We start from the raw sequence: 115,343 nt of genomic DNA, 5'->3' as shown, positions 1-115,343 counted from the left end.
ACAAGCACATCCCGACCCAGTCGGTGAGCGAGGACGCGCGCAACCGCGTCGCCGCGATGTACGCACCGAGCAAGACCTTCAACCTGGCTGGTCTTGTAGGGTCGTACCACATTATTTACAACAAGTACCTGCGCGACCGTGTCACGTCGAAGGGCGCGAAGCCGGAATACAACGCCATGAACGTGCTGTCGATGCATGCGCTCATTGGCGCCTACAAGCCCGAAGGCCACGAGTGGGTCGACGAGCTGCGGCAGGTGCTCACCGGCAACGTCGATTACGTCTGCGACTATTTCGCCGAGCATTTCCCGGAGGTCACTTTCGGCCACCCCGAAGGCACCTACATGCTCTTCCTCGACTGCAGCGCTTGGTGCGAGGCCCACAACGTCACGCTCGATGAGCTCTTGAAGCGGGCGTGGAACGTCGGCGTCGCCGTGCAAGACGGCCGCCAGTTCAAGGCTCCGTGCGCGATCCGCATGAACGTCGCCCTCCCGCTTTCCCGCGTCAAGGAAGCGATGGAGCGCCTGTCGAAGTACGTATTCGTCGACTGAGGCTTTAATGCCAAGCCGGTGATTGTTTGTCCGTTCCGATATAGAAAACCGCTACCAGGTTATCTACTTGGTAGCGGTTTTCTATGTTAGAGCGAGCTGACCGTTGTCTCGTTTTGCTGGTTTGCCCGTTTCGCAAAAGTGTCTTGGGCCTAAGGGCAAGAGAACCGGTTACTTGGCTGCCTTGGCCTTTTCGGCGGCTTCCTTCTTGTGGATCTGGAAGGCGAGCTCGGCGACGTGGACGCCGTGGGTCAGGAATTCCTGGACGCGGCAGGGGCAGTCGTTTTCACGGCCGACCTTGGCGAGGTAGCCGTTGATGTAGTCGACTTCGGTCTTGCGGCCGCGCGACATGTCCTGATACATCGACGGATAGTGCAGCGGGTTGGCGACGCGGCTGACGTAATCGACTTCCTCAATGGCTGCGGCACGGGTCTGGATGAGTTGGAAACCGGCGCGCTCGCAGGCGTCGTAGGCCTCGTTGATCAGCTCGGTGGCCATGTCCTTGTAGCCGGGGTACGAAACGAACTGGCCCATCGTGATCTGGTACATCGTGCACAGCGAATTGATAACGGAATTGAAAATGACCTTTGCCAGGCAGGTACCGCGGAAGTTCTGCGTGATCTGCGGGTGGAAACCGGTTTTGTCGAGCTCGGCGACCATCTGCTTCTCGATGTCGGTGACCTCTTCGGTCATCGCGCAGATGTGCATCGTGCCGGCGTCGAGCTTGCCGATGAAATCGACGTCGCCGGGGCCGTTGAAGACGGACGCGACCATGGCGGTGCCGCCGTAAATGCGCTCTTTCGGGAAGTATTTGAGGATCTTTTCGAAGTGGCCCCAGCCGTTCATCGCGGAAAAGACGACCTGGTGATCCTTGAAGATGCCGGCATCGGCGCAGCGCTTGAGGCGTTCTGCCAGTTGCATCTGCTTGACCATGATGATCCACACATCCGGTTCGTGCCCGGTTTTGGCGTACTCTTCGGGAGTGTAAATATCGGCTTTCACCAGGTGGCGGTTTTCGTGATCGTTCGAAACGTAGACGCCGCCCTGCTCACGGACCTTGTCGATATTCGGCATCCAGGTGTCGACGTATTCGACCGGCTGGCCGGCGAGCTCCTGCAGCACCACGCCGTAACGATACCCCATGGCTCCCGCGCCGATGATTCCATATTTCATGATTATGTCCCTTCTTGTTTGTCCCTTTTGGGTCTCGGCAGGGGCCGCAAAATCTTGTGGACAGCATCGTGCGGTATTGCCGTTAATTCGCAGTATGCGTGACGGCAGTAAGGTCCTGCGGATTCATTTCGTAATGTGGACAATCTTCAAAGTGGTTTTGAGACGACAGTGGATAAAGCGACAATAATACAGTGTCTAATTAATTATGTGTTTGCCTATCCTGTTTACGGTTCTGCTTGCTTGTTGGAAAACTGAATATGGCAATAGCTTCAAAGCATGAATGTCGGATTGTGAGAGACAAGTACAAAACGATTTTCTTTTAGTACAAGCATATATTTTACAGTGAGACTTTGTACGTACATCAAGGTAACTTTGGAAGAAGGATGTAATAGGATGTCGAGGTGATTATATTGCGCTATCTTGGTGGTAAAAGTAGATTACTTCCTCAAATTGACGAGTTGTTGGCTTGTCATTTAGATGGGGATGAACACAGCTTTGCCGATTTGTTTGCAGGGTCTTGTGTTGTCGGGCAATACTTTAAACCGAAATATACTATCATTAGTAACGATATACTCAATTTTTCTGAAGTTATTTCACGCGCCACAATCAGTTTGAATGTCCGTCCGTCTTTCAGCAAGCTTGTTTCGCAAGGTGTGAAGGATCCGTTTCAGTTTTTGATGACGACAATGCCTGATAATTATCCGGGCAGTTTTATGACTGAAAATTATTCGCCAGCTGGGTCCGCTGGACGGATGTTTTTTACTGCTACCAATGCTAGGAGAATAGACTATACCAGGGAAACAATAGAGTCGTGGAAGCAATCCCGGCTAATTGATGACGATGAGTTCTATTACTTATTAAATTCGTTAATTCAAGCGGTTCCTTATATTTCCAATACTACTGGTACATATGCCGCCTACTTAAAGTCGTGGGACAAGCGCGCCTTCAAAGATTTGGAACTTATTCCTGCGAAATTGTATAACAACCACCAAGTTAATTATACATACCGCATGGATGCGCTTTTACTCGCGGAACAGATCTCGCCAGACATAATATATATTGATACGCCTTATAATAGTCGACAATACAGCTCCAATTATCACCTTCTTGAGACTCTTGCACTGTGGGACAATCCGAAGTTACACGGGAAAACCGGGCAGAGGGACCTCGATGAGGCAAAATCCGATTTTGCGGTAAAAGCTAAGGCTGAAGCCGCCATGGAATCATTATTGAAAAGACTATGTGCACGGCATGTAGTTGTCAGCTATTCGACGGATGGTATCATCTCGATTGATAGCCTTCAAGCATTGTTGCGCAAATATGCGATTGACGGGAAGCTTGATATACGTGAGATTTCGTACAAAAAATACAAATCAAAGATTGTTAATCCTAAAACAAGTGTAAAGGAGATGCTTTTCTATTTCCAGCCTAAGCGTCAGCCAGCTCACGATGATTCACCGATTGTAATCCACAATTCCGTTTCAGTGAAAGGAAAGATGGATACAGTTAAAAGACTGGATAAAAAAATCGGCATCCATGCTACGGGTAAGGAATACGGTTTTATTAAAAGTCCTTTGAATTATATTGGCGGCAAACATAAATTGCTCCCTCAACTGTTCAGATTTTTCCCCAAGACCAGCGATGTCTTCGTTGATTTGTTTTCCGGAGGAGCCAATGTCGGGATCAATGTGAATGCCGATCGGGTTGTCTTCAACGACATCAACACAAAAGTGAATGAAGTTTTCCGCTATTTTCAAGGGAAGGATCCGTCTGAACTAATCGCTGAGATTCGAGATATTATAGGTGAGTGGGGATTGACAAAAGAAAACAGAGAAGCGTTTATCGATTTTCGGGAGCACTATAACGAATCTGGCGATCCTCTGGAACTTTACGTCTTGACTTCGTATAGCTTTAACTACCAAATGCGTTTCAATAATAATCTTGAATTCAACAATCCTTTCGGATATCGGCGCAGTCATTTTTCCAACCGAATGGCTGGCAACCTTGTCCGTTTTGTCAACAAACTCAATTCGATTGATGCCATTTTCCAGGATCTGTATTTCACCAAGGTCGATACAAGCCATTTAACAGAGCGGTCTTTCGTATATGCCGATCCCCCTTACCTCATTACGACAGGAAATTATAATGATGGGAACCGTGGGTTTGTCAACTGGACGCAGAAGCAAGAGCACGAACTTTACAATATGCTTGATGCTTTGGACGGCAGGGGCATTCGATTTGCCATGAGTAATGTTCTTTCCCATAAAGGGGCGGTTAACGAATCATTGCAGCAATGGTCGAAGGCTTATAACGTTCATCATATTAACGCCAGTTATGCGCATTCGTCATATAACACCAAGCCAGCCAGAAGCGATGAGGTGCTGATTACAAATTACTGAATAATTTTCCTGTTGCTGTTGTATCGGCGTTCTGTGCAATACAACAGCAACAGGGAAATTATAAACAGAATAAAGAAGTTAACTGCCTGTCGAGCTGCAGGCGGCTATTGCCTTTGGCTGAGTATTATTTCCTGGTTGTTGATTCGGGAGGGAAGCTCATCAACGGAAAGCTCGCCTTTTTGGATGAGGTCTCCGCCGATCAGCATCTCTTTGACAGTAAGTGCCCCACCAGTGGATCCTGACTCTCTGGCAACATAGCCTATTTGTTCTGCAAAATTTGCAGTGAACGTACCAGAAATCCAAACAAAATAATATTGGTCTTTTGCAATATCGTCATATTCAAATTTATCCCACCATGCTGTATGGTTTCTTTGTGTACTTCTACGTTGGTTGTCTTGCACATACCTCAGCATTTCGTCTGCTTGTTTGATGTTTTTCCCATAACCATTTATGTATGCTTTGGTATCGATGATCAAGCCAAAATTATGGTTGTAGGCGATAACGTCAGGCCTGCGTCCACCTCCCAAATGAAAAGCTTTTAGTCCATAGACGTTTTTGAAAAATTCTGCCGTGAGTTCTTCAAGGTCACGGGATTTGTGAACGCCGTCCTGCGTATAATCCAATAGCGCATAATATTTTTCATCGAGACTAGTTCTTTCCAAGATTGTGTTTTTCTCGTCGGAGAATGCCTGTGCCTTGATCTTTTCCGTAACATTGATTGCCGGAATGTCCATAGGTTCAAGCAGATCCTTAAGTACTAGGCGAGAGTAATCATCCGAATGTTCTATACGAATTCCGCAATTGATGAGGCCGCGCACATCTGATTTGATGATTTCTGCCCCGTCGTTGAATCCTTGTGAATTAAGCTCATCCATAATGCTTCTCAAGGAGTGGCTGTTGCCTAACAAGACAAGGATTCGAGCTCGACGTGTCCTGATGTAATCCTTATTTGGTATTGCCGTTCCCAATGATTCCCAGAGGACTCTTTTCGCTTGTCGCGGATGTCCTCCATGGCCAGTGCTGCTTGTGAGAGAGCTTATTCCTTTGGCAGTAATTTGATAATGAGGGAAAACGGTATCGGAATCATTGTCTATTCTTTTTGCCAATCTTAGTCCAATAAGCCAATTGACGATGCCACGGGCGTATTTGTCACTTGTACCTTCAGTATTGGCCCGTATATCTTTTTTCTCACTATCTGAAGCCTGCTGGTACCATTCAAGCATGAGATTCTCATCGTAAGAGGTGAAGCCCGCCTCGCCGATGAAGCCCAAATGGGAACCCAAATCGAATTTTGTGTGTTCATTGCCATCGCTGAGCAGGGCAAGTATCCGTGTGGCTGGTGCGTAGCTCATCATTGCGGCGGTGAGAATATCAATATACTTCTGTGAGTTTTGTTCTGCGCGGCTGAATTGCCTGCCGAACGAGGTGATGGTGAACGAATCATGTTCGCGGTTATATTTGAAAAATCCGAGACTTACTGCCCATCTTAAAAATCCGTCGGCGGACCAAGTGTCAATCCAATGTTTGTGGTTGACCTGATAACGTTGTGGGGTTATGGCGACCCGCAGGAGGCCGTCGGCGACTGATTCCTGACGAGTCTTCGCGGAGGCTCCGGTTTTGTCCCGGTTGGTGCCTACCAACTCTTTATAGGTGAAAGTTGACTCACTTGAGTCGAGCTTTCTTTGCAATGTATTTTTCTGTGCCGGGAATGCGATATAGCGCTGTATCCATGAGTTTTTCAGTGAATCATAGGTTGGTGATTTCGCGTCAAGTGCTTGGACCGCGAGTTGTAAATTCTCGAATTTGCCAGGATTCTGTATCCAACCGAATGTTCTAGATTGCATAATATAATTGTAGGTTATGGACATGGCAGATGAGAACAGAATGAAGATTACGGTGTATTGTGGCGCGGCAAGCGGGGATGATCCGAAGTATGCGGCTGCGGCGAAGCGGCTTGGCGAGTGGGTCGCGGCGAACAACGACGAGCTGGTGTACGGCGGCGGCGGCGTCGGGCTGATGGGCGTTGTGGCGCAGGCGGTGCTCGACGGTGGCGGGAAGGTGCATGGCATCATGCCGCAGATGCTCATCGACCGCAACGCCGCGGCGAAAGGCCTGACGACGATGGAGGTCGTCGATGACATGGACGAGCGCAAGCGCCGGATGATGGAGCTCGGCGACGTGCTTATTGCCTTCCCTGGCGGCCCCGGCACGCTGGAGGAAATTGCGGAAGCGATTTCGTGGTCGCGCATCGGCTTGAACAACAAGCCCTGTGTGCTGTTCGACTTGGACGGGTACTGGCGTCCGTTGGCGCAAATGTATGACGTTATGGTATCAGCTGGTTTCCTTACTGCCGCTGACCGTTCCAAGCTGCTGGTGACTGATTCTGTCGACGAGATCACCCGTTTCGCTGCTACCTATCAGCCTCCCAAGGTCCGCACGTTCCCCGAACGAAAGTAGGTTGCCGGCCGCGTGCCGACAATGTTCGCCCGCGGGGTGATGTCGCTGATTTGATAATACGAAAGCCTTCGAACCGTTGATATCAATAGGGATTCGAAGGCTTTTGCATTCGTGTTGGTAAGGCCAGGAAGAATTTGCGTTATTGCAAAATACATATTGATCGACTTCTGGCATACGCAATATCAGGGTCTAGGTATGGAACCGGCGATGGTCAGCACAGAAGGTTTATTCCTTGGCTAGCTTTGCCGTTTCGTTTACGTGCTTACGGGCGGGCATGAAGGCTAGCAGCAACACCGCGGGGATGAACCACGCTGCAGACATAACCACAATTGCTCTCCAGTCGCCCGATCGTGTTGGGCCGGTGATAGTGACTTGGAAATCAACGATGGCATGGACTACGGCCCCTAAACTCAGACCGTTGCTCAGTACCCTCAGGAACGAGAACGTGAGGCCCATCGCAAAAGTATAAAGCACTTGTTGCAATGTGGATTCCACGCTTTGGCCGACAGTTATGATATTCATCAGATGCATGGATGCGAAAATGGCGCTGTTCCCCAGCGAACTCCATAGCAAGGTGAAACGTGACCTGGCAGTGAACGCGTGAAAGATGTCGAATAGCAGGCCGCGAGTGAGGAATTCCTCGAAGATGCCTGCCTTACAGGCCGTGAATGTCATGGTCCAGAACGCTGATATCGAGGTGTCTAAGAGGTCGAAGACGCTAAGGGCGTTTTCGATTACATCGACGGCAAGAAACGTGAACGCTATCAGGATAATGCCGCAAGCCCAATAAAACACCTGTTTGACTCCGGATTGGCCTTTCATCACTGAAGGAACTGACACCTTTGTCGTCCTTAAAATGATAAAAACGACAACCGCTGTTGCAACGGCGTACACCAATCCCGCGATGGAATTTAACAATTCAGGTTGTTTCGGGATTACTCTGCCGATGGCATAGTACAAAACTATGATTCCTATGCACCAATAAATTTTATTACGTAACCGCATGATTTGCTCTAGGTCGAGAATGATTAATATTTCTAAGCTACCATCCGGTCAAAGGCCGAATATAGAACGAAAACTCTGTTTTCGTCGTAAATGGCGTTCAGAGTGCAACATCAGGGCAAGTGATTGTGACAAGTACTAAGGCAAATCATTAGTTAAGCCACATCCTTTTTGTCGTCCTTCCAGAAGTTCGTGAGACTGCCGTCGTGCATCGAATTCTTGAGATCCTTGAAGATTTTGGACACCATGGACGTGGCGTGGCCCAGCGGATGGTCCCCGAACGATTCAGGCCAACGTTCGAACAGCTCCGGCCATTGCCCGAACAACGTGAGGATGCCGCCGATCATAAACTCGAGCGCCGTTTCCGACTCCATGTCGGGCCAGGAATCTTTGCGCATGCCAAGTTCCTCTTTGGCCACCTCCATGAACAGGTTCTTGAGCAATCCCACAAGTTCGTAAGTGCCATGTGGCCCGGCGACAAGGCTCATCCGGCGGAAACGCTGCTTCAACACCGGTGATTGCTCAATCAGATGGCTTTCGGAGACGTTTCCGTCCAAAATCGCGTCCATGAGGTTGAATATCTCAGCGCGCTTGACCTCGTGGGTCAACGCGCTTTCGGCGAGCTCCAGGAGGTTGCTGTAATGGTAGTAAAACGATGTTCGGGCGACGCCGGAATGCACCAGGATGTTCTCGACGGTTATCCTGTTGTATGGTTTCTTCTCGATAAGCTCCCAGAAGACATTCTCCATACGCTCCACCGCATTGGGTCCAGCTTGATTTTTCCTTGGCCGTGCCATCGTGCGCCTCCTTGTAGTTACGGGCTGAGTCAGCCTTCAAATTTTGCTACGCCTATCTTGGCATAGATGAAATAGAACAAGTCATAGCGTTTCATCAGTTTTATCAAAATGAGATGTTCTATATCCTTTCCGATGGCTTACAAGGCAAAGGGCCTTGTACGAAATATGGAGAGGCGAATGAGCATGCGCAAAGAATTTGATTGGATGAAGCTCATACCTGTCGGGCTTGTGATTGTGATGACGTGCATGATGGCATTGTTTTTCTACCCGCTTGTCAATATGGATGTTACGGATATCCCGGTGTCGATTTATAACGAAGATCAATCGGTCGCTCTGCCTAACGGGCAAAGCCTTGAAGCCGGATCTGCAGTTGTTACAGCCATGAAAGAGTCTGCCAAGAAGCAGAATTCAGCCTTCAAGGTGACCGAGCTCTCAAGCCGGCGGTCCTTGGATCATGCCAAGGATGATCACGCTTTCTATGCCACCATTGACATTCCGAAGGATTTCAGCCAAAGGGAATTTTCCCTGAAAGTCAGTGATGCCGAGCAGCTTGTGTCGCAAAGCGCAGAGCTTTCGACGGTAAAGGAACAGGCGCTTAAGCAGGCTGAGGCACAGGGCATCAAGGGGCAGGCCGCGAACCAGCTCGTTGAGTCGGCGATGGTCAAGGCGGCTTTGGCCCAGCAGAACGCCAGGCCGGCCAAGAAAACTGCCGCCGAAAAAGCGGTGATGCCGACGATTCACGTGCAGGTCGACAATTCGAAGAACGTGATGATCGCGAACCTGTTGAAGGCTTCGATGGCGCAATCCGGGCTGAGCGACGAGAACACCATCGTCGATACCGAACTGGTGAATACCGGTGCCGATACAGGAGCGCAGGGAACGGTTGAAGCCATGCGCATGAACAGCATCGTCATCCCCATCTTCCTGATGTCTTCGCTTTCGGGCGCGTTCATATGCAAGGAGATGCGGCGCAAGCGCTATACGAGCCATACCCAGAAGTGGAAGAACATCGGCGTACAGGCCCTTTATGCCTTGGGAATGTCGGTATTCATCGCTTTGGGCATCGACCTTCTGCGCAAGATTACTTCGAACCAGTGGTTGCCCGGGCGAGGCGTCGGATTCGTGTGGCTGTCGAGTCTTGGCCTGACGTTAGCAGTTATGGGATTGGCGAACGTATCCCTGCCGCTGGGCATGGTGGCCGGAATCGGAACCGTGGGGCTTGGATTCAGTGTCGGCATGCTTCCCGGTGAGGTCCTGCCCGACTTCTGGAAGCACTGGGTGGTGTCCTGGGTGCCGCAGAATTTCGCCGCCTCTGGATTGCGTGACATTATTTTCAACAACGCCGGGTTCTGGAATTCCGGGACGAAAGGCTTGCTGATTATCGCGGCGTGCGGTATCGCGTGTGTCCTTCTGGCAGGATTGATGCCGTTGCGCGTGTACAAGAAGCTTGATCCTGCGGCGCTGAAAGCGTGACCAGCTGGCTTTTCGATAGTTCGATAGTCATTGTTTCGCACGTTTGCGCCACACTCTGTATAAATGCCGGGTTTGTCATGTTTCTGTATGATGAACCCGGCATTTTTGTCTGTTGGAAGATGATGTGGTTAACTGCCAAGATTGAGCTCTTGTTCTCGACCGTATCCCCGCCAGAAGCTTGCGAGACTGCCGTTTTTCAGCGACGACTTCAATTCCCTGAACACTTTGGACATCATTGAGGTCGCGTGTGAGAACAGGTCTCCGGGGAAGGATGCGGGCCAGCTTATGAAGAGACGGGGCCATTCCTCAAACATCGAGACGACACCACCGACGACGAATTCAAGAGCGGCCTCCGTCTCCATGTCCGGTGACTTGTCTCCCAGCCCAAGTTCAGCGCGGGCTATGGTCATAAAACATTTCTTCATCAATTCAAGGAACCTTAACGTACCGTTAGGGCCCACAATGAGTTCGAGTCTTTTGAATCGACGGTTGAGCACTTCGGGCTTGGCCGCTGGTATGTCATCCAACGTGTCGCTATTTACGATTTCATGGATGAGGTCAACCATGTCCTTGCGCATGCATTCGTGCACGATCGAGTTTTCCGCCAACTGCTCAAGATTGCAGTAGTGGTAATAAAAAGTTGTTCGTGATACTTCGGCTCGGACCAGTATGTTGTCGACGGTGATTTCACTGAAAGGTTTCTGATCCAATGCTTTCCAAAACGCATTTTCCATACGTTCTATGGCGTTTTGTTTGGGAAAAGAATTTTTAGGTCCAGACATACTCCTCTCCTTTGTGAAATAGAACATACTATTTAAACATTTTTCATATTAATATGTGTCACATTGTGTTAGCTAGAACAAACGTTGTTATTTTGTTAACAAAAACGCATTACATAAAAGGATTGTTTTTCATTGAAATATGGTTTAGTCCAAAAACTATGGCAGATAGCTTGCTAAAGATGTGGTTTAGGGTATTTGAGGGGAAGTGGGCTTGGTTGAGCGTTAATCCATTGACGATGTATCAAATCCTAGGGAATCAGCGAACCAGGCACGGCCTGCTTGGGTTACTTTGAGTGCGCGTCTCGGCTCATAACGGGTTACGGCACCGATTTCCAACAGGCGGGAACACATCGCTGCGCCATACGTTCCAGAAAGATGCGGTCGTCGTTCGGTCCAATCTAGGCATGCTTTTACACAAGGTGAGGTTGACAGTTTGGGCCGTGTGCTCTCGAATATATTCGCCGCGAACCAGCTTTTGCCATCTTTGGTCAGTGAGAATCCACCATCATTGACGGCGATGAGCCCCTTATCGATCATTGCATCGGCAATCGCGACGCCGAGATGCCCGGCGATGTGCCGGTAGCAGGTCCGTGCCCGCCTGAGCCTCGCGTCGGCCCGGACCTTTCGGTATCCGACTTTCGGTTCGAGTCTGCAGCCCGACATGCATCCCAGGGTCTCAATCGCGTCGGCCGCTTGCCTGCTGGAAAGCCGGTAATAACGGTGCTTGCCTTGCCGGATTGCGATAACCACACCGGCATCTTGGAGATGGCCGAGACATGAGCTCATAGCCGGCGCGCTCACTCCCACTGCGTGGCGCAATTCCGTGGGGGTCCACGCGCATCCGTCCATCAGTGCGTCGCACACTTCCGCGCGGGTTCGGTCTGCGAATACGCTTGTCAGATCGCTGATGCCGCCGGCCATGCCGACGCGCCCGTCATATTGACTGATTTGAGACATGCTCACCTATCCTACCGGCGCGTCACTTGCCAAAACGTGCCTTTTATATTTCCATACTGATGGAAGCGATCATGTGGCATGATGCCAACATGACTCAACAACATAATGAAGATCAACATGTCGTCATACACCCGCAAACCCTTTATTTCGGCACCCCGATAGTGCTGCTGTCCACCCTCAATCCAGGCGGATCGACTAACCTGGCTCCCATGAGCAGTGCGTGGGCTTTGGGCACCACCATCACGCTTGGTATGAATATCGGTAGTCGTACCGCCTTGAATCTTAAGGATGGCAGCGATCTTGTGGTCAATCTGGCAGACCAGCACTTGCAAAAGCCAATTCAGACGCTAGGCCAACTCACCGGCAACTCGGCTGGCAGGGCCGGACACCTCCACGGCACCGTACCCTGCCACGACAAGTATGCAGCGGCCGGACTCACGCCGCAGCCTTCCGAACTTGTCAAGCCCGATCGAGTCGAGGAATGCCTCATTCAGATCGAGTGCCATACGCTGAAAATCGAAAACGACACCGACAACCATTTCCTCATCATCCAAGCCCAGGCCCTCCGCGTTCATGCCGCGTCGAGTCTGCTGGACGAATCCGGTCGTATCGATCCGGAATTATGGAAACCGTTGATTTACGACTTCCGTCAGTTCCATACGATCGGGCCCAAGCTCGGCTGAAAGCCGGCAGTGATATTCCGGATGCAGGATCAAACTTGTTGCTTCCCATCGCTGCAACTTATCCACAATAGTGGCTTTCGACAGTGGCTTTATCAATAAAACGAAATTTTCCGCTCGCAAACTTGAAGTGAGCGGTATCCAAAAGGGCCGTGAACACGTTTGAAGACATGTGCACGGCCCAATTTGGGGATCGGCTCGACTCATTGCTCGGACTTGGTGAGATAGTTTCTGATCTCATTCATGGCAAGTGGCATGTTGCCTACTTGGCAATGTTCATCGGCGTTCTCTTCGGCCGTATATACGCGTGAAGCTATCGAGGCTGCATTTACCAGCTCGTTTTCGATTTGGCTGAGGCGGCTCAAAGGCACGTACTGGTCGTGTTCTCCCGCGAGCAGCAGGACGTCTTGGTTGATCAGCGGCCCCAAGCCGGAGAAGTCGAACCGCTCGAAGGCATACAGCATGTCATGAGGCGTTTTGGTGCCGGTGAGCAGGCAACCCTGCTGCAATTTCCATGCAATGTCGATATCCTTTTTGGTGGCCTCGTCGACAAGCCGGTCAATCGCTTTGGAATCGTGTCGTTTGACCAGTTTCAGGAAAGCCGTTGCGACTGGTTCTGACATGCGTATCGTGATGCCATCGAGGGCTCGGTAGAAAATGTCCATGGAAATGGTTTGGTCGATGCGCTTGTCGAAGGCCGCAGCTCGCAGCACGAGTAGCCCGCCCAGCGAGATGCCCATGGCCGCAGTGTGCTTGACGTTGAAGTAGTCCATGACACATCCGGTCGGCCTCTCCCACGCTGGGGTGAGGTGCGTGCCGCGCAGCAACGAGTTTCCCTGTCCGGGGCCGTCAAACATAATGACCGTATAGCCCGCATCCTGAATGGGCTTGGTCCATTTGACCAGTTCCTCAAGGTACGAGTCGAACCCGCCGAAGACGACCAGCGTCTTTTCCGAATCATTCCCGTTAACGCGTACCGCCGGAAGAAGCGTATCCTCATAAGGAATCTCGCGGCGGTCGAGATCGGGGCCCTCCCATCCCTTGTAAAAGTCTTCGCGGAAATGACGTACCAGTTTGTCTTTGCGCTGGAAGTCGTTGACCTGGGAGACATAGAATGCTGCAGCGGCATAGTAGCCGGATGCTATCGCGTAATCACCCTTCAATTCTCGGACGCTCGCCAAACCCTCCCATGCTCGGGTCCAGTTTTCAGTACTCGTCAGGTCCGGAACGATGCTATCGACGTCGTGCTTGACCTCCGGATCCGTGTCGTACCCTGGTGCGAATCGGTTGATTTGCAGATCGAACTGCCGGTTTCCCGTTAGTTTGTGAAACATGCTATTCCCCTCCTTTTGTGATTAGAAAGCTTGCAAAGGAATATAATGCCCCATCCCGTGGCAACGGTAAACACATAAAATCGTTTGTTTTATAGTAATACGAATGAAAAATTTAGAACAAAGTGCGGTTGCTAGAACAAAAAATTCCGCAAAAGTAATACTTTCTTAAAGGCAAATCGATAAATACGTCCGTAAAAATCGTTAAAACAAATCCAATAAAAAAATAATAATGAACGTGCGTAAAACCATTTTAGCATGGGCGTTGAAGGGATTTAAACCAAGGAAAGTCTAATAAGACAAAAGGTTTTTCTTGAGTTCCTTCATTTCAGATTGAAGAAAGGAAATACATGAGTATCCCTAGGAGAATAACAATTCCCATAGCGACGGCTGCCACAGTTGCCACACTCTTGGGAATGTTTGGAGTTGGGGTTTCGGCAAACGCCGAGAATGCCCCTGCCAGCTCGACAACACAATCAGTAGCACAGAAGCCGACGGCACAAGACGAAAATCCGGCAACAGTTTTTGGCAATACGAGGGTAAGTGTTACCAATACAAGTGCCGACAACCAGTTATTCAATGGCTTACAAGGCCAAGGTACCTCTTTCCATGTCGTTTTAACGTTGAACAATAACAGTTCAATCAAATCGGGAGATAAATTTGTCATTACGTTGCCGGGAGACGCTGTCAACTGGAACGGAGTGACATGGAACGGCATGACCGCGGCAGCAGTCGGCCAATTTGCCAAGGACAGCAGCACTCATTCGGTTACACTCACGTTTACCCGTGATTTGACAGGAGCCGGTTCGTTTGAATTCGATGTCAACCTTGCATTCCTTAACAAGGCAAACGATACTCAGACGGCTACGGCAGCTGCTGTAAGCAAGGACGGGACGACCACCTCTGTCAATGTGATTAATCCTCATTACCGTGCAGGATACATTACCCCTCCCTCGCTGACTGGAGATACGCGTGCCCAAGCTCCTGACACGGGTACATTGACCAACAAATTCCCCGTACCGAATAACATGCTTTATCGGGATACCAACTTCCCTTCCACCACGTACTATGCTCCGAATGAGCCGTACATGTCGATTTTCAATGTTATTGACCCTGCGGGCAGCACGAAGAACGATACGGGCCGTAGTTACACATTGAAAGCTTCAGGCGCTCTCGGTGGTACCGCATCACTCGACGTTAATGATTTCCGTTTCTTCTGGTTCAAGGATGACTCGAATTTGATGACGGCCACTGATCTGAAGAACTCGGCCAACATCACCACAACGAAGAACTCAGATGGTACCGTTACTATTTCAGTTCCCGATGGCGTTAGCGATACTTATCTGAGTGTCGTGGTCAAGGTTTCGACCCCCGTTGCCGGTTCACCTGCTTCTCCCGTGAAATATATCGTCAACTGGAAATACAACTCCACCAATAACAGTAGTGCCACTGTCAAGGATTGGACAGCGATGCTGACCTACCAGAACTCAGACAGTATTTCTGGATTCATTCCTTATATTGCGGCTAATGACAAAACAGTGAAACGTGGAACCGTCACGGGCGACCGCTATCAGTGGCTTCGTGATGGTGTCAACGCCAGTGATGTAGAGGATGGTGATGTTTCCAGTAAAGTCATCGTCAGCAATGATGGCGGTTTCGATCCGAACACCAACGGAACCTATACTGTCACTTACGCAGTCAAAGATTCTGCCAACAATACCGTGACCAAGCAGGTCAAGGTGACGGTGTATTCGGATGTCACGGTTCACTATGCCGATTCCGATGGCAATGCCCTACAGGGCGTGAAGAATCAGGACGGGACCGCTATCGTCAACCCGACCACGCTCAGCGGTGACGGCAAGGTCGGTCAGAATTACCAGATTCCCCAACCTGCTGTCGTGCGTACCTCGGGCAAGACCTATTTCTTCAAGGGCATGACCGGTGCGACTTCCGCGACTGGTACGTTCGGTGATGCCGGCCAGGCGACCGACGTGACGTTGAGCTACAACCTTGACAAGACCAGCGTGGTGGCAAGGGATGTCAATCTTATCGCCGGAACTGCGTATGATCCGTCGCTCGGGTTCGTTTCGGCCAGCGACAAGGCCGGTGCTGCGGTGGCGTTGAACAATGTCACCGTTGACGGGGCCAGTGCGGTCGACACTTCCAAGGCGGGTTCGTTCCAGGTGACCTACTTGCTCAAGAACTCGGCAGGTGACACGGTTTCGGCGGTGTCCAACGTGAAGGTGATTGATAACTCGAACGTGATCGTCAAGGACAGCTCGATCAAGCAGGGGGCTGCCTGGAAGCCGGAGGACAACTTCGTGTCGGCTAAGGCCGCCGATGGCACCGATGTGCCGTTCTCAAAGATGACGGTCACCGGAAGTGTGGACTCTTCCAAGCCTGGCGAATATGATGTGACCTATGCTTTGCCCACGCTGACTCGCGGCGAGACGGCATCCGAGCCTTCACATTCGGCGGTGGCTCATGTCACTGTGGTCAAGACCATGGCGGCAACGCCTCAGCCTGGCAACGGAGGCAACGGCAGCAACAGCGGCAATGGTGGTTCGAATTCTGGCAGCAATAACGGTAGCAACAGCTCGACTTCGGGCAACAACGTTGGCAGCAATGGCTCGAACAACAGTGGCAACTCCGGTAATGGCAACTCGACATCCAGCAACGGCGGCTCAACTTCCGGCAGCAATGCTGGCGGCACCTCAACGTCTGGCGCGTCTGCGAACGCAAATTCCGGCAATGGCTCGAACAACAACCCGGCGGATTCCCACAACACTCCAGTAAGTGGCAATCCCGCGGCTGTTGTTCCTGGCAACAATGCGAATGGCCAGGCCAACGCCTCTTCAGTAGCAACCAAGCCGGCTGCGGGTGCCGCTTCCAGTCAAGATGGCCAATCTGCAAAGTCAGCCAACGGTTTAGCGACGACGGGTTCGGATGTGATCGTGCCGATTGTCGTGCTGATGGTGTTGCTGGCGGCCGGTTCGGCGCTTACCGTGACCGTGGTCAGGAAGCGTCATTGATGGAAGATTGATTTCAGTCTGGCGATGAGGAATCCGTCAAGCTATAAAGACGGTTTTGTCTCGTCAGGCTGGGATCTTATCCCTCTTGACGAGAGCCGGCACGAAGGTGATTTACTTTCATACCGGCCCTGTATCATATCGAGAAAGGTCATTTTAAAACAGAATAGGCAAAAACGTTCTATTGATTTGATGTCAATCCTTTTTATAATGAAGTTTATTGAGGCCTGAATACACAAAAAGTAAACCTATACAAAGGTTTGCTGTGCTATGGCCTTTGTAAACGAGAAAAAGGATATCATGAGAAAAATCAATAAGCATGTGACGGCTGTGATAGCAGCCATCGCGACTCTACTGGCGGTGTGCGGCGGCGTGGCCACCGCCAGCGCTTCCTCAGGCGAACAGTCACAGAATGATTCGACGCAGGTAGCCTCGGAACTGTTGAGGGACTATACCCCAACTACGGCTTTTAATAATGCGAAAGTTAGCGTTATCAACCAGTCTGACGACAATGCCTCATTCATTGGAATTTCAGGTCAGGCGCTTGTGCTGCATGTCAAGTTCGTACTCGATGCGGGAAGTTCGTTGAGCAATGGTGACAAGCTGGTGATCTCCATTCCCGGAGACGCCGTGGATTGGAACAACGTTGTCTTTAACGATTCCGGTGTCGCATCGATTGGGACTCTTAGCAAGGATGCCACTTCTAAGACCGTTACGTTCACATTGACCAAGGATGTGACGGTTCCGGGCAGTGTTGATTTCTTTATCAATGTGCGTTTCCAAAATGTAGCGACGGACAATAACACCATAACGGCCAGCGCGGTATCCGGTGGGACAACGACGCCTATAGATGTACAAAATCCGCATTATAAGACCTTATGGATTGACACTTCGGGAACGACAAGTCATCCCAATGCTCAGGCTCCAGGCTGTGGAAGTTATGGAAAAGCGTACCCTGATCCAGATAATTACGCATCGACTTCTAATAATAAGTGTTACTTCACCCCAAACGAGCCTTATATGGCTTTGTACAATGTTATCGACCCGGGCGATGCCACCAAACCGGACCTAGGCAGGAGCTATACCCTGAGCGTTCAAGGTCCTGATGTGTCGCTGAATCTGAATGATTTCCGTTTCAAAGACCTTCATTTCAGCAACAACACGCTTATGACTGCCTCCCAGATGCAGACAAAGTACGGCATCACGGCGGTCAAGAATCCTGATGGTAGCGTGACGATTTCGATACCCGATGGCATATCCGACACTTGGCTGATGCCGCTTTACAAGCTGTCGACTCCTCATATCGGCACCGCGGCGAATCCGGCCGAGTATCAAGTCAGATGGCAATACAAAACCACAACCAAAAACGTCGTAACAAATCTTGATGATTGTATTTCAGAGGTTCTGGTCTACCAGATTGGTGATACCACGGGGTTCGTTCCCAATATCGAGGCCAGCGATAAGACGCTGAAAAAGGGAACGGCTGTTGCCGACCGGAATCAGTGGCTTCTTGACGGCGTGACCGCGAATGATGTCGAGGATGGCAACCTGACCAGCAAGGTGAGCGTTAGCAATGACGGCGGCTTCGACCCGAACACACTCGGTGCGTATACCATCACCTACTTAGTGAAGGACGCCGATAACAACGCGGTGACCAAGCAGGCCAAGGTGACGGTCTATTCAGATGTAACTGTTCGCTATACCGATTCTGCGGGGCACGATCTGCAGAATGTAAAGGACCAGGGTGGTGCTGCCATCGCCAACCCGACCACAATCAGCGGCGACGGCAAGGTCGGTCAGAACTATCAGATTCCCCAACCCGCCATCATACATGCCGACGGCAAGGTCTATTTCTTCAAGTCCATGACGGGCGCGGCCTCCACCGCCGGCACGTTTGGTGATGCCGGCCAGGCCACGAATGTGGCTTTGGTCTATGGTCTGGATCAAACGAGCGTCAAGGCCAAGAACCTCAATCTCAGCGCCGGCGACTCCTATAGTGCGGCCGACGGCTTGGTTTCGGCTACGGACAAGGACGGCAATGCCCTTAATGTTTCCAATGTCACGGTGAAGGATGCCGACAAGGTCGATACCACCAAAGCCGGCGATTTTACGGTGGCATATACGCTCACCGACGTTGAAGGCAACCCGGTTCAGGCCGTTTCGAAGGTCACAGTAACCGACAAGTCCGATTTGCAGGTTAAGAACTCTGCGCTGAAGCGTAACGGAAGTTGGACGGGTAAGGCGAACTTCGTTTCCGCCACTGACGCCAACGGCACAGACGTGCCGTACGAGGATTCAAAGGTCGTGGTCACCAACCCGATCGACCCCGCCAAGCTTGGTCCTCAGACGGTGGATTATGCGTTCACAAATCGGGCAGGTCGCAAGTTGACGACCCAAGCCACGGTCACGGTCTATTCGGACGTGACGGTGCATTACGTCGATTCCAATGGCCATGCTCTTACCGGTTTGAAGGACAAGAGCGGCGCAGCCATTGACAACCCGGCCACGCTGACCGCCGGTAGCAGCCCGATTGGCAAGCCGTACACGATACCTTCGCCCGCGAACGTTTTCAGCGCTGACAAGACCTATTTCTTCACGGGTATGACCGGTGCGATTTCCGCGACTGGCACGTTCGGTGATGCCGGCCAGGCGACCGACGTGACATTGAGTTACGCGTTGGATCAGACGAGCGTCAAGGCCAAGGACGTTGATCTGACGGCCGGCAAGCCGTATGATCCGTCGCTTGGGTTCGTTTCGGCCAACGACAAGACTGGTGCCGCGGTGGCGCTCAATGGCGTGACCGTCGACGGGGCCAACGCGGTTGATACCTCCAAGGCTGGTACGTTCCAGGTGACCTACTCGCTGAAGAACTCGGCCGGGGATACCGTTTCAGCGGTGTCCAACGTGAAGGTGACGGACAAGTCGAACGTGACTGTCAAGGACAGCTCGATCAAGCAGGGGACTGCCTGGAAGCCAGAGGACAACTTCGTGTCGGCAACGGCCGCGGATGGGTCAAATGTGCCGCTCTCGGCCATGACCGTTTCCGGTAGCGTGGATTCCTCCAAGCCCGGCAAATACGATGTGACGTACTCTTTGCCTGCGTTGACCCGTGGGGAGGCTGAGCCTTCGCATTCGGCGGTGGCTCATGTCACGGTGGTCAAGGCCGTGGCGGTGACACCGCAGCCGGGCAACGGCGGCAATGGTAACGGGAGCAACGGTGACGGTAATGGAAGCCATGGCGGCGGTAATGGCAGCAACGACGGGTCAAACTCCGGCAATGGTGGTTCGAACTCCGGCAGCAACGGCGGTTCTACCACAAGCAACAATAACGGTAACGGTGGTTCGACTTCGGGTAACAACGCTGGCGGCAACGGCTCGACCAATGGTGGCAACTCCAGCAATGGAGGTTCATCTTCCACTGGTAACGGCGGTTCGGCTTCCGGCAGCAACGCAACGGGTCAGTCCAGCGCCGTAGGCAACAGCGCTTCCAGCAACCAAGGTTCCGCGTCGTCGGCCGGCAAGTCCTCTTTGGACGGTGCTTCCAGTGGCTTGGCTACGACGGGCTCGAACGTGATCTTGCCGCTCGTCGTGCTGATGATATTGCTGGCGGCTGGTTCGGCGCTTACCGTATTCGTCGTCAAAAAGCGCCACTAAACGGCGATCTCCAATCTGACTACGATAGAATGGCCAAGCCGTAAAAGCGGTTCTCCCACGTCGGATTGAACGGTCTCTCATCTGCTCAAAGGACCGGTGCGAAGGAAATTTCCACCTTCGCGTCGGCCCTTTGTCATATATAAAATTATTGGGTTATGGAATTTCTTGGAACGGTTCGCAAATTTGACTTTTGAACAGTAATCAAATGAGCTGATATGTTCCGATTGCACGTACTGACATCCGGCTATTGCAAGGAGCCGCCGGAATAGTGCAGATGATAAACGGGCAATGAGCCGGCGTAGATGGTTTCCTCGCCGCTGAAATCTGATATATCGCCAATGTACCGGTTTGTATAACGATATTCACCGGCCTCGAATGATGCTGGTCCACGATAAGGTGCGTCAGAGCTTACTTTTCGCAGCGCAAGTTTCAGGAACCGGTAAATTTCTGTCGCGTTGCCGTCTCTGTTTTTATTGTCTGGATTAGTGCTGTTGCTCAGTATTCCGCCCGAATAGACCATCGACCACATTGCTCGTGACTCGTCCTCTACGATTTCTTGGCCGGCAAAATGCAAACTGCCGTAGTAGATATCGCGGTAATGCAGGTTGTCTTTCGCGAACCTGAACTCGTGCGATCCGGGGAATGCAGGTTCAAACGTAACCGGTTTTTCTGCGGCGTATGTGGCGGCTTTTGCACTGACCAGAAACGACGACAACGATGTTGAAATCACGGACCCAGTTTACCAAGGATGAGGCGGTTGGTTGCGGATACGACGTCGTACGAACGCGGGTCATAGACCGGGATATTTGGTTTATAGCTGGGGTTTGGCCGTGTGGAAGTATGTGTTTCGTGCTGTTCTATTCCAGAGCCTATGTAAAAACTTGAGGTCCTGGAATCGTTGTAATCTCAACGTTTCCAGAAGCCGTCCAGTTCCATTATGCCGGACGTTGAATGCGGTACGGGTTCCGGTGCTTCAAAAGCGTAAGGAAACCGGTTTTGTACCAGTGAAGTATTTGGAGTCTAGGCGATGCCTGATGCTCTGGTGCTTATGGTTTCGGCTGGTTCTATTCACTGCTTTCAGGAAAATGGCAGGGTGCAATTACGAAACGGTTATTTACTCCGTGACATCAAGTTTTCGATTACGGGAATAAAGCTTCTTGTCCCGTTCGCCAATTGGCCGCAATACCTTGCAGGGAACGCCAGCGGCGACAACGTTCGGCGGAAGGTCTTTGTTGACAATCGCCCCTGCTCCGATAACCGTATTGTCGCCTACCGTGACACCGGGAAGAATCGTTACGCCCGAACCGATCCATACGTTGCAGCCGATGTGGACGGGAATCGCGTACGTATAACGGTGCTCTCTCAAAATCGGCAGAATCGGATGGCCCGCCGTCGCGATAACGACATTGGGGCCGAACATGCAGTCATCGCCGATGAATATATCGGCATCATCGACAGCAGTGAAATTGCTATTGCAATAGATGCCCTTGCCCATATGCACGTGATGGAATCCCCAAGTCGCATGTGCCGGAACCTCGATATGGCAATCAGGGCCGATTTCAGCGAACATTTTCTTCGCAGTTCGTTTTTGCCTGCTGTATCCGTCGGGTGCAGTTGGTTGAAGTCGTAGAGCAGTTCCTGATATTTCCACTGATCGCCCACTATTGCAGGGTCGTCATAATGATAAGGAAGTTCTTGAGCTCGTCGTTGTACGTTATCCATGAGGTATTCCTTTGTCGGCTTTTCGCAATTTGGTATGTGCGGGGTCGAGTAGCGCTGGTTTCTCTTCCATAGCACAATCAATGCCGAGTCATAACCCTATAAAATCGTAGCCTTTTCGATGGTCATATTCTTCCGGCCTGAATTCTATTTAGAAGTGCAATGCTGTTGTTTCCGGTTGGTCAGAATGTTATCGGTCCGATTGGCCCTACGGCGGAGTCTGGCTTATATTACGCGTGGCGGGGGAAAGAAGGCCTGTATTCGTGAGCTTTTTATAGCTCCAGAATGCGGGTCGGTTCAAATCGTGATGTGCCGGGTTCGCTTCACCCGACGCCATCCATTGATTGTCAATCCTTGACCTTGACGCCCTTGGTCTTCACGGTGTCGAGAAGGACTTGCGGTTGCGCATGCCCGTCGGCGTCCGCGCGGACGAGGAAGCCTTTGGCGTCGTCGGGCTCGTCGCCTTTGTCTATGGTACAAAGACCGGTGAGGCTTTTTTCGTAGACCGAGTATGTGAATGGGGTCGAACTGTTAAAGGAAACATCTATAGACTTGTGTATCCATTTAGCAAAATCCTTATTGAAATTCCCCCACTCACCATCTAATTGTTGATTGGCAATTACGATGGCCGCCGTTTCGCTTTTGAGGGCACGGCGGCCGGAGCCTCAAAAGCTCATGCGCACTAGGTGGTAGGGAGAGTCCGGACTGTCGACGAACGCCGACAGCGGGTCAAACGTCTGCACAAAGCCGGCAATGGGCGCCGGCGGGGCGTCGAGCCTTGCCAGGCGTTCGTGGGCCATGTGCCGCTCGTTATCGCTTACTCCTTGATCGGAGGCCGTGTGGCCGTTGGATGCTGGTGCGCCGACGGCGGTGAGCCTGCGCGTGAGCGCGTGCGGGGCATCCTCTTAATAACGAAGCTAAGCCTTATTCCGCCACTGGCGCGTGAGCGCGTGCGGGGTGTCCTCAACGCATGCTGCGGAGTGTGTTTGACCGATATTCCTTCTTTTTGTTGGTTGTTGTTTGTTATTGTTCCAGTACTTGTGACCGGATCGGTGTGTTTCTTTGATGCAAATTCCTAAATGGCTGAGGTTCAGATATGAATGTCGTAATTCTCGTATATTTTGGTAGTCCCGGAATGTGTTTTCACGGCCTCTGTGTTCCGGTCCACGGCGTCCGAAATGTCGCTTCCTGCCAAGTACGTGGCCATCAACTGTTCAGACGCCAGGAAGTTGGCGGTTTCCTGCTGCTGCTCCACGCGGGCCTGGTGCATGTGGTTCTCGTACAGGTTGATGGCCTCCCCGAGAGTGTTGGCCCGTCCCTGCCGTACGGCTTTGCCCATGAAGCTCGATGCCTCCACGCTGCTGTATTCCGGCGGGTACCAGGGCGCGACCCTGTCCGCGTAGGCCCGTTGGACCTGCGCGAGGCGCTGCCTGAAGGGCGTGACCTGCTGGAGGTATGCGCCGTAGGCCTCGTTGTATATCGGCTGCTCGCGGCGGCGCAGCATCGGGCCCAATATCGGAGCCAGTATCATACCGATGATGAACGAGTCAAGGAAGATGGAAAGGAAAGCGCAGACAAGGGTGTAGATTCCTTCGGCGCCTATGCTTCCGCCCGCCAAGAGAATGAACGCCAGGAAGGCGATGAACAGCGCCGACAGGATCGCTGTCGAGATCAGTTCGATGCGATGGGTGAGCATTTTGCTGCGCTTCTTGGTAAGTATCTCCCAGGCCATCCGCCCTTGTTTGGAAAGCTGTACCGAGTTGATCTGCCGTTGAAGGGCGAGGGCCGCCCCGATAAGGTTCGCCGCGTCGGCGAGGCCCTCCGCCAACGCTGGTCCTGTAGGTGCCGGTCGAGTCATGTTCCTCTCCCTTGATGCCGTTCCGTCGCGGAATGGCATCCTCTCTTAAAAGAACTCGTACAGAGCGTAAGCATAATAGTAATGCACGACACATTAGTGTCTTTTTCCGCATATACATGGACTGCGACTGATGAATGTCGGGAGGCGTCATAAGTCCGCCGGATAAGGCGTTGCGTTTGGATCAGGTTCAGAGGTCGCGCTTGGTACCCCGGAACATGGAAAGTCCAGAAAAGTCCCGATGCCGAACGCGGTGGAGGAAGCACTTCGTCCGCTGGTCTAAGGCAAGCGACCTGGTGATTTGGTGTTTGTCGATAGGCGTGGCGGGTATATGCGTCCGCAGAGCACTGCCAAGAACAACAGAAGCTGGTTCGCCAAGGCATTGAGGGACGCGGGACTTCCGATGATTCGTGCCCATGATCTGCGGCACACGGCGGTAAGCATAGCGGTGAGCTCCGGCGCTGACGTCAAGGTTGTGCAGCGTATGGTGGGGCATTCCTATGCGACGACGACGCTGGATACCTATAGCGATGTCTTTGATTCCGATCTTGACGATGTTTCCGGCAACGTTGACAAGGTGATGGATGAGGCGCTCCGCAGAACGAAAAAATAAAAATTGTCAAGTTTTGGGCTGTTGCTGGTAAATGAAGAACCTCAGAAACGTTGAAATTGCAACGATTCTGAGGTTCTTTTAGGCGTGCGAGTAGGGGGAGTTGAACCCCCACGAGCATACGCTCACTGCCACCTGAAGACAGCGCGTCTACCATTCCGCCATACTCGCAGACAAATAATAAGGTTACTGCTCAGTGCCGACGAGCGCAAGGGGTTTCAGCGGCGCGTGTTGTCCGATTCTCGGTTTTGCGCAGGGAAGGACTGGCCCCTTGCGGCATCGGGAAGCGTCGTGGACGCGACGAAAAGCATGAAAAACGGTCAGGAAATGTGCTTTTGGTCGCGTAAAGGAAAGTTCAGAACGTTTAGTGCGACGAAAAGCACGGAAAATGGGCGAAAATAGTGCTTTTGGTCGCGCTAAGCCATCGATAACGTCCAAGAGTCGGGAACGTCACCGTGCCCACACGAAATTGTCGGTGCCGGCGCCGATTTCGAAATTGCGTTTGGCACAGCCCAGGCCGACGTGGGCGAACAGGCCGGGCGTAATGCGCGCGCTGGCGATTTGTGCGTCTTCAAGCGTGAATTTGAACGGTTGCTGGCCCAGAGATGTCGGGGCAAGGGAGGCTGCGGCGATACCGCGCTGGAACCAATCTGGGGCATCGGCAAGCGTGGCGTCCGGTCCAAGACTTTCGGGCAATGAACACAACGAATCCAATGGCTTGCTGTGATGTTTGGCACCGGCCCGCGCCGGGTGGCCGAACGCGAGAATCCACACCACGCGCTCGCCGGGGTCAAGTTCCCACCAGCCGGTCGCGGCGTCGTCGAGCACGGCCCACGAGGTCGCCAGTCCAAGCTGTACGAGTGTCAGTGCGAGCTGCTCGCCGTAATAGCCCACCTTTTCCTCGATTTCGGCCTCTTTCGGCGGAATCGGATCAACGATTTGTGCGGGCGAATTGTCGTCGTGATTGGTGTTTGCAGCCGTTTTGTCGGCTTTCAAAGTAGCAGGTGCGTCGGCGGCTTGCTCGTTTGCGCGCGAATTGCCAGATGATTTGATGGGTTGTCGGGTTGTATGCAAAGCCGGGCTTGGTTCGGTGGAAGTTCTCGGGGCATCCGTGTTGGGATGAGCCTTCTTCGCCGGATGCAAATCGTAAGGCTTGTCGATTTGTGTGACAAGAGCGATGGCGTTGTGCACGCCGCTAAAGCGACCGTAATGCGTTTTGTAGCCGCAGAAGGCGTCCTCGAGCCCGGCGGCCATCTGGAAATGCAGGCCGGAAGCGGCGTTGCAGCGCTCGACTTCGGCGGCGATTTCGTCAAGCTGGGACTTGCCGACAGGTTCGTCGGTATACATACGTACGGAATGGCGCTCCGTCATCGCCTCGTTCAGATCCATCTTGCCCTTCTGCCTGTTGTCGGTGAACATTCCCATCATACCGATTGGCCTAGTATTGCGCGGCAAAGTGCGTCTTGTGCGCACGGAAAGGTGACGAATGGTACATCTTGTGCTAGTGGAGAGAGACAGAATCTATTCGATTTAACGGGTCGTGTAGTCAGTCTGGGAAACAGCGTCCAAGCGGATTTTAGAGCCCGTTTCCCCCAAGCAAGTAAATATTAGGCGAACTCTCTGCATGGAAACGGACTTTTGGGTTGCTCTAGAATCCTTTTGCCAAGTAATGAACGTTCATAAATTGCAGGATTGAGAGGATTGGCCTCACCCTTTGGAACCGTGGGCATAGTAGCGAGCCAGGGTCTCGTCGCGGAACTCGTCGAAATAGCCGCCGTCGATGGAGGCGCGGATGTCGTCGAGCAGGCGGATGAAGAAGCGCTCGTTGTGGATGGTGGCCAGCGTCGCGCCGTTGATTTCGTGCGCCCGCAGCAGGTGGTCGACGTAAGCGCGCGAATAGTGCGTGCATGTATAGCAGTCGCAGCCTTCCTCCAGCGGCCCGAAGTCGCGTTTGTTGGCAGCGCGCTTGATGTTGTATCGGCCGTCGCGCGTGTAGATGGCGCCGTTGCGGGCGCAGCGGGCGGGGGCCACGCAGTCGAAGGTGTCGCCGCCGTTTTCGACGCAGGCGAAGATATCGTCGACGGCCGCGATCCCCAGGACGTGCCGGGGCCGCGATTCCGGCATTTCGTCGCAGATCCACGCGCAGGTGTCGCCGATGACCCGCTTCTCGATGGCCCCGCCGATGCCGACGCCGTCAAAATCGAGCGAGGCGATTTCGGAGGCCGCGCGCCGTCGCAGATCCTCGTAATTTGCGCCCTGCACCACGCCATAGAGCGCCTGATATGGCTTGCCGACCCGTTCTGCCGTAAGCCGTTGGTGCTCGGCGACGCAACGCCGCGCCCATCGGAAGGTGCGTTCGACGGAACGCTCCTGATAGCCGCGCGTGTTCATCAGCGTGGTCAGTTCGTCGAAGGCAAACATGATGTCAGCACCGATCTTGTGCTGGATACCCATGGAGATTTCGGCGGAGAAGCGGTGTTTGGAGCCATCGAGCGGCGACTTGAAAGTGACGCCATCCTCATCCACGAAGGCCTTGCGCTCGCGGCCGGGCGCGATGACGTCGTCCGATTTCATGCCGGTGACGTCCATCGCGAGCGTCTTCTTGAACCCGGCACCCAGCGAAAGTACCTGGAATCCGCCGGAATCGGTGAACGTAGGCCCGTCCCAGTTCTCGAAGCGCGCAAGTCCGCCCGCCTCGTCGATCACGGCTTCGCCCGGACGCTCGAAGAGGTGGAACGCGTTGGAAAGCAGGCATTGTGCGCCGAGTGTTTTCATGGTCTCCGGCAGCACGCCCTTCATCGCCGCCTGCGTGGCGACGGGCACAAAAGCGGGAGTGTGAATATCTCCATGTGGAGTATGAATGACTCCGGTGCGCCCGTAACGGGCGCCGCCACGTCCCTTGCCGGAGGCGGAATCCGAAAGCCGCGTGTGCTGTTCGAAATAGAATCTGCTGCGATCGCCGGGCTTGCCGGATTCGGCCCCAAGCGGGTGCTCGAGCAGCCCTGAATCGCTTGCTGCAAGTTGCGAAACTGAAGTGCCGGAACGGGTTTGCGCATATGCCGTGGCTTCCGAAGCAACGTCTTTATGACCTGGAATATGGTTTTGCGCGTTCGGATTGACTCCGGACGCAGCGTCTTTGTCTTTATCCCCAAGCTGGTTACCCGTGTTGTCTGCTGAAATGCTTGAAATATTCATGTCCGTTCCCGTTGTCGCAATTCCGTATTGTCCGCTTTGTCGTCGCGTAGTGCCCGGCGCGGGCCGCATCGTGCGACGAAAGTTGGTCCTAAGTTCACCTTAGGCGAAGCCATGCCGCAATTTGTTAGGTGACGGTTCGGTTTATGGGGGCCTATAAAATTGCCAAAGAACTGGGATTCGGCGAGGATATCAGGAGATTGGAACGAGGTTTGAAACTTCCTTTCAATAAACGTTCAGGAAACGTTCAGACCGGTTGCCTTTACTCGTTATTAGCGGTTCAGAGGTGGTGGAACGGCAGAGAAGTGCTCGGTGCCGTGTCCATCCGGAAAAATATAAGGAGCAGCAATGGCTGAGGACAACAAAGACGAGTGGAGCGGCAGTCAGCCTGCACGTCCGGGTGACGACGCGAACACGACGTCGGGATTTACTAACGATAGCGGTTACGCCGGCAATGGTGCGAGTGCGGAGAGCGGCAATACCGGTTACGCCGGTTCGCAGACAGGCAACACCGACAGCAACGAACCTGGCGATGCGCAATCCACCACAACCCAGGATACGAAAGACATCAACACCACGCCGACAGAAGTGTTCACCACAGGATACCGTCCTGACAACGCAAGTTCGACGGACACCACTTCGATCAATTCCGACAATGATTCAAGCCCGTACCGGCCGGCTCCGGAATACGGTGCCTACGGCCCCCTGCCCGATCACATCGGCAACGCCGCCAACAACAACTATGGCAATGCGAATGCGCCATATGGAAGTGGCAACGGGTCCGGGGCAAACACACCTATAAACAACGGTCCGGCTAGTTCTCCGGGCATGCCGTGGAACGGTATTTTCGGCAGCTCCGGTCAGGGGCAGAATCCGAATGCCGGGCAGAACGGCGATGGCGGCAATCAGAACAACAACGGTTACGGCAATTCCTATAACGGTGTGCCTGGCCAGTCAGGTCCCAACGGCGGTAACTTCGGTGGACCGGGCATGCCAAACGGCGGTTATGGTGACGCAAACGGTTACGCTCAGACCAAGTCACACAGCAATGTGGTCACCGCGATCGTCGCGGCCGTGGTCACGGCGGTGTTGTGTCTGGGTGTCGGGTACGCGGCCATTTCCAACGGTTGGGTCAACGTCCCGTCTTCCAGTTCAATGTCCGGTATCGCTTCCAACAAGTCCGGTTCCGGCACTGCCTCCGTCAAGGGCGGCCAGGCTCCGGACTGGGCCAGTGTTTCGTCGAAGGTTTCCGATTCCGTGGTCTCCATCACCACGCAAATCAGCCAAGGCACTACGCAGGGCGTCGCCAAGGGTTCCGGCGCGATCCTTGACACCAAGGGCCACATCGTCACCAACAACCACGTCATTTCCGGCGGCCAGACCATTCAGGTCACGCTTTCCAATGGCCAGATATATAAGGCGACTGTTGTCGGCTCCGACAACACCACTGATCTTGCCGTTTTGCAATTGCAGAACCCTCCGAGTGACCTTAAGCCGGTTGAGTTCGCGGATTCCAGCAAGCTTGCGGTCGGCGAGAACGTGATGGCCGTCGGCAACCCGCTGGGCTATGACGACACCGCCACCACCGGCATCGTTTCGGCGCTTAACCGCCCTGTTTCGGTGATGGACGACAACAATTCCGAAATCGTGACCAACGCGGTTCAGATCGATGCCGCCATCAACCCGGGCAATTCGGGCGGCCCGACCTTCAACATGGCCGGCCAGGTCATCGGCATCAACTCTTCAATCGCCTCCGCCTCTTCGTCCTCGGGCCAGTCCGGCTCGATCGGTATCGGTTTCGCGATTCCGTCGAACCTTGTCAAGCGTGTGGCCGACCAGATTGTTTCCAAGGGTTCCGTCGATCATGCGATGCTCGGCGTGACCATCAAGTCCGCAAACGTCGAGGCTGATGGCATCACCCGTGGCGGCGCGCAGATCACCACGCCTGCCACCGGCGGCTCGGCCATTGTCAAGGGCAGCCCGGCGGAGAAGGCCGGTCTGAAGGCCAACGACACCGTAGTGGCATTCAACGGCCAGGCGGTCGGCAGCAGCTCCGCGCTTCTTGGCTACGTCCGTGCGGCCAGCCTTGGTGACAAGGTCAAGCTCACCATCGTCCGCGGCGGCAAGACCATGGACGTCGACGTCACCCTCGATCAGAAGGAAACCGACGTCAAGGGCAGCAACCGCTCGGAAACCCAAAAGCAGAACGGTAGCAACGGCCAAAATGGCCAGGGTCAGAACGGCCAGGGTCAGAGCGGCAACGGAGACGGCGGCGGCCTCTTCGATCCGTTCGGTCTGTGGTAAAGCCGAAGGGTTTGCGCCGTGACCGGTTTCGGCTGGTTATAGCGCAGGCGGCAAGTTAACCGGACCCGGCAGCGTCCCCATCTAGAGGATGCTGTCGGGCCGATTTTGTTTGTTTGCAGTGAGTGGTTTGGTGTAATACAGATCCGGTGTTTTGGGCTGCCGGATCGCCTGTTATATGGTGTTTTCTAATATCTCCGGCATCGCTGATGGCGTCAATGCCTGAACACGTTATCGGATTGTCAACGTGCACCCGCTATACTGTTTTCCATAATCTTTACGCCGTGTATCGGTGGCTTTGCGCCGCCGGTGGGTTAACAAGGCGTGACCAACTTGCTTGGTCGCGCAACTTGTGTGGCCGAGTAATACACGCGCAAGGAGAATCATGCGGGTTATTCGCAAAGTCGCTGACGTCTGCCGTCAAGTTCCAATGCTTCCCACCACCATCGTGGCTGCGTTTCTCGTGGCCTTGCTTTGGAATTACAGGCCGTGGCAGAACGGGGTTGCAACATCCAATGTCGGTAATTTCGTGACGGCTCCGCCCCTCGCGGGTGCATGGCATATCGGGCCGTTCGCGTTCAATCCTTCCGTCGGGCAATTCATTGTGGTGCTGCTCGTCGCGTATTCCGTCTTTGATTCGATTCGAGGCATGATCGCCTCGCTCAAAGCAGGCCATGTGGGCATTGACGTGCTGGCGATTCTGGCGCTGCTTTCCACACTGGGCGTGCAGGAATACTGGGCCAGTTGGGCCGTGGTTCTGATGATTTGGTCGGGGGAGGCCATCGAATCGTACGCGCAGACCAAGGCCGAAAGCAATCTGAGCGCGCTGGTCGCCGCCGCTCCACAGATGGCGCATGTTTCCGATTTGCCTGGGGTCGGCGCGGCTGGGAATGCTGACCGTCCCGTAGATAAAACCGGTCCGCAGAATGCCGGGAATGCCAGGAATGCCAGGAATACCAGGGATGGCGACAGGGCCGTTAATCGGCATGCTCAGTCGAGTGAAGTTCGCAAGGGATTTGTAGCTTCTGCCGGAACTTCAAAATCGAGCAAGAACGCCGAAAGGGTGCATCTTGACGCGCTGTTTGCCAATAGTGACAAGCGTTTGGCCGACGGTTTCCGAGCGACGTTGGCGACGGGCTTACCACGAGGCGACGTGCGGGATTTGCGGAATAATCTATGCGTAATCGATGCGGATGATTGCAACTGTGAACTTTCTTCCGTCGCCAAGGATAAAGTGGCAAACGTTCGGAAAGGTTCCCAAAGCAGACGCGCACAGCCTGCCGGTTCGATGGCTCGTCATACATTTATCGGTGGGTCGCTGGCAAGGGGTTCGCAGGCCGTAAAAGTGCTGGAATCGCAGGCTTCGCAGGATGCACATTTCCATACTGTTCCGGTCGATCAGGTTGCGTTAGGGGATGTGCTCGTTGTGCTGCCTGGGGAAACAATTCCGGTGGATGGCAAGCTGCTGAGCGGAACGGCGACGCTGGATTTGAGCGCTATCAACGGCGAGCCCTTGCCGCGCACCGTGTTTGCGGGCGCTCGCGTGATGTCCGGGGCGATCAACGGCTCAACGATGATCGTGATTCGCGCCACGTCGCTTGCCAGGGATTCGCAGTACCAGCAGACGATGCAGTTGGTCGATTCGGCGCGTTCCTCGCGCGCGCCCGTGGTCAAAACCGCTGATGTGCTCGCGGTACCGTTTACCATCATTTCCTTGGCCATCGGTATCATCGCGTGGATGGTTTCCGGTACTCCTGAACGGTTCGCGCAAGTGTTGGTGCTGGCCACGCCCTGCCCGTTGCTTATCGCCGCTCCGGTGGCGTATATGGCTGGAACCGGAAGGCTTGCGAAGGCCGGAATCCTGACGAAAACGCAGGAGGTTCTGGAGAATCTCGGCAAGGTCTCGCATATCTTCTTCGACAAGACGGGTACGCTTACGGTCACCAGGCCGCAGGTGGTGCGGGTTGACCTGCCGGAAGCCGCGCGTAAGCGGTTACCTAGGATTTTAGGATTGGAAACGAGTGCTGTTGGTTCCGCTGCCTCGACTGAATCGCAAGGCGGTAATTTTGCCGTTGCCGGCACCGTTAATAACGGGGACAGTTCGAGTATTTTGGATTATCGGCTTGGGAATGTCGCAGAAATGGGCAACGATGAAGCAGACCCAACTTCAGACAGCGATAGTCCGGCTCCGGAAACTTCAAACAGCGGCGAAGGTGGAATGTCATATGTAATGCAACTTGAAGATGTCATTGTTGAGCTTGCCGCGGTCGTCGAGACATATTCGGTGCATATCCTCGCACAAGGCATCGTAGCCGCCGGCGCGATGGCGTCGAAGAAGTTGCACAATGGCCGCGCTGCTTTTCCCGTGGTCAAGGGCGTGCACGAAGATGCCGGCAACGGCGTGCAAGGCGTGGTCGAATGCCACACCGTTCGTGTCGGTCGGTTGAGTTTTGTTACCAATGGCAGCGCGTCCCCCGATGTCGCAATGCAGAATCATGCCGATAATAATGTGGCCGCATCGCTTGAAGCGGTTGTTGACGGTAATTCCGCCGTGAACAACCATCCCGATAACGATTTTCGGAATGATAATGGGCGGTCCGAAGAGGCTTCGGACGATAGCAGTGATTCCAACAATCCTTCGGTATCTGCAAATGCAATGGTGAACGAGACCGAGGCGTTCCCGGCATCGCGATTCAAGCCGCGTTCGGCCGATGAAATGGCGGCGTATGTTTCTGTCGACGGAATTCTTGCGGCTCGTATCGTGCTGCGCGATGTGCCTCGTGGCAATGCCCGCGAGTCGTTGCAGCGCTTGCGCTCCATGGGCATCGGCAAGGTGACGATGCTGACCGGTGATTCCCGCAATTCCGCCGACGTGATCGCCGGCGAAGTCGGTATCGATGACGTTCGTGCTGATCTGCTTCCGCAAGATAAGGTGGCTGCGGTCAAGGCAGCTTCGAACGAGGCGTTGCAACACCCCTCGAAGATTGAGGCGTTTCTTGACGGGCTTTCCGGGCAGCCGAAGCCGCGCCCGATTTCGGTTATGGTCGGCGACGGCGTCAACGACGCCCCGGTTTTGGCCGCGGCCGACATCGGTATCGCCATGACGGACGGCACCTCCACTGCCGCTTCGCAGACCGCGCAAGTGGTTATCATGAACGACGACATCGCCGACGTGCCCAAGGCCGTCGCCATCGCCCGCCAGACCAAGCGCACCATGCTGCAGGCCGTAGTAACCGGTCTCGGTCTTGCGCTGGTTTGCATGGTCGCTGCCGCGTTCAATCTCATTCCGGTGGTTGTTGGCGCCTTCACGCAGGAGGCTATCGACGTCGTTTCGATTCTTTGGGCGTTGACCGCGCTGCGCGACCGTAAAGCCTGAAAAGTGCCGGAGATCGTCGACTAGAGTTCCAATTTGCCCCCATTGAAGAGATGTTGGTGCACCAAGTTGTCGTTTTTTTGATGAATTTGGTACGAATCTTCATATTTCGGGGTACTTGGCGCACCAAGAAGGCAGAAAAAGTGAGATTGTATCTCAATTCTTCATAAAAGGGCCTTCTTGGTGCGCCAAGAGGTTCAAAATGCGGAGATTAACGCGCTTGACTTTTTAATTTTCATAATTGCAAAGTCGGAAATGCTACCGTGGATGTGAAAAGTTATGTGGCTCATTTCTTGAAGTTCTTGTGTTATCACTGCCTGAAAAGCCTATCGTTTCTAGTGATTTCTCAATATGCTCACGGATTAATTCGCGGCGGTTCCGGTTTCCAGTGAGGCGGAATCCTCTCGTCTGTTTTCTGCTGCGTGGCTTCAATTTTGGGTTTTGGGTTGCAGATGCATTTGCACGAATAATCGCGATTCGTGCATAAATGGCACAGCAGTAAAAGAATTACTCTATTAAAGTCAAAATAATCATTTTATAAAGAAGGGTGCAATGGAAAAGAAGTTTTTGGTTGTGTTCCACCTCAAGGAAGCATCGCTGGGTAAGGATGCCATGAAGGCCACCATTCAGGAGCATGGCATGCGTCTTGCGCAGCAGCAGAAGTCCGGTGAGCTTATTTTCGCCGGCCCTTGCCTCGATCACACCATCGCGATTCTCGTTTACAAAGTGGATTCTGCGGACAAGGCCAGTGAAACCGCCAAGGGCGACCCGCTGTATAAGGCCGGAGTGGTGGATTTCGAAGTCCATCCGTTCGTCACCCTTGACGATATGCTCCAACCTGGCGCCCTCGACGCTTTTGTCGGCACTCTTGGCTGATTGAAGAATGATATCTGAATACTGATTGAATGAAGTCAGCGGGCCGGTGCGCAGTATGTCGCACTGGCCTGCTTGTCTATCATGAGGTAAAAGGGATGGCATTCCAAGTATGTTGCGCAATGACAATGATGTCTTGAGCTTTGCATGCTGGCCATTCCGCTAAACCGAAAACCATATGCATTGCTGTCGTGACCTGCTTGGAATAGCAGGCTGTGCGGTATCGGCAAAACTGGATTGGAATCTTTTTAATTCTATGATGATTAAGTAACCGATTTCGTAATTAATTCTTGTTAAGCTGTTAAGAAGTCGTGTCGACACGCGTTTTATCGCATTTGAAAATATTGAAAATCGTTGGAATAAAGCCAATTCATAAATAAAATATTATATTTCTCCATTTCGACTTGCATTTTTTCGAAAGTGACATATAGTGTTATTTACGTAACCGGTTACGTCAAGAAAAACCGGCGGAAAACCAACGAAAAGGTAACGAAGCTCTACGAGGAGGTAGGTACCAATGGATTTCTCCAAAGTCGTGGGCGCATTGGACCAAGGGTTCAATTGGTTCATCAGCCTAGGTGGCGCGGCGATGATGTTCATCATCATCACTTTGCTGTCGCTGGCATTTGGCGTCAAATTAAGCAGGGCATTTGAAGGTGGCCTGCGTATGGCAATGGCCCTTACGGGCATGAGTGCGGTGATTTCGCTGTTGACCACGGCATTCGGCCCGGCGTTGAAGGCATTTGTCTCCTTCACCGGTCTGCATCTGTCGATCAGCGATTTGGGCTGGGCGCCCATTGCGGTGATTACGTGGAGTTCGCTCTATACGCTGTATTTTGCGTTCATCTGCATCATCACCAACCTGGTGATGCTGGCGTTCAAAGCCACCAACACGCTGAATGTCGATCTGTTCAACATCTGGAACGTCTCGATTCTTGGCCTGCTCATCAACTGGAGTTCAGGCGGCAATTTCTTCCTGATGTCGATTTTCGTGGTCTTCATCTATGCGCTGATGCTCTTCAACGCGGATGCGATGAAGCCGACCATCAACGATCTGCTCGGTTATGACGAGACGAACATCACCACGACCGCACACCCAGAGCTGTTGGTCACGCCTATTGTGGTACTGCTTGACAGGCTGATCAGCAAGATCTTTCCCTTCATCGACAAGTTCGATTTCGATGCGGAAACGCTTAACAAGAAAATCGGTTTCCTTGGCAGCAAGGGTGCCATCGGTGCGTATCTCGGCGTGTTCGTCGGCCTGCTCGGCCGTCAGGACGCCCCACACATCTTCACGTTGGCGTTCACCGCAGGCGTGGCCCTGGAGCTCTTCGGTATTGTGGGCGACTGGTTCGCCCCGGCCATCGAGCCGCTTTCGGAAGGCATCACCTCATTCATGGAGCGCAGGATGCACGGCCGCAAACTTTACGTCGCCATCGATTGGCCGATTCTCGCCTCGCGTGCTGAAATCTGGGCTGTCGCGAACATCCTGGCGCCGATTCTGCTGATCATCGCCATGGTGCTTCCGGGCAACAACGTGCTTCCGTTGGGCGGCATCATTCTGACCGTCCTCGCCCCGGCGCTGCTTATCGGCACCCGCGGCAAGGTCGTGCGCATGACCATCATCGGCACCATCATGATCCCGCTTTTCCTGTGGGCCGCGACGCTGATCGCGCCGTTCCTCACGCAGACCTCTAAGGCCATGGGCGTCTTCCCGGCCGGACTCGGCAAGAACGAGATGTTCAGCGCCGTAGACTCCGACCCTATCGAGAAGATGCTTGCGTTGCTCTTCGGCAACGCGGCGAAGACGCTTGATTGGAAGTTGATTCTTTGCTCGGTGCTCGCGCTGGTCGCCTATGTCGCTCTGTTTGCATGGTATGTGCACACACTCCGCAAGGAAGCCAAGCTGCGCGGCGAGAACAGCACCCCAACGGTTGCAGTGACTCCTGCCATGGCGTCAAAGGCCGTTGAAGATGATGACACGGATGCCGCTGAAGCCGCAGAGTCCTCCGAGTCCGCAGCCGCTGTTCAAAAGGACGAAGCATCGCAGGAAAGCCAAGGAAGCTTGGCCGCCAATGTGCCAGGAACGTCGAAAATGTCAGCCTTGTTGAAACCGATGAATGAACGAATATCGGGTTCTTTACGAAACCGTTTACGTTCGTTCATTGTGCGGAAGCCTGCCGCCGTCGCATGACCTAAAACTTGGAATACGACCGGAACCTTGAAAAAACCTTGAATTTTGGTCGTATTCCCTCGTTGGATGCTTGCCAAATCATGACTCCGGTTTAGTGTAAAAGATACCTAACCCTATCCGATACCTGACTAGAAGGCAATGATGGCAACGATTAAAGACATCGCGCAAATGAGCGGAGTGTCCACCGCAACCGTATCGCGCATCATCAATCAGAAGGGGGGAGCAAGTGAGAAGACCATAAAAAAGGTCAATGCCGTAATCAATAGACTTGGCTACGAACCGGATTTTGTTGCAAAAACATTGTCGCAAAAGGCTTCGGATCTTATCGCCGTACTTGTTCCCAATTTGACTAATCCCTTTTTTGCGGAGCTGGTAAGCGATATTCAGCAGGCAGCAGATGCGCGGGGATACCGTGTGTATCTGTGCAACAGCGAAGACGATCGAGACAAAGTCGAATATTACCTGAAATTCATGTGCAATATTCGAGTTCGGGGAGCGATTATCAATTCGCTTTACGTCGATGAAGATGATCTTGAGGTTTTGAGCAGCAATGGAATTGCGCCGTTGACGATAGATAGGGCATGTTTTTCTCATCCCTATGCGGCGATGGCGGTCAACAATGTAAGCGGTTCCTATCAAGCCACAAAGTATTTGATTCAGGAAGGTCGCAGTTCAAAACTGGCTTTCATTTCCGGGCCTGAAGGAGAAAAAAGCTCGGAGGACCGTTATGAAGGCTATTTGAAGGCCATCAATGAGTGCGACGCTATGCATGCAGTCAAGCTGTATACCGACTTCTCCGTTTCCAGCGGTTACCAAGTGGTTGCGGATTTGCTGAAAGTCCGCAGAGACGTCGACGGGATTGTGTGTTCCGACGATGCCACCGCGTTGGGGGCGCTGAGAGCCATCGCCGATGCAGGCCTACGGGTTCCTGAAGATATACGAGTAATCGGTTACGACAACATCGAAATGAGCAAGTATTCGGTTCCGCGTCTGAGCACGGTCAACCAGCTTCCCGAAAACATCGGGGACATGGTTCTGGACATGTTCGAAAAAAGCGTCAAAGCCGGAAACAAACCTCAAAAAACCGTGATTGAGCCGCACCTTGTCATACGTGACACTTCTCAGACAAGGAGCGCATAAAGGAGTGTTATAAATGTGTGAGATAGGTCCCTCATTGATGTGCGCGGATCTGGGTAATTTGGAACGCGATGTCAAGCAACTTGATGCCGCAGGAGTTGATTTCTACCACATCGACATCATGGACGGCTCGTTCGTTCCGAACTTTACCCTCGGTCCTGATCTGGTCAAGAGTGTACGTGGCATGACAACGAAGCCGTTGGATATGCATCTGATGGTCGAGAAGCCCGAGCGCTATATTTCCATGTTCGCCGATGCCGGCGCCGATAGGGTCGCCGTACATGCGGAATCCACGAACAACCTGCAAGGCGCGCTTACCGCGATACGCCAGGCCGGTATGGAGGCCGGTGTGGCGATCAGCCCGGCGACACCGCTTGAAGCGCTGGATTACGTTTATGATGTCACCGATTACGTCATCATCATGACGGTTAATCCAGGGTTTGCAGGACAGAAGTTCATTGATCCCATGTATGACAAAATCAGCGATCTGGCTGGCCGAATCGCCAAGCAGGGGCTTGATATTCCCATTGAAGTGGATGGCAATATCGGTGCCGAGACGATTCCGGAATGTGTGCGTCGCGGAGCCACAAGGTTCATCGGCGGAACCAGCGCAATCTTCCGCAAAGGTTCCACGCTGGCCGACAATGTGAAGGCCACCCGTGCGCTGTTCGGTAAAGCCATGGCAGGTTCCTGCTGACAGGTCGTCTTTGAAAACTGGCTAATTCGCAGCGATTGATCGTCTTTGTCGGTTTGCTAAGCCGCAGAAACAGGAGATTCCAATCCTTGTGGCGAATGTTGATTGACCCTTCTTTCCGATATTGAGTAAGCGCGTACTCAAGATTGGATAAGTGTGAGTTCAGTCGATTTGTGCATGCGTTTACAAGAATGCATCCCCGTCGTCTTAATGGCCTCAGGCCCAGTTTCTGAACATTTAATAATCATCAGTTTTATAACTGAATAATCAAATAAAAACACAACAAATTTCATCACAGGTACCTGTTTTTCTAACAAAAAACATATACCTCGGCGAAAGCTATACCTTTTTTGGCGTTCAACGTTCGAATAAAGGCTGCGTAACCGGTTACTGCATAATCGTGCAGGTGATGAAGCGCAAGAAGGAATACAGCAATGAACATGAAATACGATGTAGTGGTTCTTGGCAGCATGCACCTTGATATCAAGGCTTTTACCAAAACGTATCCCAAGCACGGCGACACCGCGACCGCCAAGAGCATCACGATGATCCCCGGAGGCAAAGGCGCAAACCAGGCTGTTTCCGCGGCTAAGCTCGGTGGCAAAGTGGCGATGCTCGGCAGTGTGGGCGACGACGGTGCCGGCAAGCAGATCCTTGACGATCTGGCTTCATGGAATGTCGATACCAAATTCGTCAAGCAGACCAAAGAACTGGGGACCGGAACATTCATCGTTGAGATCGATGACAGCTCGGAGAACACCATGCTTGGCACGATGGGCGCAGACAATGCCACCACCGAGGAGGACATCAAAACCGCGATGAGCCAGATCGATGCCCCGGTTCTTGATTTGCAGCTGGAGACCTGCAAGGAGTCGGTGATGGCTGCGCTCAAGGAAGGCAGAAGAAAGGGGATGTATATCATTCTCGATCCCGCGCCGGCCGACAACTACTTCCCGGAAGCGATGCAATATGCGGATTGCGTGACGCCTAACCAGCAGGAAACCGAGAAAATCACCGGAATTAAGGTCAACAATCGCGTCGATGCCATCAAAGCCGCGAAGGCGATTGTCGAGCTTGGCCCGAAGACCGCCATCGTCAAGATGGGAGGCAACGGCAGCGTCGTTTATCATGACGGACAAATATATGAGATCGATGCAGTGAAGGTCAACGCGGTTGACAGTGTGTGTGCCGGAGACGTATTCGCCGGTGCCTTAGCCGTTCATTATTCGCAGCATCACGATTTCCTTGCGGCAGTCAACTTCGCCAATCGCGCGGCCGCCGTGAAGGTCAGCCGTGTCGGTAACCACGCTGCGTTCCCGACGCTCGCAGAAATGAAGTAACCGGTTAATCACGATCGGTGAACGTTTCCCCTTGCCATGTCGAATCCGCCGAATCCAGGCGAAGGCTTGGCGAGGGGGCGGAACCGTCTGATTTTATGCCTCGTTGATTCGCGACACAACAATACAGAAGTATCTGATGGGGAATATAGATACCGACAAAACGCTGGTATAGGCATGACGGTAGGCTGATAACGGCGGAATAACGCGTATCTCGGGAGGTTAGTATGCCTGGAATTGTTCTGATTGGTACCCAATGGGGAGACGAAGGCAAGGGTAAGGCCACGGACCTCATCGGCACGAAGGTCGATTATGTCGTGCGTTTCAACGGTGGCAACAACGCTGGCCACACGGTGGTGGTCGGTGATGAAACATACGCATTGCACCTGCTCCCGAGCGGTGTGGTCAACCCTCACGTCACGCCTGTCATCGGCAATGGCGTGGTGGTCGATCCTGAGGTGCTTTTCGAGGAAATTGACGGGCTTCAGAAGCGTGGCGTCGATTGCTCCCATCTGAAAGTCAGCGAATCCGCACAAATCATCGCTTCCTATCATCGCGTCATCGACAAGGTGACCGAGCGCTTCCTCGGCAAGCACAAGATCGGCACCACCGGTCGCGGCATCGGCCCTGCCTACGCCGACAAGATCAACCGCGTCGGCATCCGCGTGCATGATCTCTTCGACGCCGAGCGCCTGCGCGACAAGGTCGAGGCAAGCCTGCACCAGAAGAACCAGATGCTCGTCAAGCTCTACAACCGCCGTCCTATCGACGTCGACGAGACCACCGACGAGTTGCTGAAGCTCGGCGAACGCCTGAAGCCGTACGTTGCCAATACTTCATTACTTTTGAATAATGCGCTCGACGAAGGCAAGACCGTGCTTTTCGAAGGTGGTCAGGCCACTATGCTCGATGTTGACCATGGTACTTATCCGTTTGTGACATCCTCCAATCCGACCGCCGGCGGCGCCTGCACCGGTACGGGCGTTGGCCCCACCAAGATCGATCGCGTCATCGGCGTGGCCAAGGCCTATGTCACCCGCGTGGGCGAAGGTCCGTTCCCGACCGAGCTGCTGGATGATTCCGGCGAATGGCTGCGCGCACAGGGCCATGAGTACGGCGTGACCACCGGCCGTCCGCGTCGCTGTGGCTGGTTCGATGCCGTTGTGACCCGTTATGCCACGCAGGTCAACGGGTTAACCGATATCGTGCTCACCAAGCTTGACGTCCTGACCGGCTTGAACGAGATTCCGATTTGCGTCGCCTATGACGTCGACAACGGCGACGGCACGCACACCCGTTACGAGGATATGCCCATCGACCAGGCCGCGTTCGCCAAGGCCAAACCGGTTTACGAGACCATGCCCGGCTGGACTGAAGACATCTCGAAGGTGCACAGGTTTGAGGATTTGCCGGCCAACACTCAGGCCTATGTCAAGCGCCTCGAGGAGATCTCCAACTGCCGTATCTCCGCCATCGGCACCGGCCCGCAGCGTGACCACATCATTGAGGTACGCTCGCTCGTCGACTGATTCTATTTGAGCAAGCGATTATGATTCCGACCTGTCAATTATCAATTTATGATGATGTTGACGGGTCGAAATTATTTGAAGGGGCTGATCGGTAAATGGCAACGGTAGGCATATCGCGGCGCAGCCAGTGGATTGTGGCGGCTCGCGCAGTGGTCTGCGGCCTGATTGCCGGGGTGCTGGTCACCTGCTATCGCCAGGGCATCGAATGGGGCACGCAGTTCGCGCGCTGGATGTACTCGCAAATCCGCGTCAATCCGTGGCTTATCGCACCTTGGGCGCTCGCAGCAGTAGCGGTCGGTCTCTTCGTTGCTTGGTTGGTCAAGCTGGAACCGATGGCATCCGGCAGTGGCATTCCACAGGTCGAAGGCGTAGTGCGGCTGGGTCTCAAAATGCGGGCTGGAGTGGTTCTGCTCGTTAGGTTTGCGGGCGGTCTGCTCTGCGGAATGTTCGGACTCTCGCTGGGTCGCGAAGGTCCGTCAATTCAGATCGGTGCCGCTGCCAGTCAGGGCGTGGCGCAGGGGATGAGAAAATTCCGGCATAAAAGTAAAACCGTCGCGGATTCAAAAGATGCAGATGGTGCCGGCCGTGTGAAAACGGGCATCGATAAAGCCGAGATGGATGTGAACGACGAGTCAAGAGGGGTCTCGAATGCAAAAGCGGGCACGAATACAGGCAAGACCGCGAACGTTGATAGCCAGTTAGCTGGTGCTGGCTCTTCTCTTCATCGTGTTGACGGCCGCGAAGGTGCAGGTGGCAACAAAACCGCCGAAACGAACATTCTCATCACCGCGGGCGCTGCCGCTGGGCTTTCGTCCGCGTTCAACGCCCCGCTTTCCGGCATGATGTTTGCGCTCGAAGAGGTGCATCACAACTTTTCGCCGGCCATTCTGCTTTCTGCGGCCGCGGCTTCGATAAGTGCCGATTTCGTTTCGAAATATTGGTTCGGTCTGAAGCCGGTGCTTGATTTCGCAAGATTATCGCAGCTGAGTCTTCCTCAATATTGGTGGATGATCCCGCTGGGGCTTGTCGCCGGTTTGGTCGGCGTGGCAATGAACAAACTGTTGCTTGGTTTTCAGACGCTATATAACAAACTGCCGTGGCAAATCCGGCCGATGATTTCGCTGGCTATTGCGTTGCCGGTCGGCATCTTCCTTCCGCAGGTTCTGGGCGGCGGCGAAAGCCTGATCGGTTTCGCGGAACGTGCAACCGATGGTATCGTTTTCCTGCTGATTCTGTTGCTCGTCAAGATGCTGTTCACGTCGACCAGTTTCGGCAGCGGCGTACCTGGCGGCATTTTCATGCCGATTCTTGCGGTCGGCACATTAACCGGTTCCATTTTCGGGGTCGCGCTTCATGCTATCGAAATCAATGGAAATCCGCTCGTTTCGACTAAAATCATTCCGCTTTTCGCCGTCTGTGCGATGGCTGCGGCGCTGACCGCTTCCGTCAAGGCGCCGATGACTTCGATCTTGCTGACTGTAGAGATGAGCGGTACCTTAATGCACATGCTTCCCGTCGCCGCCTGCAGCTTCATCGCTTTATTGGTCTCCGATTTGACCGGCACAGAGCCGATTTACGACGCCCTCCTGAATCGCTATGTAAAAGGACATTCTGAACATGTTGCTAAGTCTTAGCGTTTGCTGATTTCTTGTGAATAGGCTAGTTTGCCAAAAGCAATGGTGGAATGTGGGGCTATGGGTTATAGATCAAAATATACAAAACAGAACCTCAGCGATTGTCGCTGAAGCTCTGCCGACCGGGGCCCCAATCCGCGGAAAACATATCAGCGCGGATTCGATACGCAAGTTGCTCTTCGCTTGTGACCCCCTATAACTCGATAGTCTGTCTGCCGATAACAAATGCCTTAAGAAGAATGTAATACACATTAATCTGAACCAGTTTTGAATTCGGTTTAGAGGCTTTGCCTGCGCAGGATACGCCGGCGGAACGCGACGAATGTGGCCAACAGAACGGCGACGGCGCCGATCAGCGCGGCGAGCGCCATGGCGATGCGCCGGAAAATGCCGCCGGTGAAGGGCAGGATGGTCGCGGGCGGGGCGACACCGAGGTACGCTTCGGGCGAGATGACGGTGCCTCCTGAGGGCTGCCGCCAGATGTCGTTGATATAAAGGTGCGAGCTGGTGTCGTAGTTCTTGGCGTTGTCGAACGCGGTGCTCTCGGGCAGGTCGAGGCTCCAGCTGTGGGCGGTGGTGCCGTCGAAAGCCGAAGCGTTGTCCATGGTTGCAGTGCCGCAGACGTAGTTGCTGGCTGACGTGCCCGATGGCTTGACGCAGGTCTTCACCGAATTGTCGCTGCCTTGGACGGAAGGGTTGGTGAGCATAAGCGGGCCGTCAATAGGGCCGCTTTGGTATTGGACGTAGATCCAGACGTAAGGTTTTCCACTGATATCGAGGTTGGCGGCGGTCCATTCGGTGTTGAGCCCGGAGAGCCAGAAGGGGAATGAAGACCAAACGCTATAGGCGGGTATTCCAAAGATTTGGGAGCAGCCGGCCGGAATGTTGTTATTGTCGTTGCTCCAGCCTGTTTTTTGCGGCGGTGCTGTGCTGCTGTTGTTGGCGGCACAGGCGCGTACGCGGACGGTTACGACGCTCTCATAATTGGCGCCTACGCCTGTGGCAAGGCCGGTGACCGTAAGTTTGTTATCCGAGGTGATAGAGGCACCGGTGATTTTCAAACCCCTGCTCGAATTGCCGGTGAGGGTGGGTGCGCCGCCGATGACGTTCCATGGCTGCGAGGTGCCGGTCGCGATGACGTGGTGGCTCGTCGGGTCGCGGTGCACTTCGGTGATGACGGGCGCCTTCGCCTCGTGCCATACGGCGTAAAGGGTGAGGGTTTTGCCGCTGTCATCATGACCCCTACTGCTGTCCCAGTAGGTTGGCGCGTGATTGCCGGGGTTATAGGCGGGGTCGGGTTGTGTGGCTGTCGCGCTGGTGGCCCATCCGGCGAACATATCGTGCGGGCCCTTGGTGGGGATGACGTTTGCTGGAATGGTGAATCCGGTGAGGTTGTTATTGCCTGGGTCTCCGTAACCGGACATATCGGCCGGAGCGCCTGTGCCGCCGTTGGCATTGAACGTGACCTTGAGGTAAGGCAGCATGCCGTTTTTCCGGGTCGAAGTGGACACGGTGTTGCCAGTGGAAGGGTCGGTCATGGTGGTGACCGCATTGATGACGTAGGGGGCGCCCATGTTGGGCTGGAGGTCGGCTATGGGGCGGCCCGTGTAACTCCATGTGCCGGGTCCGGTTTCGGTGGACCAAGGGCCTTGGCCAGTGGTGATAGTGGTTGTGCTGCCGATAAGCGCGTTGGCGGCGGGTCCACCGGCCGGCCCGGCGGTGTTCGATACCGTCACATCGATGGTCGGGCTGGTAGTGAGCGGGGCGTGGATGGCAGGCGAGTAAGGATCGATCACGGGCGCTGGCGCCCTGACCCACTGGGCGTATAGCGTGATGGTGCGGGTGGGATAGGAATCGCCTTTGGCTACGGTGATGGTGTCGTTCGGTTGGTAGGATTTGCAGCCGCCGGAGGTGCCGCCGCTCGCGCAGGTGTCCCAGCCTGAGAAGATGTTTTGCGACTTGTTGGCGGTGATCATGTTGGCCTGCGGCACGGTGATGGTCGCGGGCGCGGTGGTGGTGTCGTAGGAAACCGGGGTGAAGTTGGCGGTGCCGCCGTTGGCGTTGATCGCAAGCTGCACGCCACTCGGCATAAACGTTGAGTCCCAATATGATCCGGCAGGGCTGCCGGAAGCCGCCCGCGTCTGTAGGGTGCTCAAATTGCCGATGTGCCCGATGTGGGTTGCGCTGTCGTCGAGACTTGACATTTCCTCCCAATTGATGCCGCTGTTGACGTCGGCGAATGCGTTGCTGTCCAATTTCGTGCTTGCCCCGAGCTTCAGCTTGCGCAGCCCTTTGGGCAGCATGCTGCTCATCGACGAGCCGGCTTGGCTGGTGTCGAAGCTTGAGATATCAAGGGTCGTGAGGTTGGTGCACCCGGCGAACATCTGCCCCATATCGGTGACGAGCGGGGTGGAGAAATTGGTCTGGCCCCAAGAGGTCAGCGAGACGCAATCGTTGAACATGCTGTTCATGGTGGTCACGTTGGTTGTGACGAAACTTGAGAGATTGACCGAGGTGAGGTCTCTGCAGCTTTGGAACATGCCGCTCATGTCGGTGACGTTGCTGGTATTGAAGTTGGAAAGATTGAGGGAAGTGAGATCTGAGCAACCGGCAAACATGCTATTCAGGCTCTTCACGGAGTGGGTATCGAAGTTGGATAAATCAAGGGAAGCGGAAGTCAGCGCCGCGCAATTATTGAACATCTTGTACATGCTGGTCACCTTGCCCGTTGCGAAACTGCCAGAAAAGGCGATTGACGTGAGCGCAGTGTCGCCGTCGAACATGTCGCTCATGTCGACCACGTTGGCGGTGTTGAAGCCGGAGAGGTCCAGTTGTCTCAACCCTGTGCAGGCGTAGAACATGCTGGCCATGCCGGTGGCTTTGCTGGTGTCCCAGCTGGTGATCCCGTTGATGGTGGCCAGCGCGTCGTCGCTTTCGAAGAGCCCGGCCGTCGCGTTGGCCGCCAGGTGCAGTTGCCCGCCGGTGGTGTCGACGGTTGTGAGGTTGGGTATGTCGGCGAAGATGGGGTTCAGCGCGATATTGCTTTTGTACAGCGTGAGGTTGCCTTCGACCTTGATAGCGGTAATCTCGTCCTGTTCGTTAATCCAAGGGACGTATGTTGAACTGTTTGGAATATTGGGGCTGAGACCGCCGCTAAGGTGTAATACGCAATCGCTGGTGATTCGCCATTGGACGGTGCTGCGGTCCATTCCGCTGACCCCGGTGGATCCGGAGTATGGCGTCCCCCAGTCGACCCAGGTCGTCGGCGAGCAGCTGGCTTGAGGGCCTACCTGCGCGTGTCGTGATGGTGTTTCGTCTTGTGCGCCGACTTGGTTTGTGCCGTTTGACCCGCTTGCAGAATCTGCAGCAGTGGTTTGTGCGGTTTGCGATGAGGCGGATGAAGTGTTTGCGCTGGTTGGGTCAGAAGCAGTGCCATCCGGCAGGCTATCCGCACTTGCGAACACGTTGAACGACATCATGGATGCGCATATCGTGACGGCGATAATGCGAAGTGCGACGAGGCGTGAACGTTTTCCGGCTTTTGTCTTGTCTGGTGCCGAAGAATGGTCACTAAGGGCTACTGAATGAACGTTTTCTTGTTTTTGGGCATGCGGATGCCGAAAACCGTTCACTGACGACGGCTTGCCGAACGGCTCTCGGCATTTATGTGAAAAGATGTCGAAAACCGTTCTTTGAATTCGATTCAACGAAGGTTTTTTCATCGGAAATCACCCTTCCGATGCTTTCCTGGCGGCACGTTTAAAGCCCACAAAGCCCCCGACCCGCTTTTGCGGACGGAGGTTTGAAGTGGGGCCTGTAATGTGATTTGGCGTTTTACCATAAACCGATCAACTTCCACCAAAGAGTGCCGACCCCGGCGTAAATAACAAGGTTGACAAGACTGACGATGAAGCCGACCTTCCACCATTCCTTCTGGCTGACGTAACCGGTTGAGTAGTAGATCGACGCGGTGCCGGTTCCGTAATGCGTCATGCCCGGCGAGATGCAGGTCAGCAGGCCCAGCAGCATGGTCGCCACAATCGGCGGCACGCCAAGCGAGACCAGAATGACCGCGAACGGGATGAAGAACGTCTGCACGCGCGCGGGCGCGGGCGTGAACCACATAAAAATAAGGCCTATACAGCATAGGAGGAAGAGGGCTAGAGAAAGTTTCTTCTTGGTGAGTACCGAAGACATAAGGCGGCTCACGGTCCTTTCAATCATGGCTCTATTCATTCTCTTTTAAAAGGTTTTCCGGCAATGTTGTCTCGCATGCCATGAAGCGCACGAAACCCACAGTTATTTACACGGTACATGGTGAACTTTTGTACCGAGATGGGTGCTTTGCCATCTTTTGTCCAGACGGCCTTTGGCAATAAGTCAGTTATTCAAAGAATGTTGGATAAAATAAAACTTCTATTCCTGTTTGTTCGTATATTTTCTGAATAAACTAGCAAAAAATCCGGATTTTGTCTTCGCTGACAATGAAATAGGATCTACGGCGCGCATCGTGTGAACCTGTGGTTTCAAGCAAGTCGATAGTTCTATTTTTTGTTTTGCAAACCGTGAATTCCCATGAACATTGTGGGATAAAAATATTGGCGTGACTCACGCGACGCGTGCGAAAACTGATTATGCGGGGGAATTGAATAATTGGCCAACTTCGCTCCAACTCTTAAAGGAATCAGGAAATGTTTTAAGTGTCTGTTGAAAACAGTAGACTAAAACCGTTGTATTTGTCTTGTTTTCAGCTAAGTCGCTGGAAAGAAAGTGAGAAGAAATATGGCAAAGAAGAGGAGATATGCCGCTGTCGCAGCGTTTGCGGCCGCGTGCATGATGATGGCAGGCTTCAGTGCCGGTACCGCGAATGCGGCGCCGACGGCGGGCAATGCGGACCAGCCTGCAAAGCCAAACGTCGTTGATTTGAGCCAAAAGTCGGAAAATCCTTTGGCCAAGTCGGCCCCTGTCGTCGGGCCGCAGTCTGATAGCCCGTCGGCTCCGGCAGCTCCACAGGCGAACGTCGCGCCCGCGCCTCAAGTGGAGTACCCTACCGTAAATGATAAAGACGAAGTGCGCATTACCAATGTTAAAGTAACAGATATCGGTGCACACACTGCCAATATTTCGTTTGATTACCAATACATGCGCAACGGTCAACCATTGAATTGGAAATCCGTTAATACCAAAAACAGCAAAGAGAATCCTGATGAACGCTGGCCTACGGTTCCGATGGTCTCTCTCACCCATATTACGAGCATGACTGCTCGAAGTGATCAATTTGGTTGCGGCACTTGGAATCCCAACGAATGCACTCCTTTTGGTGGCTATGCCCCGGAAGTCGGCAACAACAATATCATGGACACGCAGCTGACCGCGAATACCTATCAGAAGCTCTATGGCGTGAAAACGCAGGACTGGATGAATCCGCTCTCAGGCCTTTATCGTATGGCGACTACCACCGGTAAATCATTTGAGCGTTTCCTTGATGAGGATATGAGCCGGAGCAGTGGTCACTTCGATGTTCCGCTGATCGGGCTTGACCCTAACACCACCTATTCCAATAGGAACGTGAACGCCAACGGCAAGGATCTTTCGCTCACGGAACCTGAGGAAATGATTGGCGAGCATGCCAAGGAACTTGTGGCTCAAGGCAAGAAGGACCAGCCTGTCAAAACCGACATCATGCAGCTGTTGGTCGGTGTCAATTTTGAGAACATGGGCTATGGTGGGCCGACTCCTCAATATGGCCAAGCCCTGATTCCAGCGTTTACCACGAAAGCCGAGCCGAAGGCTCCTGCGAATGGTGATTTGAACACCGGTAATATGAACGATATCGCGGTTGCAGGCAAACCGATTGCTGGCTCGCCGTATCGTGTTTATATCAGCCATCTCGCTGCTGGTTGCAAGGCTGATGTCGATGGTGAAGATACGCCAGCCTGCTTCTGGGCCGGGTACATCTATTCCGATCCCGTTGCGTTGCAAGGGCCTGATGGTGCTCCATACCTCCGGGTGCGGAAGGATGACAAGGGCCGGTATTATGTCGATGCCTTGTTGCCGAAGGGCTATACGGGCGACCACAAGATCGCGCTGGTCGATCAGGACGGCAACCTGCAAGGTTGGACGCCAATCACCTTCGGCCAGGACTATGGCCAGGAACCGGTTGTACTGCCGCCGCCTCCAGGTACTCCCGCCCCGCCTGCACCGCAGGCTCCGGCTCCGGTTGCCCCGACTTCGACAGCGCAACCTACCAATGGCAATTCCGCTCCGGCTCCGCAAGCTCAGAACAAGAACGGAAACAACGCTGCCCAGTCGGCTCCCAAGAGCCTGGCGACTACGGGGGCTTCCGTTGTCGGCGTTGTCGGTGTTGCGTTGGCGGCGCTGCTCATTGGCGCTGGCGTCGAGCTGGCTCGTCGCAAGGCGTGAATAACGCCGCTATGGGTTTGAGGTGCGGCTTTGAACGTCAGGTTTGAGTCCTCCGTTTGATCGTTGCGCTGCAAGGCCAAAACGCTCGATGAACGAGTCGAAGAATCGATGATTCCTGGTGACTGATTGTCAAATAATCAGTCACCAGGAATTTTTGTATTCATTGGATGCACTGGTATTTGCGGCATTGGTTCATTGCGGTTCAGAAGATGCTTCGTCGCGTTGTGTGTGGCAAGAGTGTGGGCCAGAATGTGTGTCTGGAATCAGCGTCGAGGCATTGAGAGGCAACGCAAGAGGCGGTATTGAATCTCTCCGCCCGGATTTTAAAACGGCTTTTGGCTGTGTGGCGCAGTATGCCGAAATCTATGCTGGACACGTATTTTGGTCGTTATCCTTGATCTTCAGCACCTGATCCGCATCATTCCCAAGCCCGTCATTGCGAGGGTCAAGGGCTGGTCTGTGGGCGGCGGCAACGTGCTGCAGTTGGTCTGTGATTTGACGATTGCGGCCGACAATGCCAAGCTCGGCGCATTCAGAACCCAGAACGTTGCGATGGTCTCCAACAACAACGTTCGTGGTTATTTGCTGGCCGTCACGTTGCTGCTCTATGGCAAGACGGTCGTATGGCTCAACAAGCGCCTGACCGACGACGAGCTCGAAGGGCAGATGCGTGACGCCGGAGTCGCCTGCTGCCTCAAGGGCGACAGCCTTCCTGCTGATTTGCTTTGTAACGACCCCACCAACGGCAAGAGTCGCATTATTGGTTTTGATGAGTTATTGACAAGGCTGCTGATTCTAAACTTGGAGGCAAGAATGACTCCTTGCAAACTCCGCCGATCCCGCGCGAATTCGCCGACGATCAGATGGTGAGCGTCATGTTCACCTCTGGCTCGACCGGCGCGCCGAAAGGCATCCAGCAGACGGTGCGCAACCACTTCACTTCCGTGGCGAGCATGTCTTCCCTGAAGAGGTCGAACGCGTCTATGCCGATTGTCCGGGCATCGACGAGATCGCTGTCACCACTGAACATGACGAAAAGTGGGGCGAAATTCCCGTGGCTTACGTCGTGTGTAAGGCCGATGGGAGTAATGAAGCTGCCGGCGGCAAACTTTCGGGTGTGACGGTTTCTGCGTCTGGCGAATCGTCTGAAGGGAACCGGTTACGTAAATCGAAGGAACCCGGTTACGTAAATCGAAGGAACCCGGTCTGGAAGTAACCGCTTCCAAGGCCATTCAGTTCAGAGAATTCGGCAGGGAGAATTTAGCGCATTACAAAGTGCCGCATCGTTTCTATCAAGTGGACTCGTTGCCGCGAACGAGCGTCGGCAAGGTGCGTCGTTTCCTCCTCGGTAAAAGCTGAGAGCGAAAGTCGGTTTGTGGTTGCACGAATTCTGCGGTTTGGCCAGGGGGACAATTTGATGGTTCTTGGCTTGTCGCCTTCCTCACGTTTGTTGGAAATTTATAATATGTAAGAAACTATTTTATTAGATAATTATATATAATTCATTTGATTTATTAGAAAATATCTGGATTATGTACAAGGTTTTAAGAGCTTTTCGTTACATTTTTTATTTTGCAAATAATTATAAAATACCCAAAATAATATACGGAATACGTGGGTTTCGGTATTTTAATTATTATTTTATAGTATGTTTCCTTCGAACATATCATGCGTTGATATGATAGTAGTAAATGTTTTTTAGTGATAGCACTGTATCGGTAAGAGACAAAGGATTTATATCCAAACGGTATTGATGAGAAGCGTTGCGACGTTCGTTTTATATCGCAACGCATATCCCGCGTGGGGTCGATCCGGAAGGTCAGAGGGGTTAAGACATGGGGTTATTCGATAGCCGGCGTTCAATGAAACATGCAGCCGGTAAGGTGCGCAAGGAAAAAGGTGGTGCCTCGCGTAGGTTGACTGGGCTGGTGGCTGTGGTCGCGGCGGTGGCGATGTTGTTGAGCGGTGGTGTGATCGCCTCGGCCGATAGCGTTGCCCCCAGCAACCCAAGCGCTTCTGGCGCTGCCGCGAAAACCAGTGGCGATAACAAGGCCGCCGGCGCCAATAAGGTTGGCCCTCAGGGCGACCCGGAGTATCAGTTCCTCAATTTCTCGCAGTCCGTCTACGGCGTTGACACGGCGAATGCCGCCGGCCTTAAGCCGGGCGACAAATTCACTTACCAATTCAACCTGGGCTGCTCGGAGACCAATTGCGAGGACGTGAACCTTCTTGATCAACTTCCCGCGGCCTTGCAAGGCTTCGCCATTACCGATTTCAACGTAAGCCCGAGCCTTCAGGCGAACGTCGTCTGGAAAGAGGGCGGAGTGGCCGAGTCGCGTCCTGCGAGTGTCGGCGCCAATACGTCATTCACCCTCACTCCCGGGCAGCAGTTCGTATCGGGTGAAACGAACAAAACCGGCTTGGTCGTAGGGATGAACGGTACGGTGAGCCTCACGTTGCAGGTTCCCTCAGACTTCTCGCCGAGCGATTCACGCAATAAAGTCAATTTCGAGAATTCCGCGACGCTTTTCGCTTCCAATTCCAAGTCCGTGACTTCCTCCGCGACGGCACAGGTAAGCGTTGACTCCAAGCTCGAAGCCACGGCCGTGGGTTCGTTTGATCCCGGCGCTTCCCAATATGTGCAGGGTTCGGCCGAAACGTTCAAATTCAACGTCACCAATACCTCCAACATCAATGCCGACAAAGTCGTCGTTCAGATGCCGCAGGATGCTCAAGCCGGTGCGGATACAACGTCGCTTGACACCAACAATCCGTTCCGTTTCTTTGATTTTGATAGTTTTGGATCTACGGTGATGCCATCTGGTGCCACGCAGGTTCAAGTTGATGCGTATGTCAAGGGTAGTGACGGCAAGTGGAACTGGACTGCCGGCACCCCGGGGTCTACATTCGCCTTACCGACTGGCGTGAGCGCCACCGATGTCGCCGGACTCCGCTTTACCTATACCGGCTCGATGGTGCCAAACGCCACGACTTCAAGCCCGGTCACCCTCAATCTCAAGCAGCGTTCGACCGATCGCAACGATGCTGCGAATAGCCCGCTTGTCGGGCTGAGTACCGCTTCCACCGCCAGCCCGATCCTACAGGCAAACGCGGCAAAGGGCTCGGAAACGGGCACGCCAACAGCTTCGGCGCCCGCAACGGTCACGCTTTCCCCGGCGCAACTTGGCGTAACCGTCAACGAGTCCTTCGACCCGGCCCGCCACCCGGCCGGCAACAAATCGACCGGAATAGTCTCGCTTACCAACGGCGGCTCCCCGGTCGAAAAGATGGAGGCCTCGGTAGGTAGCGGTCTGTTTAGTTCCGATATCAAATTCGGCGGGTTCAAAGCCGGTATTTTGTATCCGGCCGGTGCAGATAGCGGCACTGTTGTTTACCATATGCTTAACAGCGCTCAACCCGATCAAAGGGTGACGTTCGCCAATGGTATGGTCCCGACTTCGCCCAGTGGTGATATCGCTTCTTTCGACATCGAATTCGGTTCGACGCCAACTCCGAGCACTGTGAACCCCATCAGTGCCGGTGCGAACGCCGCCATCAATTTCATCGTGAAATCTCCCAGTGCCTACGAGTTCCCATCAGGCCAGACAACGAAAGATTTCACGGATTCCAATACCAAGGCCACGGTCACCGCGCACAACAGCGCGACGGCCTCCGCCACGGCCCCGGCTGCAACGATGACACTGGTCAAGCCGCAGATAAAAGTCTCAGTCAACAAGTCGGTAAGCCCGAATGATTCCGTTCCGGTCGGGCACCAGGCCGTGGTCGGTTTTTCGGAAACCACCGGAGCCAGTACCGATTACCTGCAGCCCAATACCGTCACCGTCGAGGATTCCTGGGCTGACAAGAGCATCGATGCCAATGGCACGATTCATGAAGGTGCCTCCGGCGCCGATGCCAATAATTTCTGGAACGCCTTCGACCTCAACGCCATCGAGTCCACGCCGATTCCGGCGCATACCAAACTGACCATAAGCGTCAATCTTCCGGGTGTGGGTTGGGTCGAGCTTGATAGCAAAGCCTCGCAAACCGCAAGTTATATCTATAGCCTCAATGCCGCCGACCTCAAAACCAAACTCGACACCGCCCATTCCGGCGCGACCCCGGATCAGGTGACGGGCATCCGGTTCAAGCTCGAATCGGACCCCGGCAGCACCGCATTTACGGGCAGCACCGCGATTTCGCAGTACGTCAGCTTTACCGCCCGTGCAGCAAAGCGCGATGGGTCCGGCGCGACCGACGAACTTGACACTTCCGGTCCTCAGAAACCGACGAAATACACCTGCGGCAACACCACCAGCCTCGCCGCGTCGGGCAAAACCGACGAGGGTTATCAGGTAGACAGCAACGCGCTTGATGCGGATCCGACCAACCAGAACACGGTCGGCGTCCTCTCGTTCCACAATCCGGAACTTCCGCCCGGGGACGATTTCTACCAAGTCAATGATTGGATCAGCGCGACGTTCACCGATCCGGACGCTTCCGATGCCGCGATGAGTTCCGCGCCGTCCCTGTCCGGAAAGAAAGTCACTTCGCACCTCAAGTGGGGCATCGACGGGGATATGACCTCGGTGACGCTCAAGCAATCCGGCGACGTAAGCGATTACGCGGATGCTGGTGCGCATAACGATATGTGGAACGACGTGTTCGATCTGCTTTCCATCAACCCCATTGCCGCGTCCGACACGCCTTACACCAACGGTTGGTACCTTAAATACGACAAGATCACGCAAGTTCGGGTCTACCGTGCAGGCGCCACCTGGTCTACCGGTACGTGGTCCGTTGTTCCGGCCCCTGGCGGCAATTGGCAGAATTCAGACAGATCTTTCAAAGGCTATACGGTGCCGACAGGTGATGCCGGGGATCTGACCGGCCTCGAGATCACCGTCGAACCTGACGATGCCGCTCGAAGTGCGGACATCGCTGCCGGCAAGCCCTACGTTCCCCAGCCCGGTTCGGGCGTAGTGGCTGCGGCGCAAACGCGCGATTTCGCGGCGAACTGGCAGTTGCGGGACAAGAAGCGTGGCGGCAGTACGTTCGTCACCGGCAGCGTGCTGCATAATGGCGACACGAGTCACCCTCAGCCGCAGAACGTCAGGCTAGAGTCCGAAAGGGCGACGGCGGCGGATCCTGCGCATCCGCATACGACGAAATATATCGGAATGAACGGCGCCAAACTCAATATCGTCGACTATAAGGCGGCCCTGAATCCGGGTAATGACGGGACATTTAACTTTTTGGTGCCGCCGCACGGTGTTTCCGCTCCGACGAGTTCCTATCCGATGCCTATTTACGATATTTCCGCAACCAATGATTCAGCTAACCGTGCGTCGTATCTGCGTATCACTACACCGTCAGAATGTGATACGAGTAATCAGAATGGTTGCTATACGGCGAACACGTCGATAGCGGCGAAGGAGAATCCGTTCACTGCCGCCAATGTTTCCGATATCGGCACCGGCAAGCTTGATTCCGCTTCTTCGATGCCCAACATGTTCAATCGACAGACGCTGACCCACATCGTGATCAGCTCGGATGATCCCAGCCAGGTCTCGCTTGCCGATTCGACTGTCCATATTCTGCGTTACACGCCGACGAACTATGCGACCGGCATGGGAACATTCACCGTCGACCCGACGATCACGACGGCGGCACAGGCCAACGCCTTGACAGAAGCCCAGCTTGCCGACGTCGTCGCGGTTTCGGTCACGTTCCAAGGTTCCTCCAACCCGGAAATCAATGGCCCGACGTTGGTCAAAGGCAACTACGTGCATCTGAAGCTGACGACACGTGTGCGTGATACGCTGCGTTCAACCAACCAGCCGTTTGTGCCATCGGCTCCGTTGTTCAACGAGACAAACCGTGCCACGGTGCAGATCTATGCGCCGATTACGGACAGTGCTCCGGATGACCAGCCCACCAAGTTTATCCGAAGCGTTATGAATTATCGCACTGGAGAACTGCAGACTGTCATCTATGAGAACATTGCCCCGAACAACCTGATCAATGTCAATCCGGGTGCACCGCAAACGGTGAAAATGGATGCGTCGAGCGCGAATGCAGGCAACAATTCTTCGCTTTCGCCCACCAAGGTGACGCTTACCAGCTGGCCGGACGGCCAAGGCAAAAACGGCAGCGTCACCAAGACTGGCAACTTCTGGAAGAACTTCAATTTCACCGGCCTTTCGCAGCTCACTTTCCCAAGTGGTGCCACCAAAGTGAAGATCGGCGTCTACGGCCCGTTCGGCCCCGGTGGTGCGCTTGGTTGGAAGGACGGCGACGAGCAGGCGCAGCTGCCCGGTGGGAGCTCCGCATATGCCATGCCGGTAACGCCGGCGCAATACAACGATATTCAGGGCCTGCGCTTTGTTTTCACCAACCCTGACGGCACCGGCGATCCGCAGCTGTTCACGAATTCTCTGGATGTTAGATGGGATGCACATATCCAATATCAGGTGGCCCAGCGCGCAACCGTGCGTGGCGACGATACGCAGAAGGTCGTCTACCCCGGCAGCGAGCCCAATGCGGTTTCCTCGCAGGTGGAAAGCAACCTGAACGATGACGTCAACCCCGACCAGACCGCTTCTTCCGACGCTAGCGCGTTGCTGTCTTGGGGATTGGGCACGGCTCAGCTTGGTTTGGATGAGGTCGCCAACTCCGGCAACCCCTCGGTCAACGTCGGCCAGATGGTGCCTTGGGAGGTCACCATCGCCAATACCGGAACCGGTTACCTTAATATCAGCAAGGTGACCGCCGATTTGCCTGCGCAGCTGCGCTATACCGGCCAAGGCGGTGCCGGAGACCCGTCCCACCCGATGACCTTTACGCCCGGAACCGTGGGCGGCGCGCCCAATTCCGGCGAACTCAAGGACACGCCAACGCTTGATTCGAGCGACCCGAGCAAGGTCGTGCTCACCTGGCCGTCCGGCAAGAACCGGATGTTGCCCGGCGAGGTTGCCAAATTCGTTGTTTGGTTGGAAGTCGAGCCCGGTGCTGTGGCTGGAAGCAATGTCAGCCTCCCTGTCACCGTCAACACCGAACAGCATCTGAGCGCGGTCGCAACCGCCCCGGGTGGTTCCGCTCTGGTGACACCGGTTATGGATGGTACCAATACCGTGGGCGGCACAGTAACCGCTTTCGTCACGCCATCCACCGGTGAAAACATCTACATCGTCGGCGGTGTCAAGGGCAGCATGCCGGGCGCGATCAACACGCTCGACAGCACCCAGACCTGCAATCCGACGCTCACCGCGCTTGACGGCAAGAGCTATTATCGCTCGCCGTGCCGTGCCAATACCGCTGTCGGCGGCAAGGACGATTGGGTGCTGCACATGGTCAACGCCGGTACCACGGCGGTTAAAAAGGTGCAGTTCTTCGAACAGTTGCCTGCCAAGAACGACAAGAGCATCGTGGCCAGCAGCGATTATCGCGGTTCGACCTATCATGCCGAACTGACCGAAGCCCCGAAGGTCGTGGGCGCGCCGGCAGGCACAACCGAAACGATCGAGGCCTCCGTCGATAAATCACCTTGCGTAGGCACTTGGAGTACTTTGCCTGGCATCTCAACCAGTCCTGCCAACGAGGCGTGTTCGGTCTCGACTTGGGTTCCCGGCAGCGCCGTCACGGATTGGTCAAAGGTCACCGGACTTCGTGTGACCCTTGACTTCTCGACTACATCCAGCACGACATTGCGACCCGGCGAAGGTGCGGACGTCACGTACACCTCGAAGAACACCCCCGCATCTTCCGTCGGTCCGCACGATGACGATTCCGACCCGTCGGTCCCGGTCTCGTTCGACCAGGCGGCCGGTGTGCAGGAGGTGTGGGACCAGTTCGGTATCCTCTATACTGCGCTCGACGGCAGCATGCATCCTGCGGCGCCGTCACGTTTCGGCACGCGTATCGAAACCGGTTCGCTTCTGGCGTCCAAGGTCGTTTCCGGTCCCGCAGCGAGCGCGTATAGCCCGCAGCAGGTCCGTGCGTCCGTTTCCTGCAGAAGCGCAGATGGCGATGCGATGCTGTTTGCTGGCCAAAGCCATGGTCTCATCACGCTCAACAAACAGTCCGACGGCACGTACGCTGCCGGCAGGCTTGCGAATATTCCGTTGAGCCTTGATGGCACAGGGGAGGGCAATACCGTTTGCACCGTTTCCGAGGACGGCGAGCTTGGCCAGTTCGGCGAGGCCGGGCGTTCCGTGAGCGTGAACGGTGACAACAACACCTCTGATTCCGATACGATGAATATTGTCACTTCTGACACTCTGAACGGTGCCAATAATCCCACCAATGCCGTGGTCGCGGCTCAATCTGCGCGGATTTCCAACGTCTACCGCTACTCCGACTTGAGTGTTACCAAGAAGGTCGACACCAAAGCCACCAAGGGCAGCTTCGGTCCGTTCAACTTCAAGGCGGTCTGCAAGACGAGCGATGGCCAGACGGTTCGTTTCGGCGCGGGCAATGACGAAAGCGCTTCCTTCACGTTGAGCGACGGCGAGACGTGGAAGGCGCCGGCCGACACGATTCCGGCCAATTCGACCTGCACCATCACCGAAACCGATCCTTCGGCGGCCGACAAGACGGTGTTCACCGGTGATAACGTCACCGCGAATGCCGACGGCACCGCCAGCGTCAAGGTCGGCGACGGCAGCGCCACTGACCTTGCCAAGGTTGTGGCCACCACCGTGGCCAACCACTACGATGCCGGCACGTTCAGCGTTAACCGTGAGGTTTCCGGCGACGGTGCTTCTCGCTATGGTACGGCTCCGGTCAAGTACGAGGCGGTCTGCGATTACCGCGGCCAGCAGCTGCTCAATGAGCAGTTCGGCATCAGCGGCAGCGGCAGCAAGAGCTTCGGCGTCTTCCCGGCGGGCACGCAGTGCACCGTGCGTCAGGTCACCGATTCCGGTGCCACAAAGCACACGTTCGAGCCCGCAAACGGCAAGATCACCATCGCCAGCGTGGCACAAGCGGAAGCTGCGGCTGCCGGGAACGTAAACGGTTCCAAGCCCGGTATCCCGATCTTGGTCAACGGTCTGAGCAACGTCACTGTCGTCGCAACCGACAGGTACGACGTAGGCCAGGTTCCGATTGTCGTCAACCGTACCGGCGATGAAAGCGCCCTCGGTTCGCGTGGCAAGGGCCCATTCAAGGTCAAGGTCACCTGCACCTATCAGCGTGACGGCAAGCCGACCACAATCGACTTGGGCGACAACGGCAGCTTTACCTTGAGCGAGGCGAACAGCTACAGCACGACGTTGGGCGACATCCTGCTCGGCGCGCACTGCACGGTCGTGCAGACCGATTCGTCCGGCGCAGATTCCACCTCGATCGACCCGGCGAACGGCGAGGTGACGGTTGTTCAATCTGCGGACAAGAACAAGGTGACCATCACCAACGTCTTCCGCAACAAGCTTCCCGGAACAGGGATTTTGGGCGGCTTCCCCGGAGGCGGGGTTCTTGGCGGCGGTGCCGTCGGTTTGGGCGGCGGATCCTCTAACGGGGCCAACGGCGGCAGCCTTGGTTTCGGGACTTCCGCTGGTCTTGCGGACGGTCTTTCGTCAGGTGCGGCTAGCGGCAGAATGGCTACAACCGGTGCTGCGGTAACCGGTATCGTTGTCCTGATCATCATCCTTCTGATCGGCGGCGGCACCATCCTTTATATGCGTCGTCGTTCGACCAGCGGCGATGAGCGTGACGGGGCTTCCGACGATTCCTCGGATTCCGAAAACAAGGATGGTGGCAATTCGCAAGGCGGCACGATTCCCGCCTGATAGGTGAGGGTTGAGGCTTAAGGTCGGGTGCGATTCGATTCGTACCCGGCCTTTTGCGTTTCGTCTGCGTTGGGTCAGAGTCAAGACATATGCTTTGGGAAAATGACCTTGGATTACAACGACAGTGTCGGGTTCGGATTAATTTCGTGACATTTTAAATAGCCTTTATGCCGCATAGCAGATGTTTTTGTACTTATGTTGGATGCACGTTTGGCTGATATTCCAACGTTTGTTGTGATGGCTGGTGGCTTTACTGTCCGAATAATGAGATACCGGGGTGTGCTGGAGCAAAGGCGCGCCTATGGTACCTGATTAACGGGTCACGAACCCGATAGAACTTGGTAGATGTTGAAAGGAGGACGCCATGAAGAACGGATTGATGAGTCTTAACGCTGAATCTGCACGAATTATTAGCCCGTCTTCGTTGGCGGCCTGATTTTTGACATTCAGCTTGAGCCCCGCCAATGAAGGCAGGGCAAGCAAGCGGATCGTCCAATCGGACGAATAACGATATTCACAAGAAATATCCGGCGTATAGCTTCTGAGCCCTGCAAGAAATGGCAGGGCTCATTTTGTTATTGCGCCCCAAAAGGTCACCGTGGTAGTGCCGCAAGTTCGTGCACGAACTATTCCGTAAACCGGATAGTGAGAACGACTCAATAACCGGATAATCAAACCAAAACCGAAAACGCGAAACCGAAAACGCGAAACCGAAAACGCGAAACTCAAACCGAATGGCATACGGCTTCAAGCAAAACGGCGAACGACATCGGTTCTCCGTTGTGTCATACACGGTTCGCGCGGCCCGCAAGTGGACAGGCGGACAGCGCGAGCGGACAGAACGCGGGACGGCGAAGCGGCAAGCGGCAGGTTGTGAGCATCGCGCAGCAGGCCTTAAAGCAAAGCAGTATCGGTACGGCAATACAAACGTACCGGAGGAGAACATTATGACATCAGTCGACACAGCGACTGGGAACGGCAGCGGCAGCGACAGCACTGCGGCAGCCGTACGCAAGGCAAAACTTCAGGACATGGCGCACGATTCGGTCGGTACCGTCATCGCCGCCTCGATGGTCGGCACGGCCATTGAATTCTACGATTTCTACGCCTACGGCACCGCCTCGGCCAACTATTTTCCGAAGATTTTCTTCTCGGACAAGACCAACCCCACCGTCGCACTGCTTGTCAGCCTCCTGACTTTCGCCATCGCCTTCATCGCCCGCCCGCTTGGCTCGCTGATTTTCGGCCATTACGGCGACAAGATGGGCCGTAAGACCACGCTGGTCGTCAGCCTTCTGACCATGGGCCTGTCCACCTTCCTCATCGGCTGCCTGCCGACGTATAGCCAGTGGGGCCTGCTCGCGGTCGTCGTGCTCTGCCTTTGCCGCTTCATCCAAGGCATCGGCCTCGGCGGGGAATGGTCCGGCGCGGCGCTGGTCGCCACGGAAAACGCCCCGGCCAACAAGCGTGCGCTCTACGGCTCCTTCCCGGAGCTCGGTGCCCCGATCGGCTTCTTCCTCTCCAACGGCACCTACTTTTTGCTTGAGTCCTTCTGCACTCCGGCGCAGATGCTCGCTTGGGGCTGGCGCGTGCCGTTCCTGCTCTCCATCGTGCTCGTCGTGGTCGGCCTGGTCGTGCGCGTCCACATGGAGGAGACCCCGATCTTCCGCCTCGCCCAAGAGCAGAAGAAGACCGTGAAGTCGCCGCTCAAGGAAGTCTTCCGCACCAGCTGGCGCCAGGTCCTGCAGGCCACGTTCATCGTCGCGGTCACCTACACCCTCTTCTACACGCTGGCCACCTGGTCGCTCGCTTGGGGCACCAAGACCAAGGCCGAAGGCGGCGGCGGCCTCGGCTTCACCAACCGCGAGTACCTGCTGATGCTGATGGCCGGCATCTGCGTCTTCGCCGTGTTCATCGTGCTCTCCTGCGTCTACGCCGACAAGCTTGGCCGTCGCCGTGTGCTGATGTTCTCGTCAATCGCGCTGGTCGTGTTCTCGTTCTGCTTCCCGTACCTGTTGATGAGCCACCGCAACTTCGTGGAGATCATGGTCTTCCTGTGCGTCGGCTTCGCCCTGATGGGTATCGCGTTCGGCCCCGTCGGCGCGATCCTGCCTGAGCTCTTCAGCGCCAACGTCCGCTACTCCGGCTCCGGCCTGGGCTACAACCTCGCCGCCATCGTCGGCGCGGCTTTCGTCCCGACCATCGCCACCTGGCTTTCCTCCCATTGGGGTGTGCGTTCCGTCGGCCTCTACATGGCCGTGATGGCGTTGTGCTGCCTGGTCGCCCTGCTCACCTGCAAGGAGACCAAGGACACCGACTTCACCGCGTGATTGCGCCGGGCTGCCGCTTGTCCTGCGGCTTGGTTTTGTCAGGCTTTCGTCGGCAGCCCTTATATATGGGCAGTCAAACGATGGGTCATCGTTCATTAAAAGTATCTTTATAACTGAATATTAATAATTAAAAATTAAAATATAGATTTGGGAATGGCTGTTGATTCGGGATTCGTCCCGTCTCAATCTTTAAGAATTATCTGTTCGATTATTGGACGGCGGCGCGGTTCGCGCTGTGACCGGCGTTACAATGGACGAACAACGGGACAAAATCCCTTTAGATCAAGAGCCAATTTCTACGCACGGCAGGCAGAGTGCTTAGTCGTGCAAATAATAATAAATTATGCAAGGAGTGCATACTATGGCAGCACAAATCTGGTACGAAGACGACGCTGATCTCTCCGTTCTCGACGGCAAGAAGGTCTGCATCATCGGTTACGGTTCGCAAGGTCACGCGCACGCGCTGAACCTGCGCGACTCCGGTGTGGACGTCGTCGTCGGCCTGCGGCCTACCTCCAAGTCCGTTGAGTACGCCAAGGAGCAGGGCCTCGAAGTGAAGTCCGTCGCCGACGCGGTCAAGGAAGCGGACATCATCATGTTCCTGGCTCCTGATCAGTATCAGGGCACGATCTATAAGGAAGAGGTCGAGCCCAACATGAAGCCCGATGCGGCGCTCGCCTTCGCGCACGGCTTCAACATTCGTTACGGCTACATTAAGCCGGGCAAGGGCCACATGACCTTCATGGTCGCCCCGAAGGGACCGGGCCACATCGTCCGTCGTGAGTATGTCGCCGGCCGTGGCGTGCCGGTGGTCGTCGCCTGCGAGAACGACGACAAGGGCGACGGCTGGGCCATCACCCTCGCCTATGCCAAGGCTCTGGGCGCTCTGCGCGCCGGCGCCATCAAGACCACCTTCAAGGAAGAGACCGAGACCGACCTCTTCGGTGAGCAGGACGTGCTCATGGGCGGCGTCAACCACCTGGTCGAGACCGGTTTCGAGGTGTTGACCGATGCCGGCTACCAGCCGGAGATCGCCTACTTCGAGGTCTGCCACGAGCTGAAGATGCTCGTCGACCTGATGAACGAAGGCGGTTTGAACAAGGCCCGTTGGTCCTGCTCCGACACCGCCCAGTACGGCGACTTCACTTCGACCGTCATCGACGAGCACACCCGCCACAACATGGAGCATCAGCTTCAGCGCATTCAGGACGGCTCGTTCGCTAAGGAATTCATGGACGACCAGGCCAAGGGCGCTCCGCGCTTCAAGGAGCTGCAGCAGAAGTACAGCCACGAACGCATCGAGACCGTCGGCCCGAAGCTTCGTTCGATGTTCTCCTGGCTCAAGGGCAAGTCGGCCGACGCCGACGAGAACGAGTCCTTCAACGGCGACATCGCCCGCACGCAGGTCCAGAAGTGAGCTTGCCGAAGGTTCTCGTTGTGGCCGACTGAGCGTTTTCGCTCGTCAGGTCTGAGGGTTCGAGAGCTGTAAACAAGGGTTGTCACAAGGGTTTACCCTGGTGGCAACCCTTGTTTTGTAGTTGCCGGCCGATTGAATATCCGTGTCTGTCGCCGATAAATGCTTTGTCCAATGGCTTTGGATAACCATGCCGTTTCGTTGTGTGAACCTCGCGTTGCGGTGTATGGCGTCATGATGGTGTGACGTACTTAACAAAACACAATAAAAGGAATCGGAACGCAATGACCGTCTTGACGTGTCCCGAAGCCATACTCCTGTATGATTCGGGCGGCAATGATGCGAAGCCGCATCAGTGTTAGCGCGTGAAAACAAGTGTCACCTCGCGCAAAACTAGACAAAACGTGAAAGCGATATCGCGATACGCTTCTTAGACATTGCAAAAAAGTTGTATCAGCGCGAGAAGGCAGAAAAGTGCCGACAAGAGGCAACGCGCAAATTGTTCTAAGGATTGATAGCCATGATGATCGGTAACGAAATCAGCAACGAAATCAGCAAGTACACTCACTTCGCGGGCAAGCAGGGTGGTTTTGCAGGCAAAAACGTTAACCCCAAAGGCAAACGGGGTATCTTCGCAAGGAAACACGATAGCTTTGCCGACGAGTACGACTTCGTCGACGAAAACGAAGCCGCGGCAAGCGAGCGGAGCGCTTCCCATGGCATCGCATGGTGGAAGCACGCCATCAGTTGGGCTGCTATTTTCGTTCTCTTCGCGTTCGGTGCGTTCGCGGCGTTCAAGGCCCTGAATACCGAAACCATAGTGACGGAGGACCCGCAGACGGTTTCCGCGACCTACGAGCAAAAGCAGTCCGACGCCGACAAAGCCGCCGCCCCGGTTCCCGCCGACTTCGCTGAGTAGGAGATGCCGTTCTTAAGCTGTTTTGAATCATTGATTCGTGAGCCGTCGAAGCGAGTTTTGATTTACTGACGATGCTGACCGTTTAGCAGCCAGTCGAGCAGATTCTCCTGTTTGATTCCGGCGTGGTCGCCGTTGCCGATGCGATCCAGAGTCAGCAAGGTTTTGGGATGGTTGTCGTCGATGTTTTGCAGCGGTGTGAGTTCGCGGGTCAGGGTGGTGCTATCCATCACGGTCTGTGAGACCTGGAAATAGTGGACTCTGTCGGCACCCGTGGCGCAGAAGTCGACTTCGCTGTTTCCGATTTTGCCGATGGACACGGTTCGGTAACGGCGTAGCAGCTCGAGGTAGATCACGTTTTCAATGCGATGGCCGGTGTCGCCGCTGGATTTGCCGAGGAACCAGAATCTGAAGCCGGGGTCGCCCAAATAGTATTTCTCAAGCGTTTTCATATAGGCCTTGCCTTTGATGTCATAGCGGCTGGCGCTGAAAAGCAGGTAGTTTTCGCACAGTGCGGCTATATACTCGCGGACGGTGTTGGGAGAAATGCCGCTATGCTCCTGTTTCATTGTGTCCGCGATGCCTTTGACCGAGGTGATGTTGCCGACGTTGTCGGCCAGGAACGCGGCGACTTCGTTGAAGGCTGGCATGTCGATTTTCGGGTGACGTACCGCGACGTCTTTCACGAGAATGGTATTGAACACGCCTCCGAGATAGTCGGCGATGCTCTGTTCGTCGTCGAGGTAGGTGATATAAGGCAGACCGCCGTAAGTGAGATAGCGTTCAAACGATTGGTCCGTGCTCTCCGATTGTGGCCTGGTGCTGCGGTATTCCGCGAACGAAAGCGGGAACATGTTGAGTTCGACGTAACGGCCGGTCAATAGCGTCGCAAGTTCGCTGGAAAGTAGCTTCGCGTTCGAACCGGTGATATAGATGTCCGCATCTTTGCGGATATACAGTGCATCGACGGCTTTCTCGAAATGTTCGACGTGCTGGATTTCATCCAAAAAGATATAGTTTTGACCCGGTTGCAGACGCTTGACGATGTAGTCGTATAGTGGCTTGGCTTTGGTTGGATAGGCTTCATCAAGGCTTTCGAAGTTGATGGCGATGATGTTCTTGGGATCGACGCCGTCGTTGGCGAGATGGTCACGGAAGATTTCGAGTATCTTCGATTTGCCGCTGCGGCGCATTCCTGTCACTACTTTGATGGGTTCCTTGTCGCGCCAGCGTTCCAGCCAATCCAAATAATAAGGGCGATCAATCATTTTTCCAGCTCCAAATCTGTCAGTCTATTGACAACTTTACCAGAAAATTGAAAGTTCTATCAGTCTATTGACAACTTTTACTAAAATCTAAAAAGTTATCAGTTGATTGACAAAACTTTTAGTTTTGGACGGAAATTGTCAGTAGACTGACAGAACTTTCGAGGTTAAGATGGTGAGAATCAATTGATCGGCGGAATTCCGTTGGCGGATGAACTGTTACTTGCCTGTCGATGTCGGTTCCTTTTGCCGCTTCAGCACCTCCGGGCGCGCGGAGGAGACGTCCATATCCGCCAGTTTGACGATGTGGGTATGGTGGGTGAATTTGTAGCCGAAATAGAGGGCGGCGACCAAAATGACGCTGAAATAGGTCATCAGGATCTCGCCCCAATTGCCGGAGACGAAGGCCGGAATATCCTGCCCACACATCACCACCAGGCAGAGCACGATGGCGAGGACCGGGCCGAGCGGGAAGAGTTTGGCGTGGTACTTCAGTTCCGAAAGCTTGTGGCCCTGCAGCTTGAACGCACGGCGGAAGCGGAAGTGGCTCAGCGCGATGCCGATCCATGAGATGAAGCCGGTCAGACCAGTCGCCGTGACCAGCCACATATAGAATTTCGGTCCGAAAATGCTGGACGAAAATGCCAGCGCCTCGATGCAAAGCGTGGTGATCAGCGCCGCCAGCGGGACGCCACGTTTGGTGGTGGTCCCCAGGAACTTCGGCGCGTAGCCGTCCTTCGCCATGCCGTAGAGCATGCGGCTTGAGGCATAGGCACCGGTGTTGACGGCGGAGAGGATGGAGGTCAGCACGACGGCGTTCATGATGCTTGCGGCTCCAGCCAGTCCGGCTTTTTCGAAGACGATGGTGAACGGCGACATGGCGACATTCGTATCGGAAGCGCCGAGCAGGTGCGGGTCGGTGTAGGGGATGATCGCCGCGATGACGAATATCGAAAGCAGATAGAAGAGCACGATGCGCCAGAAGACGTTGTTGATGGCCTTCGGCACCGCTTGGCTTGGGTTCTCGGATTCGCCCGCGGTCACTCCTACGACTTCGGTGCCTTGGAACGAGTAGCCGGCGATGAGGAAGACCGCCATGATGGCGGGGAAGCCGCCGATGAACGGGCCGCCTTTGTAGGTGAAGTTCTTCAAGCCGATGGCCGGTTGGAACATGATGCCGCAGATCATCATCAGGCCGATGACGATGAAGATGACGATGGTGACCACTTTGATCAGCGCCAGCCAGAATTCCGTCTCGCCGAACGCGGAGACCACGAAGGCGTTGAGGCAGAAGATGATGACGAGCATGGTCAGGCTCCACACCCAGCCCGGCGATTTCGGGAACCAATACTGCATCAAAAGCGCGGCGGTCGAGATGTCGGTGGCGCCGGCGATGGCCCAGTTGAGCCAGTAGTCCCAACCCATTGCGAAGCCCAGCGCCGGGTCCACGTATTTGGTGCTATACACTGAAAACGAACCGGAGACGGGCATGTTCGTGGCGAGTTCGCCGAGGCTGGTCATCAAAAAATAGATCATGATGCCCATGGCCGCGTAAGCCACAAGCCCGCCGCCTGGCCCGGCCTTGGCGATGGTGCCGCCTGAGGTCATGAACAGGCCGGTGCCGATGCACCCGCCGAGTGCGATCATCGAGATGTGACGAGTCTTGAGTTTTCGGACTACCCCGCCGTCCGGTTTCGCGGACTTGCTGTTGCCGTTGTTGCTGTTGGAAGTGCTGTTGCTCATGCTTCGACCGCCGTTGAAAGAGTGAGTTTTGCCGTTGCCGCCGCGATGTTGCCGGAGTTGTAGCCGCTTCCGCTGTTTGCTTTTCGTCCGTTGCCATTGCCGGGGACGCCGATGTGTGCACTTTGGCGATTGCTCCAATCGACGTCGTTAACAGCGTTGAATCGGCTTGATATTGTGTGCGCGCCGCTGCCGAACGCATTGCTTGCATCTGAACTGCAGCCGATCTCACCGCTGATGCTGCTGCCTGTTGTTGTGCCCGACTGACTGGTCATGTGGCGCTCCTCTTTCACGGGATTCCCTGCTCGTGTATTGCGTATCGCATCCTTTGGTACGATAACTTTCGATGGGAATGAATCTGTAGACCGTTTGACCGTGACTGGCGGTTGAATGCGCGGTTCGTTTGAAAATTTCCCCAACGTCTCGAAGTGTAAGGGGGTAAAAGGATATTTGCGTTAATGGGCTCGGTATTTGGCAAGGGCATTGCCGCTTCCGCTAGCGTTTCTGTTTTCTGATTCGCTCGCATTTCGTTTGTTTCGTTTTCGATTCACTGTATTTCTGTTTTCGTCCGCAAGCGGTTTTCGACGCAACTAACGTGACCTTATTGTTATGTGTCTAAATCATCTGTGACGAGACTTTCGGTTTGCCTGTAACGTGATACAAATGGCCATTCCAATGCTGCAAGGGTCACTTTATGAGACACGTATTAAAACTTTCGCAATGAGCCCTAAAAATAAGTGACAAATGGCGAAATGTTAGGTAGCTTACTAAATTCTGTTTAATTATTTTCGATATTTTCTATTATTTGTTAGCGTTTTTTATGCGACAAATTCCATAAAGCGGCCATTGAAACCTTACTGTTATCTCCTGCAGCGTACGCTATTCACTATTGCGCGAGTTTGCAGCAAGACATGAAGGGAAGATCATGACAAAAATTGATGAAGGCAGCAATGCCACAACCAATGCCAATGCCGATCTCAAAGCTGCGAACGGCGCGTCGGCAAAGGTGGCAGGTTCGGCGGATGCGTCCAAACCGAATGGCGGCAGCGTCGGCGAGAAGACCAACCAACTTGAGCGTGGCCTGAGTAACCGTCATGTCCAGTTCATTGCTATCGGCGGTACGATCGGCACCGGCCTCTTCCTTGGTTCCGGCAAGTCCATCGCGCTGACCGGCCCGAGCATCATCCTCGTCTACATCCTCGTCGGCGTGATGATGTTCCTGTTGATGCGCGCCATCGGCGAGCTGATGTATCACGATCCGGACCAGCATACGTTCATCAACTTCATCGGTCGCTATCTCGGCGCAGGCTGGGGCCATTTCGCCGGCTGGACCTACTGGATCGTCCTTGTGCTCCTGGGCTTGACCGAGATCACCGCCGTCGGCACGTATTTCGTTACGTTCTTCGATACCTTCGGCTTCGATCTGCGCCATTGGCAGTGGCTCGTCGAGATCTGCTTCCTCGCGGTCCTTGTAACCATCAACCTGATTGCGGTCAAGGCGTTCGGCGAGACGGAGTTCTGGTTCTCGATGATCAAGATCACCCTGATCGTCGCGTTGATCGCCACCGCCGTGGTGATGGTCGTCATCGGTTACCACTATCCGTCCGTCCAAATCCACGGCCTCGATCACCCAAGCCCCGCTGGCCACGCCGGATTCGACAATATCTTCAACGGGCTTTCGATGGCTCCGAACGGCTGGATGGCCTTCCTGATGAGCTTCCAGATGGTCTTCTTCGCCTACGAAATGATCGAGTTCGTCGGTGTCACCGTCTCCGAGACCAAGAACCCACGCAAGGTGTTGCCCAAGGCCATCAATGAGATTATCATGCGAATCCTGATCTTCTACGTCGGCGCGCTTATCGCCATCATGCTCATCGTTCCGTGGCGCACGTTCAAGCCGAACAAGGACGGCTCATTCGCCTCCCCGTTTATCATGGTCTTCCAATACGCGGGCCTCAACTGGGCTTCGGCGCTGGTCTTCTTCGTGGTCATCACCGCCGCGTCCTCCGCGCTCAACTCGCTACTGTATTCCGCGGGCCGTCACCTCTTCCAGCTGGCCGAGGTCTCCAAGTCGCCCATCATCCGCAAGGTCGGGGTCGTCTCCTCGCACAGGGTTCCGGCGCGCGCCATCGTGGTTTCCGCCTGCTTTATCCTGCTTTCGCCGATTATCAACGCGATTCCCAAGATTTCCAATGTTTTCGTGCTCTTCTCCTCGGCGTCCAGCGCGGTGATCCTCTTCGTCTATATCCTGACGATGATCGCCCACCAGCGTTACCGTCAGTCCGCCGATTTCGACCCGGACGGCTTCGTGATGCCGGCGTACAAGTTCACGAATACGCTGACGATTCTCTTTTTCGTGTTTATTTATTGCACGTTATTCATTTCCGCTGATACTCGCGGTTCTGCCGTCTCGGGGTTGATCTGGCTGGTTGCGTTCGGCGGATATAGCCTGATTCACTACCGTGGGAAGCAAGCTGAGCTTTTAGTCTGAAATAAAAACTGTCGGCCGCATCAAACATATTTTCTGTGTAACGTTTGATTAAGCCGACAGTTTCGTATTTGTGCCGGTTCCACTACAGGCTTGAAACGGTATTGAAAGGTTTTAAGCAGATTTGTAAGGGTCGGATTCGTTGTAAATATCGGTTTTGTGATACAAGTTATCCAAAACTAATTGTGAAAAACATAGTAAAAACTTGAAATACGGATTGACAAACGAAAAATCTGTATTACCTTAATACAGTATTGATGTAAGAAATTTTTACATTGATGTAGTTTGTGCAATGATAGCTGGTTCACAAATGAATCGAAAGCCGTTCCGGTATTCTGGAAAGGTGATACAATAAAGCTATCTGTAACACAGATTGTCACGAAAAACGGAGGTAGGAAATGGCTAAGGCAGTTAAGGCACAGCATGGAGTTCGTCAGCTTCAGGAGCGTACGTGGTGCGTTCGGGCGACGTCAGAGTTGGCTGACTGGGTTCTTTCGGGTGCGGCTGATGAGGAGATTCGTCCTTCCGCGCTCATTCGCGAAGCTGTTGGCGAGTATCTGAAGCGCCATCACGCTGATCTTCGTCCGGCTGCAAAGGCCTGATTGAGGTTTATCAAAACTTCTTCGCGTTAGCGCTTCTGAATAGCGTAGGCGCCTGCCGTCCGTTGCTTTATGCAGCGGACGGTTTTTATTGCCTTTTGGCAGGAAGGGCCATGGTTTCGGGTCATAGGTCGGAATGTGTGCCTGGGACTAAGCCCGGAGTCGTTGGCAGTGGCGTAGCAAGAGTTTCAATCTCGCCGTTCTGATTGCAAGTGACCTTATATGCTGGGTTATGTGCCATGTGGCAGATTGCTTTGACGCAGGTTTTGGACGTGTATTGTTGCTCTCGTTCCGCGAAGGCTCTTATATAACGTTGCTGGTTATTACAGATGTCTTTTATTGCTGTCGAATTCTTACAAAAAATATAAAAGATATGGTGTTCTTCACTTTTAGTAAAATACTAATAGTGTTAGTTATTGATGGGTGTTAGTATTGCGTACGCACGAACCAGAGAAACGGAACGGTCATGGGATTTGAACAGGAAGCGCTGCAGGTGCTGCGTGACGAGGTGCACAGCAACAAATCGGCCATGTGGCATCAGGTCGAAGGCGCAGGCAAAGGCGAACCATTCGTGCTGCGGCACCTGCTCAAGCACGGCACCCAGACCCCTTCGCGGCTCGCCGAGGCCTTGCACGCCAGTTCCGGCAGGATTTCGGCGCTGCTCGGTGCCATGGAGAAAAAGGGCTATGTCACGCGGAAAATCGATGACCATGACCGACGCAATATCCTGGTCTCGCTGACGCCGAAAGGCACCGAGCAGGCCAAGCGCGACCGCGACGACATTGATTCGGTTATCCGCTGGATCTTCTCGCAGATGGGGGAGCGCCGTACCCGTGAATTCGTTGATCTTTCACAGGAATTCATGACCTATATGTCGGTGTGCAAGCCCGGTGCCCCCAGGCCCACCGCCGAAGAGGTGAACGCAGCCTTCGCCGCCAAACGCGAATCGGCCGGTAAGCAGTAGCGATATGCGTCACGCGCGGATTCCTACGCGTTGGGTGAAAAGCAGACACAATCCAGCAGCCACGAGTATTGTACGTTCAGTCAACAAAATATTTAACATCGTTAATCATTATGGGTGCTCGGTAATTATGATTCCGGGGCTAACTAAAAAACGGAAGGGGATTCATGCTTCGCATCAGCAAATATCTCTCCAAAACGGAGATCGGGCAGATGCTGCTGAGCCTTGCGTTCATCGCAGGGCAGGTCTTTTTCGACCTGAAGCTGCCGGACTACATGTCCAGAGTGACGGCGCTGGTCGAGACGCCGGGCAGCAAGATGATCGATATATGGAAAGAGGGCGGCAAGATGCTGCTCGTTTCCTTGGGTTCGGTGCTCTGCGCCATTGCCGTAGGCTATTTCATGGCCCGTATCGGCGCTTCGTTCAGCCAGCGTCTGCGCTCGCTTGAGTTCCGCAAGGTCGAGTCCTTCGGTCCGGCCGAAATGAGCAAGTTCTCCACGCCGTCGCTCATCACCCGCTCCACCAACGACATCACGCAGATCCAGATGTTCATCACCATGGGCGTCTTGCTGGTCTTTCGCGCGCCGATCATGGCCGTCTGGGCCATCTTCAAGATCGCCGGCAAGGGCTTCGAGTGGACGGTCGCCACGGCGGTCGCCACCGCCATCATGATGGTCTTCGTCATCGTCATCATGACTTTGGTGATGCCGAAGTTCCGCTCGATGCAGCGCCTGACCGATAACATCAACGCCGTCGCCCGCGAGAACCTGACCGGCCTGCGCGTCGTCCGCGCCTATAACGCCGAGGATTATCAGGAAAACAAGTTCGCCAAGGTGAACGCCGATTTGACCAACACCCAGCTCTTCACCACCCGTGCGATGGCCGCGATGAACCCTGTCATGTCCAGCGTAATGAACGGCCTGGGGCTGGCGATCTACTGGATCGGCGCCTACCTCATCAAGGCCGCGGCGCTGCCGGCCACCAAACTCACCGACTTCTCGAACATGGTCGTCTTCTCCAGCTACGCGATGCAGGTCATCATGGCCTTCCTCCTCTTAAGCATGGTCTTCGTGCTCTGGCCGCGCGCCGACGTTTCCGCCCAACGCGTGCTGGAAGTCCTCGATACCGAACCGTCCATCAAATCCGGAACGCTCAAGGTTGGCAAGCCCGGTGAAACCGGTACCGTCGAGTTCCGCAACGTCGGTTTCGCTTACCCCGGAACCCGCGACGAAATGCTCAAAGACATCAACTTCACGGCCAAGAAGGGCCAGACTGTCGCTTTTATCGGCTCCACCGGTTCCGGCAAATCTACGCTCGTGAACCTCGTGCCGCGTTTCTACGACACCACCGAGGGCGAGGTGCTGGTCGACGGTGTGAACGTGAAGGATTACGACATCAAGGACCTGCGCGACAAGATCGGTTACGTGCCGCAGCAGTCGGTGATGTTCAAGGGCACCGTGGCGTCCAACGTGAGCTATGGCGACCGGCCCGGCGACGCCGAAACCGTCGAGGTGGCCGATACCTCCACCGCCAAGGGTCGCAAGCGCGAACTGGCGTTGATCGCCGGCGAGGACAAGCGCGACGAATTGACGCCCGAGCAGATGGCCAACGTCCGCGAGTCCAGCGAGGTCGCCCAGGCCGATGAGTTCGTGGAACGCATGGACGGCGAGTACGACGCGCCTATCGCGCAGAGCGGCTCCAACGTCTCCGGCGGCCAGAAGCAGCGGCTCTCCATCGCCCGCGCCGTCTACCGCCATCCCGAAATCATGGTCTTCGATGACTCGTTCAGCGCGCTCGATTTCAAGACGGACCGTGCGGTGCGCGATGCCCTGAAGAAGGACGCCGCCGATTCCACCAAGCTCATCGTCGCCCAGCGCGTGGGTACGATCATGGACGCCGACACCATCGTCGTGCTTGACGACGGCAAGGTCGTAGGCAAGGGGACGCACAAGGAACTGCTCAAGACCTGCAAGGTCTACAAGGAGATCGCCGAGTCCCAGCTGAGCCCCGACGAGCTCGCCGCGTAATACACAGTATGGGGCGGCGGGAATGTTGCGAAATTGCGATATGTCAATAAATATCAAGGAGTATCGCAATAAAGTATTCGCCCTCCGCCGTTCCGGAATCGGCCAAACCGATTAGCAAAGCAAACAAAACGTTAGATTTATAGGAAAGTAGCCAAAATGCCAAGAATGAGGGGGCCGGTCGAGAAGCCGGCCGATTTCGGCGGAGTGATGCTCAAACTGGTGCGTTACTGCCGCAAATACCTGCCCGTCATCATCATCGCGCTCGTTTTGGGCGCGGCCGGCACCATCTGCCAGATCATCGGGCCGGACCAATTGAAGAACATGACCAACGCCATCGCCAAGGGTCTGCCTGCCTTGGTGCACGGCAAGCCCGTGATGGGCGCGGTCGATATGGGCGAGGTCACGCGTATCGCCTGGCTTCTGGTCGGCCTCTACGCCGGCTACGCCATCCTGGGCTACGCACAGCACTGGATGATGGCCACCGTCACCCAGCGCATCGGCCAGAACCTGCGCAAGTCGATCTCCGACAAGATCAACAAGCTGCCGCTCAAGTACTTCGACCACACCAGCTACGGCGACGTGCTCTCGCGCATCACCAACGATGTCGACGCCATCGGCCAGACGCTGGGCCAATCGCTGGGCATGCTGATCACCTCGACCACGCTCTTTATCGGGTCGCTGATCATGATGTTCTACAACAACGTCATCATGACGCTGTGCGCGATCGCCATCTCCGTTTTGGGCGTGGTCATCATGATGCTCATCATGCACTTCTCGCAGAAGTACTTCGCCCGGCAGCAGATCGCGCTCGGCGACGTCAACGGCCACGTCGAGGAGATGTACTCCGGCCATATCGTCGTCAAGGCCTACAACGGCGAGGCCGACTCCATCCGCCGCTTCGAGAAGTACAATAACGACCTCTACGATTCCGCATGGAAGAGCCAGTTCCTCTCGGGGCTGATGAATCCGATGATGAACATGATCGGCAACCTGAGCTTCGTCGCGGTCTGCATCGTCGGCGGCGCGCTCGCCATCAACGGCAAGATCGAATTCGGCGTCATCGTGGCCTTCATGATGTACGTCCGCCTCTTCACCCAGCCGCTTTCCCAGTTCGCGCAGGCCTTCCAGAACCTGCAGCGTTGCGCCGCAGCATCCGAGCGTGTCTTCGGCTTCCTCGAGGAGCCCGAGATGAGCGACGAGAGCGCCAAGCCCGCGCTGCTCGGCCGCGACCCGAAGACCGGCAAGCCCACCCGCGTGCGTGGCGACGTCGAGTTCAAGGACGTCAGCTTCGGCTATGAGCCCGGCAAGCCGATCATCCACGATTTCTCGGCGTCCGTCAAGGCCGGCCAGAAAATCGCCATCGTCGGCCCGACCGGTGCCGGCAAATCCACCATGGTCAATTTGCTGATGCGCTTCTACGACATCGACAGCGGCGCCATGTACATCGACGGCATCGACACCTCCACGGTCCCGCGCTCCAACGTTCACCAGCAGTTCTCGATGGTGCTGCAGGACACGTGGGTCTTCCGCGGCACGGTCAAGGAGAACGTCGCCTACGCGAAGAAGGGCGTCACCGACCAGCAGATTGAGGACGCGTGCAAGGCCGTCGGTCTTGATCATTACGTGCGCTCGCTGCCGCAGGGCTACGACACCGTGCTCGACGACAATTCCTCGCTTTCGCAGGGCCAGCGCCAGTTGCTGACGATCGCCCGTGCGATGGTGCAGAACGCGCCGATCCTGATTTTGGACGAGGCCACTTCGTCGGTCGACACCCGCACCGAGGAGCTGATCCAGAAGGCAATGGACGACCTGACCGTGGGCCGCACGAGTTTCGTGATCGCGCACCGCCTCTCGACCATCAAGGACGCCGACATGATCCTGGTGATGAACCACGGCGACATCGTCGAGCGCGGCACCCACGACGAGCTCTTGAAGAAGGGCGGCTTCTACGCCGACCTCTACAACAGCCAGTTCTCCACGCTGGTCGCCTAAGGCTGTGTTATGAGGATTAGTTTTGCGCGTCACTTATGACGACAAGTCTTTGAATCGATATGAGAAGCCGTTTGCCGCATCGAAATTTGCGCGCTCAACGGCTTCGCTATTATTGCTGGCAATTATTGATTTGAACTTACCGTTTTCTTGGCATATTGGTCAGTAGATGGTAAGTCAAGCGTCGAGTTCGGTGAACGTTGGAATTTTGCGGTTTTCCTGTATGGTATTAGCGAGGATTGGCCGTGAGCTTGGCACTTAACTTGGCATATTGGTCAGTGGGTTTCAGTTAAGTGTCAAGTCAACGTTCAGTTCAGGAATGACGATTTGGGTATATGAGGCTTCAGTCCTTGTCTTTTCCCGAATCGTCGCTGGCGGATTTATCTGAATGGGATTCAGACGCTTCGGTTGGTTTGCCCGAGTCCGATTTCGAGGCCGATTCCTTGGTTTTCTTGTCATCATCGTGAACGACTGGCTTGATGTTTTCAGGGCGCTGCGGGAGCGTCTGGCCCACCGGGATCTCCACGGTGATCATCGGCATCGGCATCGTGCTGGTGTCGAGGTTCGGGTTCTGTTCCTGGGTCAGCACGAGCTCGTGCGCCTCCTCCTCGCTGCCTACCGTCGGCATGGAACCGGGCAGCGGCGACTTGGAGGATTCGCGCATCACGATGGCGGCGATGCCGCTGAAGATGGCGAAGAACATGATGTAGAAGCCGGGGGCGTCGTGGTTGCCGGTGAAGGTGATCAGCGCCTGCGAGACCAGCGGTGTGGTGCCGCCGAACAAGGAAACCGCGAAGTTATAGGAAAGGCCCATGCCCGAGAAGCGGGATTCGGTGGGGAAGAGGGCCGGCAGCGTGCTTGCGGAGACGCCCGCGTAGAAGGCCACGGGGAAGGCGATCATCGCCAATGCGGCCTGAATCGACCAGAACGTGCCGTGATGCAGCAGCTGGAAGGCGGGGTAGACCAGGATGAAGGTCGAAATCACGGCGATGCCGTAAATCGGCTTGCGGCCGATGATGTCGGAAAGGTGGCCGATCAGCGGCAGGCACAGCGCCATGATGATGAGCACCGGCACCGTTGCGGCGGCAGCCATGGTCGGCGTGGTGCCGACTTCCTCGCGCAGGTAGGTCGGCATGTAGCTGGTGAGCACGTAGCCGGCGGTGTTGGTGGCTGCGACGATGGCGACGGCTATCAAGAGACGACGCCAGTGGCGCTTGATGACGTAGAGCATCGTGCCGGGGCGGTCCCAAGGCGATTCCTGCCTCCACGCGGCCTCCTGCGCCTCGTGCGACCAATGCTCTTGCTCTTCCTGCTGGCGCTCTTGGTGCGCCGCGAACTGCGGGGTTTCGGGGATGTGCGTACGCAGCGCCATCGCGAGGATTCCCAGCGGAATGGTCAGCAGATAGGGGATGCGCCAGCCGCCGTTGACCATGGCGTTCACACCCCAGCCGTTCTCGGCGATGGTGGTGGTGATGGCCACCATCGCGGCGCCGAACGCCGAGCCGATGTAGGAGCCCATATCAAGCCAGGCGCTGTAGAAGCCGCGCTTGCGATCGGGTGAGAATTCGGAGATGTAGGTGGTCGCGCCGGAGTATTCGCCGCCGGTCGAGAAGCCCTGCACCATCTGCAGCGCGTAAAGCGGCACGATGGCCCACACGCCGATCTGCTTGCTGGTCGGCAAAATGCCGATGAGCGCGGTGGAGACCACCATCATGCCCATCGTCAGGAACAGTACCTTCTGCCGCCCAACGCGGTCGCCGAGCGGGCCGAGAATGATGCCGCCCAAAGGCCGGACGAGGAAGCTTACCGCGAAGCCCAAAAGCATCACGATAAGGCTCATGCTTTTCGGCAGGCCGCTGGTGAAAACGCTCGCCATCGTCACCGCAAGGTAGCCGTAGATGCCGAAATCGTACCATTCCATGAAATTGCCGACCACGGTGCCGGCGATGGCCTGTTTCAATGTCTTTTCCTGAACGACGGTGATGTCCTTTTCGCGCAGGAACTGGCGGCGGACGTGGATCTTCTGCATTTGTGGTTCGCTGGCTTCGTTTGGCTGGGAACTGGAACCAATGTGCATTACATGTTTCACACTTTGAATCGGGTGTACACCATGTGAGACGTGTTTCGAGCGTCCAGCATTTTGGTTTTCTCCCTGATTTGCTGGTGATGACATGACGAGGCCGTCCTTTCAATGCGCACTACAACTCAACCCATAGGCATTAGCGTAATTACACTATGATAACCACCTTGTCTGTCCAATTCCATTGGTGGGCATAATCGCCGATCTGTGTGCTGCCGGTTTGCACGTTTGCAGATACTTGGCGAACGGCTTCATGCAGATTTACGGCTTGCTGCCAGAAGCCGTTTGTCTATGGTCGTCCAGCAAGCGTTTTCCGGCATCTTTTCTGGTTTATGTGAGAAATCGTTCGTTTGCGGCTGTTCAGTAACGGTTTCATGCGGATTTGCGGACGAATGTGAGAAACGCTTGTGTTTATGGCCTGTATCCGCTTCACGATTTGCCGGTCGCGTTCACAGGCAATACTGAACCGCTTTGAAAAATTGCCGTGCCTGTGGCACGTTCGGCCAGAAATGGTTCTTTTCCAATATTTCAAGGCATTGTGAGGAATCGATATGATATTCCTCCATGATGGCGCAGGTCAGCTCTGCGCGGCGTCTGTCGGGTATGGTGGCGCTGCTCATCAGTGCGATGTCGCAGGCCGTTCTGGTCGGCGAGGTCACTTTCAGCCCGGCGATGGTGCTTATTTGTCCATCGGGGACGCAGCGATTGTACGTCTTGATCGGCCGGCCGTAGACCATCGAGCGGAAGTGCGATCCGGAGATGATGTCGATGACGTCGGGGAATCTGCCGCTCATCCACACCCACAGGGCGGTGCGACCGCAGGCGATGCATTGACTTGGCACGACTTTGGTCATGATGATGCCCCTGCCGAAAAGCGTGTCGGAATATTCGGCGAGGTAGGCGTTGATATCGTCGAGGCGACGTACCGCGCCAAAATCGTCGAGACGGTTCATGCTTAAAGGTCCGGGCAAGTCACGGTAGCTCATGAGCATCGGCATGGTCCGATTGACGGGTGCGGGCACTGTATTCGTGCTGGCGTTGCCGATATTTCCTGGGGCGCTATGATCGACGGGATTTAGCGTGTTCGGCTCGAAGCGCTTGTTTTGATTGTTCTTGTTGCCGAAAGTGACGGCTTTGCGATTGCGTTGCTTTCGACCTAGGATGCCGGGTCTGCCTGTGCTTTTGCCTTGGCTTGCGTGTGACTTGGTGTTTGGCGGCGGTCGGCCGGTGCCAAGATGGTTGCCTGCGTTCGCGGTTTGGCGGGTGCTGGCGTGGTCGGTGTGCTGTGTGGTTGTTGTAGCGTTCATGTCTGCAATATAGATAGGTCACCATAGCCTCGGCAAATCGAAAATTGCAAAAAGTGGACATGTGGATAACTGGCGACTCGACTTTGAAAATTGTGGACGACACGGTCAACAAGTCGGCTTGTTTCACTGATCGTCTCAATTCCATTGACAATCTTTAAGGAAATATCGCGGGCTGTCCCCGCTGGGCCCAATAATCAGTAGTTATGACTCATATTTTGGTGAACGTTGCATGGCCGTACGCGAACGGCCCGCGCCATATCGGACACGTGGCTGGTTTCGGCGTGCCCTCCGACGTGTATGCGCGCTACGAGCGCATGAAGGGCAATGATGTCCTGATGGTTTCCGGCACCGACGAGCATGGCACCCCGATTCTGGTTGAGGCGGACAAGGAGGGTGTGAGCCCGCAGGAGCTGGCAAATCGCTACAACCGCGTCATTGCCAAGGATCTTTGCGATCTCGGCCTGAGCTACGATCTCTTCACCCGCACCACGACGGGCAATCATGAGCACGTCGTGCAGGAGCTGTTCAAGCAGTGCCTCAAGAACGGTTACATATATAAAGGGACGCAGAAGGTCGCGATTTCGCCTTCCACCGGCCGTACCCTGCCAGACCGTTATATCGAGGGCACTTGCCCGATCTGCGGGGCCGACGGCGCTCGCGGCGACCAGTGCGACAACTGCGGCAACGAACTTGACCCGGACGAACTGATCAACCCGGTTTCCAAGATCAACGGCGAGACCCCGAATTTCAAGGAGACCGAGCACTTCTTCCTCGATTTGCCGGCACTCGCGGAGGCGAACCTCGCGTGGCTGAAGACCCGCAAGGGCTGGCGTACCAACGTCATCAACTTCTCGCTGGGCCTGTTCAAGGAAGTCAAGCCGCGTGCCATTACCCGCGACATCGATTGGGGCATCCCCGTGCCGGTCGACGGTTGGATCGACAACCCCAACAAAAAACTCTACGTCTGGTTCGATGCGGTCATCGGGTATTTGTCCGCCTCCATCGAATGGGCCCGCCGCAAAGGCGACCCGGAGGCATGGAAGAAGTGGTGGAACGACCCGAAGTCCCCGGCTTATTACTTCATGGGCAAAGACAACATCACCTTCCATTCCCAGATCTGGCCTTCCGAGATACTCGCCTACGACGGCGAGGGCTCCAAGGGCGGCGAGCCTGGTGAATACGGCAAGCTCAACCTGCCCGAGCAGGTCGTGGCCAGCGAGTTCATGACGATGGAAGGCAAGAAGTTCAGCTCATCGCGCGGCATCGTCATCTATGTCAAAGACATTCTGGCGCGCTATCCCGTTGACGCCGTTCGGTATTACATTTCTGTGGCCGGCCCGGAGACTTCCGACGCCGACTTCACGTGGTCCGAGTTCGTTCGTCACAACAATGAAGAGCTTGCGTCCAGCTGGGGCAACCTGGTCAACCGCGTCGCCAACCTCATGTACAAGGACTTCGGGGAAATTCCGGAGCTTGATGAAGACTCGATGACCGCCGAGGACCGTGCGTTGCTCGAGGAGACGGCCACCGCTTTCGATGAGGTTGGCGGACTTATCGAGCACCATCACCAGAAGAACGCCCTTAACGAGGCCATGAAGGTCGTTGGTGACATCAACAAGTACATCTCCGCGGTCGAGCCGTGGAAGATCAAGGACGACCCGAAGCGCCTCGGCACTGTGCTGCACATCTGCGCGCAGGCCGTTTCCGACGCGAACCACCTGCTTGCCCCATTCCTGCCGCATTCCGCGCAGAAGGTCTGGGAGGCGCTTGGCGGTGTGGGCACGTTCTCGCCATTGCCGCGTATCGAAGAGGTCGAGGATCTCGACAAGCCCGGTTTCAAGTATCCGATTATCACCGGAGACTACAAGCTTGGCCGCACTGTGCATCCGTGGCAGAGCGAGCCGCTTATCGTCGGCACCCCGATTCCCAAGCCTTCGCCCATCTTCCAGAAGATTCCGAAAGAGGCCGTCGGCGAAGAGCTGGCTCGCTTCGAAGCCGATCTCGCTGCCCGCAAGGAGGCCGAGGCCAAGCGTTTCGAAGAGGCCAAGGAAAAGCTGGCAAAGGAAGAAGAGAAGTCCGAGTAAACGCTCTTCGATAATCTTTGGTATCGCAATAGGGATATACGAATAACGATAGAAAGCAAACCCCGCCGTGATGTGTGTCAACGGCGGGGTTTGTGCTTTGAGCTGAGCTTTTGAAGCTGTGGTGTCCGGACGTAGATCTGTTTTGCTGCGTTGTTTATCGTATAGATGAGTGTGATTTGTTTGTTTGTTGCATGGAAAAGTGCCTGCAGTCACATGTCCAAGCTTTATTGTTACAAAATCATTACAGTTTTCACAGGCTTCTTTGAGTTGCGCGCATCGTTTCTCCAAGGAAGATGTTGTTATATTAGAGATGTCAGCAGTTAAACTGCTGACGAGATTCTTCTTTGAATCCCATAATTGAACCTTCTTCTCTCTTCTCTCGCCCGGCGGCTTTCTCTCCGCCGGGCATCTCTTTTCTTAGATGTTTCGATGAGCGGTGGCTCTGTTTGCGCGTGCTGGTTCTGTTCGTAAAACAGGTTTTCTGATTGTAATGGCCCCGCTGGTTTTCTGCAGTGTTGGTCTTATTGCGGAATTGGCGCAGCGAAATTGGCACAGTCTGTAGTACTGGCCAAATCTGTTGTGTGCAAGTCGACTCCTTAAGTGGACTCAGTTCGCACGTTTTAGGATCTCAGTCGCAACGAGCGCTGAGTGCTTCCCACGGCTCAAGCACAACTGGCTTGTCCGTCGAGGCTTTGAGCGTCTTATCGTCCAGGAATTCCTTGCGGATGATGACCTCGCTGACGAACTGGTCGAACCATTCGCCGTCAGCCACGTAATAACCGTCCTTGCCATTCTCCTTGCCCCAGCTGTTCTCGATTTTCCAACGGTTTGGATTGCCGTCCTCGTCAAGGTTCACGCCGGTGATGGTCATGGCATGGTTGCTCGGGTAATCGCCGTATTCGAGGCCGTTTGCCTTGTCGATGCTGAAATCGGTACCGAACAGCTCATCGACGCGTACGACTTTTTTGCTGAAGTAGCCGCTGTCGCGCAGGCTGTATTGCATGCAATCGCAGGCGAACCAGATTGGGTGTCCGGCTTTCACCTGCTCCACCGCAGACCGACGCAGCACGTCGATCGGCACGTTGACGAAATCAAGGTTGCCGGTTTCAACCACATTGGTCGAATATTTGAGCTGGAAATGGGTGTAGAACGGGCGCGTTTCCATGGGATTGTTGCAAACGGTTACGAAATCATTGACGTCCACCGGCACATACTTGTGGTAGAACTCGAGCGGCGTGATGTCGTGCTCCACGATCTGCTTGCGTTCGTCGATGCCGGGTTCTCCCTGCATCGATTTTTCAGCCTTATTGCCTGCGCTTTCGACTGTTGCGCTTATGGCAGGGTCGCTGGCGATGGATGGGTTTGCAACGGTTTCGGCGTCGGCATCATCAGAAGTTTCGTTTCCGCCTCGATTGCCGGGCTTGTCTGAACGTCCAGAATCCTTGGAAGATGCCTTGTCCTGTCTGGCTTTGCCGTCGTTGCCGTTTTCGTCATTATCGCTGTCTTTGACGCGGGCTCGCCAATCGAACTTGGTCGGCGGTTCTCCCAGCGAAATGGCGCAGATGCGATAGACGTCTTCCATATACTGCTTTTTGAGTTTCCGCAGTTCGTCCATGGCCATGCCATCTTTGTGATTCTTACGCAATTGAATCGCGAACCGGTGCAACTTTGTGGTCAGATATTGTGTGAACGCGTCGGAATTCTTGGAATTTGCGGATTCCGGATATGCCGATTTCGGTACCAGCCCGTATTTGTTGACCAGGTTGACGAACATCTGCCACCATCCGCCGTCATCGACCGGATAGCTGTTGATCGCCTCGAACGTCCGGCTGTCTGTGGACTCATCAAGTGTGGCGAGCACATTCTCCAAATAGGTGTTCGCCTTCTCGAACTTGTCCCAGAAGAACAGATAGGTTTCGGAGAATTCGAAATCCTCCAGCTTCCACCGGTGCATCAGCTCATAGCGCAGGGTGTTGAGCGAGGCGAACATCCAGCAGCGCCCGCTTTGCCGCTGGTTGGTGATGGTGCCCTGCTTGAGCTCGATCGAAAAATCGTGTGTCAGCTCGCGCGCGCCCTCGTAGCTGGTTGCCGCCTTGAGCACACCGTTCTCGACCGCCGCGTTCGCTGCGACGTGGTTGGCTCGCGCTGCGTTCCCCGTGTTGTAGTTTTCGCTGTACCCACGAACGTCCTCAACACGTATCGCCTTCGCGCTGTTGCTTTCGTTTGCCCTATCGTTGCTGTTTGTCTTGTTGCTATTGGTCATGTTCCAATTGCCTCTCGCATTATCTGCGCTCATTGTTTTTCGTATGCTCATATCTTATCGTGGTGTCTGTCTTGAACGTTCTTATGCATTTGTGGCGTCGAACGGGCATAGAATATCGAGCTGATTGACATGCGGTTGCAAAATTGCAAGCCTTCAGGTTGAATGGTCGGATTTTCGCAATATTTACGATTTGAACGGTCGGAAAATGTATGAAACCAGCACCTCAACTATTGGAAAATCGCATTTCGCGGTCACGCCCTAGACTGGGGTTATCGGTGGAAAACCAAGGAAGGTACAGGTAATAATGAAATATAGTGAACTCGGAACGTCGGGCGTGAAAGCCTCGCGTGTCGCCTTGGGAGCGATGCGCATGAACGCGAAAAGCGCGGACGAGGCGAAAGCCGTTGTCCGTACAGCGTTGGACGGCGGCGTCAACTTTTTCGATACCGCGGATTGCTATACGGCCGGCGAGAGCAGCAGACGGCTTGGCTGGGCGCTCAAGGACGTCGGCGTTGACCGCAGCAAGATCTATGTGCAGACGAAGTTTGGCATTTACCGTGATCCGGCGAGCGACAAGATCACTCGTTACGATTTTTCCAAAAAACATTTGGTCGCTGCGCTCGACAGTGAGTTGAAGAATCTGCAGACCGACTATGTCGATTTCGTGCTCCTTCACCGCCCCGATACACTCGTTGATCTTGATGGGCTGGCCGAGGCGTTCAATGAGCTGCAATCAAGTGGCAAGGTGCGTCATTTCGGTGTCAGCAATGTGAACCCGATGCAGGTCGAAATGTTGCAAAGTGCGCTGGACGAGAAGCTTGAGGTCAACCAGTTGCAATTTGGGCTTGGCCACACCGGCATGGTGCAGCAGGAGTTTCATGTCAATATGCAGGACGCGCCGAGCGTCGATCATGACGGCGGGCTGATCAGCTACTCGCGCCTCAAGAAAATGACTATTCAGGCGTGGAGTCCGTTCCAGTTTGGTTTCTTTGAGGGCGTTTTCATCGACAATCCCAAGTTCCCTGAGCTCAATAAGGTGCTCCAGCGCGTGGCAGATGCACACGGCGTGGCGAAGAATGCCATTGCCGTGGCGTGGATTCTGCGTCATCCGGCCAAGATGCAGGTGCTGCTCGGTTCGATGACCCCGAGCCGCTTGCGGGAGATGATGGCCGGAGCTGACGTCGAGATCAGCGCTCAGGAATGGTACGACCTCTACGTCGCCGCCGGCAACGATCTGCCGTAAATTCGTATCTGTAAATACTGAAAACCGTTCATTTGTATCTTCTCGGTGAACGGTTTCCTGCATTTGCATACACCCGTGCCGAGAAGCGTTCGGCCTGCTGTAATCCCGCGTTGATAGGGTGGTTACGTGCATTATTTCACCCCGAAACGTTGCGCCAGCTCGCGCAAGATCATCTACCACGACAAGGCTCAGGCCGAGCGCGCCGCCCGGCAGGCCTTCATCGAGCGTGATGCCGAGCTGTGGGTCTATCGGTGTGACTATTGCGGCGGTTGGCACTTGACGCACCACGATCCCAAAGAGGAACAGTTCCTGCGCGGCGTCAGCGCCCAGGCCGCGGCGCAGCGTGCCAAACACCATTCCCGCAAACGTGGTTTCAAGCCCCGTCGGCGATAGCTAACGTCTCTTCATATATAAAGTCACGAATCTGTATACAGTGCACTTTTCCGTCATCGCTGTCGAAAAGGTGCGATTAGGCGTTTTCAACGTGTATGTTTTTGACACCGGCGTTAGAAAAGTGCCGGTTGAATCTCGTGAAGTGCATGTTTCTATGGAGAATGTCGAAACATGCCAATGCATTTGTGCAAAGTGCCCTTTCTCGGCACTAGTACAAGAAAGGGCACTTTTAGGAATCGAATTAGGTTCAGTGGTCCAAGCGGAAGCCTTGGTCTTTGGCAACCGGTTCGACACAACGATCGAGAACGCCGGGATCGACGGAATTATTGGCGATTTGGTCGCTGAACGCGTCCACCGGACGGGAAGTGTTGCGCAAATCGTAATACTTATGGACGGTGGCGTCGAATTCATCAAGTCCGTGGAGCAGCTGCTCGTCGTCGGCGGGATAGCGGTCGACGAAGAATTGGTCGTCTCGTTCCATACGCGGCTTCAGGGTCGGCGACTGGTCCGGCTTGCCGATGGCGAGTCCCAGCACCGGGTAGGTGAATTCGGGCAGGTGCAGCAGTTCGATGAGCTTGCGCGGGTTGTTGAGCACGGAACCGAGGATCACGCAGCCCAAACCGAGGGAATACGCGGCCGTCTCCATGGCGTGCAGCGCAAATGCGGCGTCGTTCTGGGCTTGGGTGAAGCGATAGCTGGAGTTCAGGGTGAATTCGTCGGAGTGGACGTCGACGCCCTTGCGCTGGGCGATGGCGGCGTTGCGGTGCTCGTCGGCGACAAACAGATACAGCAGCGGGGCCTCGCCCACATAGGTCTGATGGCTGATTTCGACGATGGCATCCTTGAGCCGCTGATCCTCGACGCGAATGGCCGACCAGTCCTGCAAATATTGGCTGGATGCGGCGTGCTGTGCCACGGTTTCCAGGGTGGCAATGGTTTGCTCGTCGATTGCGTCCGGCTTGAACTTGCGGATGGAACGGCGGTTGAGCAGCGTTTCGATGGTTTCGTTGGTGCGGAGATTGTCTGATGATTCGGTCATAGCCATATTCTCGCAGAAACTGGCGAAATATGGTAACGTTTTTTCACTCTGAGTCATGCGATAAACGTGATTTTGACGTCTATTTATAAATTGATAAATAGTATCTGAAAACCATGCCCTGGTGAACGTTTTCTCGCATAAGCCGGTTCAGATGCAGAAAGCGACTCACAAAGCAGCTGCGGATGAGCGGTTTTCAGTTTTCCGATGCCGTATGCGTGAAACCGTTCGATAACCGATGATTGGCGCGTGCCTGTTGGCGTCCTGCCTGCGCCGCGTTTTCAGTGGTTACTTTCCGCTGCGTCGGTTTTGACGGCGGGTGACCAGCGCGTTGGAGCCTCGCGTGCCCAGCGTGGAGATGACGGAACCGAACGCCGCCGAGGCGGCCGCGAAAATGACGCTTGCAATGAACCCTTGCTGCTGGGCGTCCTCGGCGGTGTCCCCCGCCGCTTTGCGCCGGTTGGTGACCTGGCTGTCCCAAATGGTTTTGAATATCTTGCCGGCCAGCGCTCCCAGAACAGTAGGCAGTACGATTTTGACGATTTTGTCACCCAATGTATCTGGGTCTTGCAAACGGTTCTGACGCATGGTTTCTACTTTCTGGTCGACGCGATGGAGGCTTTCGACGATGCGGTCGGCGGATGATGAAGTCGGTGGAGTAGTCGGACCTGTCGGACTCGTTGGAATCGATGACGGTGACGACGATGGTGAATCCGAAAAGGCTTCAGAAGACGGCACTTGGTCTGTGGAATCTGTTTTAGCCGAGACCGAAGGCATGAAGGAATCCCATTCCGGCATGCCGGGATGTTTGGCGGCTTCCTTGTCGGCTTCTTTCACCGCGTTTTTGCTGTGACGTGCGTGCATGTCTCCATGATAGACGGCGCACTGTCCGTGACTGTCCTCTGTTTTGCCGACGTGCGTAGTCTGGGTTACAGTGGCGGTATGAGTGATTATCTTACTTCAGGCGAGGATGCCTCGAAACCCGGTTACTTGGTGCTGTTGCGTCACGGTCAGACCGCGTGGAGTGTCAGTGGGCAATATACCGGGCATACGGATGTGCCGTTGAACGAAGAGGGGCGGCGGCAGGCGATGGCCGGTGGAAAACGATTACGTGAGGCCTTTCCGGAGGGTTTCGGACCTGGTCATATTTTCTCCAGCCCTCTGCATCGTGCCAGCGAAACCGCACAATTGGCGGGTTATTCGGATTTTCAGACGCTTGACGATTTGCAGGAGTGGGATTACGGTCCCGCCGAAGGCCGCAAGCGTGAGGAAGTCAGCGATGTGCTCGGCCACGATTGGTGCGTATGGGACGAAGGCCCCGAGAAGTTACCAGCCAAAATGCAAGGCGATTGGACTTGCACGCTTGACGAGGGCATCACGGTGGATGTACATGACGGAGTGGGAGAAACCGTTGACCAGGCCGCCGCGCGTGCCCGTCGGGTCATCGCCAAGGTGACTCCGCTGATTCTGGCTGGCCACAACGTCCTGCTCGTCGCTCACGCCCATATCCTGCGCATCGTCACCACCCAGTGGCTTCGCGTCGACCCGCATTCCGGTCGTCTGCTGCGTTTCGACACGGCCCATCACTCCGTTCTGGGCTACTACAAAGGCGATCCCGTCATCGTCCGCTGGAACGTGTGAGGCTATGACGTTTAACAATGAAGAAAACGCCTTGTCGCGTAAGTAGCGACAAGACAAACATATAAAAAAGTGCTCTGGACGGAAGTTATTGGTCCAGAGCACTTTTGTATTACTTGTTACTTGTCAAGCAACATCCAGGCGCTCGCATCCTGCGGCAGGCCGCCGTCGGCGTCGAGTTCGGCCGACGTCATGACGATGCGTCCCTTTGGCAACGCGACCGGAGCCGCGCCGAAATTGGTGACGCTGGCGAACGTGGCCGGCGAACCGTTGGAGATGGCCGGGCGCGTGTAGGCGATGACGTCGCCGCCCATGTTGAGCCAGTCGAGGCTGTCGTGGTCGCCGGTCACGGTGAGCATTTCGGCGCGATCCTTCAGCGCCGAGCGGTACAGCGTCAGCATCGAAGTCGGGTCCTTGGCTTCCTTATCGGCGGCAAAGTCCTTGAACCACAGAGGCTGCGGCAGGTGCGGATCGGCGGCAGGCTTGCCGTCGGCCTTGGTGGCGGGGGAGAAACCGAACGAGGCTCCCTCGCCGAAAGTTCCGTCCTGGCTCCAGGAAGCCGGCTTGGGTTCGTCGCCCGCGATCCACGGCAGCGGAACGCGGCAACCGTCACGGCCCTTGTCGCTGGCGGCTTTGCTGGTACGGAACGGCGTCGGATCCTCAAGCCTGTCCCACGGAATGTCGGACACCTCGAAAAGCCCCAATTCCTCGCCTTGGTAGATGTAGACGGAGCCCGGCAGGCCCATCTCCATCAGGACGGCGGCACGGGCACGGCGTGTGCCAAGCTCACGGTTTTCGGTGTAGGTCTTGCCGTCGCGCAGCAGCCAGTCCTTGCCGATCTGCCCGTTGACCTGCGGCAGGGCGTAACGGGTGGCGTTGCGTATGATGTCATGGTTGCTCATCACCCAAGTCGAGGTCGATCCGTTGGTGAGGGCGGCATTCTCGAGGCCTTCGGTGATGGCCTTGCGCATGTCGTTCACGTTCCAGCGTGCCTTGGCGAACTCGAAATTGAAGACCTGGCCGAGCTCGTCGGTGGAGGCGTAAAGATGCTGGTGTTCCGGGCGCACCCAGGCCTCGGCGACGGCGAAACGCGGCGGGTTGTACTCGTTGAAGACCTGACGCCATTCCTTATAGATGTCGTGGACTTCCGGGCGATCCCACATCGGGTTGTCTTCATCGTTGTAACCATCGCCCTGCACGGCGTATTCGCGGCCGAGCTCTTCCAGGGATTTGCTTTCGAAGTCTTTGGCCAGGCCGTGGGCCACGTCGATGCGGAATCCGTCGGTGCCATGGTCGCTCCAGAAGCGGAACGTCTTCTTGAATTCCTCATGGATATCGGGGTTCTCCCAGTTCACGTCCGGCTGTTCGCGCGCGAAGATATGGAAGTACCACTGGCCGTCATCGACACGTTCCCAAGCCGGGCCGCCGAAAAGCGACTGCCAGTCGTTTGGCGGCAGTTCGCCGTTCTTGCCGCGCCCCTCGCGGAAGATATAGCGGTCGCGGGCGGCCGATCCGCGTCCGGCCTTCAAAGCTTCCTTAAAGAAGCGGTGCTTGTTGGAGGTGTGGTTCGGTACGATGTCGACGATCACCTTGATGCCGGAGCCATGCGCCGCGGCGACCATCTTGTCGAAGTCGTCCATCGTTCCGAGGCGTGGGTCGACGTTGCGGTAGTCGATCACGTCGTAGCCGCCGTCGGCCAGATCGGAGGGGTAGAAGGGCGAAAGCCAGATTGCGTCCACGCCCAGGTCTTTCAGATAATCCATCTTTTCGGTGATGCCGGCGATGTCGCCCAGCCCGTCGCCGTTGACGTCCTTGAAGCTGCGTGGATAGACCTGATAGACGACGGCCTGCTTCCACCAGTCGTCGCGCATGTTGTTAGCGGTCATGATTTCCTTTCACCGGTTGCGTGGGTAGCGTATCGGTATTGTTGAATAGCCTTTGTTTTGACAACGTTATCATATTTGTAATTATTGTGATTATATATCTTAAAGATTAAAATAAATCATGCTATTGACCACGTTGCCAGTATAGAGCAAAACATGAACGTATGCGAACGGGCCGCGGTGTTTCGTAGCTTACGCCTTGCCGCGATAAGCGGGCGTGGGCACGTAGGCGTATGAAGACGTTTTCACGGTGGGGCGAAGGGGCGAATACGCCGACGGGGCCGAGTTCTCATCTGTCGTCGATTGAGCAGTTGCGCGACCATCGGAAACCGTTGGCGGTGCCGTCGTGTTGCGCAGCATCAGCGGCACATCGAAAACGGTGTAGTGGTTGTCGTCGTCCGTTGCTCCGGAGTCGGTCTTGATTCTGCTTATGCCGTTTCTGCCCGATTCGTCCGTATTTGTAGAAGCCGAATCCTTTAAGTCGTAGGTTGTGGGTTCGGGTTCCGTCCCGCCTGAGTTGTCAGCAGCCGCGGAATCCGCATCGGCCAAGCCTTCGCCGGACTTATTGCCCATCGCGAGCAGGGTTTTGCGCGCCGCTTCCACGCCGAGCCGATATGGATTCTGGTGCAGAGTGGTCAGGCCGATCTGCCCGGCGAGCTCGATATCGTCGAATCCGACCACCGACAAATCGCGCGGCACCTCACGTCCGTACTGGTGCAGCCGGTAGACGATGGGCAGGGCGAGCTCGTCTTTGATGATGCAGACCGCAGTCAGGCGCGGCTTGGCGGTCAGGATGCCGTTGATGGCGTTGTCGACGAAATGGCTATCGGAATCGAACAATAATATTTGCGGACGCACGTCAGAGTGTTCGCGGCAGGCGTCGGCAAACCCTTGCAGACGCGATTCGGCGCTGTAGCGAAGTTGGCGATGATTGGCCTGCCCGATATAGCCGATGTCGCGATGTCCGAGTGCGGCCAGATGGTCGACGGCGGTGTGCATGGCGCCTTTGTCGTCAATACCGACGGTCGCATCGAAGCCTGCCGAAGAGGGCACATTGATGCCGACAATCGGTACGTGCATGGTTTTGAGGCGTTTGACCTCTTCCGGATCGATGTCGAATGAATCGACGATGACCGCGTCGACATTGCGGCGTACCGGAAGGTTCATGAAGAAATCGCGGCGCTCGTCGGTGGTGGTCATCGTGTAAACCGAAACGTCATACCCTGCCGGATGGAACACCGAATCAAGGCCCGCAAAGGCGTGCGCGTCGAACCAGGTCGACACTCCGTCGCTGGTGAGCAGGGCGATGCGCATGGTCTGCCCGCTTTTGAGCGCCGCCGCGGAACGGGAGATGTGGAAACCAAGTCTTTCGGCCGTTCGCGTCACTTTTTCCCGCGTCCGTGGCGCGACAAGCTCCGGCTTGGTGAACGTGCGCGAGACGGTGGAAATCGAAACTCCCGCGGTCTTGGCGACTGTCTGTATGTCTGCTGCCATATTTCGCCTTGCTGTTGTTTTTCCTTTAATTATATGCTGCGGCGCCGTTTACGCGATTTGACGGCTGGAGGCAGGCAGGGCGGCCGTTCTGGAATTTGCGGTACATAAGCCGATCGGTAAGTGGCATAGCTTGATACGTTTGTTTATGATTGGGTAAAATATCCCGCAAGCGTTCGCAAAAGCAATAATGCCGGAAAATCAATGTAAATTGATTTACACCTTACAGTTTCGCAAGATTTCTGCAAGCGCTGTCATTATCCTGTTTTACAATGGTTCTTGTTTATCTCGGCTTTTTAAAGGAGATTGTGTATGTCGGCGTTCCCGCAACTAAGGACGAATCCCGCCATGGATCCGGCCTGCGTCATTCAAGGCGACCAATGGAGGATAGGCATCATTACGGATTCGCTGCTTCGCTTGGAATGGCAGGAGCAGGGTGAATTCGAGGACGACGCCACGCAGGTTGTCGTCAACCGAAACTGGGGTGCCAAACCGCAATTCACGCAGACCGTCATCGACGGCCAGCTTGTCGTCGACACCCCGCACCTGAGCCTCACCTACGACATGGGTCCCTTCAGCAAGGAGGGGCTGAGCGTCGTCGCGAAAGGCGTCCGCTATTCCCAGTCGAATACGTGGAACTACGGCGAGGTGCAGCGCGGCAACCTGGGTGGAACCGCGCGCACCCTTGACGGTGCCGACGGCGCGGTTCCTCTGGGCACCGGTGTGATCTCCCGCGACGGCTGGGCGGTGATGGACGATTCGAAGTCGAATCTCATCGTCGACATGCCCGAAGTGCGCGGGCAGAAGAATCCGTTCAAGACTTGGATCCAGCCCCGCGAGCACGGCGGCATTGATATTTACGTCTTCGCATACGGCCACCGCTATATCGACGCGGTCGCCGATTATTACAGGCTTACCGGCGAGACCCCGCTGCTTCCCCGCTTTGTGCTGGGCAACTGGTGGAGCCGCTACCACAAGTATTCCGAGTCCGAGTATTTGTCGCTTATGGATCGTTTCGATCGGGAAGGGCTACCGTTCACCACGGCGGTCATCGATATGGATTGGCATCGCGTCGACGACATCGACCCGAAGTACGGCTCCGGCTGGACCGGCTATTCGTGGAACCGCAAGCTCTTCCCCGACCCGCCCCGCTTCCTTTCCGGGCTGCACAAGCGCGGGATAAAGACGACGCTGAACATCCATCCCCGCGACGGCATCCGCGCGTTCGAAGACCAATACCCTGAGGTCGCTGAGAGCATGGGCATCGACAAGAATAGCGGTATGCCGGTCAGCTTCGATCTGACAAGCCCGAAGTTCATGCAGGTCTATTTCAATCTGCATCACAAGCTGGAAGACGAAGGTGTGGATTTCTGGTGGCTGGACTGGCAGCAAGGCGGAGCGTGCAGGCAAAAGGGCCTGGATCCGCTCTGGATGCTGAACCATATGCATTACCTTGATTCCGGTCGTGATGGCCGCTGGCCGCTGACGTTCTCGCGTTTTGCCGGCCCCGGTTCCCATCGTTACCCGGTCGGTTTCTCCGGCGACACGATCGTCACCTGGAAATCGTTGCAATTCCAACCTTATTTCACTGCGACGGCCAGTAACATCGGCTACGGCTGGTGGAGCCACGACATCGGCGGGCACATGTTCGGCTACCGCGACGAAGAGCTGCAGGCGCGCTGGTACCAGTTGGGCACATTCAGCCCGATCACCCGTCTGCACTCCACGGCGTCCTCGTTCAACGGCAAGGAACCGTGGAACTTCCGCACCGAGACCAGGCAGGCGATGACTAAAGCCTTGCGTTTGCGGCAGGAGCTCATTCCCTACCTGTACACCATGAACTGGCGTGCGCATACGCAAGGCCGTCCTCTGGTCGAGCCGATGTATTGGCAGAGCCCGGAGAACATCGAAGCGTACAGCGTGCCGGACGAGTTCAGGTTCGGCACCGAGCTCGTCGCCGCGCCGATCACCAGTCCGATGGACAGGGATGCGCAGAGGGCCAAGGCCAACGTGTGGCTTCCGCAGGGAACATGGTTCGACTTCTTCACCGGCCGCAGGTATGAGGCCAGTGAAGAGGCCGGTCGCAGGTTTGAAGCCTGGCGTGGCCTGCAGGATGTGCCGGTGTTCGCCAAGGCCGGTGCCATCGTCCCGCTGCAGCCGTTGGATGATGAAAACGGCCGCATCAATTCCGTTGACAATCCGCGTCATCTGCGTGTGCTGGTTTTCCCCGGCGCTGACGGCTCGCTCGATATGTACGAGGATGACGGCATTCACGATGACGGGTCGGTGTCGGCCACGACGGCGATTCGCTACGAATCTGTGGCCGAAGGCGGCAAAGGGTCGCGTTTGGTCATCTCCAGCCCTGCTGGCAGCCAGGAGTGCCTGCCGGAACTTCGCGATTGGACCCTTGTCTTCCGTGGCGTCGAGGAGCACAACGTTCCCAAAGTCTTTATCGACGGTGTTTCAGCACAATCGGATAGCCAATACGATGCCGAGACGTTGAGCCTGAGCGTGCATGTCGCCGACGTTCCCAGGAGCGCGGAGATTTCGCTCGTGTTTGCCGATCGTCTTGGGTTTGGCGAGGACAGGTGCCTCGATGACGCCTATCAGGCGCTGTACGACGCCCAGATCGGCTATCGCGCCAAGGACGCTGCCGCTCCCATCATCAAGCAGTACGGCAGAAACGTGATCCCCTCGCTGTATAGCCTGGACGGCTCGAAGGAAGGCGCGGACCCGATGAACGAGGAAGACAGCACGGACAACGCGCGTATTCCCGATACCGTGATTCGTGCCATGGCAGAGCACCTTCTGCGCACCGGCGAGTGATCGCGTCTATATAATTCAATAAAAAGGTGGGGCACCGGCAGAAGTGATTGCCGGTGCCCCACCTTTATGCTTTTCCACGCATCGGTTATAAGGGGCTATACTCAACGTTTCGGGCTGGGGTCCGTCCATTCCAATCATCCCGTTGGCGTTCAGTGCCATTGAAAAATCCCGTATGCGCCTTCAAACGCATACGGGATTTGTATTGGGGAATCCTTAAGAATCCTTGTGGATCAGCCCTTCACGGCACCAGCGGCGATGCCGCCGATGATGTACTTCTGGCAGAGCACGTAGAAGATCATGATGGGGATGATCGCCAGCACGAGGCAGGCCATCATGGCGCCCATATCCACGGTTCCGTACCCGCCGCGCAGATACTGAATCGTGATCGGGATGGTCTTGAAGCGCTGCATATCCAGTGTCAGATATGGCAGCAGGTAGTCGTTCCAGACCCACATGGTCTCAAGAATGGCCACGGAGATGATGGTCGGCTTCATCATCGGAACCACGATGGTGAAGAAGGTGCGCAGCGTGCTGGCACCATCGATCATCGCCGCCTCTTCGACTTCCTGCGGAATCGACTTGACCACGCCGGTGAAAATGAAGACCGGCAGGCCTGCGCCGAAGCCCAGGTAGATGAACCACAGGCCCCAAGGGGTGTTCATGTTGAACATATCGGCCAGTTTGGAGAGCGGATACATCACCATCTGGAACGGGACGATCATGTCGAGCAGGAAGAACACATAGATGAACTTGGCGAACCAGGTGTTGACGCGCACGATCCACCATGCGCACATCGAAGTGCAGATGAGGATGAACGCAACCGTTCCCAGGGTGATGATCAGCGACCACAGGAAGCTGGAGAAGAAGCTGGTCTTCGCGATGCCGTCCGTGTAGTTGCTGAACCCTGCGTTCATCTTCCCGGTAGGGAGTTTGAACGTGTCGGTGGAGATGAAGACCTTCTGCTTGAAGGAGTTGACCAGCACCAGGATGATCGGGAAGATCCAGGCCAGCGAAATGATGGCGAACAAAGTGGTCCAGAACGGACCATGCTTGATTTTCTGGTTCATGCTTGTGTCTCCTTGCTTGTGGTCAGCCAGTTCTGGAGAATGGCGATGATCGAGACCAGGATCAGGAACACCACGGCCTTGGCCTGGCCTACGCCTTCAAAGCCGGGGCGGCTGTAGAACGTGCGGTAGATATTGAGTGCCAGCAACTCCGAGGTGTTGGAAGGCGCGCCGTTGGTCAGCGCGAGGTTCTGATCAAACATCTTGAAGCCGTTGGTGACGGTGAGGAACGAGCAGACAGTGATGCTGGGCATCATCATCGGCAGCGTGATGTGGAAGAGCACCTGCCTCGGGGAGGCGCCGTCGACTTCTGCCGCCTCGATCAGGTCGGTGGGCACATTCTGCAGGCCGGCGATGTAGATGACCATCATGTATCCGATCTGCTGCCAGCAGACCAGGATGACCATGCCCCAGAACCCGTATTTGGAATTGTAGGTCAGGGAGATGTTCCAATGTGCCAGAACGCCGTTGAGCAGCAGCTGCCAGATATAGCCGAGCACGATGCCGCCGATGAGGTTGGGCATGAAGAAGATCGACCTGAAGAGCTTGGCACCGGCCATCGCCTTGGTGAACATGTAGGCGACGAAGAACGCCGCGATGTTGATAAGCAGGGTTGTGACAATTGTGAACTCTAGGGTGTAGACAAACGCATGGGCGAATTCATTGTCCTGGAACGCCTTGCGGTAGTTGTCAAAACCGACCCACACGGCGTCGGTGATGGTGGTGAATTTTGTGAAACTTAAATAGATGCCGGAAATCAGTGGGACAATGAAGCCCATAAGAAAAGCGGCTAACGTTGGGAAAACAAACAGCGGCCACCAACGGCGAATGGCGCGCCCAGTCATTGTAATCATCATAAACCTATTCGTAAATCAGACGATACGGGATTCGAAATGGGCCAGCGACCCGTAGCCGCTGGCCCATGGAGCAACTGTTAGTTGTTATACGTGAGCTTGTATTCCTTGGCCCAGTTTTCGGTGTAGACCTTTTGCACAGCGTCCCAGCTTCCGCTTCCCTGAGCGTAGTTGAGCAGCGCGGCCTTCAGGTCGTCTTCCCACTGGTGGGAGGGATCGGGAACGAGCACGGTGTCCTTCTTGCCGGCCTTCTGGTAGGCAAGGTTGTCGAGAACCAGCGGATTGGTGGTCTGATACTTTGCGTCCTCGAACGTCTTGAACGGCGTGACCAGACCCATGTCCTTGGAAATGGTGGTACGGGACTTGTCGGAGGTGATGAGCCACTTCAGGAACTTCTGGGTGGCTTCCTGATCCTTCTTGGAGACCTTCGAGTTGATGCACCAGTAGTTGCTGATGACCTGAGTCAGGCCGTGGTCTTCCTCGCCGGGGATGCCCATATAGATCGGCAGCACGCCCATGTCGGCGTCCTGGACGGACTGGCCCTTGATCTGGGTGTAGCTCCAGACGCCGTTCTGATAGAACACGGACTGGCCGGTGGCGAATTCGGCGCTGGAATCATCCATGGTCTTGCCGGAGATGGCGCTGGGGGCGATAGTGGCATCCTTGATATAGAGATCGTAGATGTTCTTCATGTCGTTGACATACGTGCCCTTGAGCGAGGACGGGGTCTTGGTGATGTCCTTGTTTTCCTTTTCGGCTTCATAGAACACCGGAAGGGTGGCCATATGGTAGTCGTAACGGAACGCGGAGGATGTGTCCATACCGGCGGAAGAGAACGCGCCCTTAACGCCGAGATCGGCCTTGTGGGCCTGGATTTCGTCGGCGGCGGTCTTCAGCGCCTTGAAGTTGTTGAGATTGTCAATCGACTTGACGGTTGACCAAGGAGCGTCGAAGTACTTCTTCAGAAGCGCCTTGTTGTAAATGATGCCGTAGCTTTCCACGGCGTACGGAATGGCGATCGGCTTGCCTTGCGAATTCTTCAGCGCCTTGTTCTTGGTGTTGTCATTGAGCTGCTTGTAGACTTCCGAGTCCGACATATCGATGGCGTAATCGGCCCAGCCGTTCATGAAGCTGGGGCCATCGGCCTGGAACATGGTCGGAGCCTGTTTCTTGGCCATCTCGCTCTTAAGGGTGGAATCATAATCCTGGCCACCGGTCTGAATCTGAACCGGGATGCCGGTTTCCTTCGAGAACTCCTGGCCGAGCTTCACCCAGGACTTCTGCTCTTCGGCCTTTTTGTTCAGGTAATAGACGCGGCCATTGGCATCATCTTTCGATGAGCTGCTTGATGATCCGCAAGCGCCGAGTGTTCCCACTGACAGCGCTAGCACACAGGCGATCCCCAAAGCCTTGGTCCACGAGCCAAATTGTTTCATCTTCACTGTTACCTCCATGTAACTGAGCAACCCATGAGCTGCCCACTCACTTCTGCAATGTAGGTATCTCTAGTACTCACATCGCTGTTGACGACGGCATTTTTAAATCGTCACCGTGAAGCTCCCATGTAATATGTAAGCTTTGTGACATTGTTAATGATAGCGCTTGTATTTTGGATAGCCAAATCAATTATGCGGTATTTCGTAAAATTTTGTCAAAAAATGACAAAAAAACAACAATTTGGTGAAATTTTTTCAGTTTCTGACGAATGTTCGAAGCGTTTTCAGAAAACGCTGTCATTCGTGGGGGCTTTTGACCACCACCATGTTATGGTTGAGTAGTATAAAGGTGTTTATTTTATCGTTACATACGGGTTTGGGGTACGCGGCATTGTTGCGCGCTGCTCTATGTGTGTTTGAGGAAGGCGTTTTATGGCAACGTTGCAGGATGTGGCTGATAAGGCCGGGGTCTCCGTATCCACGGTTTCACGTGCGCTGCGCGAGACGGGGCAGGTGAAGTCCGACACCTCCCAGCGTATTCGGTCCGCAGCTCGTCAGCTTCATTTCTCGCTTTCGCGCAGCGCCTCGTCGCTGGCGTCGGGCAAGACGATGCGGGTGGTCTACCTGACCTACAACGACCTCAACACCTGGTACACGTCGGAATGCATGGAAGGCCTGTATACCGGGCTTTACGGATCTGGATATGATCTGATTCCTTATGTCACAAGGACCAAGGACGAGCTCGATGCGTTTATCGAAGAGCTGCCCGACAACGGAAATCTCGACGGTCTTGTACTTACCTCTTTCCCCTTCACCGAGCACCAGCTCACGATCCTCAGGGGGTTGCACGTCCCCACGGTCGCCATCGATTCGAATTCGCCGGATGTCTTTGACGCAGCGGTAATGCTGGATAACAAATCGGCCATGTATAGCGCCGTTCAGCTTCTGCAGCGCTTGGGACATAAGTCCATCGCCTACGTCGGTGATCTGTTGAGCGACCGATTCTTCATCAGTTCACGGACAAGATGCGAATATTTCCTTGACGCGGCCAAGCAGCTTGGTTATGGCGATGACAACATCGACGTTTTTACGCGTGACGATATCACGCGCGACAACATCGGTACCCAGTCGGTCATCACCCAATATGTCTCTTCGATTCTTTCCAGTCCGAAAAAGCCGACGGCGATATGCGCCGCAACCGATTATCTGGCAATGGGCCTGATCCACGGTTTCTACGAGGTTGGGGTAAGCGTCCCCGACGATTTTTCCGTTATCGGCTTTGACGATATGGATTGCGCCGATCTGATGGATTTGACCACATTACATCAAGACCCGCTGGCCACCTCGAAATTGGCTGCGGAGAAACTGTTGAAGTTGATGAAGGGGGAGAAAGTCGAAGAGCGCTATACCTCGCTGAAGGCCTCGCTAGTGGTACGCCATTCGACAAAGCGCGTTTCGTGACGGTTTCAGCCTTCCGGTTTGCCGTTTGTGGTTGAGTTTGTAATGGGTTATACGGGGTGAGATTGTAGCTTTGAGCTTAGGCCGGGCACGGCGTTCGTTTATCTTTGCAATCAGTACAATTCAAATGACAAAGGAGATGTGCGATGGGGTTCTTGTCGCCGGATTCGCGGTTTATGCGGGGGCTGTCCGATCTGACCGATGCCGTATGGATTAACATTCTCATGCTTCTTACTTCGATTCCGATCGTCACCATCGGTGCCGCCCTTGCCGCCGGGCATGACGCAAGCCGTCGCGTCCTGATCGGCGAGGGACATGCGACGGCCAACTATTTCAAGGCGTTCAAAAGCAATTTCGTGCGTGCCACCGAGCTCTGGCTCGTCTTCGGTCTGACCGGTGCAGCGCTTGCCTATAGCTGGATTGTATTGCAAATAACGCCGTTGCTCATCCCGAAATTTGCGCTCACCATTATCTGGGCGATTGGCTTCGAATGGGTTTGGGCGCTTCAAGCGCGTTTCGAGAACTCTTTCCTGACGACGTTGAAGAACGCATTTGTGTTTGGCGTCGCTTATATTGGCTACACGCTTGGTCTCTTGGCAATCGACGTGGTGTTCATCGGTCTCGTCGTCGCTTCTTGGTTCTATATGCCGCAAGGCGAGTTTCTGCTCATTGTCTTCGGCTATGGTTCGATGGTCATGGTCCATATCCCGTTGTTGGAACGGGTGTTTGCCAAATATGTCCGATCCGATGATTTGAAGCAGCGTAAAATTGACCAAAAGGCAGATTGATGACTTTTAGAGACGCTGTTATATTCTTGATGCGCACGGAAGGCGGCGTGTCGCCGTTTTCGTTTTAATAGGTTGTTTGTTGCGAATGTGACGGGAACCGACGTGGGCGGGTGTGTTTGAAATTATGGGAAAAGTAACGCTGCAGGATGTGGCCAAGGCCGCAGGCGTCTCCACAGCCACGGTGTCGTGGGCCGTAAATGACAAGCGCGACGTTCGCATTCCCGAAGCGACACGGAAGAAAGTTCGTAAGGTCGCGGAAAAGCTCGGTTACCATCCTAATGCGTTGGCCAAGGGGTTGGCGCAAGGGTCGTCGTCGCTTATCGGCTTCATCAGCGATGATGTGGCGACTTCTCCTTTCGCAGGTCAAGTGATTCGTGGTGCACAGGATGAGGCATGGCGCCACAATAAGATTCTGTTGATAGTCGACACTGGCGGCAAAGAATCCATCGAGCGTTCGGCATTTGATTTCATGATGGAGCACCAGGTCGAGGGCATTATCTATTCGAGCTGGATCCATCAGGAAATCACTCCGTTGAAGGGTTTTTCGCCGGACAACACCGTTTTGGTGAACTGTTTTGACAAAGCCCACGATTTTCGCGCGGTGGTGCCGGACGAGCGCCAAGGCGGCCGCGAGGCGACGGAACTGTTGCTGAAAGCCGGTCACCGTCGCATCGCCTACCTCAAACACCCAAACTCGAAGCCGGATTCGGTGGGGCGCCTCGCGGGATATCGCGATGCCTTGCAGGCGGCGGGGATTGACTTCGACCCTTCATTGGTCATCAGCGCGTATGCGGACCAGGAAGGTGGATACGGCGCTGCCGATGCTTTGCTCGCAACCCATGCCACAGCGGCGTTCTGCCATAACGATCGTCTTGCCATGGGTCTCTACGATGCGTTGCACGAACGAGGGCTGCACGTCCCCGACGACATTTCTTTGGTCGGTTTCGACAACCAGGAGGTCATCTCAGCCCATCTTCATCCGGCATTGACCACGGTCGGCTTGCCGCAATACGATTTGGGCAAGCTGGGTGTCCGCATGCTTCTTGAACGCGACGATGGCGTTTCCGGCGGCGAAGAAGATGCCGGCGTCGCCGGAACGAACGATGCGGCTCGTCCCGATGTTCGTCAATCGGATGGTGTTGGCGGACCGGAACGTCCCGCAAGGTCTTGCAAAGCCATATTGAAGGTTGCTTGCCCGGCGGTCATCAGGGATTCCATAGCGCAAAATCGGCGGTAATTCTTGCCTTTCGGCGTTGCCGGTAATCGAGTTTGACAAGTAATTCATACGTGCTATCATATTGATTAATCGCTTAAATGCTTAAGCGATTAAATATAAACAAGACAAGAGATTTGCAGTAAATCTCGCACTTCATTGAGGCGTATCACCAAGGCTGGTGGCGCGGAAAGGTTCGGTATGAAGCTGTACTATCAATTCCCCGGCACATGGTTTGGCGATTGCATGCCATTCGGCAAAGGCGACCGTTTCTTCCTTTTCCATCAACGCGATACACGCAATCCAGGCCCCTTTGGTGAGCCTTTCGGTTGGTCTCTAGCCACGACGAAGGATTTCGTCCATTACAAGGATTGCGGCACAGCCATCCCGCGTGGAGACGACGCCGCGCAGGACCAGTTCATCTATGCCGGAAGCGTTTTCGAGGGCGAAGGCCAGTACCACGCCTTCTATACTGGCTACAACCGCGATTTTCAGGCGCAAGGCAAACCTTCGCAGGTGCTGATGCATGCCGTGAGCGATGACCTGTACCACTGGAAGAAAACCGAGGACAAGCTGACGTTTGTTCCGCAGGACGGATATGACCCTGACGATTGGCGTGACCCGTGGGTGATCCGCGACGATGAGCATAATCAATATCTGCTGATTCTCGGAGCTCGCAAGATAGGCCCGAAATCTCGGCAGACCGGGCGTACCGTCAAGTTCACTTCCAAAGACCTGAAGAACTGGAAGTTCGAAGGCGATTTCTGGGCGCCTGACCTCTTTACGATGCATGAAATGCCGGACCTGTTCAAAATGGGCGACTGGTGGTATCACATCGTCACCGAATACAGCGACAAGCACGGCATGGTCTATCGCATGGCCAAAAGCCTTGAAGGGCCATGGATCAAGCCTGCGGATGACGCTTTCGACGGCAGCGGCTATTACGCTGGTCGTACGTTCGAAACCAACGGGAAGCGCGTCCTCTTCGGCTGGGTCGGAACTAAGGAAAACAACGACGATGCCAAAAACTACGAGTGGGGCGGCACCTTCGTTCCCCATGAGGTCTATCAACGCGAGGACGGCACCTTGGGCTGCCGACCGGTTGATACGTTGTGGGCCGCGTTTAATCGGCGCGAACCGATCGCTGGCACGGACATCGTCGCTCCCTATAAGCGTGTCAACAAGGTTTTGGCCCGCGACTGCGGCGATCTCTTCTCTTTTGAAGCGGACGTCAGTTTTGAGCCGGGCACGCGCCAGTTCGGTCTTCGTCTTTTCGAAAACGAAGAGACCGGACGCAGCTATCAATTCGACTTCAAGGTCGACGAGAACCGTTTCATTTTCGAGGGAAGCCCCAATTACGAATGGTTCAATGTCATGAATATCGGGCTTGAACGCCCGATCGGCCTTGAAGCGGGCAAAAAATACCATATCCAAGTCGTTGTTGATGACACGATCGCGACACTTTACGTCAATGGTGTTGCCTTGAACGCGCGCATGTATTGCCACCATGGTGATTCGTTGAGCATGTTCGTCACCGACGGCACTGTGCATTTGGCGAATATCTCCATCGCTCGAGGAATTAAGGAGGGGTGACGGCAACAAACGGTAACGCTTTATAAACGAAATGGTGTAAAGCTCCGGCCGGGAAGGATGCCGAAGTCCTCATGGCTGGAGCATGAAGCCGAAAATATTGTATTGCTTGGTGGGATAGAGCCCGCCAAAGCCTCGCGCACAATAGCGTGGACTTCCTATTGAGTGTTGTTAACAATGCAGTTAGACATATCGGAGGAAAAATGAAAAAGGTAATGAAGGCAGTGGCGCTCGCGGCCGCGGCGGCGATGTGCGTCGGCACGTTTGCAGGATGCGGGTCATCGTCAAGTTCGGGCGCGAGCTCGGACAAAGGGCATGTCTACTTCCTGAGCGGCAAACCCGAGCAGCTTGACCAGTTCAAGCAGTTGGGCAAGGAATTCACCAAGGACACGGGCATCGGTTTCGATGTCACTGCCGCTTCGTTCGACAACGGCCAGCAGACACTGAAAAGTGAGCTCGCCAAATCCGAGGCGCCGACGTTGTTCGATGTCGACAACAACAATTTCTTGGATTGGACCAGCTATTACGATGACATGTCCGACACCAACATGTACAAGGACCTGAACCATCAGGAATACGCATTGAAAGATGGTCAGAAGATCGGCGCGGTGCCATATGTCCAGGAGCGTTACGGCATCATCTACAACAAGGCGCTGCTTAAGAAGTATTTCGACGCCAAGTGGTCAACGATCAAGTCCGTCGACAAGATCAATAATTTCGAGGCTTTGAAGACGGTGGCCGACGAGATTCAGAACCATAAGGGCGATATCGGAGTCAAGGGCGCGTTCAGCTCCGCAGGCTTCGATTCCAGCTCCATCAAGCGTTTCGGTGATCAGCTGGCCCACATTCCGGTGTATTACGAATATCGTGACATGAAGACGACATCGGAACCGGCCACAATGACCGGCAAGTATATGCCGAATTTCAAGAACATCTTCGACCTCTATCTGAAGGATTCCACCACCCCGCCGAGCCGGCTTTCCAGCGCGACCATGGATGACTCCAACTCTGAGTTCTCCTTGGGCGATGCGGTCTTCCTCCAGAACGGCTCTTGGGGCTATTCGCAGATCAAAGACCAGCAGGTTCCGGACAAGGACATGGGTGTGCTTCCCATTTACATGGGCGTTCCCGGCGAGGAGAAGCAAGGCTTGACGGTCAGCTTCCTGTACTTCGCGGTCAATAAGAACTCCTCGGCCAAGGACAAGAAGGCCACTCGCCAGTTCCTCGACTACGTGCTGAAGAACGATAAGGCCCGTAAGATCTTCACCGATGACATGGGCTTTGAAACGCCGTTCAAGTCCTATGCCAAGGCCGGATACAAGACCAAGAATCCGATTCAGCGAGCCAATGACGCCTATGCCAAGGCCGGCGATTACGACACGGTGATTTATCCGCTTCCCAGCCAGCAGTGGGCGCAATCCCTCGGCAACGCGATGCTTGAATATGCCCAAGGCACCGGCAACTGGGCCAAGGTGACCAGCGCGTTCGTCGACGGCTGGGCCAAGGAGTACAAGTCGACCCACTGATCTGGGCCTATGGACGGCAGGTTGTCGAGACTGTTGGACGAGACGAAAAGATGGAAGTCTCCTGCTTCAATGGCCTGCCGTCATTCTTGCTATGTAAACAAATAGCAAATCTAGGAGGTTGCAATGATTTCAATGGCGGGTAAAAGCATCCGCAGGTGGTGGGCGTTGTTTGCGCTTCCTACGTTTGCTGCTTTTATCATCGGCTTTGTAGTGCCCTTCGTTATGGGTATCTATCTGAGTCTGTGCAAGTTCAGCACCGTCACCGATGCGAAGTTCATCGGCTTCTCGAACTATTCCAAGGCGTTGAGCGACCCGGAGTTTTGGCACGCCATGTGGTACACGATCGCTTTCACCATTATCACCACGCTGATTGTCAACATTATCGCATTTTCGGTGGCATATATGCTCACCAAAGCAATTCACGGCGCGACGATTTTCCGCTCGATCTTCTTCATGCCTAATCTCATCGGTGGCATCATCCTGGGCTATGTCTGGCTGCTGCTGTTGAACGGCATACTGGCCAAGTGGGGTAGGTCGATCACCTACTCTGGCACCTACGGTTTCTGGGGCATGGTCATGCTTTACTGCTGGCAGCAGATTGGCTACATGATGATCATTTACATCGCCGGTTTGCAGGCGCTTCCCGGCGACGTGATCGAGGCCGCGCACGTTGATGGTGCGAACGGTCGTCAGACGTTGTTCGATGTCACCTTGCCGTTGATGATGCCGTCGATTACCGTCTGCACCTTCCTCACCATCACCAATGGCTTCAAGATGTTCGATCAGAACTTGGCGTTGACCAATGGTGCCCCGTCCAACAAGTCTGAACTGCTGGCCCTGAACATCTACCGCACCTTCTACGGGCGCGCTGGGTTCGAGGGCGTCGGCCAGGCCAAGGCGGTCATCTTCTTCATCATCGTGGCCATTATCGCTGTCATACAGAACCGGCTTACCACAAGTAGGGAGATCGCAGCATGAGTGACAAAGTCAAACATCCATGGATTTGGACGGTGTTTTTCACCCTCGTATCGTTGGTTTGGATTTTCCCCATCGTATTGGTGCTGATCAATTCGTTCAAGCAGAAGGCCTACATCTCGCACGACACGTTCGCGATTCCGCGCGGCAAGATGTTCGTTGGGTTGGACAACTACCGGCGCGGCGTCGAGCAGACCGATCTGTTTGCCAGTTTCGGCTGGACCGTGGTGGTTACCGTCGGTTCCGTCATCCTTATTCTCATCTGCACCTCGATGTGCGCCTGGTGGATCGTCCGCGTCAACAATTGGGTGGCGAAGGCGTTGTATATGCTCTTCCTGTTCAATATGATCGTGCCGTTCCAGATGGTCATGTTCACGCTTTCCAAGTTGGCCGACATGATCGGGCTGAACACGCCTTGGGGCTTGTGGATCGTCTACCTCGGCTTCGGGGCCGGTCTTGCGGTGTTTATTTTCACCGGCACCGTAAAAGGCATTCCCGAAGAGCTTGAGGAATCAGCCATGATCGACGGCGCTTCAGTACCGCGTATCTTCTTCCAGATCGTCGTACCGATCATGCGTCCGTCGATCGTCTCCGTAGCGATTCTCGAAGCCATGTGGATATGGAACGACTTCTTGCTTCCCTATTTGACCTTGGACATGCGCAAGTACAAGACCATTTCCATCGCCATTCAATATCTCAAGGGTGGTTATGGCTCAATAGATATGGGAGCCATGATGGCCTGCCTGATTTTGGCGATCATCCCCATCGTGATCTTCTACCTCTTCTGCCAGAAGTACATCATCAAGGGTGTGCTGGCCGGAGCTGTTAAGGGATAGCCGTAATCATGTTCCAATAATGTTTGGTTGCCGATCTTGCTGCTAGGGCGAGATCGGCAACTTTGTTTTATAGGAAGAAAAAGCTTCTCTATTTTGTATAAAACGTCGCAAAACACCTTGGTTGAAATTCATAAAACGTCGCAAAGTGACCATCGGCAAATGCAAAAAACGTCGCAAGATAGGGGTGAAACATTGATGTTGCAACGATTGGCGGAAAGGCGCTTGGGCCAATGGCGTAATAACCCACAGCGTCGTGCGTTGCTGATTGATGGCGCTCGGCAGGTGGGCAAGACCTATCTTGTTCGGCAATTCGCGAAAGCGAACTACCAGGTCTTTCTGGAAATCAATTTCATTGAGACTCCCAGCGCCAAAACCGTTTTTGAGGGAGATCTTAATGCAGATACCCTTATTGCCAACCTGTCGGTCTACTCGGATAAGCCATTCATCCCCGGCGAGACGCTGATTTTCCTCGATGAGATTCAGGAGTGCCCGCGTGCGCGAACGGCCATCTGATGGTCGCTTCGACTACATCGAATCGGGCTCATTGCTGGGGGTCTCGTATAAGGAAGTGCCTTCGTACCCGGTCGGTTACGAGGAGCATTTGACGATGTATCCGTTGACGCTGCAGGAGTTCTATTGGGCGAACGGGATTCAGCAATCGGTCATAGATGAGGCCGAGGGTGCATTCAAAGAATCGCGGCCGGTGGCGAAAGTCATTCACCAGCGTCTGATGTCGCTTTTTCCTTACTATATGGTCGTTGGTGGCATGCCTGCGGCGGTTTGTGCGTTTGTTGAAACGAACGATGTGACGGCAGTGATTAATGTGCAGCGTGATATTTTGTCGTTGTATCGTCAGGATATCGGCAAATACGCCGATACCAGTGCTGGCCGCATGCATATCAAATCGATTTTTGACGCCGTACCTTCGCAGCTTAATAAGAAAAACAAGCGTTTCGTCTTGGCGGATTTGTCGAAAACCGCGCGTATGGAACGTTATGCCAGCGATTTCATGTGGCTGGCCGATGTGGGCGTCGTGCTTCCGTGCCGGAACGTTTCCGAGCCCATTTATCCGCTCAAACTCAACGAAAAGCATAGTTTGATGAAAGTGTTTCTATGCGATGCCGGGTTGTTGAGCGCGGCCAGTGCCGGATCGACGGCATTCGAGATTCTGCAGGGCAATCTAGGGGTAAATTGGGGCAGTTCGCTTGAGAATTTCGTCGCGCAAGAATTGACGGCAAATGGTTTCGATCTTTTCTATTTCGGTAAGGCGAAGATCGGTGAAGTAGATTTTCTGATGCAACGTGGTGGCGACATCATACCGATCGAGGCGAAATCCGGAAAGGACTTCACCGCTCATGCCGCACTCGATAAATTGCTCGCTGGCAAAGAATGGAAGCTTGACTCCGGTTTGGTGCTTTGTAACAGCAATGTGAAGCGCGAAGAAAAGAACGAGTCCGTCATTGATTTGCCGTGGTATATGACGATGTTCATGAAGCCTCCAGAGCTGGGGCAGAAACTTCAGTAATTAACCGATAACAAAAGGTGCGTGGCATTGATATATGCTGCGCACCTTCTCGTTATTCTTGGATCGGCTAATCGGCCATTCGTTATCGGTTTCTATTAAATGTCGGAAGCCTCTGTGGCGGTTTCCTATTTGATGTCGTTGTCGACGTCCACATCCTTGGTCTCTTTGGTCAGGGCCAGGGAGATGAACGTCAGCACGGCGGAAACGGCGAGGTAGACGCCGACCATCCAGGTGCTGCCGCCAGCGGCGCTCCACAGCGCGGTCGCGATGATCGGAGCTAAGGCCGCACTCAGAATGGAGCTGACGTTGTAGGCGATGGCCGAGCTCGTATAGTGCGTTGGTCGGGAACATCTCCGGCAGCAATGCGCCAATCGGCCCGAATGTGAAGCCCATCAGCGTGAAACCGGAACCCATTGTGTGGAATGGGCACATGTTGCTTGTTCTTGTGGAACGCGTTATTGGGAATAGTAAAGAATTTCCGAGGGGTGGAAGAAAAGTGACTATAGTGTGGACGCATATATAAATATCGGTAAATAGTGCATATTATATTACATTTCATATCATTATTTGTGACGAATCGAATTATATGATTAAATCTCGAATATCGGTCGGTACGGTATCTAATACGTTACGATTTGATGTCGTTTAATCCACATTGTGGCATTATGCAAGTCGATTGGGTGATAGCGCATAGACTGAGTTGGTTCATGATGCGGCACGGTTGTTGCAGCAAGGCACGCAAAGGAAGGCTAGTTATGGTGACTTCGGCGAAAAACAAGGCAAACGATGAAGGTGATTCGTCCGATATTAAAGGCGACATTTCCGAAGACATGAGCTATCTTGATTATCGACCGGCTGGCGATGGCGCCGGCGTCGAAATCGATGGCGTCCCCAATTCCCGCGGCATCGGCGGCTACCCGACGCAGGGCGGCCACAAGTTGCGCGACGGGCTTTTCTTCCGCACGGCCGGCCTCAATTTCTTGGGCGAACACGGCATTGACGACCTGCATCGGCTCAATATCAAGGAAGTCGTGGATCTGCGCGATCCGCTCGAAGTCGAGCAATGGCCCTACACGCTTCCCGACGATATCCACGTCGACCGCGTTCCGCTTTTGAAGACGACCATGACCGAGCAGGGCGGCATGAAGGAGATGGCCAAGGGCGTCGATATGGCCGAAATGTATCACGATATCGTTTTCGGTTCGGCCGAGCAGATCGTCCTCATCCTGCGCAAGCTGCTGCAGGACGACGGCCACCCGATGCTGATTCATTGCACCGCCGGCAAGGACCGCACGGGCATCACCGCCGGCATTCTGATGAGCCTGCTCGGCGTAAGCGACGACATGGTCGTTTCCTGCTATGCGCAATCCGGGGCGAACCTCGGTGCCGCGTTCAAGAAATCCGTGATGAAGGGCCTGACCGACGACGAAAAGGGCGTGGGCCAGATCACCGCCGCGCAGACCGCCATGCTGGCCTCGCCGCCGGAACTGATGCGCGGCGTTCTCGCCAATATCAAGGACGAATATGGCTCCGTCGAGCAGTATTGCCTGCGCAACGGAATGAAAAAGGACGAGGTCACCAAGCTGCGTGCGATGTTCGTCGAATAGATTTCGGTGTATGTTGCCGGAATTTGCAGGACGCGGACGCTAGGAATGTGGGGCATTCCACGTTTTCTGGACGCAAGTATGCGCAGTTGGATATAGACTGAAAGGGATATGTCCGAGCTCCAGCGAAGTTCCGGACTGGAAAGAACTTAGGCGGAATAAAAGGGATCGGGAAAGATATATCGGTCGCCCGTTTCCGTCGAAGAAATGTCAAATTGAAAGGCGAACAATGGCGGAAGCTACAGCAAATATTGGAGTCGTCGGACTGGCGGCTATGGGTTCCAACCTTGCAAGGAACCTTGCACATCACGGCAACACCGTGGCGCTTTACAATCGTCACTATGAGCGCACCGCAAAGCTCATGGCCGATCACGGTACGGAAGGCAAATTCGTGCCCACCAAGACCATCGACGAGTTCGTCGCAGCGCTCACCAAGCCGCGTACGGCCATCATCATGGTCAAGGCCGGCGCTCCGACCGACGCCATGATTCAGGCGCTCGCGGACGCTATGGATCCGGGCGACATCATCGTCGACGGCGGCAACTCCTACTTCAAGGACACCATTCGTCGCGAGAAGGAAATCCGCGCTCGCGGCCTGCACTTCGTTGGCTGCGGCGTTTCCGGCGGCGAAGAGGGCGCGCTGAACGGCCCGTCCATGATGCCCGGCGGCACCGATGAGTCCTGGAAGACCCTCGGCCCGATCCTGAAGTCCATCGCCGCAAAGGCGGAGGGCGAGCCCTGCGTCACCCACATCGGTGAAAACGGTGCCGGCCACTTCGTCAAGATGGTCCACAACGGCATTGAATATGCCGACATGCAGCTCATCGCCGAAAGCTATGACCTCATGCGTCGTGGACTGGGCATGACCCCCGACGAGATCGGTGATGTGTTCGAGGAGTGGGACAAGACCGAACTCAATTCCTACTTGATTGAGATTACCGCCGACCTGCTGCATCAAAAAGACAAGAAGACCGGCAAGCCGCTGGTTGATGTCATCGTTGATCAGGCTGGCATGAAGGGCACCGGAACCTGGACGGTTCAGACCGCCCTCGAGCTCGGAACCCCTGTCACCGCCATCGCCGAAGGCGTGTTTGCGCGTGGCCTTTCGGATCAGACCGCGCTGCGTGAAGGCGCTGCCAAGCAGAACATGGCTGGCCCTGACGGCAAGATTTCCTTCGCGAACGACGACGAGCGCAAGGCCTTCATTGAAGACATCCGCCAGGCGCTCTATGCTTCGAAGATCGTCGCGTACGCACAGGGCTTCAACGAGATTAACGATGGTGCCAAGCAGTACGACTGGAAGATTGATCTGGCTGCGGTTGCGCGCATCTGGCGCGGCGGCTGCATCATTCGTGCCCAGTTCCTCAACGTCGTCTCCGATGCGTTCGAGTCCGGCGAGGCCGACGTCTCGCTGCTCTTTGCGCCGTACTTCAAGAGCGCTATCGAAAAGGCCCAGGATTCCTGGCGTCGCGTTGTTGCCAAGGCTGCAAGCTGTGGCATTCCTGCGCCGGTCTTCTCGACTTCGCTTTCCTACTACGATGGCATGCGCTCCAAGCGCCTGCCTGCCACCCTCATCCAGGCCCAGCGCGACCTCTTTGGTGCTCACACCTACAAGCGTGTCGACGAGCCCGGTGCCTTCCACACCCTGTGGGCCGAGCCCGGTCGTCCGGAAGAAAAGATGTCCGACTGATTGCGGTCGTCTGATTTTCAAGGCTGACCGATTGTTCGGTTAGTTGATTTAGCTGGTCAATTTGGCTTAGTCGGTAAATAACGTTTGTGCCTCTGTTCCCTAAATGGAGCAGAGGCACAAACGTATAAAAGGTGAATTTTTATGTATTTGCTACATGATTTTTCTGCACCCAATGGTTTTCATGCTGATTTTTTATCAGACAGTACTTTTATTTATTTATTTATTAATTAATGTCTTTGAATGCTTGGCATGAACTCATCTGATTTCGATTCGTCGATACCAAGCATCTGCCCATCCGCTCGCCCATTGAAATTTTAGAGCTCGGCCACCGCATCAGGTGTAGTGAACCAGACGAACTCGTCGGTACCCGTAGCGAAGCTGGCGGGATAGGCGGGGTTGTCGGCCTGCGCGAAGACGTGGGCGGTGGCATCGGCCTTGCCGGCACCACAAGTGAGCATCCAGGTGCGGCGGGTGCGGGCGAGCATCGGAGCCGTCATCGAGATACGCAGCGGCGGCATCTTGGGGGAGTGCGAAACGCCTACGGCCAAACGTGCCGGGTCACTTACCTTGATTTGTTTATGGCCAGGGAAAAGCGAGGCGAAGTGTCCGTCGGGGCCCATGCCGAGAATCAGCAGATCCATTGTCGGTTCGTCGCCGAGTCCGCGTTTGAGTTTGGCTTCGTAATCGGCAGCAGCTTTGGCAAGCAGTTCATCGTTTTCGTCGTCGCTGGCAGCAGCGACCTGTTCGGGTGTACGGGTATCCACGGCCATCTCGTGGATGTTGCTTTCCGGCAATCGCCCGTCGTCGACCAACGCATTAAGGAAGCGTTCGCGCGCCTGCCACGAGCTGCGGTCCTCGTCGGTTGCGGCCACAAACCGGTCGTCGCCCCACCAGAAGTGGACGCGGCTCCAATCGATGGCGTCAACCAGCGGGTTGGAAGCCATATAGGTCAGCGCTCGCAGGATATCGGAGCCGCCGGTCAGTGCCACGTCGTAGCGTTCGCGACGAACCTGTTTTGTCTCAGCGTTTCCGTTGCCGCCGCACTCGCTCAGTCCATCAAGAATGGCCAGCAACGTGCGCTGCGCTGCCGCTTGAGCCACGGTTTGCGCATCTTTGTATACTTCCAATTTTCGATTAGCCATCTTGGCTCCTTGTTTGTTGTCTGCTACATAGTTTATCGGGAAAACAATCGGATATCTGCGTTAATTCATCCGAATCTCAGTGGCAAATAGCGGCTGTACATGTCATTTTTATTTATTAAGTATTTTTATCACCGGTGAAAAGCGGCATTTAGCTGGTCGGTTTGCGCAATGACATTTTGATTACTGGTTAATGCAAGGGGATAATCAAAATGTCGCAAACCCTGTTAAATGGATTTGCGACATTCCGATGATTCAGCTCGATTGGCGCTATTTCAGCCTTGGACCATATCCCAGCCCTTGCGGATGACGTCGGCATAGACCTCGTCGGGATCGGTGCGGCGCAGTTCCTCGCTCAGGCAGTCCTCAAGCGTACGCAACGGCATGGCGACGCTCTGAGGTGCCTGGCCAGGCTGGCTGATGACGGCCTCGCGCAAATCCGGACGTTCCAGCGAAATCACGCCGTCGGAACGCTTGAGATACACGCCGGTAATGGCCTCGGTGCCGGTGACGTAACCCAGCTCGACCGGTGCGTTGAGCTTTAGCTCCAACCAGGCCGCGAGTAGCTTCAGCGGCAGATAATCGGGCTGGCCGCAAACTTTGACGCTTTCGATCGGCAGATGCGGCGGCTGGTCAAGGGTCGTGGCGATCATCGCGCGCCAAATCGTCACGCGCGTCCACGAGAAATCGACATCCCTGGGTTCCCAATTGGCACGAAGCGTGTCAAAGGTCTTGTCAGGGTCGTCGGAACGCAGTGCATCTGTAATACGAATTCCGGCCATTGCACCAAGCAGGTCCTTCGAGGGGTTTGCCGGCGGATTTGTCGGCCACCAGGTGACGACCGGCGCATCCGGCACGAGCAGCGGCATCACGAGGGTGTCGGTGTGCTGGCACAGTCCGCGACGGGGGCGCAGAATGATGACCTCGCCCGCGCCTGCGTCCGCACCGAAGCGAACCTGTGCGTCAAGATCGGTTTCGTCCTCGCCCGGATCGATATCGATGCAGGCTTCCGGCTTTTCTTCGCCAGGTTTGGGTACGGGGCATGCGGTTTCGCGGGTATTCGGCACAATGGCGATGACGCGGCAAGGGTGCTCGCGTCCTGCGGAATTGGCGATTTTCAGCGCATTCTCGAGCTCGCTCTCGTCTGTCGAGATGATGAGTGTAAGTACGCGGTCGTTGCCGGCCTCGCCGCGCTCCTGATGAAGTTCCTCGATCTTGCGCGCGATGGCGTTGGTCTGGGTATCGGGCATTTTGATGATCATGGCATCCTCCAATGGCGTCCATCACGAGCGAGCATTTCGTCGGCTTCCTTCGGCCCCCAAGTGCCGGCGCGGTAGGGCTGCGGCTGGCCGAGCGTGGACCAGTATTCCTCGATCGGGTCGAGAATCTGCCAGCTCAGGTCCACTTCCTTGGTGGTTGGGAACAGCGGCGGATCGCCAAGCAACACATCGAGAATCAAGCGTTCGTAGGCTTCGGGCGAGTTTTCGGTGAAGCTGCGGCCGTAGCTGAAGTCCATCGATACGTCGCGGACCTCCATGGCCGTGGCCCCCGGCACCTTCGCGCCGAAGCGCATGGTGACGCCCTCGTTGGGCTGCACGCGGATGACGATGGCATTGTTGCCGAGTTCGCGCACGGCGGTCTGCTCGAAGGGCAGATGTGGCGCGCGCTTGAAGACCACGGCGATTTCCGTGACGCGCTTGCCGAGGCGCTTGCCAGTGCGCAGATAGAACGGCACCCCGGCCCACCGGCGTGTATCGACGTCAAGCGTGATGGCGGCGTAGGTCTCGGTGGTGCTGGACTTGTCGATTCCCTTTTCGTCGAGGTATCCGCACACTTCCTGCGAACCCTGCCAACCCGCCGCGTACTGGCCACGGGCGGTGTAGGCGCCGAGGTTCTTGGGCAGACGAACGGCGGAAAGCACCTTCGTCTTTTCGGCGGTCAGGTCGGAGGCGGCGAAGCTCACCGGTTCCTCCATCGCGGTCAAGGCCATCAGCTGCAACAAATGATTTTGTATTACGTCGCGTGCGGCGCCGATGCCGTCGTAATAGCCGGCGCGGCCACCGATGCCGATGTCCTCGGCCATCGTGATCTGCACATGGTCGACGTAGTTGGCGTTCCAGATCGGCTCGAACATGGAGTTGGCAAAACGCAGCGCCAGCATGTTCTGCACGGTTTCCTTGCCGAGGTAATGGTCGATGCGGAAGACCGAACTCGGGTCAAAGACCTCGGAGACCACGCGGTCGAGTTCTTTTGCGCTCTTCAGATCGTGGCCGAACGGCTTCTCGATGATGACTCGGCGCCAGGCGTTGTCGCTCGATTTGGCGAGGCCGGAATCGGCGAGCTGTTTGGAGACGATGGGGAAGGCGCTCGGCGGCACGGACATATAGAAGGCGTGGTTGCCGCGGGTACCGCGGTCGCGGTCGAGTTCCTGCACCGTCTGGCTCAGGCGCTCGAACGCCGCCTTGTCGTCAAACGTGCCTTGCACAAAGCGCATGCCTTTGGCGAGGTTCGTCCAGGTCGATTCGCGGAACGGCGTGCGGCAGCGGGCCTTCACGCATTCCTTGACGAAGTTGGCGAATTCTTCGTTGCTCCACGGACGGCGGCCGAATCCGGTCAGTCCGAAGCTCGGGGGCAACAGACCGCGATTGGCCAGATCATAGATGGCCGGCAGCAGTTTCTTTTTTGCCAAATCGCCGGTGACGCCGAAAATCACCAGGCTACAGGGGCCGGCAATGCGTGGCAGCCGCAGGTCTCGCGGGTCGCGCAGAGGGTTCACCCAGGAAGTTTGTTCACTCATACCGCCCAGTGTAGTGGTAAGTCCTGTATCGGTGAGCGTAAAACCAATACGTTGGTCAGCTTTGTCGTGCTAATCACAGTTGCAGCTTTTAAGGAGTCTTGCTTGAGTCGGATGGAAGGAAATTTATTCGAATATATATTGCGTTCGAGCGGTTATCTTCGAAAGGTAACAATTTTTCTTGCATCGGAAAATACGCTGGTAGTGAAATTCAGATAGACAAAAATAATTATATCTCGATAAAAAGGTACATATTATCGACTGAAATCTATTATTGCAAACGACTAATTTCGACAGTCGAATTATCTGGGCTTTTATGTGGTAAACGTTGGACGCAATGTTTGGAAACGTGCGGAATCCAACTCCAAGTGGCGGTCAAACGTTGTAAGGCGGTTTTGCGTTGGCTTTATCCGTTCCCGATAGAACTGGGACATACCGTCCTCTGAAGGGCTGGCAGGATGTGCTGAATACCGCTTAGGCCTTGCGGCACAAGGCATGAGCGGCCCTGCCGTATTGCGAAATTGTAATATAATACATATTGAATATGTTTGCCATAGGTGGCAGCAGTCGCCTGTGGTGTACGTGTCGTTTTAGAAAGAAGAATCAGGATCATGCGTAAATCAATGAAGGCGGCGATCGGGTTGCTGGCTGCGGCGGCGATGCTGGCCGTTCCGGCGTTCTCCAACGCCGACAGCACGCAGGGCTCGCAGCAACCCCCCGATACGACCCAAGCGGTATCTGCAGCCACCCCGCAGCTGCCCTCCGCACAGGCCACTTGCGACCCCACCCCCAAAGACTTGGGGACGAACGTCACCGGAGTCCTCTCCGACGACGGCACCGGCAGCTGTGAGAAGCTTACCGTCACGGCAAACTCAGTCAATAATATGCTGGACAAGACTAAGTTCCAGGCTTTTCCTGGCCTCAACGATGTCACCGAGATTGATTTCACCGGCATTAACAAAGTCAAATTCCCCGAAAACTCTTCATCGTTGTTTGCTAACAGGTCAAATTTGAAGAGCATTGGCTTCGACTCTGTGGATACCAGTAATGTCACAAACTTCAGTTACATGTTCAGAAACTGTAGGTCTTTGACCAATATTGACCTCAGTAATTTCGATACTCGTAATGAGTCGTCAACGGAAGACATTTTTTCGCAATGTGTTAATCTGCGACAGTTTACCGTAGGTAAGTACACGCGGCTTCCAAAACTCGGGCTTCCTTATGACCCGATAATGGGCAGCGATAGGAGGATTTATACGTGGGCACAGCTTGAGGTGCCGGGGACAGATTCAGAGCAGGTTAGTCCGGAATGGTATTACCCCGATGAATTGGAAGAGCGATTGGGGGCTTATACGCCGACTCCAGGTGATTCCTACGTGGGTACCTATGTCACGATTTATTCACGTTTGTTGCACTATAGGCCCTCCACGAAGAATCTTCCTGCTGGTGCTACCGTTGCAGTGCCAGCCGGTTACCCTGATTATGGTTGGGCTGGGCTTGATTTTGATGCTTATGGTGTAAATGTGCCTGTTATTAACCATGACGGTGAAGTGGTACGTCACATCCCAAGATTAGACGCGCCTAATACTGGTGCCAAACTTGACTCGACTTATAATCACTTTTATATTACTGGGTGCACGAATCCGGCGGAGTGTGAAGGGACTAAAAGCAAACCTAGAGGCTGGTCCACAACTGATGGCGGGGTTGCTGACCTGAAAGAAGGCGATCTCGTCAGGGCGATTGATGGTGATGCCAGTGTCTATGCCACTTGGACTGATCCTCCGGTGACGCCTCCGTCTTCGGGTGGCACGACTGATCCGGGCACGACGCCTGATCCGGGTACGACGCCTCCGTCTTCGGGCAGCACGACGCCTGATCCGGGTACGACGCCTCCGTCTTCGGGCAGCACGACGCCTGATCCGGGTACGACGCCTCCGTCT

The 115,343-nt window shown here is 54.9% G+C and carries 77 protein-coding genes, 1 tRNA gene and 1 pseudogene (1 of these 79 running past the window's edge); 45 read left to right on the top strand and 34 right to left on the bottom strand.

The window, feature by feature from the left end; all coding sequences use genetic code 11:
* Window positions 1–548, top strand: partial view of an aminotransferase class I/II-fold pyridoxal phosphate-dependent enzyme gene (locus PT275_RS07430; RefSeq protein WP_277153761.1) — the 3' portion only. 664 nt of this gene lie to the left of the window's left edge; only the last 548 of its 1,212 coding nucleotides appear in the window; its start codon lies beyond the left edge, outside the window; its stop codon occupies window positions 546–548.
* A gap of 168 nt (window positions 549–716) precedes the next feature.
* Here the strand turns inward: PT275_RS07430 and PT275_RS07425 are convergent, their stop codons facing one another.
* Window positions 717–1,718, bottom strand: coding sequence for a ketopantoate reductase family protein (locus PT275_RS07425; RefSeq protein WP_277153760.1), 1,002 nt, complete (start codon window positions 1,716–1,718; stop codon window positions 717–719).
* Window positions 1,719–2,128: 410 nt separating this feature from the next.
* Here PT275_RS07425 and PT275_RS07420 point away from each other — a divergent pair, with 410 nt between their 5' ends.
* Window positions 2,129–4,117 (top strand): Dam family site-specific DNA-(adenine-N6)-methyltransferase, encoded by a 1,989-nt coding sequence (locus tag PT275_RS07420; protein ID WP_277153759.1) that lies wholly within the window; start codon window positions 2,129–2,131, stop codon window positions 4,115–4,117.
* Window positions 4,118–4,221: 104 nt separating this feature from the next.
* Here the strand turns inward: PT275_RS07420 and PT275_RS07415 are convergent, their stop codons facing one another.
* Complete coding sequence (locus PT275_RS07415; protein WP_277153758.1) at window positions 4,222–5,961, bottom strand: restriction endonuclease FokI C-terminal domain-containing protein; 1,740 nt, start codon at window positions 5,959–5,961, stop codon at window positions 4,222–4,224.
* Between the two features lie 22 nt (window positions 5,962–5,983).
* Between PT275_RS07415 and PT275_RS07410 the strand changes: the two genes are divergently transcribed.
* A complete protein-coding gene (locus PT275_RS07410; RefSeq protein WP_277153757.1) occupies window positions 5,984–6,574 on the top strand; it encodes a TIGR00730 family Rossman fold protein in 591 nt (196 codons plus the stop codon).
* 225 nt (window positions 6,575–6,799) lie between these two features.
* Here the strand turns inward: PT275_RS07410 and PT275_RS07405 are convergent, their stop codons facing one another.
* Both PT275_RS07405 and PT275_RS07400 read right to left on the bottom strand, forming a co-directional pair.
* Window positions 6,800–7,534, bottom strand: coding sequence for a CPBP family intramembrane glutamic endopeptidase (locus PT275_RS07405; protein ID WP_277153756.1), 735 nt, complete (start codon window positions 7,532–7,534; stop codon window positions 6,800–6,802).
* 197 nt (window positions 7,535–7,731) lie between these two features.
* The gene (locus PT275_RS07400; protein WP_277153755.1) at window positions 7,732–8,373 is read right to left on the bottom strand and encodes a TetR/AcrR family transcriptional regulator; all 642 of its coding nucleotides are present in this window, start codon (window positions 8,371–8,373) and stop codon (window positions 7,732–7,734) included.
* Window positions 8,374–8,550: 177 nt separating this feature from the next.
* Between PT275_RS07400 and PT275_RS07395 the strand changes: the two genes are divergently transcribed.
* Window positions 8,551–9,846 (top strand): hypothetical protein, encoded by a 1,296-nt coding sequence (locus PT275_RS07395; RefSeq protein WP_277153754.1) that lies wholly within the window; start codon window positions 8,551–8,553, stop codon window positions 9,844–9,846.
* Between the two features lie 128 nt (window positions 9,847–9,974).
* Here the strand turns inward: PT275_RS07395 and PT275_RS07390 are convergent, their stop codons facing one another.
* Entirely contained in the window at window positions 9,975–10,628 is a 654-nt protein-coding gene (locus tag PT275_RS07390; protein ID WP_277153753.1) for a TetR/AcrR family transcriptional regulator, read from the bottom strand.
* A 222-nt stretch (window positions 10,629–10,850) separates the two neighbouring features.
* On the bottom strand, window positions 10,851–11,585 hold the full coding sequence (locus PT275_RS07385; protein ID WP_277153752.1) for a winged helix-turn-helix domain-containing protein: 735 nt from the start codon (window positions 11,583–11,585) through the stop codon (window positions 10,851–10,853).
* Between the two features lie 89 nt (window positions 11,586–11,674).
* Between PT275_RS07385 and PT275_RS07380 the strand changes: the two genes are divergently transcribed.
* Entirely contained in the window at window positions 11,675–12,268 is a 594-nt protein-coding gene (locus PT275_RS07380; protein WP_277153751.1) for a flavin reductase family protein, read from the top strand.
* A 200-nt stretch (window positions 12,269–12,468) separates the two neighbouring features.
* On the opposite strand, the gene PT275_RS07375 is transcribed toward PT275_RS07380, so the two are convergent.
* Together PT275_RS07375 and PT275_RS07370 are read right to left on the bottom strand one after the other, a co-directional pair.
* On the bottom strand, window positions 12,469–13,599 hold the full coding sequence (locus PT275_RS07375) for an alpha/beta fold hydrolase (RefSeq protein WP_277153750.1): 1,131 nt from the start codon (window positions 13,597–13,599) through the stop codon (window positions 12,469–12,471).
* A gap of 325 nt (window positions 13,600–13,924) precedes the next feature.
* Complete coding sequence (locus PT275_RS07370; protein ID WP_277153749.1) at window positions 13,925–14,263, bottom strand: hypothetical protein; 339 nt, start codon at window positions 14,261–14,263, stop codon at window positions 13,925–13,927.
* Window positions 14,264–14,312: 49 nt separating this feature from the next.
* Here PT275_RS07370 and PT275_RS07365 point away from each other — a divergent pair, with 49 nt between their 5' ends.
* Window positions 14,313–16,628 carry a bacterial Ig-like domain-containing protein gene (locus PT275_RS07365; RefSeq protein WP_277153748.1) on the top strand — a complete coding sequence of 772 codons (2,316 nt, stop codon included), beginning with the start codon at window positions 14,313–14,315 and terminating at the stop codon, window positions 16,626–16,628.
* Between the two features lie 297 nt (window positions 16,629–16,925).
* Window positions 16,926–20,279, top strand: coding sequence for a bacterial Ig-like domain-containing protein (locus PT275_RS07360; RefSeq protein ID WP_277153747.1), 3,354 nt, complete (start codon window positions 16,926–16,928; stop codon window positions 20,277–20,279).
* A 244-nt stretch (window positions 20,280–20,523) separates the two neighbouring features.
* Here PT275_RS07360 and PT275_RS07355 read toward each other — a convergent pair whose 3' ends face one another.
* The 3 genes from PT275_RS07355 to PT275_RS07345 all read right to left on the bottom strand — a co-directional run bounded on the left by PT275_RS07355 (window position 20,524) and on the right by PT275_RS07345 (window position 23,856).
* Entirely contained in the window at window positions 20,524–21,009 is a 486-nt protein-coding gene (locus PT275_RS07355; RefSeq protein ID WP_277153746.1) for a DUF5680 domain-containing protein, read from the bottom strand.
* Window positions 21,010–21,393: 384 nt separating this feature from the next.
* Window positions 21,394–21,849: a sugar O-acetyltransferase gene (locus PT275_RS07350; RefSeq protein ID WP_277153745.1), complete on the bottom strand. Its 456-nt coding sequence runs from the start codon at window positions 21,847–21,849 to the stop codon at window positions 21,394–21,396.
* A 1,239-nt stretch (window positions 21,850–23,088) separates the two neighbouring features.
* Window positions 23,089–23,856, bottom strand: a complete 768-nt coding sequence (locus tag PT275_RS07345) for a hypothetical protein (protein WP_277153744.1) — start codon at window positions 23,854–23,856, stop codon at window positions 23,089–23,091.
* 301 nt (window positions 23,857–24,157) lie between these two features.
* Between PT275_RS07345 and PT275_RS07340 the strand changes: the two genes are divergently transcribed.
* Window positions 24,158–24,466: a tyrosine-type recombinase/integrase gene (locus PT275_RS07340; RefSeq protein WP_277153743.1), complete on the top strand. Its 309-nt coding sequence runs from the start codon at window positions 24,158–24,160 to the stop codon at window positions 24,464–24,466.
* Between the two features lie 85 nt (window positions 24,467–24,551).
* Here the strand turns inward: PT275_RS07340 and PT275_RS07335 are convergent.
* From PT275_RS07335 to tgt, 3 genes are all read right to left on the bottom strand, one after another.
* A tRNA-Leu gene (locus PT275_RS07335) sits at window positions 24,552–24,634 on the bottom strand.
* 279 nt (window positions 24,635–24,913) lie between these two features.
* Window positions 24,914–25,891, bottom strand: a complete 978-nt coding sequence (locus PT275_RS07330; protein ID WP_277153742.1) for a nitroreductase family protein — start codon at window positions 25,889–25,891, stop codon at window positions 24,914–24,916.
* A gap of 279 nt (window positions 25,892–26,170) precedes the next feature.
* On the bottom strand, window positions 26,171–27,658 hold the full coding sequence (gene tgt / locus PT275_RS07325) for a tRNA guanosine(34) transglycosylase Tgt (protein WP_277153741.1): 1,488 nt from the start codon (window positions 27,656–27,658) through the stop codon (window positions 26,171–26,173).
* A gap of 345 nt (window positions 27,659–28,003) precedes the next feature.
* Here tgt and PT275_RS07320 point away from each other — a divergent pair, with 345 nt between their 5' ends.
* The 9 genes from PT275_RS07320 (at window position 28,004) to PT275_RS07280 (ending at window position 42,727) form a co-directional block, all read left to right on the top strand.
* The gene (locus PT275_RS07320; RefSeq protein ID WP_277153740.1) at window positions 28,004–29,959 is read left to right on the top strand and encodes a trypsin-like peptidase domain-containing protein; all 1,956 of its coding nucleotides are present in this window, start codon (window positions 28,004–28,006) and stop codon (window positions 29,957–29,959) included.
* 382 nt (window positions 29,960–30,341) lie between these two features.
* Window positions 30,342–33,332: an HAD-IC family P-type ATPase gene (locus PT275_RS07315; RefSeq protein ID WP_277153739.1), complete on the top strand. Its 2,991-nt coding sequence runs from the start codon at window positions 30,342–30,344 to the stop codon at window positions 33,330–33,332.
* 549 nt (window positions 33,333–33,881) lie between these two features.
* Complete coding sequence (locus PT275_RS07310; protein ID WP_277153738.1) at window positions 33,882–34,205, top strand: YciI family protein; 324 nt, start codon at window positions 33,882–33,884, stop codon at window positions 34,203–34,205.
* Window positions 34,206–34,719: 514 nt separating this feature from the next.
* Window positions 34,720–36,396: a PTS transporter subunit IIC gene (locus PT275_RS07305; protein ID WP_277153737.1), complete on the top strand. Its 1,677-nt coding sequence runs from the start codon at window positions 34,720–34,722 to the stop codon at window positions 36,394–36,396.
* 138 nt (window positions 36,397–36,534) lie between these two features.
* On the top strand, window positions 36,535–37,536 hold the full coding sequence (locus PT275_RS07300) for a LacI family DNA-binding transcriptional regulator (protein WP_277153736.1): 1,002 nt from the start codon (window positions 36,535–36,537) through the stop codon (window positions 37,534–37,536).
* 13 nt (window positions 37,537–37,549) lie between these two features.
* The gene (gene rpe / locus PT275_RS07295) at window positions 37,550–38,230 is read left to right on the top strand and encodes a ribulose-phosphate 3-epimerase (RefSeq protein ID WP_277153735.1); all 681 of its coding nucleotides are present in this window, start codon (window positions 37,550–37,552) and stop codon (window positions 38,228–38,230) included.
* A 431-nt stretch (window positions 38,231–38,661) separates the two neighbouring features.
* Window positions 38,662–39,567, top strand: a complete 906-nt coding sequence (locus PT275_RS07290; RefSeq protein ID WP_277153734.1) for a ribokinase — start codon at window positions 38,662–38,664, stop codon at window positions 39,565–39,567.
* Window positions 39,568–39,791: 224 nt separating this feature from the next.
* Window positions 39,792–41,093, top strand: coding sequence for an adenylosuccinate synthase (locus PT275_RS07285; RefSeq protein WP_277153733.1), 1,302 nt, complete (start codon window positions 39,792–39,794; stop codon window positions 41,091–41,093).
* A gap of 95 nt (window positions 41,094–41,188) precedes the next feature.
* Window positions 41,189–42,727 carry a ClC family H(+)/Cl(-) exchange transporter gene (locus PT275_RS07280; RefSeq protein ID WP_277153732.1) on the top strand — a complete coding sequence of 513 codons (1,539 nt, stop codon included), beginning with the start codon at window positions 41,189–41,191 and terminating at the stop codon, window positions 42,725–42,727.
* 278 nt (window positions 42,728–43,005) lie between these two features.
* Here the strand turns inward: PT275_RS07280 and PT275_RS07275 are convergent, their stop codons facing one another.
* Both PT275_RS07275 and PT275_RS07270 read right to left on the bottom strand, forming a co-directional pair.
* Window positions 43,006–46,206: a BspA family leucine-rich repeat surface protein gene (locus PT275_RS07275; protein WP_277153731.1), complete on the bottom strand. Its 3,201-nt coding sequence runs from the start codon at window positions 46,204–46,206 to the stop codon at window positions 43,006–43,008.
* Window positions 46,207–46,561: 355 nt separating this feature from the next.
* Complete coding sequence (locus tag PT275_RS07270) at window positions 46,562–46,924, bottom strand: anion permease (protein ID WP_277153879.1); 363 nt, start codon at window positions 46,922–46,924, stop codon at window positions 46,562–46,564.
* Window positions 46,925–47,509: 585 nt separating this feature from the next.
* Between PT275_RS07270 and PT275_RS07265 the strand changes: the two genes are divergently transcribed.
* Window positions 47,510–49,150 (top strand): hypothetical protein, encoded by a 1,641-nt coding sequence (locus PT275_RS07265; RefSeq protein ID WP_277153730.1) that lies wholly within the window; start codon window positions 47,510–47,512, stop codon window positions 49,148–49,150.
* Between the two features lie 384 nt (window positions 49,151–49,534).
* Window positions 49,535–49,669: pseudogene (locus tag PT275_RS07260) on the top strand (enoyl-CoA hydratase-related protein); the annotation flags it as partial.
* 340 nt (window positions 49,670–50,009) lie between these two features.
* Here PT275_RS07260 and PT275_RS07255 read toward each other — a convergent pair.
* On the bottom strand, window positions 50,010–50,180 hold the full coding sequence (locus PT275_RS07255) for a hypothetical protein (protein ID WP_277153729.1): 171 nt from the start codon (window positions 50,178–50,180) through the stop codon (window positions 50,010–50,012).
* A gap of 832 nt (window positions 50,181–51,012) precedes the next feature.
* Between PT275_RS07255 and PT275_RS07250 the strand changes: the two genes are divergently transcribed.
* The 4 genes from PT275_RS07250 to PT275_RS07235 all read left to right on the top strand — a co-directional run bounded on the left by PT275_RS07250 (window position 51,013) and on the right by PT275_RS07235 (window position 63,601).
* Entirely contained in the window at window positions 51,013–58,938 is a 7,926-nt protein-coding gene (locus tag PT275_RS07250) for a DUF5979 domain-containing protein (protein ID WP_277153728.1), read from the top strand.
* 1,031 nt (window positions 58,939–59,969) lie between these two features.
* Complete coding sequence (locus tag PT275_RS07245; protein WP_277153878.1) at window positions 59,970–61,268, top strand: MFS transporter; 1,299 nt, start codon at window positions 59,970–59,972, stop codon at window positions 61,266–61,268.
* Window positions 61,269–61,629: 361 nt separating this feature from the next.
* Window positions 61,630–62,685 (top strand): ketol-acid reductoisomerase, encoded by a 1,056-nt coding sequence (gene ilvC, locus PT275_RS07240; protein ID WP_277153727.1) that lies wholly within the window; start codon window positions 61,630–61,632, stop codon window positions 62,683–62,685.
* A gap of 517 nt (window positions 62,686–63,202) precedes the next feature.
* Window positions 63,203–63,601, top strand: coding sequence for a hypothetical protein (locus PT275_RS07235; protein ID WP_277153726.1), 399 nt, complete (start codon window positions 63,203–63,205; stop codon window positions 63,599–63,601).
* A gap of 62 nt (window positions 63,602–63,663) precedes the next feature.
* Here the strand turns inward: PT275_RS07235 and PT275_RS07230 are convergent, their stop codons facing one another.
* From PT275_RS07230 to PT275_RS07220, 3 genes are all read right to left on the bottom strand, one after another.
* Complete coding sequence (locus PT275_RS07230; RefSeq protein ID WP_277153725.1) at window positions 63,664–64,866, bottom strand: ATP-binding protein; 1,203 nt, start codon at window positions 64,864–64,866, stop codon at window positions 63,664–63,666.
* Window positions 64,867–65,082: 216 nt separating this feature from the next.
* Window positions 65,083–66,606 (bottom strand): amino acid permease, encoded by a 1,524-nt coding sequence (locus tag PT275_RS07225; RefSeq protein WP_277153724.1) that lies wholly within the window; start codon window positions 66,604–66,606, stop codon window positions 65,083–65,085.
* On the bottom strand, window positions 66,603–66,878 hold the full coding sequence (locus PT275_RS07220; protein WP_277153723.1) for a hypothetical protein: 276 nt from the start codon (window positions 66,876–66,878) through the stop codon (window positions 66,603–66,605). Before PT275_RS07220 ends, PT275_RS07225 begins: the two co-directional genes overlap by 4 nt.
* Window positions 66,879–67,528: 650 nt before the next feature.
* Here PT275_RS07220 and PT275_RS07215 point away from each other — a divergent pair.
* From PT275_RS07215 to PT275_RS07195, 5 genes are all read left to right on the top strand, one after another.
* Window positions 67,529–69,094 (top strand): amino acid permease, encoded by a 1,566-nt coding sequence (locus tag PT275_RS07215; RefSeq protein ID WP_277153722.1) that lies wholly within the window; start codon window positions 67,529–67,531, stop codon window positions 69,092–69,094.
* Window positions 69,095–69,489: 395 nt separating this feature from the next.
* A complete protein-coding gene (locus tag PT275_RS07210) occupies window positions 69,490–69,693 on the top strand; it encodes a hypothetical protein (RefSeq protein ID WP_277153721.1) in 204 nt (67 codons plus the stop codon).
* Between the two features lie 463 nt (window positions 69,694–70,156).
* On the top strand, window positions 70,157–70,654 hold the full coding sequence (locus PT275_RS07205) for a transcriptional regulator (protein WP_277153720.1): 498 nt from the start codon (window positions 70,157–70,159) through the stop codon (window positions 70,652–70,654).
* Window positions 70,655–70,818: 164 nt separating this feature from the next.
* On the top strand, window positions 70,819–72,678 hold the full coding sequence (locus PT275_RS07200; protein ID WP_277153719.1) for an ABC transporter ATP-binding protein: 1,860 nt from the start codon (window positions 70,819–70,821) through the stop codon (window positions 72,676–72,678).
* A gap of 156 nt (window positions 72,679–72,834) precedes the next feature.
* A complete protein-coding gene (locus PT275_RS07195) occupies window positions 72,835–74,670 on the top strand; it encodes an ABC transporter ATP-binding protein (protein WP_277153718.1) in 1,836 nt (611 codons plus the stop codon).
* 340 nt (window positions 74,671–75,010) lie between these two features.
* Here the strand turns inward: PT275_RS07195 and PT275_RS07190 are convergent, their stop codons facing one another.
* Window positions 75,011–76,840 carry an MFS transporter gene (locus PT275_RS07190; RefSeq protein WP_277153717.1) on the bottom strand — a complete coding sequence of 610 codons (1,830 nt, stop codon included), beginning with the start codon at window positions 76,838–76,840 and terminating at the stop codon, window positions 75,011–75,013.
* Between the two features lie 356 nt (window positions 76,841–77,196).
* Window positions 77,197–78,054, bottom strand: a complete 858-nt coding sequence (locus PT275_RS07185) for a hypothetical protein (RefSeq protein ID WP_277153716.1) — start codon at window positions 78,052–78,054, stop codon at window positions 77,197–77,199.
* Window positions 78,055–78,257: 203 nt separating this feature from the next.
* On the opposite strand from PT275_RS07185, the gene metG reads away from it, so the two are divergent.
* Window positions 78,258–80,138 carry a methionine--tRNA ligase gene (metG, locus tag PT275_RS07180; RefSeq protein WP_277153715.1) on the top strand — a complete coding sequence of 627 codons (1,881 nt, stop codon included), beginning with the start codon at window positions 78,258–78,260 and terminating at the stop codon, window positions 80,136–80,138.
* A gap of 628 nt (window positions 80,139–80,766) precedes the next feature.
* Here metG and PT275_RS07175 read toward each other — a convergent pair.
* The gene (locus tag PT275_RS07175) at window positions 80,767–82,401 is read right to left on the bottom strand and encodes a C1 family peptidase (protein ID WP_277153877.1); all 1,635 of its coding nucleotides are present in this window, start codon (window positions 82,399–82,401) and stop codon (window positions 80,767–80,769) included.
* A 304-nt stretch (window positions 82,402–82,705) separates the two neighbouring features.
* Here PT275_RS07175 and PT275_RS07170 point away from each other — a divergent pair, with 304 nt between their 5' ends.
* Window positions 82,706–83,644: an aldo/keto reductase gene (locus tag PT275_RS07170; RefSeq protein ID WP_277153714.1), complete on the top strand. Its 939-nt coding sequence runs from the start codon at window positions 82,706–82,708 to the stop codon at window positions 83,642–83,644.
* Window positions 83,645–83,770: 126 nt separating this feature from the next.
* A complete protein-coding gene (locus PT275_RS07165) occupies window positions 83,771–84,037 on the top strand; it encodes a hypothetical protein (RefSeq protein ID WP_277153713.1) in 267 nt (88 codons plus the stop codon).
* Between the two features lie 247 nt (window positions 84,038–84,284).
* On the opposite strand, the gene PT275_RS07160 is transcribed toward PT275_RS07165, so the two are convergent.
* Complete coding sequence (locus PT275_RS07160; protein ID WP_277153712.1) at window positions 84,285–85,076, bottom strand: nitroreductase family protein; 792 nt, start codon at window positions 85,074–85,076, stop codon at window positions 84,285–84,287.
* Window positions 85,077–85,361: 285 nt separating this feature from the next.
* On the bottom strand, window positions 85,362–85,937 hold the full coding sequence (locus tag PT275_RS07155) for a DUF4235 domain-containing protein (protein ID WP_277153711.1): 576 nt from the start codon (window positions 85,935–85,937) through the stop codon (window positions 85,362–85,364).
* A 78-nt stretch (window positions 85,938–86,015) separates the two neighbouring features.
* Here PT275_RS07155 and PT275_RS07150 point away from each other — a divergent pair, with 78 nt between their 5' ends.
* Window positions 86,016–86,714: a histidine phosphatase family protein gene (locus PT275_RS07150; protein WP_277153710.1), complete on the top strand. Its 699-nt coding sequence runs from the start codon at window positions 86,016–86,018 to the stop codon at window positions 86,712–86,714.
* Between the two features lie 116 nt (window positions 86,715–86,830).
* On the opposite strand, the gene PT275_RS07145 is transcribed toward PT275_RS07150, so the two are convergent.
* Together PT275_RS07145 and PT275_RS07140 are read right to left on the bottom strand one after the other, a co-directional pair.
* Complete coding sequence (locus PT275_RS07145; RefSeq protein ID WP_277153709.1) at window positions 86,831–88,597, bottom strand: glycoside hydrolase family 13 protein; 1,767 nt, start codon at window positions 88,595–88,597, stop codon at window positions 86,831–86,833.
* Between the two features lie 189 nt (window positions 88,598–88,786).
* Complete coding sequence (locus tag PT275_RS07140) at window positions 88,787–90,088, bottom strand: LacI family DNA-binding transcriptional regulator (protein WP_277153708.1); 1,302 nt, start codon at window positions 90,086–90,088, stop codon at window positions 88,787–88,789.
* Between the two features lie 309 nt (window positions 90,089–90,397).
* Between PT275_RS07140 and PT275_RS07135 the strand changes: the two genes are divergently transcribed.
* The gene (locus PT275_RS07135; RefSeq protein WP_277153707.1) at window positions 90,398–92,911 is read left to right on the top strand and encodes a TIM-barrel domain-containing protein; all 2,514 of its coding nucleotides are present in this window, start codon (window positions 90,398–90,400) and stop codon (window positions 92,909–92,911) included.
* Between the two features lie 230 nt (window positions 92,912–93,141).
* Here the strand turns inward: PT275_RS07135 and PT275_RS07130 are convergent, their stop codons facing one another.
* From PT275_RS07130 to PT275_RS07120, 3 genes are all read right to left on the bottom strand, one after another.
* Window positions 93,142–93,978 carry a carbohydrate ABC transporter permease gene (locus tag PT275_RS07130; protein ID WP_277153706.1) on the bottom strand — a complete coding sequence of 279 codons (837 nt, stop codon included), beginning with the start codon at window positions 93,976–93,978 and terminating at the stop codon, window positions 93,142–93,144.
* A complete protein-coding gene (locus PT275_RS07125) occupies window positions 93,975–94,829 on the bottom strand; it encodes a sugar ABC transporter permease (protein WP_277153876.1) in 855 nt (284 codons plus the stop codon). The genes PT275_RS07130 and PT275_RS07125 overlap by 4 nt, the downstream gene beginning before the upstream one ends.
* Window positions 94,830–94,909: 80 nt before the next feature.
* Window positions 94,910–96,265 (bottom strand): ABC transporter substrate-binding protein, encoded by a 1,356-nt coding sequence (locus PT275_RS07120; protein WP_277153875.1) that lies wholly within the window; start codon window positions 96,263–96,265, stop codon window positions 94,910–94,912.
* Between the two features lie 432 nt (window positions 96,266–96,697).
* Between PT275_RS07120 and PT275_RS07115 the strand changes: the two genes are divergently transcribed.
* The 9 genes from PT275_RS07115 (at window position 96,698) to PT275_RS07075 (ending at window position 106,176) form a co-directional block, all read left to right on the top strand.
* Window positions 96,698–97,726, top strand: coding sequence for a LacI family DNA-binding transcriptional regulator (locus tag PT275_RS07115; protein ID WP_277153705.1), 1,029 nt, complete (start codon window positions 96,698–96,700; stop codon window positions 97,724–97,726).
* Between the two features lie 143 nt (window positions 97,727–97,869).
* Window positions 97,870–98,511, top strand: a complete 642-nt coding sequence (locus PT275_RS07110) for a YesL family protein (RefSeq protein WP_277153704.1) — start codon at window positions 97,870–97,872, stop codon at window positions 98,509–98,511.
* Between the two features lie 124 nt (window positions 98,512–98,635).
* Window positions 98,636–99,748, top strand: a complete 1,113-nt coding sequence (locus PT275_RS07105) for a LacI family DNA-binding transcriptional regulator (RefSeq protein WP_277153703.1) — start codon at window positions 98,636–98,638, stop codon at window positions 99,746–99,748.
* Window positions 99,749–99,925: 177 nt separating this feature from the next.
* On the top strand, window positions 99,926–101,317 hold the full coding sequence (locus tag PT275_RS07100) for a glycoside hydrolase family 32 protein (protein WP_277153702.1): 1,392 nt from the start codon (window positions 99,926–99,928) through the stop codon (window positions 101,315–101,317).
* Window positions 101,318–101,517: 200 nt separating this feature from the next.
* A complete protein-coding gene (locus PT275_RS07095; RefSeq protein WP_277153701.1) occupies window positions 101,518–102,840 on the top strand; it encodes an ABC transporter substrate-binding protein in 1,323 nt (440 codons plus the stop codon).
* A 123-nt stretch (window positions 102,841–102,963) separates the two neighbouring features.
* Entirely contained in the window at window positions 102,964–103,818 is an 855-nt protein-coding gene (locus PT275_RS07090; protein WP_277153700.1) for a sugar ABC transporter permease, read from the top strand.
* On the top strand, window positions 103,815–104,651 hold the full coding sequence (locus PT275_RS07085) for a carbohydrate ABC transporter permease (protein ID WP_277153699.1): 837 nt from the start codon (window positions 103,815–103,817) through the stop codon (window positions 104,649–104,651). Before PT275_RS07090 ends, PT275_RS07085 begins: the two co-directional genes overlap by 4 nt.
* Before the next feature lie 195 nt (window positions 104,652–104,846).
* On the top strand, window positions 104,847–105,164 hold the full coding sequence (locus tag PT275_RS07080) for an AAA family ATPase (RefSeq protein WP_277153698.1): 318 nt from the start codon (window positions 104,847–104,849) through the stop codon (window positions 105,162–105,164).
* Entirely contained in the window at window positions 105,124–106,176 is a 1,053-nt protein-coding gene (locus PT275_RS07075; protein WP_277153697.1) for a DUF4143 domain-containing protein, read from the top strand. The genes PT275_RS07080 and PT275_RS07075 overlap by 41 nt, the downstream gene beginning before the upstream one ends.
* 125 nt (window positions 106,177–106,301) lie before the next feature.
* Here PT275_RS07075 and PT275_RS07070 read toward each other — a convergent pair whose 3' ends face one another.
* A complete protein-coding gene (locus PT275_RS07070; RefSeq protein ID WP_277153696.1) occupies window positions 106,302–106,547 on the bottom strand; it encodes a hypothetical protein in 246 nt (81 codons plus the stop codon).
* A 384-nt stretch (window positions 106,548–106,931) separates the two neighbouring features.
* On the opposite strand from PT275_RS07070, the gene PT275_RS07065 reads away from it, so the two are divergent.
* Both PT275_RS07065 and gndA read left to right on the top strand, forming a co-directional pair.
* Window positions 106,932–107,783 (top strand): tyrosine-protein phosphatase, encoded by an 852-nt coding sequence (locus tag PT275_RS07065; RefSeq protein WP_277153695.1) that lies wholly within the window; start codon window positions 106,932–106,934, stop codon window positions 107,781–107,783.
* Between the two features lie 226 nt (window positions 107,784–108,009).
* Window positions 108,010–109,470, top strand: a complete 1,461-nt coding sequence (gndA, locus tag PT275_RS07060) for an NADP-dependent phosphogluconate dehydrogenase (protein WP_277153694.1) — start codon at window positions 108,010–108,012, stop codon at window positions 109,468–109,470.
* Window positions 109,471–109,784: 314 nt separating this feature from the next.
* Here gndA and pgl read toward each other — a convergent pair whose 3' ends face one another.
* The 3 genes from pgl to zwf form a co-directional block, all read right to left on the bottom strand.
* Complete coding sequence (gene pgl / locus PT275_RS07055; RefSeq protein ID WP_277153693.1) at window positions 109,785–110,612, bottom strand: 6-phosphogluconolactonase; 828 nt, start codon at window positions 110,610–110,612, stop codon at window positions 109,785–109,787.
* Window positions 110,613–110,884: 272 nt separating this feature from the next.
* A complete protein-coding gene (locus PT275_RS07050; protein ID WP_277153692.1) occupies window positions 110,885–111,871 on the bottom strand; it encodes a glucose-6-phosphate dehydrogenase assembly protein OpcA in 987 nt (328 codons plus the stop codon).
* The gene (zwf, locus tag PT275_RS07045) at window positions 111,868–113,406 is read right to left on the bottom strand and encodes a glucose-6-phosphate dehydrogenase (protein ID WP_277153691.1); all 1,539 of its coding nucleotides are present in this window, start codon (window positions 113,404–113,406) and stop codon (window positions 111,868–111,870) included. Before zwf ends, PT275_RS07050 begins: the two co-directional genes overlap by 4 nt.
* A gap of 608 nt (window positions 113,407–114,014) precedes the next feature.
* On the opposite strand from zwf, the gene PT275_RS07040 reads away from it, so the two are divergent.
* The coding region (locus PT275_RS07040) for a BspA family leucine-rich repeat surface protein (RefSeq protein ID WP_277153690.1) at window positions 114,015–115,343 on the top strand (1,329 nt) is incomplete at its 3' end.

The sequence above is a fragment of the Bifidobacterium sp. ESL0745 genome (assembly GCF_029433335.1).
In the GTDB taxonomy this organism is placed as follows: Bacteria; Actinomycetota; Actinomycetes; order Actinomycetales; family Bifidobacteriaceae; genus Bifidobacterium.
This window is presented reverse-complemented; position numbering and strand designations above follow the sequence as displayed.

Excerpts from the sequence above, each read along its gene's own strand:
- PT275_RS07425 (WP_277153760.1), bottom strand. The coding sequence starts at position 1,718 with ATGAAATATGGAATCATCGGCGCGGGAGCCATGGGGTATCGTTACGGC.
- PT275_RS07415 (WP_277153758.1), bottom strand. The coding sequence starts at position 5,961 with ATGCAATCTAGAACATTCGGTTGGATACAGAATCCTGGCAAATTCGAG.
- PT275_RS07410 (WP_277153757.1), top strand. The coding sequence starts at position 5,984 with ATGGCAGATGAGAACAGAATGAAGATTACGGTGTATTGTGGCGCGGCA.
- PT275_RS07400 (WP_277153755.1), bottom strand. The coding sequence starts at position 8,373 with ATGGCACGGCCAAGGAAAAATCAAGCTGGACCCAATGCGGTGGAGCGT.
- PT275_RS07395 (WP_277153754.1), top strand. The coding sequence starts at position 8,551 with ATGAGCATGCGCAAAGAATTTGATTGGATGAAGCTCATACCTGTCGGG.
- PT275_RS07390 (WP_277153753.1), bottom strand. The coding sequence starts at position 10,628 with ATGTCTGGACCTAAAAATTCTTTTCCCAAACAAAACGCCATAGAACGT.
- PT275_RS07385 (WP_277153752.1), bottom strand. The coding sequence starts at position 11,585 with ATGTCTCAAATCAGTCAATATGACGGGCGCGTCGGCATGGCCGGCGGC.
- PT275_RS07380 (WP_277153751.1), top strand. The coding sequence starts at position 11,675 with ATGACTCAACAACATAATGAAGATCAACATGTCGTCATACACCCGCAA.
- PT275_RS07375 (WP_277153750.1), bottom strand. The coding sequence starts at position 13,599 with ATGTTTCACAAACTAACGGGAAACCGGCAGTTCGATCTGCAAATCAAC.
- PT275_RS07370 (WP_277153749.1), bottom strand. The coding sequence starts at position 14,263 with ATGACAAATTTATCTCCCGATTTGATTGAACTGTTATTGTTCAACGTT.
- PT275_RS07365 (WP_277153748.1), top strand. The coding sequence starts at position 14,313 with ATGACCGCGGCAGCAGTCGGCCAATTTGCCAAGGACAGCAGCACTCAT.
- PT275_RS07360 (WP_277153747.1), top strand. The coding sequence starts at position 16,926 with ATGAGAAAAATCAATAAGCATGTGACGGCTGTGATAGCAGCCATCGCG.
- PT275_RS07350 (WP_277153745.1), bottom strand. The coding sequence starts at position 21,849 with ATGTTCGCTGAAATCGGCCCTGATTGCCATATCGAGGTTCCGGCACAT.
- PT275_RS07345 (WP_277153744.1), bottom strand. The coding sequence starts at position 23,856 with ATGACTCGACCGGCACCTACAGGACCAGCGTTGGCGGAGGGCCTCGCC.
- PT275_RS07330 (WP_277153742.1), bottom strand. The coding sequence starts at position 25,891 with ATGATGGGAATGTTCACCGACAACAGGCAGAAGGGCAAGATGGATCTG.
- tgt (WP_277153741.1), bottom strand. The coding sequence starts at position 27,658 with ATGAATATTTCAAGCATTTCAGCAGACAACACGGGTAACCAGCTTGGG.
- PT275_RS07320 (WP_277153740.1), top strand. The coding sequence starts at position 28,004 with ATGGCTGAGGACAACAAAGACGAGTGGAGCGGCAGTCAGCCTGCACGT.
- PT275_RS07315 (WP_277153739.1), top strand. The coding sequence starts at position 30,342 with ATGCGGGTTATTCGCAAAGTCGCTGACGTCTGCCGTCAAGTTCCAATG.
- PT275_RS07310 (WP_277153738.1), top strand. The coding sequence starts at position 33,882 with ATGGAAAAGAAGTTTTTGGTTGTGTTCCACCTCAAGGAAGCATCGCTG.
- PT275_RS07305 (WP_277153737.1), top strand. The coding sequence starts at position 34,720 with ATGGATTTCTCCAAAGTCGTGGGCGCATTGGACCAAGGGTTCAATTGG.
- PT275_RS07300 (WP_277153736.1), top strand. The coding sequence starts at position 36,535 with ATGATGGCAACGATTAAAGACATCGCGCAAATGAGCGGAGTGTCCACC.
- rpe (WP_277153735.1), top strand. The coding sequence starts at position 37,550 with ATGTGTGAGATAGGTCCCTCATTGATGTGCGCGGATCTGGGTAATTTG.
- PT275_RS07290 (WP_277153734.1), top strand. The coding sequence starts at position 38,662 with ATGAACATGAAATACGATGTAGTGGTTCTTGGCAGCATGCACCTTGAT.
- PT275_RS07285 (WP_277153733.1), top strand. The coding sequence starts at position 39,792 with ATGCCTGGAATTGTTCTGATTGGTACCCAATGGGGAGACGAAGGCAAG.
- PT275_RS07280 (WP_277153732.1), top strand. The coding sequence starts at position 41,189 with ATGGCAACGGTAGGCATATCGCGGCGCAGCCAGTGGATTGTGGCGGCT.
- PT275_RS07275 (WP_277153731.1), bottom strand. The coding sequence starts at position 46,206 with ATGATGTCGTTCAACGTGTTCGCAAGTGCGGATAGCCTGCCGGATGGC.
- PT275_RS07270 (WP_277153879.1), bottom strand. The coding sequence starts at position 46,924 with ATGTCTTCGGTACTCACCAAGAAGAAACTTTCTCTAGCCCTCTTCCTC.
- PT275_RS07265 (WP_277153730.1), top strand. The coding sequence starts at position 47,510 with ATGGCAAAGAAGAGGAGATATGCCGCTGTCGCAGCGTTTGCGGCCGCG.
- PT275_RS07255 (WP_277153729.1), bottom strand. The coding sequence starts at position 50,180 with ATGTTCAGTGGTGACAGCGATCTCGTCGATGCCCGGACAATCGGCATA.
- PT275_RS07250 (WP_277153728.1), top strand. The coding sequence starts at position 51,013 with ATGAAACATGCAGCCGGTAAGGTGCGCAAGGAAAAAGGTGGTGCCTCG.
- PT275_RS07245 (WP_277153878.1), top strand. The coding sequence starts at position 59,970 with ATGGCGCACGATTCGGTCGGTACCGTCATCGCCGCCTCGATGGTCGGC.
- ilvC (WP_277153727.1), top strand. The coding sequence starts at position 61,630 with ATGGCAGCACAAATCTGGTACGAAGACGACGCTGATCTCTCCGTTCTC.
- PT275_RS07235 (WP_277153726.1), top strand. The coding sequence starts at position 63,203 with ATGATGATCGGTAACGAAATCAGCAACGAAATCAGCAAGTACACTCAC.
- PT275_RS07230 (WP_277153725.1), bottom strand. The coding sequence starts at position 64,866 with ATGATTGATCGCCCTTATTATTTGGATTGGCTGGAACGCTGGCGCGAC.
- PT275_RS07225 (WP_277153724.1), bottom strand. The coding sequence starts at position 66,606 with ATGAGCAACAGCACTTCCAACAGCAACAACGGCAACAGCAAGTCCGCG.
- PT275_RS07220 (WP_277153723.1), bottom strand. The coding sequence starts at position 66,878 with ATGACCAGTCAGTCGGGCACAACAACAGGCAGCAGCATCAGCGGTGAG.
- PT275_RS07215 (WP_277153722.1), top strand. The coding sequence starts at position 67,529 with ATGACAAAAATTGATGAAGGCAGCAATGCCACAACCAATGCCAATGCC.
- PT275_RS07210 (WP_277153721.1), top strand. The coding sequence starts at position 69,490 with ATGGCTAAGGCAGTTAAGGCACAGCATGGAGTTCGTCAGCTTCAGGAG.
- PT275_RS07205 (WP_277153720.1), top strand. The coding sequence starts at position 70,157 with ATGGGATTTGAACAGGAAGCGCTGCAGGTGCTGCGTGACGAGGTGCAC.
- PT275_RS07200 (WP_277153719.1), top strand. The coding sequence starts at position 70,819 with ATGCTTCGCATCAGCAAATATCTCTCCAAAACGGAGATCGGGCAGATG.
- PT275_RS07195 (WP_277153718.1), top strand. The coding sequence starts at position 72,835 with ATGCCAAGAATGAGGGGGCCGGTCGAGAAGCCGGCCGATTTCGGCGGA.
- PT275_RS07190 (WP_277153717.1), bottom strand. The coding sequence starts at position 76,840 with ATGTCATCACCAGCAAATCAGGGAGAAAACCAAAATGCTGGACGCTCG.
- PT275_RS07185 (WP_277153716.1), bottom strand. The coding sequence starts at position 78,054 with ATGAACGCTACAACAACCACACAGCACACCGACCACGCCAGCACCCGC.
- metG (WP_277153715.1), top strand. The coding sequence starts at position 78,258 with ATGACTCATATTTTGGTGAACGTTGCATGGCCGTACGCGAACGGCCCG.
- PT275_RS07175 (WP_277153877.1), bottom strand. The coding sequence starts at position 82,401 with ATGACCAATAGCAACAAGACAAACAGCAACGATAGGGCAAACGAAAGC.
- PT275_RS07170 (WP_277153714.1), top strand. The coding sequence starts at position 82,706 with ATGAAATATAGTGAACTCGGAACGTCGGGCGTGAAAGCCTCGCGTGTC.
- PT275_RS07160 (WP_277153712.1), bottom strand. The coding sequence starts at position 85,076 with ATGACCGAATCATCAGACAATCTCCGCACCAACGAAACCATCGAAACG.
- PT275_RS07155 (WP_277153711.1), bottom strand. The coding sequence starts at position 85,937 with ATGCACGCACGTCACAGCAAAAACGCGGTGAAAGAAGCCGACAAGGAA.
- PT275_RS07150 (WP_277153710.1), top strand. The coding sequence starts at position 86,016 with ATGAGTGATTATCTTACTTCAGGCGAGGATGCCTCGAAACCCGGTTAC.
- PT275_RS07145 (WP_277153709.1), bottom strand. The coding sequence starts at position 88,597 with ATGACCGCTAACAACATGCGCGACGACTGGTGGAAGCAGGCCGTCGTC.
- PT275_RS07140 (WP_277153708.1), bottom strand. The coding sequence starts at position 90,088 with ATGGCAGCAGACATACAGACAGTCGCCAAGACCGCGGGAGTTTCGATT.
- PT275_RS07135 (WP_277153707.1), top strand. The coding sequence starts at position 90,398 with ATGTCGGCGTTCCCGCAACTAAGGACGAATCCCGCCATGGATCCGGCC.
- PT275_RS07130 (WP_277153706.1), bottom strand. The coding sequence starts at position 93,978 with ATGAACCAGAAAATCAAGCATGGTCCGTTCTGGACCACTTTGTTCGCC.
- PT275_RS07125 (WP_277153876.1), bottom strand. The coding sequence starts at position 94,829 with ATGATTACAATGACTGGGCGCGCCATTCGCCGTTGGTGGCCGCTGTTT.
- PT275_RS07120 (WP_277153875.1), bottom strand. The coding sequence starts at position 96,265 with ATGAAACAATTTGGCTCGTGGACCAAGGCTTTGGGGATCGCCTGTGTG.
- PT275_RS07115 (WP_277153705.1), top strand. The coding sequence starts at position 96,698 with ATGGCAACGTTGCAGGATGTGGCTGATAAGGCCGGGGTCTCCGTATCC.
- PT275_RS07110 (WP_277153704.1), top strand. The coding sequence starts at position 97,870 with ATGGGGTTCTTGTCGCCGGATTCGCGGTTTATGCGGGGGCTGTCCGAT.
- PT275_RS07105 (WP_277153703.1), top strand. The coding sequence starts at position 98,636 with ATGGGAAAAGTAACGCTGCAGGATGTGGCCAAGGCCGCAGGCGTCTCC.
- PT275_RS07100 (WP_277153702.1), top strand. The coding sequence starts at position 99,926 with ATGAAGCTGTACTATCAATTCCCCGGCACATGGTTTGGCGATTGCATG.
- PT275_RS07095 (WP_277153701.1), top strand. The coding sequence starts at position 101,518 with ATGAAAAAGGTAATGAAGGCAGTGGCGCTCGCGGCCGCGGCGGCGATG.
- PT275_RS07090 (WP_277153700.1), top strand. The coding sequence starts at position 102,964 with ATGATTTCAATGGCGGGTAAAAGCATCCGCAGGTGGTGGGCGTTGTTT.
- PT275_RS07085 (WP_277153699.1), top strand. The coding sequence starts at position 103,815 with ATGAGTGACAAAGTCAAACATCCATGGATTTGGACGGTGTTTTTCACC.
- PT275_RS07080 (WP_277153698.1), top strand. The coding sequence starts at position 104,847 with ATGTTGCAACGATTGGCGGAAAGGCGCTTGGGCCAATGGCGTAATAAC.
- PT275_RS07075 (WP_277153697.1), top strand. The coding sequence starts at position 105,124 with ATGAGATTCAGGAGTGCCCGCGTGCGCGAACGGCCATCTGATGGTCGC.
- PT275_RS07065 (WP_277153695.1), top strand. The coding sequence starts at position 106,932 with ATGGTGACTTCGGCGAAAAACAAGGCAAACGATGAAGGTGATTCGTCC.
- gndA (WP_277153694.1), top strand. The coding sequence starts at position 108,010 with ATGGCGGAAGCTACAGCAAATATTGGAGTCGTCGGACTGGCGGCTATG.
- pgl (WP_277153693.1), bottom strand. The coding sequence starts at position 110,612 with ATGGCTAATCGAAAATTGGAAGTATACAAAGATGCGCAAACCGTGGCT.
- PT275_RS07050 (WP_277153692.1), bottom strand. The coding sequence starts at position 111,871 with ATGATCATCAAAATGCCCGATACCCAGACCAACGCCATCGCGCGCAAG.
- zwf (WP_277153691.1), bottom strand. The coding sequence starts at position 113,406 with ATGAGTGAACAAACTTCCTGGGTGAACCCTCTGCGCGACCCGCGAGAC.